We start from the raw sequence: 108573 nt of genomic DNA on the forward strand, positions 1-108573 counted from the left end.
GCGAGAAGCGGGTGAAGCTGGAGACGCTCAAGACCAAGCTGCTCGGCGGCAACCAGGCGGGCGCGGCGGTGCTGGTTTCGGCCGAGCAGGGCGGCGACAATGGCGCGCATGCGGCGATCCAGGACTTCCTGGGCGCGCTTGGTCCCGTCGAAGGGCTGGCCGATCGCATGGTGGGCGCCCACTGAGCTTGCCAATTTCCGTCATCCCCGCGAAAGCGGGGACCCATCTCCTGCGTGTGCGGCATACGAGCCGGTGCGTTTGTGGACAGTCCGGGAGATGGGCCCCCGCTTTCGCGGGGGTGACGACTGAAGACGTGGGGGACTTCGCCTAGCATGTGCGGCATCGCCGGCCTTTACTATCCCGCGCTGGCCAAGCCGGTGGACCCGGCGCGGATCGTGCAGATGACCGATGCGCTGGTCCATCGCGGGCCGGACGGCTCGGGCGTGTGGACGACTGCGGGCGTAGGGCTGGGGCATCGCCGCCTGGCGATCATCGACCTGGAGGGCGGCGTGCAGCCGATGGCGACGCCCGATCAGGGCGTGGTCGTCACCTACAATGGCGAGATCTACAATTTCCAGGAGGTCCGCGCCGAGCTGGAGGCCAAGGGCGCGCGCTTCGCCACCGGCAGCGACACCGAGGTGCTGCTGCATGGCTGGCGCGCCTGGGGTCCGCGGATGCTCGACCGGCTGAACGGCATGTTCGCCTTCGCGCTCTATGATGCGGGCGCGCAGAGCCTGTTCCTGGCGCGCGACCGGTTCGGGGTGAAGCCGCTCCACTATGCCGAGCTGTCGGACGGGGCGGTTGCCTTCGCCTCCGAGCTTAAGGGGCTGCTCGCCCATCCGCTGTTCCGCCGCACGCCGGACTTCAAGGCGGTCGAGGATTATCTGGGGCTCGGTTACGTGCCCGACGACAGCTCGATCCTTGCCGGGGTGAAGAAGCTGCCGGCGGGGCATTTCCTGCTGCTCGAGCGCGGCAAGCCGGTGCCGCGGCCGCAGCGCTGGTGGGACATCGACTTCTCGCGGCGCGCGACAGGGAAGATCAAGGACCTCGAGGCCGAGCTGCTCGACATGATGCGCAGCGCGGTGCGCGCGCGGATGATCGCGGACGTGCCGCTGGGCGCGTTCCTGTCCGGAGGCGTCGACAGCTCGGCGGTGGTCGCGCTGATGGCCGAAGCGAGCAAGGCGGCGGTGAAGACCTGCACGATCGGCTTCGACGAGGCGGATCATGACGAGACGGCGTACGCGCAGATGATCGCCGAGCGCTTCGCCACCGCGCACCGGACGCGCAAGGTGGCGGCGGACGATTTCGCGCTGATCGACACGCTGGTAGGCGCGTTCGACGAACCCTTTGCCGATGCCTCGGCGCTGCCGACCTACCGGGTGTGCGAGCTGGCGCGCGAAAGCGTGACGGTGGCGCTTTCGGGCGATGGCGCGGACGAGGCGATGGCGGGCTATCGGCGGTACAAGTTCTTCGCCGCGGAGGAGCGGGCCCGCTCGCTGCTGCCGCAGGGCGTGCGCGAGAATGTGTTCGGCACGCTGGGACGTCTCTATCCCAAGGCCGACTGGGCACCGCGGCCGTTCCGCGCCAAGACGACGCTGCTCGCGCTCGCCGAGAATGGCGAGCATGCCTATCCCAAGGCGGTGGGCGTCACCGGGCCGGCGCTCAGGAATGCGCTGTACAGCGATGCGATGAAGAAGGCGCTGGCGGGTCACACCGCGGAGCAGCGCTATACCGACGCGATGCGACAGGCACCGGCGCGTGACGGGCTCGACCGGGCGCAATACGCCGATATCCAGCACTGGCTGCCGGGCGATATCCTCACCAAGGTCGACCGTGCCAGCATGGCGGTGAGCCTGGAGGCGCGCGAGCCCCTGCTCGACTATCGCCTGGTCCAGTTCATGGCGGCCTTGCCGCCCTCGCTGCGGATCAAGGCGGGGCAGGGCAAGTGGCTGATGAAGAAGGCGCTCGAGCCCTATCTGCCCAAGGACGTGCTCTACCGGCCGAAGATGGGCTTCGTGACGCCGATCAGCGCCTGGTTCCGCAAGGCGCTGGCCGACGAGGCGGCGGCGCTGGGGCGCTCCAAGCTGCTCCACAGCACCGGCTGGTTCGACCTGCACGCGATCGAGAAGCTCGCCGCGGACCACAAGGCGGGCAGGGCGGAGCATGGCCGGACGCTGTGGCAGCTGCTGATGCTGGAGCGGAGCCTGAAGCGGCTGTTCGGCTGAATTGACTTGCCGTTACCGAGCCGTAATGATCGGCAAATGCTGCTTTTCCGATCGCTTCTCGTGCCCGTCCTGATGCTGGCGGCGGCCCAGGCCAACGCCCAGGAGGCGGCGCCTGCGCTGCCCGATCCCGCCACGGTGGAGGTGCCCGATGTCACGCCGTCGACGGACCCCAAGGTTCGGGAAGAGGGCTATAAATTCTATTATTTCCACAGCCCGGATGTGAGCTTCGCCGAAGCCTATCAGGATCTGAAGGAATGCCGCGCGTATCTGCCGATGAGCGGCCCGGTCAAGGTGCCGGGCTTCATTCCCTGGGACGAGACGCAACGCCGCCGGACGATCGAGTCGCCCGGCATGTTCGGGCTTGTCGGCTATGCGATCGGCGCGCTCATCCAGCCCAAGCTGGAACGCGGCGTGCGCAGCAACAAGATGCGCCGCTGCATGGGTACGCGCGGCTATGTGCGCTACGCGATCCCCGAGGCGACCTGGGAAAAGCTCAACGACGACAAGGATGAAGGCGCGCTGATCCTGAAGCAGGCGAAGCTCGCCTCCGGGCCGGCGCCCAAGGACGAGGTGGTGACCAAATGAGGGGGATTGCTCTTGCCGTGCTGCTGACGGCGGCGCTGCTTCCGGCCGGCATCGCTTCGGCGCGGGACAATGCGGGCGTGGTCGCGCTGGAGACGGCGCCCGCCGCGCTCAAGCCGGATGCCGCCTATATCCTGATGCGGACGAGCACCGCCAAGTCGGGCATGTTCGCGATCCAGCACGTGTTTCTCCGGGTGCCGAGCGCGCAGGAGCTCGAGGCATATCGTGCAGCGAAGAAGCAGGCCTATGACGCGGCGCTGCCCAAGCTGACGGAAAAGGCGCAGGCCAAGGGCAAGCCGGTCCCGACCCTCGATGAGTTCGAGTTCGACTATGCCGGCAAGGCGAATGCGTTCGTCGTCCAGAACAAGCGGTTCCTCGAGGACGGCGAGATGCGGACGCTCCTGCTCGAAGTGCCGCCGGGCAAGTACATCGTCTATGGCAGCACGCTGAGCCAGGGGCTGGTGAGCTGCAATTGCCTGGGCACGGTGAGCTTCGAGGTGCGGGCGGGCGTGATCAGCGACATCGGTTCGCTTTATGTCGACAAGGTGCACAAGCCCTCGCCGGTGCCGCATCTCGAGGACAATCTGGGCGAGCAGATGTTCCAGTACAGCTTCATCTTCGGGCAGGCGCTGGTGCCGGCGGACAGCAGCACGCCGGTGCCCGCGGCGCTGCGCGGGCTGGCGATCACGCCGGCGCATTTCGAAGTGGTCGGCCAATATCATGAGCCGGGGGCGAGCAGCATCAACCGGCTCGCGCCGATCCCCGGCCTGCTCGGCTACACGCATGGGCGGCCGGTAGACCTGCGCACCGGGCAGGTGGTGCGCTAGGCCTAGCGGTCGACCACCATCGCCGTCGTCTCGATCGGGGCGGGCTGCGCCTGTTGGTGCAGCACCGCCACTCCCGCGTGCAGGGTCAGCGCGACCAGCACCAGGGTCGAGAGCAGGAACAGCAGGAAGCGGACCGAGACCTTGTTGAAGGTCGCCTGCACCAGGCTGTGGGTGATGCGCAGCAGGACATAGGCCCAGGCCAGCCACAGGTTGAGGCCATGCCCCTGGCCGAGCAGCGCGAGCGCCAGCGCGATCGCGTAGAACAGGGTCGGCTGCTCGTGGAGATGGTTGTAGTTGTGCGCCTTCCACTGCGCCTCGGCGGGCAGGATCCTGTCGGCGTCCGAGCCCTTGGAGCCGACCAGCTTGCCAAGGTCGACGCCGGCCTTGCTCATCGCCGGGATGCGCAAGGCGAGCATCCAGACCAGCATCACCAGGGTCCAGGCCACGAGCGCCACCACCGGCGCCAGGATTTCGCTGTGCATTGCAGTCCCCTCCACTGCTTTTTGTAGGGGGAGGCTGCCGCAATCAGTTCGGGAATGCAACTAAACGGGCGCGAGCAGGCTTTCGAGCAGCAAATGGGTCGCGCGGCGCAGTGCTGCGGCGTCCTGGGCGGGCCAGACGGCGTTGCGGCAGAGCACGCCCATCACATGCGCCTGGACCAGCCAGCCGATCGCCTCGGCATCGGCATCGGCGCGTGCCTGGCCGGTCGCGATCAGGCCGCGGACTGCCGTCTCCACTGCGAGGCGGAGCCGTTCCAGGTTGGCGGTGTTGCGCTCGCGCAGCCCGGAGTCGCCGGCGCTGGCGGCGGTGATCTCGATCCCGAAGCGGGCGTTCGCCGGCGGCAGGGCAGGGGCGATCTGGTGCTCGAAGACCGAATCGGCGAGCGCCGCGATGCTGGCCTCTTCCACAGGGCCGAGCTCGGCGGAGAGCATGTCGGTCACTGCATGGATCAGTGCCTCCTTGCTCGGGAAATGGCTGTAGAAGGCACCCTTGCTGATGCCCGCCGTCGCGCAGACGTCATCGACCGAGGTGGCGAGCAGCCCGCGCTCGAACAGGCTGCGCGCGGCGGCTTCGAGGATATGCATGCGGCGCTTGGCGGCCGTCGCTTCGGTAAGACGGGGCATTCAACTCTCACTGATGCATCAACCACAAGTTGCACCGGGATTGATGCCCGTATGTTGCAGGATACGGATCTAGGAGGCTGGGAGGTTTGTTTTCCCGGGCCGGGACGGTTTTTCGTGCCTATGCGCCGCAGGCTTCGGCGCGAGCGACGAGGAAGGCGACCTCGCGTGCGTTGCGGGTGAGTTTTGCCGCCGCCTCGAATTCGGTGCGGGCTTCGGCGAGCCGGCCGGCCCGGAACAGGAAGTCGCCGCGGGCGGCGGGCAGGGGCGCGTAGTTGCGCAGGGCGGCGGCATCGGCGAGTGCGTCGACCAGCTTCAGGCCCGCCTCGGGCCCAAAGGCCATGCAATGGGCGACCGCGCGGTTGAGATCGACCACCGGCGAGGGCATCACATCGCGCAGCCGGTCGTAGAGCGACGCGATCCGGGCCCAGTCGGTATCCTCCGCCTTCGCCGCGCGGGCGTGGCAGGCGGCGAGCGCGGCCTGGAGCGCATAGGGGCCGTCGGCACCACCCAGCGCCTCGGCGCGGGCCAGCGCATCGAGGCCGCGGCGGATCAGCAGCCGGTCCCAGCGGGTGCGGTCCTGCTCGGTGAGGGTGAGGAGGGCACCGTCCGGTCCGGTGCGGGCATGGAGGCGCGAGGCCTGGATCTCCATCAGGGCGAGCAGGCCGAACACTTCAGCGTCCTGCGGCATCAGCCCCGCCAGGATGCGGCCGAGCCGCTGCGCCTCCATGCAGAGGCTCGGGCGGACGAGGTCTTCGCCCGCCGTCGCCGCATAGCCTTCGTTGAAGATCAGGTAGATCACCTCGAGCACCGAGGCGAGCCGCGCCGCCCGCTCGGCACCGCGCGGCACGGCGAAGGCGATCCCGGCCTTGCCGATCGTCTTCTTGGCGCGGACGATGCGCTGGGCGATGGTCGGCTCGTTCGACAGGAAGGCGCGGGCGATCTCGTCGGTGGTCAGCCCGCCGATCACGCGCAGCGTGAGTGCCGCGCGCGCCTCGGCCGAGAGGATCGGGTGACAGGCGGTGAAGAGCAGCCCGAGCAGCTCGTCGCCAAGATCGTCGTCCATGCTGGCCTCGATCGCTTCGGCCGGATCGTCGACTGCGCCGTCGAGTTCGCGCGCGATCTCCGCGTGCTTGCGGCTGCGCATCGTGTCGCGGCGGATCGTGTCGATGGCGCGGCGCTTGGCGGCGGTCATCAGCCAGGCGCCCGGATTGGCGGGGATGCCGGTCCGGGGCCATTCGGCAAGCGCGATGACCAGCGCGTCCTGCGCCATCTCCTCGGCCCGGTCGATGTCGCGCACCAGCCGGGCGAGGCTCGCGATGAGCCTGGCCCGCTCGATGCGGAAGGTCGCTTCGATCGCCCGATGGGTCTCGCCTGCGGTCATGCCGCCTTGTCGGGCAAAGCTGCAGGGCGGGCAAGCGCCTCAGGCGACGCCGAGCCGGCTGCGTTCGCCGTCGCGCGGGGCCGCAAGATCCTCGGCCTCGATAAAGGGCCAGATCTCGACCGCGCTGGGCACCGCCATGATATTGGGGCAGCGTCTGGCCCAGGCCAGAGCCTCGTCCATGTCCTTGACCTCCCAGATCGAGAAGCCGGCGACCATCTCGCGCATCTCGGCAAAGGGGCCATCGATCACCGTGCGGGCGGCGCCGTCGACCAGGATGCGCTTTGCCGAGGCGCTGGGCTTGAGCCCGGCACCGGCGACCAGCACGCCGGCATTGACCAGCGCCTCGGTGAAGCGGTCCATCGCCGCGAACGCCTCGGCCGGGGGCGGCACGCCCTGTTCGGTATCCTCGCCGGCTTTCACGAACACCATCACGCGCATCGCCTGTCTCCCGGGTCGAGCGGCCCATCGGCCGCGCATCGGGACGACGAGTGAAGCTTCCCGGAATCGACAGCATCCGGCGAATTTTCTCGCGGCAAAAGAAAAGGGCGGCCGGGGATGTTCCGGCCGCCCTGTTTCTCATCCGATCGTCAGGCGATCAGGCGAACAGCTTCGCCCAGCCGCGCTTAACGCGCTCGCGCCAGTGGCCGCGGTGATAGGCGTCCGACGCCAGCAGCGGCATGACCGAGCCCGCTTCCGCGAACACCATCTGCTCGATGCCGGTGTTGACCTTGCCCCACGAGGCGGCCTCCTGGAGGGTCGAGGACGAGCAGGCGCCGTCGCGCACGTCGGCGACGGTGATCTGCACGGCGTACTTGTGCACCTCGACATCGTCATGGCCGAGGATCTCGGCGCAGACGACGGTGTCCTGGATGAAGTTCTTCGGCACGCCGCCGCCGATCATCAGCAGGCCGGTGGTGCCCGCCTGGATCTTGATCTCGGTCAGCTCGCGGAAATCGGCGATGGCGTCGAGCAGCAGATAGGGCTTGCCTTCCTTGGCACGGTCGACCTGGTGCTTGACTAGGCCGAAGCCGGCCGACGAGTCGACGAACGCCGGGCAGAAGATCGGCACGTCATGCTCATAGGCGAGCTTGACCAGGCTGTTGTCCTTCTTGCCATGCTCGACGAGATACTTGCCCATCTCGCGGATGAAGGCGCGCGACGAATAGGCCTTGGGCTCGAGCGTCTCGGCGATCTCGAAGATCGTGTGGTCGACGTTCTGGAGCGCTTCCTCGTCGATATAGGTGTCGTAGATGCGGTCGATGTAGAGCGAGCGCAGCGTGTCGTCGTCGGGAATCTCGAGCGCCTGATAGTGCTTGTGGCCAAGGCCCTCGAAGAAATCCATGTCGACGATGGTGGCGCCGGTGGCGACGATCACGTCGACCATGTTGTTGCGCACCAGCTCGGCATAGAGATCCATGCAGCCGCCGGCCGAAGTCGAGCCGGCGATCACCAGGACGACGGTGCAGTCCTTGTCGGCCAGCATCTCGTTGTAGATCTTGGTGGCGCGGCCGAGGTCGCGGCTGGTGAAGCTCATGTCCGCCATCGCGTCGACGATCGGACGCGCATCGAACGACGTGATGTCGATGTGCTTGACCTGCTTCGACAGCAGTTCCGCCTTGCGGGTGTCGTTGATCGGGGCGTTGGCGCTCGCCTGCTTGTTGAGCGTGTTGGTGTCGGTCATGGGGTTTCTCCCATCTTCTTGGCCGCCGTCATTTCGAAAAGGGGACGCGGAAACCCAAAGCATTCGTCACCCCGGCCCTGAGCCGGGGTCCCGCTTGCTGGCGCCTGTAAAGGCAGCGGGACCCCGGCTCAAGGCCGGGGTGACGAGGTAGTAGCGTGCGTTGCGTTACAGCTTGACGACGTTCCAGGCCGGCTGGCGTTCCGTGAGCTCGACATACATCGAGGCCATCGGTTCGTCCGCCACGACAACGGTCGCGTCGGTGCCGAAGCCGTTGAACGCAGTGCGCATCGCCGAGCCATAGGCGCCGAGCATGCCGATCTCGAAATAGTCGCCCGCACGGGTATCCGCCGGCAGAAGGAACGGGCCCTTCATGTAATCGAGATCGTCGCAGGTCGGGCCGTAGAAGCTGAACTCGACGTCCTTGGCGTTCGATTCCGGCTCGCGCAGCAGCTCGACCGGGAACTTCCAGTCGATATGCGCGGCGTCGAACAGCGCGCCATAGGCACCGTCGTTGATGTACAGTTCGGCGCCACGGCGACGCTCCACGCGCACCACGATCGAGCTGTACTCGGCGCACAGCGCGCGGCCCGGCTCGGCCCAGAGCTCGGCCGAATAGGAAACCGGCAGGCTCTCGAACGCGCGGTGGATCGTCTCGAAATAGGCTTCGAGCGGCGGCGGGGTCATGCCCGGATAGACCGAGGGGAAGCCGCCGCCGACGTCGATGACGTCGACGGTGACGGCCGACTCGACGATCGCCGCACGCACGCGCTCCATCGCATTGGCATAGGCGTCCGGCGACATCGCCTGCGACCCGACATGGAAGCAGATGCCCAGCGCGTCGGCGACCTGGCGGGTCTCGAACAGCAGCTTGGCGGCTTCACCCGGGCCGGCGCCGAACTTCGACGCGAGGCTCAGCTTCGAATGCTCCGACGAGACGCGCAGGCGCACGCAGAGCGTCAGGTCGCTCGCGGGCACGCCGTCGCGGCTGGTGGCGCGGACGATCTTCTCCAGCTCTTCGAGGCTGTCGAGCGAGAAGGTGCGGACACCATGCGTGAAGTACGCCTCTTCGATTGCTTCCTCGGCCTTGACCGGGTGCATGAAGCAGAGCGTGGCTTCGGGCAGCGTGCGCGCGACCAGGCGAACTTCGCCGATCGACGCCACGTCATAGGTGGTGATGCCGTTTTCCCACAGGATCTGCAGCAGTTCGGGCGAAGGATTCGCTTTCACGGCATACATTGCCTTGCCCGGGAACTTCTCGACGAAGAACCGAGCGGCCCGTGCCGCGGCGTGCGGACGGACGAGCGTGACCGGCTGAACCGGACCCTGCTTAGCGATGTCGATGCCGGTCACGGAGGAGCCGGCGGTCGAGAGGGGCGCTAACCCCAGCGCGCGATGATGCTTGTGCAACTCAAGGGACCTCCAAGTGCCTTACGGCGATCGTTGACAAAAGCTGCCTTGCGGTTGGAAGTCCCATGGGGCAGCGGAAGGCGGCACATAAGGACGTCGGTCCCCTGTGTAAAGCGATTCGAGGTCCGGAAATTTACGGCGGGGGTGAAGTGTGACGATTGTGCGACAGCCGACTCGGGCGGGGGTGCGGGACGCCGCTGCGAAGATCGCCAGCATCCTGCCGCAAACCCCTATGTTCGTTCATGAAATTCACGGCGTGCCGGTGTGCTTCAAGGCCGAGTGCCTGCAGCCGATCGGGGCGTTCAAGATCCGCGGCGCCTGGCATCGACTCACCGCGCTGGACGACGAGGTGCGCGAGCGGGGCGTGGTCGCCTTCTCCTCGGGCAACCACGCGCAGGGAGTCGCCTGGGCAGCGAAGAAGCTCGGTATCCCCGCGGTGATCGTGATGCCGGCGGATGCTCCCAAGGTGAAGCGCGACGCCACGCTGGCGATGGGCGCGGAAATCGTCTCCTATGACCGCGCGACCGAGAGCCGCGAGAAGATCGCCGCGCATCTGGCCCATGCCCGCGGTGCGACGCTGGTGCCGAGCTTCGACGATCCCTGGATCATCGAGGGGCAGGGCAGCGCCGGGATCGAGGCGATGACCCAGATCGTCGAGGCGCGGCTGCCCGATCCGCTGAACGTGCTCGTGCCGTGCGGCGGCGGCGGGCTGGCTTCGGGCATCGCGCTGGCGCTGCCCGACGCGGAGATCGTCACGGTCGAGCCCGAGGGCTGGGACGATATGCGCCGCAGCCTGGAGGCGGGGTGGATCGAGCCGGTGGGCGAGAACCCGCCGCCGACCGCTTGCGATGCGCTGCAGACCACCCGCGTCTCGCCACTGACCTTCGACGTGCTCTCGCGGCGGGGCGCCACCGGCCTGGCGGTGAGCGAGGCGGAGATCCGCACGGCACAGCGCTGGGCCGCGGCCAAGCTGCACGTGGTGGTGGAGCCGGGCGGTGCGGTGGCGCTGGCCGCTCTGCTCGCGGGCAAGGTCGATTTCAGGCCGGGCTTGCTCGTCCTGCTTTCCGGAGGCAATGCCGATCCCGATGCCTATGCCCAAGTCCTTTCCGGGAAAGACTGACCCGGTGGCGAACCGCTTTGGAGCCGTGATCGCGAACGTGATGAGCGTTGGCGCGCGCGCGCTAGGCTATTTCCTCTGGGGCGTGCTGCGCATCGTATATCGCGGCGACCTCAAGATGATCGCGCTGTTCGGCGGCGTGATCGGAGCGATCGCGCTGGTCATCTGGCTGATCGCGCGCTGATGCCCGATCCCGGCCTCGAGCCGCTCTGGCTGAGCATCGCGGTGCTGGCGACGGGCGCACTGGTCTGGGGCGGGTGGAAGCAGTTCCGCGCGGACCGGACCAAGGCGATCCTGATGTGGGTCTGCGCGGTGGTGATCCTGGGCAACCTGCTGGTGCTGCGGATCTGATCCGGCTGCGACATCTCGTTACACAAGATCGTTGGACGCACTGCCTGCCCCCCACTTATCCTCGCGGCATCGGTTCGAGGAGGTGTGCGATGCGCAAGACCCTGATCCTGCTTCCGTTGCTGCTCGCCGCCACCCCGGCGCTGGCGCAGTCCTCGCCGGCGCGCGAGATCGCCTATGGCACGGCGCAGCTCCAGAAGCTCGATTTCCACAAGGGCACGAAGGCCGCTGCGCCGCTGCTGGTGTTCGTTCATGGCGGCGGGTGGAAGCGGGGCGACAAGGGCAATGCCACCGGCGCAGAGAAGGTCGCGCATTTCACCGGGCGGGGCTTCGCCTTTGCCAGCATCAACTACCGGCTGGTGCCCGGCGCGACGGTGGAGGAACAGGCGCAGGATGTTGCCGACGCACTCGGCTATCTGGTGAAGCGTGCTCGCGAGCTGGGCGTGGATCCCGGCAAGGTCGTGCTGATGGGGCATAGCGCCGGCGCGCATCTGGCCGCGCTGGTCGCCACCGATCCCGCCTATCTGCGCAGGGCCGGCTGGAGCCTGGACAAGATCGCTGGAGTCGTGCTGCTCGACGGTGCGGCCTATGACGTGCCCGCGCAGATCGCCGACGGCCCGCGGATCATGGGCGATACCTATCAAGCTGCATTCGGCAACGATCCCGCGCGCCAGCGGGCACTCTCGCCGACGTTGCAGGTTGCTGCACCCAACGCACGGGACTTCTTGATCCTGCATGTGCAGCGCGAGGACGGCACCCGCCAGTCCCAAGCGCTGGGCCGTGCGCTCGAGGCGGCGGGCGCGCATGTGACGGTGCAGGGCCTAGAGGGCCGGGGGCTGCGCGGCCACATGCAGATCAATCGCCAGCTGGGGGACCCCGGCTACCCGGCGACGGCGGTGGTGGATCGCTGGATAGACGGGGTGCTGGCGCGCTGAGCATTGGCGTGGCGCGCACGAGCCCCTAGATGAGCGCTATGTCGCTTATCGCCGAACTCCATTACGACGCGTCCGACTTCGACGTGATACGCCCGGGCACCCATGTCGTCTGCGCCGTCAGCGGCGAGCCCATCCCGCTCGACCAGCTCAAATATTGGAGCGCCAAGTTCCAGGAAGCCTATCGCGGTGCGCATGAGGCGACTGCCGCCATCCTGGCAGGCGGGGCGAAGAATCTGAAGAAATAGGCGGTGGTTTCGCTACAGCCATCCGGCCCCATGGCTGTAGTCCCGCCCCTAATCCGTCATCCCGGCGAAAGCCGGGATCTCATGCGGTTCCTTCCCCGCGCCCTCGCCTGAGATCCCGGCTTTCGCCGGGATGACGGGTGGTTGGGATGACGGAAATGGAACGACGGGTAGTCTGTCGCGCCTGGTTGACCTCAGCGGATCGGCGAGTTGGGGTCGAGCCGCATGTCCAGATACTTGTCCACGCTCTTCATCAGGTCGTCCATTTCGTTCTCGAAGAAATGGTTCGCGCCCGGGATGGTGTCGTGGTGGATGGTGATGTGCTTCTGGGTGCGCAGCTTGTCGACCAGCTTCTGCACGGCGCCCGGCGTCACCACTTCATCCTGCTCGCCCTGGATGATGATGCCCGAGGACGGGCAGGGGGCGAGGAAGGTGAAGTCGAACATGTTGGCCGGCGGGGCGACCGAGATGAAGCCGCGGATTTCCGGGCGGCGCATCAGCAGCTGCATGCCGATCCAGGCGCCGAAGCCGAAGCCGGCGACCCAGGTCGAGCTCGCTTCCGGGTGGAAGCTCTGCACCCAGTCGAGCGCCGAGGCGGCGTCGGACAGTTCGCCGATGCCATTGTCGAACGTGCCCTGGCTCTTGCCGACACCGCGGAAGTTGAAGCGGAGCGTCGCGAAGCCGCGGCGCTGGAAGGTCTTGTAGAGCTCCTGGACGATGCGGTTGTTCATCGTGCCGCCCGCATTGGGATGCGGGTGGAGGATCATGGCGACCGGCGCGCGCGGCTTGGGCGCGGGGGCGAAACGGCCTTCGAGGCGGCCTTCGGGGCCGGGGAAGATGACTTCGGGCAAGGCAGGTCCCTGTAGAATTGGAGGCGCGCAGTGGAGCGCGGTGAGTTGGGCGCTATATAGGCACCGCACCGTCTTACGCAATTATTACGAGAGCAACTTGCCCGATCGCATCTATCTCGATCACGCCGCGACCACGCCGATGCTGCCGGAAGCCCTTGCGGCCGTGGAGACGGGGATGCGGCACTGGGCCAATCCCAGCTCGCCCCATGCCGAGGGGCGCGCCGCCCGCGCCGCGCTGGAAAAGGCGCGTTCCGACGTGGCCGCCGCCTATGGCTGGGCGCACGAGCTGATCTTCACCAGCGGCGCGAGCGAATCGCTGCACATGGCGCTGACCCGGTCGATGGCGCGGCGCCGGCTGATCAGCGCGGTCGAGCATGATTCGGTGCTGCGCCACGCCGAGGGCGCGCAGGTGCTGCCGGTGGATGCGGACGGCGTGCTCGACCTCGACGCGCTGCGTGCCGCGCTGGCGGACGGGCCGCGCACGCTGGTGGGCGTGCAATGGGCGAACAGCGAGACCGGCGTCCTCCAGCCGATCGAGGCGATCGCGGAGATCGTGCGCGCGGCGGGCGGAATCCTGCTGGTCGATGCGGCGCAGATGCCGGCACGGGCATCGGCGGCGGTGCTGCGCCATGCCGACCTGGTCGCGGTATCGGCGCACAAGCGTGGCGGCCCGCCGGGGATCGGCGCGCTGCTGGTCCGCGACTTCGGCACGCTGCTGCCGATGGGCGGTCAGGAAAAGGGCTATCGCGCGGGGACCGAGAACCTGCCCGGCGCGCTCGGCTATGCCGCCGCCGTGTCGGCGCCGGAGGAACTGGCGCCGATGGCGGCGCTGCGCGCCCGGCTCGAGGCGGTGATCCTGGCGGAGGGCGGCGAAGTCGTCGGGGCGGGCACCTCGCGCAGCCCGCTGATCGGGGCGTACCGGATGCCGGGCGTGTCGTCCGCTGCGCAACTGATCCGCTTCGACATGGCCGGCATCTCGATTTCGGCGGGCAGCGCCTGCTCCTCGGGGAGCATGCGGCCCAGCCATGTGCTGACCGCGATGGGCTGGCAGGAGCCGGCCTTGCGGGAGGTGGTGCGGGTGAGTTTCGGGCGCGGCACGACCGAAGCGGAGGTCGATGCCTTCACGACCCTCTGGCGCCGGATCGCGATCGAGGCCAGAAACAGGGCTGCATGACCTATCTCGACTATCAGGCGACCACGCCGCTCGCTCCCGAGGCGCTGGCCGCGATGCTGCCGCTGCTGGAGGCCAACTTCGCCAATCCGCATTCCGCGCACGCCCCCGGTCGTGCGGCCAAGGCAGCGGTGGAAGTGGCGCGCGACGAGGTCGCCGGGCTGCTGCCGCCAGGGGGCAAGGTCAGCTTCACCAGCGGCGCGACCGAGGCGCTCAACTGGGCGATCAAGGGCAGCATGGGCGGGATCGTGACGATCGCGACCGAGCATGCCGCTGTGCTCGACACGGTCGCGGCGGAAGCGCGCAGGGGCCGGGAGGTGACCGTGCTGCCGGTAGGGCCAGAGGGGTTGGTCGACCTTGCTGCCGCGCGCGACGCGATCAAGCCGGGCGTCGGCCTTGTCGCCGCGATGCTGGTCAACAACGAGATCGGGGTGATCCAGCCGGTCGAGGAACTGGCGCATCTCGCCCACCAGGCCGGGGCGCTGTTCCTGTGCGATGCGGTGCAGGGCTATGGCCGGGTGCGCATGCCCGATGGCTGCGACCTGATCGCAGTCTCGGCGCACAAGATTCATGGACCAAAGGGCGTCGGCGCACTGTGGATCCGCGACGGGGTGACGCTGGAGCCGCTGCTGCATGGCGGCGGGCAGGAGCCGGCCGGGCGCTCGGGCACGCTCTCGCCGGCGCTATGCGCGGGGTTCGGGGCGGCGGCGAAGCTCGCCAAACAGCGTTTCGGTGCCGACCATGCCCATGTCGAGCAGCTCTACCGCGCGGCGCTGAGCCGGATCGCGGGCGACTGGGTGCTCAACGGCGCGCAGGACGACCGGTATCGCGGCAATCTCAACCTGCGCCATGACGGGCTCGATGTCGCGCGGCTGATCTCGGACCTGCGCGACGTCGCCTTCTCCGCGGGCTCGGCCTGTGCGAGCGGATCGGGGCGGCCCAGCCATGTGCTGGCGGCGATCGGGCTGAGCGATGCCGAGGCGCGCTCCAGCATCCGTATCGGCTTTGGCCGCTACACCAGCGAGGACGAACTGCTCCACGCGATCGACCGGATCGTCGCCGCCGCCCGCGCGCAGAGTCGCGCCGCATGATCCGCGTCACCTTCGTCAGCGCCGACGGGATTTCGCACCAGGTGGAGGCCGAAGAAGGCCTGCGCCTGCTTGAAGTGGCGCAGAATGACGGTCAGCCGCTCGAGGGCACCTGCGAAGGGCAGATGGCCTGCTCGACCTGCCATGTGATCGTCGATCCCGAGCATTTCGCCCGGCTCCCCCGCGCGGCGGAGGAAGAGGAGGACATGCTCGACCTGGCAGTGGGCGCGGTGCGCACCAGCCGGCTCGCCTGCCAGATCCTGCTCACGCCCGAGCTGGACGGGCTCGTGGTGCGGATGCCCGCCGGGCACCGCGACATGCAGGGCCGCTAGAGCGCCAGCGCGTAGAAGCGCGTATCCACCATCATCCGCGGGAAGGTTGGCGGCAGCAGTGCCGAATCGACCGGCTGGAAGCCGTTGCGCGCGTAGAAGCGATGGGCGGCGAGGAAGCGGTCGGTGGTGCCCAGATAGAGGCGCGACAGGCGCCAAGCCCGAGCATGATCGAGCAGGGTGTCGAGCAGCGCGCGGGCCAGGCCGCCGGTACCGCGATAGCCGGGGTGAACGAACATCTTGCGCAACGCCGCCGCCCCGTCGCCAATGTCCCGGAGCCCGATCGTGCCGACAATCTCGCCACCCGGTGCCTGGGCGACCCAGAAGTCGCCGGCGTCGCGCTGGTAGAAATCGGGGATCTCGTGGAGGTCGGGCTGGTCCTCCGCGGTGATCGCGATGCCGAACTCGTCATTCTGGATCGATACGATCAGTGCGGTCACGCCGTCCCGATCGGCGGGCACGAAACGCCGTATTGCTGCCTTGTCCATCGCGGCGGGCTAGCACCGGGGGAGGGCGGAAGCGATGGCGCAGGGGCCTGTCGCCAGATTTAACACATTGCGGCAACGAACCAGACATTCAGGCGCCCGCAATCCGTCTCGTTTCAGGATCGTGCATGGAACCGAAACGATCGTTCCGGTTTCCGCCCATGCGGGTCTTTCCCCCGCCAGCAGGAGAGAGAACACCATGAAACTGCTTCCGATCCTCGCGGCCGCTGCCGCCGCGACGCTTGCCCTTCCGGCCGCCAATGCCGCCGCTGCTCCGGCGGCCCCGGCTGTCGCGGCGAAGGCCGAGTTCCAGCACCACCGTCCGCATGCGCGCAAGCGCGTCTATTGGCGCAACGTCTGCAAGACCACCTGGCGCCATGGCCACCGCCAGCGCGTGTGCCGCAAGGTCCGTTACTGGCGTTAATTTCCCGGGGCGGGAGCGTGCCTGCGTTCCCGCCCTTGCCTAACCGTCTGACTTTGCCCATATGCGCCGCGGGAGTCGGGCGGACGTAGTCGTCGCCAACCTGGTCAGATCGGGAACGAAGCAGCCACAACGATTTCGCTGCGGGTCGTTCCGGCTCCCACCTTTCCGCACATCGACAGCCTGTCTAACCGCCTTTGCCGCGAGCATCGGCTTGGACGTGGCGGTTGGAACACGCTAGGAACGGACGGCATGTCCGATTCCCTGCTTGGCCTCGACGAACCCCCGCAGCCGCGCGACAACGCCTATCGGGTGCTGGCGCGTAAATACCGGCCGCAGACCTTTTCCGAGCTGATCGGGCAGGATGCGATGGTCACCACGCTGGGCAACGCGATCAAGCGCGACCGGCTGGCGCATGCCTTCCTGCTCACGGGCGTCCGCGGGGTCGGCAAGACCTCGACCGCGCGGCTGATCGCCAAGGCGCTCAATTGTATCGGCCCGGACGGGCAGGGTGGGCCGACCATCGATCCGTGCGGCATCTGCGAGCCTTGCCGGGCGATCGCGGAAGGCCGCCATATCGACGTGATCGAGATGGACGCCGCGTCGCACACCGGCGTCGACGATGTCCGTGAGATCATCGAGGCGTCGCGCTATTCGGCGGTGTCGGCGCGCTACAAGATCTACATCATCGACGAAGTCCATATGCTGTCGAAGAGCGCGTTCAACGCGCTGCTCAAGACGCTCGAGGAGCCACCGGCGCATGTGAAGTTCCTGTTCGCCACGACCGAGGTGAACAAGGTGCCGGTGACGGTACTGTCGCGCTGTCAGCGTTTCGACCTGCGCCGGATCCCGGCCGAGCTGCTCGCCGAGCATTTCGCCAGGGTGACGCAGGCCGAAGGCTTCGAGGCGGAGCCCGAGGCGCTGGCGCTGATCGCTAGGGCGGCCGAAGGCTCGGCGCGCGACGGCCTCTCGATCCTCGACCAGGCCATCGCGCATGCGGGGCTGGAAGGCGAGGGGGTGAAGGCCGACGCCGTGCGCCACATGCTTGGCCTGTCCGATCGCGGCGCGATCCGCACCCTGTTCGGCCTGCTGCTCGAAGGTGATGCCGCGGGTGCGCTTGCCTCGCTGCGCGGGCAGTATGATCTTGGCGTCGATCCGCAGGCGGTGCTGCGCACGCTGCTGGAGACGGTGCACGCGGTGACGCTCGCCAAGCTTGGCACCCAGGCCAGTTCGGGCCAGTCTGCCGAGGAGCTGAAGGCGCTCGAGCGCTGGGCGGCCGGGCTGAGCTTCCCGGCGCTGCATCGCCTTTGGCAGCTGGTGCTGCGGGGGCATGACGAAGTGGCGAAGGCGGTGCTGCCGATCGAGGCGGCGGAGATGGCGCTGCTGCGCGTCATTCATGCCTCGCAATTGCCCGATCCGGGCGAGCTCGCCCGCCAGATCGCCAGCGGCAGCGTCACCATCTCGGGCGGTGCTGCGCCGGCTGCAGCCCCCGGGCCGAACGGCTCGGCGATGCCGACCTCGCTGGGGCAGCTCGCCGATTATCTGGAGGAGAAGCGCCGCTTCCAGCTGGCGACCCAGGTGCGGGACTATCTCCGCCCGGTGCGCTTCGAGGGCACCGAGGTCGAGTTTGCCGCGGCGCGACCGCTGCCGTTCGATTTCATCAAGGAGCTGGGCGCCGCGCTCAAGGAGCTGACCGGCACCAATTGGAAGCTCCAATGCGTTGACGTGCCGGCCCAGGCGATGACATTGCGCGAGGAGCAGGCGGCGAACGAGCAGGCCGAGCGCGATGCGGTGCTCAACTCGCCGATGGTCGCCGCCGCGATGCAAGCCTTTCCCGATGCCGAGTTGATCGGCTGGTCCAAGACAGGAAGTTGAGTATGGATCTCGAAAAGATGATGGCCATGGCGCAGAACGTCCAGGCCGAACTCACCAAGGCGCAGGCCGATCTCGACAAGATCGAGGTCGAGGGTGCGTCGGGCGGCGGGCTGGTCAAGGTCCAGGCTTCGGCCAAGGGCCGGATCATCGGCATCCATATCGACGATTCGCTGCTCAACCCGAGCGAGAAGGGCATGCTCGAGGATCTGCTCACGGCGGCCTTCAACGACGCCCGCGCCAAGGCGGATGCGGCCTCGCAGGAGTCGATGGCGAAGATGACCAGCGGCCTGCCGCTGCCGCCGGGGTTCAAGCTGCCCTTCTAAGTCACGGGGAACCATCGCTCTTCCTCCACGGTTGCTACGGCAAAGATAGAGGAGGATGCACATGGTCGAACGAGTAACCGAGCGTAGCGACGGCGTGACCGCGGAGCGCGTCACCGAGACGGGTGGCAACGGCACCGTGGTGGTCGAGCGTGGCGGCGGCGGCACCGGCCTGATCATCGGGCTGGTGCTGCTGATCGCCGTGGTGATCGGCGCCGTCTATCTGTTCAACGCGAACAATCGCGAGAATGCCAAGACCGATGCAGTCACCCAGGCGGCCAAGGATGTCGGCGGCGCCGCCAAGGATGTGGGCGATGCTGCGCAGGATGCCGCCAAGAAGGTCGAGTGACGACCTGAAGTCGGCTTGAACCCGATATCATGATCGACGAAGCTTCCCGCGGGCGATCCGGGGGAATCGATGAAGCACCTGATATTCGGGCTGGCCACTATCGCCGCTGCGCCGGCGGTAGCACAGGAAGCGGAGCGGCTGCATCTCGTGGTGCCGCTCGGCGCCGATAGCGAAGATTATCCGCGCTGGGCGATCGAGCATGGGCTGGGCGGCCGCAGCATACTCACCCTGGAAGTCGGGCCCGATGGCCGGGTGCGCAAATGCGAGGTGTTCGCGAGCAGCGGCTATGCTTCGCTGGATGCCCGGGCCTGTGCGGTCTATCGGAGCCGCGGCCAGTTCAACCTTGCTGCCGGGGCCGATGTGCGGATCGCGCGGGCGCCGTTCCTGTGGGTGCCGGAAGACGGCGCCGTCAACGATCCGCTGCATGTGTTTGGTCGCTTCGCTGCCGATACCGGCGTGGCGCTGGGAGCGTCGATAAGTTCTCCAGTCTTCCGGGAACGGGCGTGCAAGGCGATCGACGCGGATCTGGAGCTTTGTCGCCTGTTCGTCGCCGGCTCCGACGCATGGCTGGGGCCGAAGATCGCCGACGGCGCGTCGCTGCTGGTCGGGGCGAAGGACGGGCGGGTGCTGTCGGTGCGGCTTGGGTTCACGGGGCGCGAAAGGCAGCGCGCGGCTGGCGAGGCGCTTCGTGCCCGGCTCGGCGCGCCTTGCTATGCGCCCTCCGCCACCGGGCCCTGGGGCTGGCGGAACGGCACGGCCTATGCGGTGCTTGGATCGACCGAAGTGTCGGTCTTTGCGGCGGAGGGCGATCCGGAGGTCGCCAAGCTTATCGAGGCGCGCTGCCCGCCGCTTTCGAGATAGCCAGCGCGATCGGCAGGACGTGCGTGCGCGTCATCGGGGCGAGGAGCAGCGCATCGGCCTGCCCGATCTCGACCCAGCGCGCCTCCGCGATCTCGGCGGCGATCACCGGCCGGTGGGCCGCCGTGAGGTGGAAGATCTCGGCCTCGACGATGCGGCCGGGCTCGTTGGCGGCAGGCGCCTCGAAGCGGCCGAGCCAGGCGGGCTCCGCGGCGGGGACCAGGCCGATCTCCTCGGCCAGCTCGCGGCGCAACGCCTCGAGCGGGGTCTCGCCGGGCTCGATCTTGCCGCCGGCCTGCATGTAGGCCGAGGTTCCTGCCTTGCGGACGAGGAGCATGCGCCCTTGGCCATCGTCGATCAGCGCGGCGGCAATACGGATCGGCGGCATCAGCGGATGCAGGAGTCGAGCCCGTCGCCGCGCACCGTGCCGATGCGCGCAGTGATCGCATTGCCGTAGCGCCGGGTGAAGCCGCGCGGATCGATGCCGGCGCGCTTCTTGGGCAGGGGCAGCACCGCGGCGATCTGGGCGGCCTCGCGCGGGCTCAGCTTCGAGGCGTCATGCTTGAAATAGCGCATCGACCCGGCGTTCACGCCGTAGGTGCCGATCCCCGTCTCCGCGACGTTGAGATAGACTTCCATGATCCGGCGCTTGCCCCAGATATTCTCGATCAGGACGGTGAAATAGGCCTCCAGCGCCTTGCGGGCATAGCCGCCGCCCTGGAACAGGAACACGTTCTTCGCGGTCTGCTGGCTGATCGTCGAGCCGCCGCGGATCTTCTTCTTGCCCGTGGCATTGCGGGCATAGGCCTGCTCGATCGCGGTGAAATCGAAGCCGTGATGCGTGCAGAAGCGCGCATCCTCGGCGGCGATCGCGGCGCGGGCCATGTTGGGATCTATCCGGCCGATCGACATCCAGCGCTTGGTGACGCCGTGGCCTTCGACCACGTCGCCGATCTGCGTCCAGGTGATCGGCGGCGGCACGAACTTGTAGATCACCACCATGCCGATCGAGATGGCCAGGAAGGCGAGGATCGCCTTGAGGATCCAGAACAGGATGCGGCGAAGCAGCGGCCTGCGGGGCTTGGTCTTGCGCTCTTCTTTCCCCGGCGAAGGCCGGGGCCCAGACTTGGAGTCTGGAAGAGGCGCTGCCGCGCCTGAGTCTGATTCAGGGCTGGGCCCCGGCCTTCGCCGGGGAGAAGAAAATGGATCTGCGTCTGTCCCCAGCGGGCGAAGATCGGGCATCGGCGAAGCGCCGAGCTCCTCCGACTGCCCGGCCGTGGTCGCGCGCGGCGTCCAATCGCGCGGGCGAGGCGCAGACGCGGAAGGCGCCGGCGGGATGTCCGCCGACGCCTCAGGCTGGCGCGGACCTTCCGCGCCGGTATCGCGATCTTGATCCCCCACGTCGTCCGTCAGGCGGTGAGCAGGCGCTTTTCGCCGGCGATGCGCATCATCGCCTTTTGCAGCTTCTCGAAAGCACGCACCTCGATCTGGCGGACGCGCTCGCGGCTGACGTCATAGACCTGCGAGAGCTCCTCGAGGGTCTTGGGGTCGTCGGTCAGGCGGCGCTCGGTGAGGATGTGCTTCTCGCGCTCGTTGAGGTCCTCCATCGCCGAGACGAGCATCTCGTGACGGACATCGGCCTCCTGCGCCTCGGCGACCTGCTCGTCCTGGAGCGCGCTGTCGTCCTGCAGCCAATCCTGCCACTGGCCCTCGCCATCCTCGCGCATCGGCACGTTGAGCGACGTGTCGCCACCCATCGCCATGCGGCGGTTCATCGAGGTGACTTCCTCCTCGGTGACGCCGAGATCGGTGGCGATCTTGGTGAGATGCTCGGGGCTGAGATCACCGTCCTCGAACGCGTCGAGCTTGGCCTTCATTCGGCGCAGGTTGAAGAACAGCTTCTTCTGCGCGGCGGTGGTGCCCATCTTCACGAGGCTCCACGAGCGCAGGATGAATTCCTGGATCGAGGCGCGGATCCACCACATGGCATAGGTCGCCAGGCGGAAGCCCCGATCGGGCTCGAACTTCTTCACGCCCTGCATCAGGCCGATATTGCCTTCCGAGATCAGCTCCGAGACGGGCAGGCCATAGCCGCGATAGCCCATGGCGATCTTCGCCACGAGACGCAGGTGCGAGGTGACCAGCTGGGCCGCGGCATCCGTGTCGCCATGCTCCTGGAAGCGCTTGGCGAGCATGAACTCCTGCTCGGGGCTCAGGATCGGAAACTTCTTGATCTCGGCCAGATAGCGGTTGAGGCTCTGCTCACCACCGAGCGCGGGGATCGTCGCCGGGACGTTGCTGCCGCTAGCCATGATCTATTCTCCCTTTACCTAGGGCGCGCATAGCCGAAGCCAGCGCCGCCCGAAATCATACTATGAGGTTATCGAACAGTTCCTGCATGTCGGCAGGGATTTCGCTTTCGAACGCCAAAGCGGTACTATTGATGGGGTGGATGAACCCCAGATGAGCCGCATGCAAGGCCTGGCGCCGGAAATTCAGGGTTTCCAGAAGTTCACGGTGCGCCTTGCGGACACTGCCATAAACCGGATCGCCGACGAGCGGATGACCCAAAGAGGCCATGTGGACCCGCACCTGATGGGTACGGCCGGTTTCCAGCCTGCATTCGACCAGCGCCGCGTCGCGAAGTTCACGAAGTACACGCCAATGCGTGACCGCGCGCTTGCCGTTCTTCACGATCGCGACCTTCTTGCGATTGTTCGGCGAACGGGCGAGCGGGGCATCGACGACGCCCTGCACGGTGCGCGGCTTGCCGCTGACGATCGCCTTGTAGCGCCGGTCGATCGAGTGCGCCTTGAACTGCGCGGCCAGGCCGACATGCGCCCGGTCGTGCTTGGCGGCGACCATCAGCCCTGACGTATCCTTGTCGATCCGGTGGACGATCCCGGGCCGCGCCTCTCCGCCGATGCCCGAAAGCGAGCCCTGGCAATGGTGAAGCAGCGCGTTGACCAAGGTGCCGTCGAGATTGCCGGCGGCGGGATGGACGACCAGCCCGGCCTGCTTGTCGATCACGATCAGATGCTCGTCCTCGAACACCACCTGGAGCGGAATCTCCTGCGCCTCGTTGTGCGCCGGCTTGGGATCGGGCACCTCGACGCTGTACAGCCCGCCGCCCAGCGCCTTCTTCGCCGGATCGCGGACCAGGCCCTGGGGGCCGGTGACCGCGCCGGACGAGATGAGCACCTTCAGCCGTTCGCGCGACATGGTCGGCACGGCGTCGGCGAGCGCACGATCCAGACGCCAGCCATCGGCTGCGTCCGCGATACGTGCTTCGATGATGGAAACCCCCGGATTCATGTTTTATCGTAGATGGGCATGGTGTTGGAAATTTCAAGATATGTACTGATCGGTATTCGGCAGATTTCTGCGGCTGCGGCGCCGCGTGAGGCCTGTGGGTTGCTGTTCGGGAGGGGAGGCGTGATAGATGCTTTCCAAGCTGTTGAAAACGTGTCTGAAACACCCGAGCGGACCTTCGAGATCGATCCGCGCGCGTTATTTGCGGCGCTGAAGGCCGAACGGGCGGGCGGGCCGGAGATGATTGGATATTGGCATTCGCATCCGAGCGGCGATCCCCGGCCTTCTGCGACCGACGCGGCGATGGCGCAGGCGGATGGCAAGCTCTGGCTGATCGTCGCGGCAGGCGGGATGGCTCTGTGGCGCCCGGTCGAGCAGGATGTGTTCGGATGGAGCGACGGCGATCCACGCGCGCATTCCGGCGGGACGAGGATCGGTTTCCACCGCGTGCCCCTGGTCACGGACGATATCCGCGACTTGTTGCCGCACACCAAATCCGATGTGGAGATGGTGCCGCTGCTGGCCGAGGCCGGCTATCCGGCCGTCGCGCCCTATCTCGATGACCTGCTCGGCTGGACCCATGATCCAAACTGGCCGATCGCCGGCCCGATGGCCGAGTGGCTGGCGACCCTTGGGGCACCGATGCTCGAGCCGCTCCGGCGCGTGCTGCACGGGGAGGACGGCGATGCCAAGGTGAATTGCCTCTGGGGCGTGGCGCGATATCTCGCCCCTGAGGTGCGTGCCGGGCTTGTTGGAGATTTGCGCGCGCTGGCCGAGCGGCCGAGCGAGAAGGATCGCCTGGAAGAGGCGGACGCGTGCGCAAGGGAGTTGCTCGCCGAATGGCGGGTGACTGGATAGCGCGTCGACTTCACGTCGCGCCACCGGCCGGGCCGTTCCCCGGTGAAGGCCGGGGTCCAGTTGCGATGTCGTTTGAGAGGTTCGACTTCCCTAACCAGCTGCGCCGAAACTGGGCCCCGGCCTTCGCCGGGGAACCAGGAACTCTGTTAGTTTAGTTGCCGGCGGGCGCAGGTGCATTCGGAGCCGGTGCATCGGCGGGGGGAGGCGGCGGCGGGCCCATGCGATGGCCGGGGCCGCCTGGACCTTCACGGCCGGGGCCGAAGCCATGGCCGCCTTGGGGACCGCCATGCGGGCCGCGATGCCAGCCGCCGCGGCCGCCATGGCCACGACCGTGCCTGCGCATCTGCTCGAAGCGGCCGAAGCGCAGTTCCTCGCGGGAGAGCTTGCCGTCCTTGCTCACGTCATACCGCTCGAAGCGCGCGGCGGCGGCCTTCATCCATTCGTCCCTGCTGACGAAGCCGTCCTTGTTGAGGTCGATCGGATTGTGCCGCGGCCCCTGGGCCTTTTCGGTACGGGGCGGGGTACGGTCCTGCGGGGCCGCCATCGCGGCGCCGGTGCCGAAGGTGAGCGTGCCGGCAGCGAGCAGCGCGGCGAGTTTCAGTTTCATCATGCCTTTTCTCCGCTCCAGTGATGTCTGGATGACGGAGAATTAGCCCGAGAGTGTCGCGCGGATTTCTCGTTGAGGAGCCGAAATTGTCGCAACTTGTCGGCTCGCCTTTGCCGATGATACCGGTATCATGCGCGCGATAACGAGCAGGAGAGGGCGATGCGGGACATGGCGTGCGACCGGCGCGGGGCGATGGGATTGTTCGCGGCGGCAGGGGCCGCGCTTGCCGCGCCCGGCGCCCGGGCAAAGGGAGTCGCACAGGCCGCCAACCTGCTCTGGTATGAGCAGCCTGCGAAGGAATGGACCGAGGCGCTGCCGATCGGCAACGGCCGGATCGGCGCGATGGTGTTCGGCGGGATTGCCGAGGAGCGGCTCCAGCTCAACGAGGATACGCTTTGGGCGGGCGGGCCCTATGATCCGGTCAATCCCGCGGCGAAGGCGGCGCTTCCCGAGGTGCGGCGGCTGATCTTCGAGGGCAGGTTCGCCGAGGCCGAGACGCTCGCCAATGAGAGGCTGATGGCCACGCCGCTGCGCCAGGCGGCCTACCAGACGGTCGGCAGCCTGGAGATCGCGCTGCCCGGGATCGATGCGGCGAAGGTGATGGGCTATCGGCGCAGCCTGGATCTCGACGCGGCGCTGGCCGAGACGCTGTTTACCCTGGAGGGGGTGACGCATCGCCGGCGGGTGATCGCCTCGCCGGTCGACCAGGTGATCGCGGTGGAGCTGAGCGCCAGCCGGCGCGGTTCGGTGTCGTGCCGGCTGGCCTTCACCTCGCCCGAGAAGCAGTGGCAGGTGCGGGCGGAGGGCGCGACCCTGGTGCTGGGCGGGCGCAACGATCCGCATGGCAGCATTGCCGGGGCGCTGCGCTTCGAAGCGCGCCTGGAGGTCGAGGCCAGGGGCGGGCGGGTGCGTGCCGAGGGCGATGCGCTGCTGGTCGAGGGTGCCGACGCAGTGGTGCTGCGGATCGCGATGGCGACCAGCTACAGGCGGTTCGACGATGTCAGCGGCGATCCGGGCGCGATCACCGCGCGGCAGATCGCGGCGGCAAGGAAGAAAGGGTTCGAGGCGCTGGCCGCCGCGACTGCGGCCGAGCATCGCCGGCTGTTCCGGCGGGTGACGCTCGACCTGGGCAGCACGCCGGCGGCGGCGCTGCCGACCGACCGGCGCATCCGCGAGTCCGAGACCAGCGACGATCCGGCGCTCGCCGCGCTCTACTTCCAATATGCCCGCTATCTGCTGGCCTGCTCCTCGCGGCCGGGGACGCAGGCGGCGAACCTGCAGGGCATCTGGAACGACAAGCTGAGCCCGCCCTGGGGCAGCAAGTACACGATCAACATCAATACCGAGATGAACTACTGGCCCGCGCACACGACGAACCTGGCCGAGTGCGTCGAGCCGCTGGTCCAGCTGGTCCGCGAGATCGCGGTGACCGGCACGAAGACGGCGCGCGACATGTATGGTGCGCGCGGCTGGGTGTGCCACCACAATACCGATCTGTGGCGCGCGACCGCGCCGATCGACGGGGCGAAATACGGGCTGTGGCCGATGGGCGGCGCGTGGCTCTGCACGCATCTGTGGGAGCATTATGAATATGCGCCCGACCGGGCTTATCTGGAATCGATCTGGCCGATCCTGAGTGGTGCCTGCCTGTTCTTCCTCGATACGCTGCAAGTCGATCCCGCGAGCGGGCAGCTCGTCACCAACCCCTCGCTGTCGCCGGAGAATGACCATGGCCATGGCGCGTCGCTGATCTTCGCGCCGACGATGGACAGCCAGATATTGCGCGACCTGTTCGACCAGACGATCGCGGCGGCGGGCGTGTTGGGGCGTGACAAGGCGCTGGTCGCCGAGATCGCGGCGGCGCGGGCCAAGCTGCCGCCGATGCGGGTGGGCAGGCAGGGCCAGCTCCAGGAATGGCCGTTCGACTGGGATGCGGACGCCGAGGACGTGCATCACCGCCACGTCTCGCATCTCTATGGGCTCTACCCGAGCCGCCAGATCGATCCCGAGCGCACGCCCGAGCTGGCGGCGGCGGCGAAGCGCAGCCTGGAAATACGCGGCGACAAGGCGACCGGCTGGGCGACGGCGTGGCGGATCAACCTGTGGGCGCGGCTGCGCGACGGCGACCATGCCCATGCGATCCTGAAGTTCCTGCTCGGGCCCGAGCGCACCTATCCCAACATGTTCGACGCGCATCCGCCCTTCCAGATCGACGGCAATTTCGGTGGCGCGGCGGGGATTGTCGAGATGCTGGTGCAGAACCAGGGCGAGCGGATCGACCTGCTGCCCGCCTTGCCCCGCGCCTGGCCCGAGGGGCGGGCGACGGGCCTGCGCACGCGCGGAGGCTGCGCGCTCGACCTCAGCTGGCGGAACGGGCGGCTGGAGCAGCTACGGCTGCGCGGCACGGTTGCGGGGATGCGGGAGGTCCGTCTGGGCGGGAAGGCGCGCCGGGTGCGGATCGTGCCGGGGCGCGAGGTGCTGCTGAGGGCGGCGGACTTCGTCTAGGCTTCCGCAGCTTCCTCGCGGTCGAGCGTCGGCAGGGTGAAGGTGAAGATCGCGCCGCCTTCGGGCGCGTTCGCCGCCGAGAAGGCGCCGCCGTGCATCTCGACGATGCGCTTCGAGATCGACAGGCCGATGCCCATGCCCTCGCTGGTCTTGTTGGCGGAGAAGCGCTTGAACAGTTCGGCCAGCGTCTCGGGCGGCAGGCCGGGGCCATTGTCGCGGCACTGCACCTCGACCATCGCGTCGGGCGCGGGGCGGGCGGTGATCCAGATGCGCGGGTCCTTCTGGCCGGTCTCGCGCAGTGCCTCGACCGCGTTGCGCATCAGGTTCACCAGCACCTGCTGGACCTGGACGCGATCGACGAAGACGCGGAGGTTCGGCGGCTCGACGTCGCACTCGATCTGTGCGGCGAGGCGGCCCGAGCCGACCAGGACGAGCCGGGCGGCATCCTCGATCATCGGCTGGAGCGGCTCGATGCTGCGCTCGGTGTCGTTGCGCTCGGTGAAGCTGCGCAGGCGGCGGATGATCTCGCCGGCCTGCATCACCTGCTCACGGGCATTGCCGACCATCTCGGTGCCGGGTCCTTCCGACCCGCTGGCCTTGGCGATCATCACCGCGGCGGAGAGATAGTTGGCGGCGGCTGCGAGGGGCTGGTTGAGCTCGTGGGCGAGATCGGCGGCGGCCTCGCCCATCGCGCTCTGGCGCGCGAGATGGGCAAGCTCGGCATTGAGCTGGGCGACCTGGTCCTCGACGCTGAACTGGGCCGACATGTCGCGCATGAAGATCGTCAGATACTGGACGGCATCGGCCTTCACCCGGCCGGCGCGAGCCTCGAGCGGGAAGACCGAGCCGTCGCGGCGCTGGCCGATGACGCTGAGCGGCTCGGCGTCCCAAGGGCTGAGCTCGCGCTCGCGCAGGTCCCAGAGCTCGCGCTGGTAGCGATCGGCATGCGCCTCGGGGCCGAGCATGGTGATCGGCTTGCCGAGCACGTCCTCGGCGCGATAGCCCCAGAGGCGCTCGGCGGCGGCGCTGAACTCGAGGATCGTGCCCTGCTCCTCGATCAGGATGACCGCGTCGGGGACCATCGCCAGCACCGCGCTGAGCTTCGCCTCGCGCAGCGCGAGGGCGCTGCTCTGCATGTCGGCATGACGGATGGCGCGCATCAGCACCAGGGCGAGGATGAGCACGTCGCCGGCTAGGACGAGGAACTGCGCGGCGCCGAAGCCGACCAGCCCGGTCTGATAGGCGGCGATACCGATCAGCGAGGGAATGGCGGGCAGGATGATGATCGCCGGGGCGAGCTGGACCAGCACGTGCCAGCCGCGTTCGTCCGCCTGGTGTCGCATCGCGTGGAGCGTCAGCCCGGCGAGCGGGAGCAGGGCGATCGCGGTGGAGATGGTCGACTTGCCCAGAAAGGCGGGTGAGATCAGGCCGGGCCCAGTGGTGAGCAGGGCGGCCGCGGCGAGCAGGGTGAGCGCCATTGCTGCGCTCGACAGCAGCAAAGCGGTGATGCGGGGGATCCGCCGGTCCGAGGTGATGGCGACCGCCGCGAGCCCGCCCACCGCCTGCACCATGGTCGCGCCGCCGGGGGGCAGCCCATTGTTGCGGACGCCCAGGCGCTGGACGGCTTCAGGGAAGAACAGCCGCTCCACCGCGATAGCCCCGGTCAGGTACTGGAGCGTGATCAGGCTGAGCAGGATCGCCGCCGGCGCAAAGGCGAGCCGCGCGAGCCGGGGATGGCCGCTCACCGCCAGGAATGCGGTGAGCGTCACGCTGGCGCCGTTGATCGCGCTGAGGGGCGCCACCGCGTAATTGGGGTCGCCGAAGCCGCGCAGCACGGGGATGCCGAGCAGCCAGCCGAACAGCGGGGAGGAGAGGATGAGGAAGCCGATCCCGGTGAACCATATCGGCAGGCTGGTCGCGCCGAGGCTGGCCCAACGATGGTCGGGAGCCGCCTTGCCTTGCCTGTTCGTCGCCGCGCTCGTCATGGATATTCCCGGGGCCGGGCCACGCCCTTTCCTGCACCTTGTAGCAGGAAGCCCCCCGCGCGGCGAAATCCGGAAAAACCCCAGCGCCCGCCACGGAACGTTCCAGCGCCGCAACCCGTTGAGGGAGAAACTCTAAATGGAGAGCGTGCCGATGCTTTGGACGATCGTCGTCATCCTGCTGATCCTGTGGCTGCTGGGCTTCACCTTCCATGTCGGCGCAGGGCTGATCCACATCCTGCTGGTGGTCGCCGTGGTGGTCGGCCTGATCCAGCTCTTCACCGGCCGCAGGGTGGTATAGTCCCGCACGGGCGCATCATCGGCCCTTCGGTGCTTGGGTGATGCGCAGGTTGTTCGGGATTCCAGATCAGGGCGTGCCCGGTTCCCCGGCGAAAGCCGGGGCCCAGGGTCGCAAGCGGGACGGCAGAGAAACCCTGGGCCCCGGCTTTCGCCGGGGAACAAGGCGGATTAACCGCTAGTCGCCCTGCGGCCCGAGATAGGTCTCGCCATAGACGGCCTTGCGGAAGTCGCGGTGGAGCGACACCTGGAAGGGCTTGGTCTGGACGAAGAACACCGCGGTCAGCTTGTTGGCAGGATCGACCCAGAACAGGGTGGAGGCGGCGCCGTCCCAGAAGAACTCGCCGACCGCGCCGCGCTGCTCCTCGGGCGTCTGGGGCTGGCCGATCCGCACCGCGAAATCGAAGCCGAAGCCGACATTGCCCTTGCCGGGCAGCCAGCTGCGCTCGGTGATCCGCGGATCGAGCTGGTTGGTCGACATCAGCCGCACGGTCGAGGGCTTGAGGATGCGGACGCCGTCGAGCGTGCCCTGGCCCAGCAGCATGCGGGCGAAGCGCATGTAATCGTCGATCGGCGCGACGATGCCCGCGCCGCCCATCGTCATCGCCGGCTTGGGGAAGTTGCGCGCGCGGGTGACCGCGTCCGGCTCGCGGGTGAGCTTGCCGTCGGTACCGAGGAGATAGGTGGCGGCGAAGCGGTCGAGCCGCTCCTGCGGCTGGGTCCAGGCGGCTTCCTTGATCCCGAGTGGGGCGAGGACGTGCTGGCGGGCATAATCCTCGAACTTCTGGCCCGAGAGCTTCTCGACCAGCAGCGCCTGCACGTCGACCGCCGAGCTGTATCGCCATTCGGTGCCAGGATCGTAGATCAGCGGCGAATGGGCAAGGCGATGGCCGAACTCGGTCAGGTCGTGATCGAGCCCGAGCGGATCGGCGGCGGCAAAGGCCTTTTCCGCAGCGCTGGGGCCGTCGCCATAGGCGAAGCCGGCGGTGTGGCGCAGCACGTCGCGGATCGTCACCGGGCGCTTCGAGGGGCGCCAGATCGGCTGGCCGTTCGCATCGGTGCCGTCCTGCACCAGCATCGTCGCGAATTCGGGGAGGTAGCGGGAAAGCGGATCGTCGAGGCCGAACTTGCCCTGTTCCCAGAGCTGCATCAGCGAGACGCCGGTGACCGGCTTGGTCATCGAATAGATCTGGACGAGCGTGTCGCGCTTCATCGGCCGGTTGGCTTCGCGGTCGGCCAGGCCATTGGCGCCGAAATAGACTTCGCGGCCGTCCTTCCAGACGAGCGCCTCGACCCCGCTCGCGCGGCCGCTGGAGACCATCTCGGCGAGCGCCTTGTCGAGGCGGGCCTTGTCGATCCGGAAGCTGGCGGTGGCGGTGGGTTTCTCCTGCGCCAGTGCGGGCAGGGGCTGCGCGATCAGCAGCGCGGCGACGAAAGGCAGGACCGGTCGCATAGACTCTCCACTCAATATTTTTCGGCGGTGGTAGCGCTAACTTCGTCGCGTCGGCAAGCCCGACCTTTGTCGCGTGCGGTGCTGTGCGCTTGCAGCATGGCGCCCTCTGGGCCAAAGAAGCAGGACCTGCCGGGGAGCGCGCATCTTGAACATCAGTCCGACCGATTTCGCCAGTCTGCTCTGCTCGCGGCTCTGCCACGACCTGCTGAGCCCGGTGGGGGCGCTCAACAACGGGCTGGAGCTGCTCGCCGACGAGCATGATCCCGAGATGCGGGCGCGCTGCCTGGAGCTGCTTAACGAGAGCGCCAAGGCGAGCGCCAACAAGCTGAAATTCTTCCGCCTGGCCTTCGGCGCCGCGGGCGGCTTCGGCGAGACGGTCGACACGCGCGAGGCGCAGGCGGCCATCGAGGGGCTGTTCGGCGAGAACCACCGCGTCAATGTCGGCTGGATGGTTGAGGACCCGGTTCTCCCCAAGCAGGCGATCAAGGTGCTGATGAACCTGTCGCTGATCGGCGGCGACGCGCTGATCCGCGGCGGCCAGCTCGACATCGGCGCGGAGATCATCGACGGCCAGATCGAGATCGTCGTGCGCGCCGATGGGCCGCGCATCGTGCTCGACCCCGAGCTGCGCAGCGCGCTGGCCGGGGGCAAGGACGATTTGCCGATCACTCCGCGCGCGGCGGCGGCCTATCTGGTCCATGCGCTGGTCACGCAGGGCGGCGGCATGCTCCAGGTGAGCCCGCCCGACGCAGAGGTGCTGCTGTTCGGGGCAAGCTTCCGGGTCGCCTGACCATATCGATTACAGTTGTAGTTGTAAGAGGCGCATCGGCGTGACATGCTCGCGGAGACCGTGGGCATGGGGGGCGTATGCGTGGCTTGAGGGTGGTGGCGGCGGTGCTGGTGCTCGGGATGTCGGCGCCTTGCTTGGGCCAATCCTATCACGATCTCGTCGATGCTTCTGAGGGCTTCAACGGCGTCGCGCTGGTCGGCACCGGCAAGCATGTCAGCTTCGTGAAGGGGATCGGCTGGGCGGACGCAGGGAATGGCGTACCGATGCTGGCGAACACCCGGTTCGAGACCGGATCGGTGTCCAAATGGATCGCCTCGATCGTGATCCTCAGGCTGGTGGATCAGGGCAAGCTCGATATCGACGCGCCGATTACGCGCTACCTGCCCGATTATCGCGCGGACACCGGCGCCCGGCTGACGCTCCGGCGGCTGATGAGCCATTCGAGCGGCCTGCCCAACCAGCTGCAGGAGGCGCGCAAGGACGTGCAGTCGCGCGGTGTGGAACTCGAGCAGATGGAAGCCGTGCGGCGTTATGCCAGCGGTGACCTGGCCTTCGAGCCCGGAACGGCCTGGGACTATTCGCACTCCAATTGGGTTCTCGCCAAGGCGATCGTCGAGCGCGTCACCGACAAGCCCTACGCGGCTTTGGTCGATCAGCTGCTGGTCCGGCCGCTGAGGCTCAAGGATAGTGGGGTCTATCGTGGCGATTCCGGTGCGGTGACAGGCATTGCGCAGGGGTATGCGGGGCTTGATCCGCGGCCGGTGCGCAAGCCGAATCCGGTGCCGGATTTCATGGCGATGGCCGGTGGCTATTATACCAGCGCGCCCGACCTGATGACGCTGATGAATGCGGTGCTGGATGGCAAGCTGCTCAGCCCCGCCTCGCGAAAGGCGCTGATGACGACGTTGATGCCCGACCAGCATTATGCGCTGGGCGGCCGGGTGCGGATCGAGAAGATCGGGAGTACCGAGCGGGAAGCGGCGTGGGAAGATGGTTCGAACGGCGGCTTCCGGATGCTCGCTCGCCGCGTACTCGCCGACGGGCACACCGTGATCGTCTTCACCAATGCGAGCTTCGATTATCAGAAGCTCGGGGATCTCGGCACGAAGCTGCTGGATGCCAGCTATGCGGGCGAGAATGGATCCTCTGATTTGGGGGACTAATTTCCCTCGACCGTCCAGATCGTGCAGCGCGCGATCCAGGTTTCGAGCTGCTCGATCAGCTCGGGATAGGATTTCGTCTCGAAGCTGTGCATCAGCTTCGCATCGCCGTCGAAGCGGAAGGGCAGGTCGTTGCGGCGTCTGCCGCGCGCGTCGCGGGGCCAGGGCTGATACTCGACCTTCAGCTCGAAATGGCCTTCGGGATCGTGCTCCGGCCGGAACTCCACGTCGATGACGAAACGCCGACCTTCATTTGTTGCGTAGAAAACGCTGGAGCCGCCGAAATCGCCGTTCTCGACACGCTTGTCGCGGTGGAACTGGTTCCAGCCGATCTTCCAGCCCGCCGGAATCCGGAGCGGCACGAGCTCAAGGTAGTCGGGGGATTTGTCATAGTCGGCGAATACCCCAGCCGATTTCCTGAATGCGCGCGTGCCGTCCATGCCGGCCTAGGTTCCACGGGCGGCGCAATGGCGCAAGCCGGCGCCTTTAGGTCAGGCGGCTAACGCCCTTTTAACCACCCATCCCGCACAAGACCCCCGCAAATTTGCTTTCCGGGGCCCCATGGACGACCTGCTGCAGGAATTCATCGCCGAGACGCGTGAGACGCTCGAAGCGCTTTCGGGCGAGATCGTCGCGTGGGAAGCGCATCCGGCGGATCGCGCCCGGCTCGATGCCATTTTCCGCTTCGTGCACACCGTGAAGGGGAGCTGCGGCTTTCTCGACCTGCCGCGCCTGGGCCGGCTCAGCCATGCCGCCGAGGACGTGCTGGCGCAGGTGCGCGAGGGCAAGCGCGCGCCCGATCGCGCACTGGTCAATGCCGTGCTCGCGGTGGTCGACCGGATCGGCGAGCTGGTCGAGGCGATCGAATCGGGCACCAGCCTGGACGATAGCGGCGACGAGCTGCTGGTCGCCGCGCTGGCCGAAGGGGCCGAGGAAATCGCGCATGCCGGCCCGATCGTCAGCCGCGCGCCGGCACGCAGCGTGCGCCTGAACGTCGATCTGCTTGACCGGATGATGTCCGGCATGTCGGACATGGTGCTCGCCCGCAACGAGCTGGCCCGGCGGCTGCGGAACGGCGAGATCGATCCCGCGATCGAGGCGGCGCTGGAGCGGCTGTCGCTCACCGTCGGCGAGATGCGCGACACGGTGACGCGCACCCGCATGCAGAAGATCGACGCGCTGTTCTCCGCACTGCCGCGGATGGTGCGCGACACGGCGGCGGGGCTGGGCAAGTCGGTGATGCTCCAGGTCGAGGGCTCCGACGTCGAGCTCGACCGCGAGATGATCGAAGTGATGCGCGACCCGCTGGTCCACATCATCCGCAATTCGATCGATCATGGCATCGAGGCGCCGGGCGAGCGCCGCGCCGGCGGCAAGCGCGAGAATGGCCGCCTGTCGGTCTCGGCGCGCCAGTCGGGCAACCAGATCATCATCGAGATCGCCGATGACGGCCGCGGCATCGATACCGAGCGGCTGATCCAGAAGCTGGTCATCCAGGGCCGCGACGAGGCCAAGCTGCGCAGCCTGTCGGCGCGCGCCAAGCTCGACCTGGTGTTCGAGCCGGGCCTGTCGTCAAAGGACGTGGTGAGCGAAGTCTCCGGGCGCGGCGTCGGCATGGACGTCGTCCGTGCCGCGATCGAGCAGATCGGCGGGCGCGTCGAGCTCGACAGCAATCCCGGCAAGGGCCTGCGCATCGCCATCCATGTGCCGCTGACCCTGTCGATCATCTCGACGATCGTGGTGGGCGTTGGCGGCCAGCGTTTCGCGATCCCGCGCCAGTCGATCGAGGAGATCGTCACCGAGCGTGGCGATGCGATCCGCGTCGACGTGATCGGCGGCTCGCCGGTCGCCTCGGTGCGCGAGCGGCGCATGCCGCTGATCGATCTGGCCTCGATGCTCGGCGTGCCCGCCAGCACCGCGCGCGAGGAAGGGGCGCAGATGCTCGCCATCGTCAGCGTGAGCGAGGGCAGCTATGCGCTGGCCGTCGACACGGTGCTCGACAATGAGGAGCTGGTGATCAAGCCGGCTTCGCCCGCGGTGATGTCGACCGGCCTCTATGCCGGACAGACGCTGCCGGATTCGGGCCTGCCGATGCTGCTGCTCGACTGCGCCGGCATGGCCAAGGCGGCGAGCCTGGATTTCAGCCGCGACGCGCAGCAGCTGTTCGAGGAAGAGGAAGAGATCGAAGTCGAGCAGGGCATGCCCGCGCTGCTGTTCCGCGACCTGGACGGCGTGCGCCGTGCGGTGCCGCTGGCGGCGGTCGACCGGGTCGAGCAGGTCGATGCGGTCAATGTCCGCTTTGCCGCCGGCCGCTTCCGCATCACCATCGACGACCGTATCCTGCCCCTCGCCGCCCATGGCGACCTGGACGGGCTCGAGCGGATCAACGTGCTGCGCCTGAAGGACGGCATCAACGAAGTCTCCTATGCGATCGAGGAAGCCGCCGACATCGTCGTGCTGCCCGAAGAGATCGCGCCGGCCCGCGAGCCGGGGCCGATCGCCGGCGTCGTGCTGGTCGATGGCGAGCAGATCGAGCTGGTCGACATGCTGTGGATCTTCGACGAGCATGCCGAGCGCGAGGTGGAGGACACCCCGCCGCTCTGCCTGATCTCGGGCGACGAGGATGGCTGGATGGCCTCCTTCGTGAAGCCGCTTCTGGAGGCCTCGGGATATCGCGTCGCGCTCCGCCTCGCGCCGGGCGAGATGCCCGCCGTGGTGCTCTCCACCGAGGAGGCGCAGGGCGTACTCGGCGCACCCGCGCCGGTCGTCCGCTTGCGAAAGAAGCGCGCTTCGGGTGGGTCGGGCGACGACAGCGTCTATAGATATGACAGGGCGGGACTGCTTTCCGCGCTCGAAGCCCGGGTCTCGGGCAAGGCAGGTCGCTGATGTCGCATCTCTATCTCATCGCCCAGGTAGCGGGCCGCGCCGTTGCGATCGACTCCGAGCAGGTCGAGTCCGTGGTGGACATCGGCGAGGTGACGGCGGTGCCGCGCGCCTCGCAGCATGTCCGCGGGCTCGCCGCGCTGCGCAGCCGGGTGGTGACTGTGGTCGACACCCAGTCGGCGCTCGGCATGGCGGGCGGCAGCCCGGCGCGCCGAGCGGTGATCACCCAGGTCGAGGGGCATCATTATGCGATGCTGGTCGACGCGCTCGACGATGTCGCGCCGTTCGACCTGCTGCCGCTGGCCCACGGCGTCACGCTCGATCCCGCCTGGCGCGGGGCAGGGCGGGGCATCGTGGAACGGGACGGCGAGCCGATCCTCGCGATCGACCTCGCCAGCCTCGTCCCCGGCCATGCCGGGATCAATTAGTTCGCAAGATTAACGTCGCACTCACATCTTTCGTGCACTGTCCAATCCCAACCTAGACACCTGAAAGCGGGGAACAGGGGAAAATGAAGACTTGTCTGGTCGTCGACGACTCCAAGGTGATCCGGAAGGTCGCCCGGCACATCCTGGAGACTCTCGACTTCGAAGTGCGCGAGGCCGGTGACGGTCGCGAGGCGCTCGACTCCTGCCTGCAGACCCCGCCGGACGTGATCCTGCTGGACTGGAACATGCCCGTGATGAGCGGCATGGACTTCCTCCGCGCGCTCAAGGACTCGGGACTTCCCCAGCGTCCCAAGGTGGTGTTCTGCACCACCGAGAACGGCATGGCCTATATCCGCGCCGCCATCGAAGCCGGTGCCGACGAGTATGTCATGAAGCCGTTCGACCGCGAGACGCTGGAAAGCAAGCTGCAGATCGTCGGCGTCGCCTGAGCGACGCATAGGAGAGGCCCCAGTGGCGCACGCATCTCTTGCGGACACCGGGTTCGGCAGCGCGGCTGCCGGGCCGGCGCAGGTGCTGATCGTCGACGACTCCGTCGTCGCACGCTCGGTGCTGGGGCGCATGGTGGAAGGCACGCGGCGCTTCCGCGTCGCTGCCGCCTATAGCGACGTGCGCGCGGCGCTCGACTATCTCAAGACCCATAGTGTCGACATCATCCTGCTCGACATCGAGATGCCGGGCATCGACGGCCTCACCGCGCTGCCCGACGTGATCTCGGCGGGACGGGGCGCCAAGGTGCTGATCGTCTCCTCGGCGGCCGAGCAGGGTGCCGCGGTGACCGTGCAGGCGCTGGCGCTCGGCGCGGCGGACACGCTGGTCAAGCCCGGCATCGGCGCGTTCGGCGGCCGTTTCGCCGAAGTGCTCGAGGAGCGGCTTTCGCGTCTGCTCGAGACGCATGGCCATTCGGTGCCCGAGCCCGCGGCACCTGTGCATCCCGCACCCGTGACGGCCAACACCCAGCAGCATGGTCCGGTCCAGCTGCCGGACGATTTCGAGCTGGTCGCGATCGGCGCCTCGACCGGCGGCATCCACGCGCTCAGCCAGCTGCTCCGCGCGATCCCGGCGCGCTTCCAGGTACCGATCCTGGTGACCCAGCATCTGCCGGTCTCCTTCATGAGCTATTTCGCCACCCAGCTCGCCGTGCTCGGCGGGCGGCCCTGCGACGTCGCTGCAGACCGGATGCGCATCCGGCCCGGCCGGATCATCGTCGCGCCGGGTGATGCGCATATGCGCGTGGTCCGCACCTCGGACGGCTCGGCGATCCGCCTGACGCACGAGAAGGCGACGAGCGGCTGCATGCCCTCGGTCGACCCGATGTTCGAGAGCGTCGCCCAGGTATTCGGCGCCCGCGCGCTCGGCGTGGTGCTGAGCGGCATGGGGCGCGATGGCTGCGAAGGCGCCAAGGACCTGATCGACGCCGGCGCGCGCGTGCTGGCGCAGGACAAGACGAGCTCGGTGGTGTGGGGCATGCCCGGCGCCGTCGCCAATGCCGGCCGGGCAAGCGCGATCCTGCCGCCGGATGAGATCGGGCGGCTGATCGCCCGGCGCGGAGGCGCGGCATGATCCCGACTCCGGGCGCCGCGCCGATCGCTTCCGCCGGCGCGATGAACATGATCGCGGCGCTGCTCGAGCAGCGTGCCGGCCAGCAGATCGCCGCGAACCGCACCTGGCGGATCGAGACGGCGCTGAAGCCGATCCTGCGTGAGCGCGGGCTGGCGAGCCTCGACGAGCTGGTCGCCCAGCTCATCTCGGCGCGGACCGGCGAGCTGGCGGACAAGGTCGTCGATGCGCTGCTCAACCAGGAAACCAGTTTCTTCCGCGATACCGCGGTGCTCGACATGGTGGCGGATGCCGCCCAGGCGATGCAGGCCGAGGCCGGCCACCGCCGGCTGCGCATCTGGTCGGCGGGTTGCTCGACCGGGCAGGAGCCGCTGAGCCTCGCCATGCTCTTCTCCGAGCGCGGCATGCCCGATCCCGAGATCGTGGCGACCGATGTCTCGCCCGCGGCGCTTGCCCGGGCCCGGAGCGGCCGCTTCTCGCAGTTCGAGATCCAGCGCGGGTTGCCCGTGCGCCGGATGATGACCTGGTTCGACTCGGTGAACGCCGACTGGGTCGCCAAGCCCGAACTGGTGCGCAAGCTCCAGTTCCGCCAGCACAACCTCACCCTCGATCCAGCGCCTGCGGGCGTGTTCGACATCATCCTGTGCCGCAACGTGATGCTGTACTTCTCGGTCGCGGTGCGCCGGAAGGTGTTCGACACCCTGTCCTCGGCGATGCGGCCGGGCGGGTTGCTCGCGCTCGGCGCCGGCGAGACGGTGATCGGCCAGACCGAGCATTTCACTCCCTGCGAGCGTTATCGCGGCTTCTATCGCGGCGTCGAGGCACCGGGATCGGTGCGCGCGGCGGGTTGATCGCGGCATCGTTACGGGTCTAGCGTTCGGCCCATGCACAACGGCCTGGCCTTTCTCGACGCGCCCTCGCCCAATTTCGACGAGCGGGCGCTGCCGGTCACGATGATCGTGCTGCACTATACCGGCATGGAAAGCGGCGAGGCGGCGCTGGCGCGATTGCGCGATCCCGAGGCGAAGGTCTCCGCCCATTACATGGTCGAAGAGGATGGCACGATCCACCGGCTGGTGCCCGAGGACAAGCGCGCCTGGCATGCCGGCCGCTCGCACTGGCGGGGGATCAAGGACGTCAACTCGGCCTCGGTCGGCATCGAGATCGTCAATCCCGGGCATGAGCATGGCTATCGTCCGTTCCCCGCCGAGCAGATGGGCGCGCTGATCCCGCTCGTGGCGGAGATCAAGGAGCGCTACGGCATCACCCGCGGCAATGTCGTCGGCCATTCCGACGTGGCGCCGGCGCGCAAGCAGGACCCGGGCGAGCTGTTCAACTGGCATGCGCTCGCCCGCTTGCGCCTTGCGTTGCCGCGACCGACCCGGAACCTGATGGATCCGGGCTGGCCCGATGCCGGCTTCATCATGGCGCTCGAGCGCTTCGGCTATGACGTGACCGACGAGACTGCCGCGGTCACCGCCTTCCAGCGCCGTTTCCGCCCCGAGATGATCGACGGCGAGATCGACATGGAATGCCGCTGCCTGCTGCTCGCGCTGCTTCTGCCCAAGCCCCAGGGCGACGACTGAGCCGGTTTAGTTACGGGTCCGTGCACTAAATCCGTGCAGGCTTCTGCAAGTATAGGATGATCTATAGGAAGGCGGAGGTTGTTTCGCCTTGAGCAATATCGGTTCCTCGACATCCCTTGGCCCGGTCCAGGCCTATCTTTCCGGCGTGGCGCGCGCCGATGCGAAGGGCGAGGTGCCGTCCTCGGTCAATATTCCCACCGTGAGCGAGGCGACCGAAGCGGTCGAACGGGTCGCGCAGGTGCGCGGCGCGGACGGCGTGGTCGGCCTCGGATCGGACTATCGCAAGATCGCGCTGGCCTCCGGCCTCAGCGTCCAGTGGAAGGTCGAGGTGATGGCCTGGGGCACCGCGGTGCTGCGCACCGCCGATCCGGATGGCGACGGAAAAGCCTGAAGCCCTTGCAGTAACGCGCCGCTTCGCTAGAGCGGTCCGCGCCAGAGGATCGGGCGGCCGCGGGTGCGCAAGCACGCGAGGAAAGTCCGGGCTCCACGGAAACACGGTGCCGGGTAATGCCCGGCGGGGGCGACCCCAGGGACAGTGCCACAGAGAGCAGACCGCCCACTGGTCCTTCGGGACTAAGGGCAAGGGTGAAAGGGTGCGGCAAGAGCGCACCGCGCGACCGGTAACGGAAGCGGCATGGTAAACCCCACCGGGAGCAAGACCGAATAGGGGCGGCGCATGGGCCTGGTTCCGGCCCGTCGCCCGGGTTGGTTGCTGGAGCGGCGGAGCGATCCGTCGCCTAGAGGAATGGTCGCCCATCCCTTTCGAGGGTGGACAGAACCCGGCTTATAGATCCTCTGGCATTTCATGTAACACGGCGGTGCTATGCTTGCGCCATCCGAACGAGTGGCTATCTGGACGGCATGGCAAGGCAGACGCGATCTTCAGACTGGGGCTTTCCACGCTGGCGCGAATATGGCGCCGAGCGCGAGGCCGTGAAGGTGCGCCTGTGCGACCGCCATGGCTGCGACCAGCCGGGCGACCGGCCCGCGCCCAAATCGCCCAACAGCCCCGAGCGCTGGTATTTTTGCGAGACGCACGCCGCCGAGTACAACCGCAACTGGGACTATTTCGCCGGCCTGACTGCCGAGGAGGCTGCCAAGCGCGAGGCGGACGAGCGGCGCGATGCATCGGGCTTTGCCGAGGCGAAGTATAATGGCTGGGCGGGGCCGGGCGACGGCAGCCGCTCGCGCGACGAGATGCGCGCGCTGGAGGTGCTCGAGCTCGAGGTCGACAGCGATTTCGACGCGGTACGCATGGCCTATCGTCGGCTCGCCAAGGTCAACCATCCGGACGTGAATCCCAACGACGCCGAGGCGGCGAAGCGCTTCCACGCGATCCAGGCCGCCTATGACGTGCTCAAGGCCGCCGAGGAACGGCGGACGTGGAAGGGCGATTGAAGCACCGCGTCCATTCCAACTGGGACCATACCGTCCTTGTCTGTGCGAAATGCTCGAAGAAGCTGGACGGCGGCTTCGGGCCCAAGGGCAAGCAATCGCTCGCCAAGGCGCTGCGCAAGCATCTGGGCCTGAAGAAGGGCCGCAAGGCCGAGGCGGGGATCGTCGAGGTCAAGTGCATGGGCGTATGCCCGCGCGGGGCTGTGACGGTGATCGACGCCGGCGGGCCGAAGGAATGGCTGCTGGTGCCGAAGGGCGCGGATCTGGATAAAGTGGCGGAGGAACTGGGGCTGGGGCGATAGCCTATTCCCGTCATCCCGGCGAAAGCCGGGATCTCGTGCTGCTCTTTTCCCGCCTTCGCCTGAGATCCCGGCTTTCGCCGGGATGACGAAGAGAAGAGCCTAGGCCGTGTAGCGCTGCGCTGTCTCGCGCACCAACGCGATCATGTTGGGTATGCCCTGGGTCCGGTTCGAGCTGAGCTGGTTCCTGAGGTCGAACGGCGCCAGCGCGCCTTCGATGTCGGTTGCCAGAATCTCGGCCGGGGCCTTGTCTTGCACCGTGAGCAGCACCAGCGCGATGATGCCCTTGGTGATTGCCGCGTTGGAGTCGGCGAGGAAGTGGAGCCGGCCATCGTCGAGGCGGGTGGGGTAGACCCACACCGCGGCCGAGCAGCCGCGGACCAAAGTGGCGTCGGTCTTGAGCGCTTCGGGCATTTCCTCCAGCCCGCGGCCCAGATCAATCAGCAGGCGATAGCGGTCATCAGGTTCGAGGAACGCATATTCGTCCTGCAGGTCGGCGAGGCTGGTCATGCCCCGCCGCTAGCCGGGTGGACCTCAGAGGTCCACCCCGGCCGCGATCGCTTCGAGCTTGCGGATGCGCTCCTTGAGATCGGCGATCTCGATCCGCGAGGCGGCGGTGGGCATTGCGGGTGCCGTTTCCGGCACATGGTGCACATCGAGCTCCTGGCGCTTCAGGGCCAGCCAGCCCCGCCAGCCCGAGAGCCCGGCGGCGATCAGCATGCCCAGCCCGGTGAGGCCGGAAAGGGCGAGGGTGAGGTAGAGAGTCGGATCCTGGGTCACGTCATGCCTCCCTTGGTCTGACGCATTCAGTTCTTGTCGCGCAGCGATTCGATCTCGCGGTCGAGACGAACACTGCCTTCGGTGTCGGTGATCACGCGTTCGAGTACCTGGACGCGCTCCTTGAGCGCACGGACCTCGTCGCGGAGCCGGGCATTCTCGGCGACGGAGGCGCTGTCCGCGGCGTTGCCGCGATAGACCTCGTTGCCGTCCTTGTCCTTGTGGATGCCGTAGCGCGCCTTGAGCACGCTGCCGATCGTGACGATCACGATAATCGCGACAACCATCTCGAACGGGTTCATTCCACTACTCCTTCAAACGCGCTTCGTTGATCAGTTCTGCTGGCCGGCCCGGGCGAGCCGCGCGGCGCGGCGGACGGGGCGATCCCGCTTCTCGGCGAGGGCAATAGCTCCCCCGCACAGTGCGCACAGCACTGCGAACACTACGATGGCAATCATGGTGGACTTCCTCAATACTGGCGGCCCTTGTCGGCGCCGCGTGGGAATTTCAGTTCAGCGGGGGGGCATCCCGCAGCTTCTCGATCTCGTCGGCGAGGTCGACGCCCTTGTCGGTGACGATCCGTTCGAGGACCCGCACCCGCTGCTCGAGCCGTTCGGTCTGGGCCGCATATTGCGCGGCCTTTTCGGCGACCATCTGGGCTTCGAGCTCCAGCTTGCGCTGCTGAAGTGCGAACCAGGGCTTGAGGTAGACACCGCCGATCACGGCGATCGTTCCACACAGGATGCCCAGGATCGGAACGAGGATGGGACTGATCTCCATTGCTTCCTCCTCAGTTGCGGGGGCTGCGCAGCTTCTCGATCTCCTGATCGAGCAGGTGCGAGCCGTCGGTCACGATCCGCTCGACATTGGCGAGCCGGTCCTTGATCGAGCCCAGTTCGGCGCGGAGCTGGGCATTCTCCTGGCTCAGGAGCTTGATCCGCTCCATCGCCGCGTCATTGGTCTTCGGATAGAGTGCCTGGCCCCAGCTGCCGTCGAGCGGATAGCCATGCTTGATACGGAGCCAGGTGGTGAACACCCATCCCGCCACCGCGAGCGCACCGATGATCAGGGCGACTGGGGCGAAGGCTGCGAAGGGAAAGCTCATCTCGTCACTCCTCAGCGCAGGCTGTCGATCTCGCGGGCGACCCGCTCGGCGGGATCGGTGGCTATTCGTTCCAGGACCGCGATCCGCTCCTCGAGCCGGCTGATCTGACCGGTCAGGCGCTCATTCTCCGATGCGAGAAGGGCGATCTTGCGGTCTGCTTCGAGATTGTCGCTCTTTTCGCCCTGGAAGCTGCGCTTGCCGCGAAGGCCGTGAATGCCTTCATTCTCGATCGGGTAGCCGTGCTTGGCGCGGACCCAGGTCTGGAAGGCCTTGGACGCCATCACCGCAGTGACGATCAGAACCGGTACCAGCCACGCTAAATCCCTCATTTCTTCCTCCCTGTTGACTTACCTGGCGATTGGCTCAGCGCAGGCTGTCGATCTCATCGGCGAGCCGGGTGTTGCGGCTCGTATAGTACATCTCGATATCGGCGAGGCGGCGGTCGATGTCGCGGAACTTCGAACGGACCTCGGCGGTCGAGCGCGTCGGGTTGGCGCGGACGCCCTGCCAGAACTTGGCTTCCTCCGGGCCTTCGTAGAGACCGGCGGGCTTGTTCGAGGCCAGCCAGGCGACCAGGAAGTAACCGACGATCACGGTGCCGCTCGTCGAGAGCGCCAGGATCACCATGCCGAGGCGAAGCCAGATGACATCGATCCCGGTATAGTCGGCAAGGCCCGAGCAGACGCCGAGAAACTTGCCATTGGCCTTGTCGAGATAGAATTTGGTGCGGCTCGACATCTCAATTCCTCCGGGAAATGTCATAGGGGCTCTGTTCCGGGCGAACGTCGCGGACAGGGCGGAAATCGGGGTTGTCGGCGGCGATGATCCGCTCGACGGTGAGCAGGCGCTCTTCGAGCTGGCGTGCAGTATAGTGCAGCTCGTCGAGCAGCTTCTCGTCCTCGTTGGTGATCGTGCCGGACTGCTTCCACTTGGTGATGTAGTGCATGATCACCCAGGGCAGCCCGATGAAGAGCATCCCGACGATGACGATCGGAAGGAAGACTTCCTCCATCGCTTAGGCTCCCTTGTTGAGGCGGGCCTTCAGGGCCTCGAGCTCGGCATCCACCTTCTCCGACGAGCGGAGTTCGGCGATTTCCTCGTCGAGCGTCTTGGGGGCGCCGCCCAGGCCGGCAGCCTCGGCGCGGCCTTCGGCGAAGTCCACCCGGCGCTCGAGAACATCGAAGCGCGAGAAGGCATCCTGCACCCGCGAGCCGTTGGTGATCTCGCGCAGGCGCATCCGATTGTTGGCGCTCTCCATGCGGGTGACGATCGAGTTCTGGCGGGCTCGGGCCTCGCGCAGCTTGGTCTGGAGCTTGTTGATGTCCTCTTCCGCGGCCTTGAGCGCCTCGTCGAGCACCGAGATTTCCTCGTTCAGCTGCTCGCACATGTCGGCGGCCTTCTGCTTCTCGACCAGCGCGGCCTTGGCCAGGTCCTCGCGGCCCTTGGAGAGCGCCAGCTCCGCCTTCTCGGTCCAGCTCTCCTGGAGCTTCTCGAGCTTGGCGATGTGGCGGCGCATTTCCTTCTGGTCCGCGATGGTGCGGGCCGCGGAAGCGCGGACCTCGACCAGCGTTTCCTCCATCTCGAGGATGATCATGCGGATCATCTTCGCGGGATCCTCCGCCTTGTCGAGCAGATCGGTGACGTTGGCGGCGATGATGTCGCGGGTTCGAGAGAAGATACCCATTTCGTCGTTACTCCTTCGTATTTCGTTTCCTGCCGGGAGGGGCCTAGGGGGTGACCCCTCCCGTCAGGTTTCCGCTCGCGAGGGGCTGCGAGCGGGGGACCCTGTTTCTCAGGCCGTCACCAAGCCGGCCGTGCCGGCCATGATGACCAGGCTGGCGGCTACCGAAAGTGCCACCGAGAAGAAGGCGTTGCGGTAGTAGGCGGCGTTGGCGTTCATGATCTTGTTCCCTGAACCTTGGTGTTTTTCCAGGCCCGTCATCGGGCTTGCTCTCAGCATTGCAGGGGGCGTGCCAATTTGTGAAAACCGCAGAAATCTGCCGTTTTTCCCGTTCATAAGGGGTTCAGCTGGCGGATTTAACTTGCCAAGTGTTGGGAAAATACACCAAGGATTTGGCATGGAGCGCGTAACCCAGGTCATCGGCCAGTCCTCGGCATTTCTCGACGCGCTGGAACGCGCCAGCCGGGCGGCCGCGCTCGATCGCCCGGTGCTGGTGATCGGCGAGCGCGGTACCGGCAAGGAACTGGTCGCCGAGCGTCTTCACCGCCTGTCGCCGCGCTGGGACCAGCCGCTGGTCACGATGAACTGCGCTGCGCTGCCTGAGACGCTGATCGAGGCCGAGCTGTTCGGCCATGAGGCAGGCGCCTTCACCGGCGCGACCAAGGCGCGGATCGGCCGGTTCGAGGAAGCGCATCGCGGCACGCTGTTCCTCGACGAGTTGGGCACGCTCTCGATGGGCGCGCAGGAGCGGCTGCTGCGCGCGGTGGAATATGGAGAGGTCACGCGGATCGGGTCTTCGCGGCCGGTGCAGGTCGATGTCCGTATCGTCGCGGCGACCAACGAGCATCTGCCCGAACGGGTGGAGAAGGGCACGTTCCGCGCCGACCTGCTCGACCGGTTGAGCTTCGAGGTGGTGACGCTGCCGCCGCTGCGGCACCGGCCGGGCGATGTCGAGGTGCTCGCCGAATTCTACGGCCGGCGCATGGCGAGCGAGATCGGCTGGGTCGACTGGCCCGGCTGGGGGCCGAATGCGCTCGATATCCTCGTCCATTATGACTGGCCGGGCAATGTCCGCGAACTGCGCAACGTCGTCGAGCGGGCCGTCTATCGCTGGGAGCAGGACGGGCCGATCGACGCGATCGAGATCGATCCCTTCCAGTCGCCGTTCCGGCTGCGGACGATGCAGGGCAGTGCTTCGAGTGCGCCGGCGCCTGTGGCTGCCGCCGCGTCCGCGCCCGTGATGCTGGAAGCGCAGCCCATGCTTGCCGGGGCGACCGACTTCAAGGGCCGGGTGGCGCGGTTCGAGAAGGAACTGCTCCAGCGCGCGCTGGCCGATCACCGCTTCAACCAGCGGGCGACGGCGGAGGCGTTGGGGCTGACCTATGACCAGCTTCGCCATGCGCTGAAGCGGCACGAATTGTTGCAGGCCGGGGGCTGATCGCGCTCCGTCACCCAGCTTTCGTCATCCCCGCGCAGGCGGGGATGACGGAGGTAAGATTAGCCGTGCAATTTCAAGCTAATGATTAGCGTTCGCAACAGTAATTCCGCCAATCGAACCCAATCGGAATTTTCATTTGCGCGACGCAACGATTTTTCCGCGACAGCGGTGATTTTTGCGCGCTAGGGGAGGGACCGCATCGCCCGGCGGTTCGTTGCCCGGGTGAACCCCCTGGTGAACCCTGGAGAGACCAAATGGCCTTCGAACTTCCCCCGCTTCCCTTCGACAAGGACGCGCTGGCGCCGCACATGTCGGCCGAGACGCTCGAGTTTCACCACGGCAAGCATCACAAGGCCTATGTCGACAAGACCAATGGCTTCATCGCCGAGAAGGGCCTCGAGGGCCGCAAGCTCAGCGAAGTGATCGCTCACGCCAAGTCGACGAACGACAAGGGCCTGTTCAACAACTCGGCCCAGATCTGGAATCACAGCTTCTTCTGGCAGGGCCTGACCGGCGAGAAGACCGCGCCGAGCGGCAAGCTCGCCGAGCTGATCGCCGCGCAGTACGGCTCGACCGACGAGCTGGTGAAGAAGCTGGTCGCGGAATCGACCGCGCACTTCTCGAACGGCTGGGGCTGGCTGGTGCTCGACGGCGACCAGCTCAAGGTCACCTCGCTGCACGACGCCGACACGCCGGTGGTCTATGAGGGCATGAAGCCGCTGCTGACGATCGACGTGTGGGAACACGCCTACTACATCGATTATCGCAACCTGCGTCCGAAGTATCTCGAGACGATCACCGCGAACATCATCAACTGGGACTTTGTGTCGCAGAACCTCGACGGTGCCGGCGTGAGCCGCGCCGATCAGGACAGCTGATTCCGCGAACCGCGATTTAGGGAAGGGGCGTCCGAGCGATCGGGCGCCCCTTTTTCGCTCCCCGGCAAAAGCCTCTACTGCTCCCCGGCGAAAGCCGGGGAGCGGCTTGCGGGTGCGAGCCACATTCAGCCCGCATTCAACCGCCGACCCCGACCCTCCATCCAGCACAGCTTTGGGGAAAGTCGTGATGCGCCGCTACCTGATCCTCGCACCCTTGTTCATCGCCGCCGCGCCGGCATCCGCCCAGATCTGGGGCGGGCCGACGATGCAGGGTCCCTCGGGCAGCTCGATGGGCCATGACCAGAGCGCCGCCGAGACGGCGAAGATCCGCAGCGACATCCGTGACGGGCGCGACAGCGGCCAGCTCACCCGCCGCCAGGCGAAGCGGCTGAAGCGCGAAGCCTATCAGATCGACACGCTCGAAGAGCGCTACGCCGCCGGCGGCCTCTCGCCGTCGGAGGAAGCCGAACTGTTCGCCCGGCGCGAGGCGCTGCGGAGCGACGTGGTCGCGAAGCGGACGGGCGCGCGGAAGTAACCCTCTTCTTCCCCGGCGAAGGCCGGGCCCCAGACTGAGCAGTGCGCGTCGTAGACGCGCCAATGGCGCGTGACTTTCAAGGCTGGACCCCGGCCTTTGCCGGGGAAAAGCCTAAGCCTCGCCGTACAGCTCCCGCTGCGACCGCTCCAGCTCCTCGGCATAGCGCCGCCGGGCATGCCGCTCGGTGATCAGCCCGGCCACGCTGCCATCCGGCGCCACCACCACCAGATCGTCCGCGGCGACTCGGTCGAACGTCTCCAGCACCTCGCCGATCCCCATGTCGGGCGTCAGGCGGGCATGGGCGAGCTTGGCCAGCGATCCGATCTCGGCGACCAGCTCGACATCGGGCGACCAGGCTGCCGCGGTCTCGACGATGCCGGCATAATGGCCCTTCACGTCGAGCAGCACGACGCGCGTGGTCGAGCCGAGCGGGAAGCGCTCGCGAAAGGCGGAGACGCTGGCATCGGCGGCGAGCTGGGGCACGTCGCGGCGCATCATCTGCCCGGCGGTGAGCGCGCGCATCCAGCCCACGTCGCGGCCGCTGCGCAGCGTCTCGCCGCGCAGGTGGAGCCGCCAGGTCGAGAAGCTGTAGCCGAACGCCTCGCGCGCGACGGTGGAGGAGATCAGCGTGGCCGCCACCGCGACGCCGGTGATCGCGAAGTCGTGCGTCACCTCCAGCACCAGCAGCGACATGGTGATCGGCCCGCCGACCACCGCCACTGCCATCGCCGCCATGCCAACCACGGTGGCGTCGTCGGGCGCCAGCACATGCAGGCCTGGGATCTGTGCCAGCACCACCTGGTAGAGCCGCCCCACCAGCGAGCCGAGGAACAGCGAGGCGAAGAACAGGCCGCCGCGAAAGCCGAAGCCGAGCGACACCGCGGAGGCGAGCATCTTGAGCAGGATGGTCAGCGCCAGCCCGGCGATCGTCACTTCGGCGATCAGGTTGAGGTTGAGCGCGCCGTGCCCGCCCGAAAGCGTCTGGGGCGAGAGCAGCGCGAGCGGGATCAGCAGCAGCCCGCCGACGAGCGGCGCCCAGTGCATGGGCAGCTTCGAGCGGTGCACCGCATGCTCGATCAGCGAGACCAGCCGCATCAGCACGATGCCCATGAACGCGCATATCAGCCCGAGCAGGCCGTAAAGCACATAATCGGCGGTGCCGGTCGGGTGCATGCCGCCGGCGGCGATCACATAGGGCGTCATGCCCATGCCGCGCGCCAGCACGGCGGCGGCGAGCGCGGCGAGCATCACCGGGGCGACGGTGGCGGTGCTATAGGCGCCGAGCACCACTTCGAAGGCGTAGAAGGCGCCGGTGAGCGGTGCGCCGAAGGCTGCGCTCACCGCCGCGCCCGCGCCGGCCGCCATCAGCGTGCGCAGGTCGCTCCGCCGGAGCTTCACCTTCTGCCCGAGCAGCGAGGCGAGCCCGCCGCCGGCCTGGGCATAGGCGGCCTCGAGCCCCACCGAGGCGCCGAAGCTGTTGGAGAGCAGGGTGGTGCCGACCACCGTCGCGGTGTCGCGTGCCGGGATGCGGCCGCCGTGCAGCGCATTGGCCTCGACGATGTCGACTGCCTTGCGCCGGCGCAGGAACCACAGGACGAGCCCGAGCAGCGCGCCGCCGATGGGCAGGGCGACCAGCCGCCAGGGGGTGATCGCCTCGGCCGCGCTCAGATGCTCGCCCTGGGCGAGGCCGAACAGCAGGCGCTGGGTGCCGCGCGCGAGTTGGCCGAGCAGGATCGCCGAGAGCCCCGCACCGGCACCGACGACCAGCGACAGCGCCAGGAACCATAGCGAGTTGGTGCGGATCTGGCGCCGCAGCCAGTTGGTGGCGCGGACTGCGCGGTAGAGGGGGCTCGACACCGCCGCTTATTCCTGCGGCGGGATCGGCGCCTCCTCGGGCGTCTCGAGCTGCAGGCCGTGCTTGAGCAGCATCGGGATGTTGAGCATCGCGAACACCAACGTGACCGGGATCATGATCCAGGTCTTGAAGATCACCCACTGGTCCCAGGTGACGAAGTGGCGGACGCCTTCATTGGCCACCGCTGCGACTGCGAAGAAGATCGTCCAGTTGATCGTCAGCAGCCGCCAGCCCTTGGCCGAAAGCCCCGGATAAGCCTGTTCGAGAAGGGTCTGGAGCAGCGGCTTGTCGGCGATCAGACCATAGCCGAGCACGATCGCGAACATCGCATAGATGATCGTCGGCTTGATCTGGATGAAGGTCTGGTCGTGGAAATAGAGCGTCAGCCCGCCGAACAGCAGCACGAAGGCGGCGGTGATCCACAGCATCGGCGAGACGTGGCGGGTCTTCCACCAGGAGAGGGCGATCGCGCCGGCCATCGCCACCATGAACGCCACGGTCGCGGCGAACACGCGGGCGAGCACCGGGCCCTGCGCCAGCGAGTTGACCGCGAAGAACACCGCGAGCGGCCCGTAATCGATCAGCATCCGCACGCCGGGCGAGGCGGCCTTCTTCTCAGCCATTGGTAAGCTCCTCCACGCCGGCGATGATGCGCGCCACTTCCTCGGCATTGAACGGGCGCAGGTCGTCCACCTTCTCGCCCACGCCGATCGCATGGATCGGCAGGCCGTATTTCTCCGCCGCCGCGACCAGAACGCCGCCGCGCGCGGTGCCGTCGAGCTTGGTCATGACGAGGCCGGTGACGCCGGCAACTTCCTTGAACACCTCGATTTGGTTGAGCGCGTTCTGGCCGGTGGTGGCGTCGAGCACGAGCACCACGTCGTGCGGCGCCGCCGGGTTGAGGCGGCCGAGCACGCGGCGGATCTTGGCCAGCTCGTCCATCAGCTCGGTCTTGTTCTGCAGGCGCCCGGCGGTGTCGACGATCAGCACGTCGGTGCCCTTCTCGGTCGCCTGCTTCACCGCCTCGAACACGATGCCCGCGGCATCGCCGCCCTCGGCGCCCGAGACGATCGGCACGCCGATCCGCTCGGCCCAGGTCCGCAGCTGGCCGATCGCGGCGGCGCGGAAGGTGTCGCCGGCGGCGAGCATCACCGAATAATCCTGCTCCATCAGCAAATTGGCGATCTTGGCAATTGTCGTGGTCTTGCCCGATCCGTTGACGCCGATGACGAGGATCACCTGCGGACGAGGGAAGGCCTCGACCTCGAGCTTGCGGGCGACGGGGGCGAGCACCTTGGCGACTTCCTCGGCCACGACCAGGCGGATGCCCAGTTCCTCCATGTTGCGCTCGAACTGGCCCTCGGCGAGCCGCTGGCGGACGCGCGCGGCGGTGGCGGGGCCGAGGTCGGAGGCGATCAGTGCTTCCTCGATATCGTCCAGCGTCGCCTCATCGAGCCGCGCTAGGCCGAGCCCGGCGAGGTTGCCGATCAGCCGGTCGGAGGTCTTGCGGAAGCCGCCGAGAAGGCGCTCGTGCCAGCTGGGCCCGCTCATGCGATCAGCTTCCCTTCCCGGACATCGACGATCTTTACGCTCACAATCTCTCCGACTTCTTGGGGGGCGAGGCGAACCTCGGCGAAATTGCCGGCATGGCCCCGCTCTCCGGGGCGCTCTACCAGCACTTGTTGGGTGCTGCCTACCAGGCTTTGCAGCCAATTGTCCCTGACGCGGGCGGCCTCGGTGCGCAGGCGGGCGGCTCGGACCTTGACGATCTCGGGCTCGACTTGGGGCATCTTCGCCGCCGGGGTGCCGTTGCGGGGGCTGTAGGGGAAGATATGGGCATGGACGATGCCGCAGTCGGCGATCAGCGCGAGGCTGTTCTCGAACATTTCCTCGGTCTCGGTCGGGAAGCCGGCGATTAGATCGGCACCGATCGCGATGTCCGGCCGCGCCATGCGCAGCCGCTCGGCCAGCGCGACCGACTGGGCGCGGCTGTGGCGGCGCTTCATGCGCTTCAGGATCATGTCGTCCCCCGCCTGGAGCGAGAGATGGACGTGCGGCATCAGGCGCGGCTCCCCGGTGAGCAGCGCAAACAACCGGTCGTCGACTTCGATCCCGTCGAGCGAGGAAAGCCTGAGGCGCCGGAGCTTCGGCACATGTGCCAGGATGCGCTCGACCAGCTGGCCGAGGCTGGGCGCGCCCGGAAGATCGGGGCCGTAGCTGGTCAGATCGACCCCGGTCAGCACCACCTCGGCATGGCTCTCGGCCAGTGCGGAGACCCGGTCGATCACCGCACCGGCGGGCACCGAGCGGCTGTTCCCCCGGCCATAGGGGATGGCGCAGAAGGTGCAGCGATGGTCGCAGCCATTCTGCACCTCGACGAACGCCCGGGCATGGGTCGAGAAGCTCGCGGCTAGGTGCGGCGCGGTCTCGCGCACCGCCATGATGTCCTGCACCATCACCGGTGCAGCAGCCTTCCAAGCTGAATACATCAGCTTCTCGGCATTGCCGATCACCCGGTCGACCTCGGGCATTGCGGCGAAGGCCTGGGGATCGATCTGCGCTGCGCAGCCCGTCACCACCAGCTCGGCGCCCGGCCGCTCGCGCCGGGCGCGGCGGATCGCCTGGCGGGTCTGCTTGACGGCCTCGTTGGTCACCGCGCAACTGTTGATCACGACGGTGTCGCGATCCGACAATAAGGTGCGGATCGTCTCGCTTTCGGCGAGGTTGAGGCGACAACCCAGACTGATGACGTGAGGGGATGACATTTGGCCGGTGATCTAGGCGCAGCTACACTCGATGTCCACGCGAAGGCCCGCGAAGTGTTGAGCTTCTGGTTCGCGCTCACCCCCGAGCAGCATTTCGCCACCTCCGTCAGGCTCGATGCGGAGATCAAGGCGCGCTTCGGGCCGCTGCGCGATCTGGTGCTGGGATCGGGCGCGGCGGGCTGGCGCGACGATCCCGAGACGTTGCTCGCTGCGATCATCCTGCTCGACCAGTTCAGCCGCAACATCCACCGCGGCACCGCCGAGGCCTTCGCCGCCGATCCACTCGCGCTGCAACTGGCGCTGGAGGCGATCGGCAAGGGCTGGGACGCGGACATGGACAAGGACCGGCGCCAGTTCCTCTATCTGCCGCTCGAACATGCCGAGGACCCGGCGATGCAGAAGCTGAGCGTAGAGAAGTTCGGTTCGCTGGACGACGCCTATCTCCTCGGCTTTGCGGAAAAGCACGCAGCGGTGGTCGCGCGGTTCGGGCGCTATCCGAGTCGCAACGCCGCGCTGGGGCGGGAGTCGACGCCGGAGGAGTTGGCATTCCTCAGTGAGGCCGGGGCGGGGTGGTAAGGGACCTAGCCCGCCCCGAGTCCCGCGCCCTCCGGATGGCGCTCCAGCCGGATGTCCCGCCGGGCCAGCAGCACGCCGCCTTCGCTCCGGGTCAGCTGCACGATCCCGCTGCCGCCGCGCAGCTCCTGTTTCGCGCGATAGGCGGGTGTGACGCCGTACTCGCCGTCGAACACCACGTCGTCGATATAATAGGGACGCTTGTCCGGCTCGCCGATGAAGAGATGGACGTGCGCCGGCATGCTCCGGTCCGGATAAGGCGCGGGCTTGATCGTCTCGAAGGTGTAGACCCCGTCCGCGCCGGTCCGCGCCCAGCCGCGCAACCGGCCATGGCGCCGGCTCCATTCGGTCTCGGGCGTGCCATTGGCATAGAGGCCTGCCGCGTTGGTGTGATGCGCGTAGACGATCACGCCCGGCGCCGGCGCGCCATCCCGAGCCAGTATCCGTCCGGTCAGCGTCATCTGCTCGCCCGGCTCCTGCGCCGAGGCAAGCCGGACCCGGGCGGAAAGGCCTCGGGCGTTTCGCTCGGCCACCGCCGCGCAGCCTTCGCAATTGTAGAGATCGGGTCGCGCTTCGTCGCGCATGCTGCCGGGAGAGGGGGTAAGCGCCACCACACCGACAAGGCCGCCTGCCGCGCCGCCCAATAGAATCAGGGCCGTCCGACGATCGAGCATCTCGACTCTCCGCCTGATTAACGGCGCAGTATAGAATATGTCGAAGGTACGGAAAAGCGGCGATTCAACCGGTGCGGCGCTGCCCCGAAGTGGCTTCGGGGCCGGTCGGGGTGCTGCCGGCGGCGAGGATCAGCCGGCGCTCGGCGAGCAGGCGCCGGACGCCGCTCATCGACAGCGGCTTGCCATAATACCAGCCCTGCGCCTTGGCGCAGCCGGCGGCGCGGAGCCGCTCCTCGATCGCCGCGTCCTCCACGCCCTCCGCGGTGATCGGCAGGTTCAGGCTCTCGCCCAGGCTGATGATCGCGTTGACGATCGCTGCCGAGTCCGCGCTCGAATTGAGTGACAGGATGAAGCTCTTGTCGATCTTGATCCGGTCGAAGGGCAGGGCGCGAAGGTGGGCGAGTGATGAATAGCCGGTGCCGAAATCGTCCAGTGCCAGCCGGGCGCCCTGGTTCTTCAGGCTGCCGACGATCGACTGGGCAAGCGCGAGATTGTCGAACAGTGCGCTCTCGGTAATTTCCACCTCGAGCCGGCTGGCAGGGAAGCCGGTCTCCGCCAACACCTTGATGATCTTCTGCGCCAGCCAGGCGTCGCGCAGCTGCCAGGGCGAGATGTTGATCGACAAAGTGAGCGAGGGATCCCAGTCACGCGCGGCGAGGAAGGCCTGGCGCATGATCGAGAGCGAGAGGTCCGCGATCATGCCGGTCTCTTCCGCGATCGGGATGAACTGTTCGGGGCTGATCAGCCCGCGCGTCGGATGCTCCCAGCGCGCCAGCACCTCGAAGCCGTGCAGGCGGTTGGTGCTGAGGTCGATCTGCTGCTCGAAGTAGGGAACGATCTCGCCGCGCGGGATCGCGGTGCGTAGGCCGTTTTCCAGGTCGTTGCGCATCTGGAGCTCGCGCTCCATCGAATGATCGAACCAGGCATAGCGGTTGCGGCCCGATTTCTTGGCCGCGTACATCGCGATGTCGGCCGAGCGCATCAGCGCGTCGATGCTCGCGCAGTCGAAGTCCGAGCGGGCGATGCCGAGCGAGCAGGAGATGTGCAGGCGCAGGCCCTCGGCTTCGAAGGGCTGGGCCATGCGGCTGACCAGCCGCTCGGCGATGCGCTCGACCACCCCGGGCTCGCTCGGGTCGAACAGGAAACCGCAGGCGAACTCGTCGCCGCCCAGCCGCGCGGTGAGCGTGATCGGTGGCAGGACATGCGCGATCTCCGCGGCGACGGCGCGGAGCAGCGCGTCGCCCACGGCATGGCCGTGCATGTCGTTGATCGTCTTGAAATGGTCGAGGTCGAGCATGATCAGCGCCATCGCCTTGCGGCGGCGCTGGGCCCGGACGAACATCGCCGCGCCTTCCTCGGCCAGGCTGCGGCGGTTGAGAAAGCCGGTCAGCGGATCGCGGTTGGCGAGCTGCTGGGCGCGCTCCTCGGCGGCGGTGCGGATCAGCACTTCCTGGCTGAGCGCTGCGTGACGGCGCCAGCCGAACAGGATCAGCGCGACGTTGAGCAGCAGCGCGATCACCAGCGTGCGATCGGCAGGCGCGCCGCCCTCGAAATAATATTGCAGCGTCTTGGACAGCACGGCGCTGCCGGTGCCGACGAACAGCAGGATCGCGGCCACGCTGATCGCGCCCGAGAGCAGGCCCGGGCGTGGAGGGTTTTGCGATACGGCTTGTTCTTCGAAGTCCAGCGACATGCCGGCGACGATCCCCAACTGTGATCGGGGTCGTTTCTCATGCGTACGGTATAAAACGGGTTAAGCCGGCGACACGTTCGCGCAATATTTTGCGCCCGCGCGCCGGGCTTGCCTCGCGCGGGTGGATGCAGTAGGGGCCACCGCGACCGTTCTCTTTGAACGCGAGACATTTGCCACCCCAAGGGGTGACGCCGGCCGACGAGGTTTCGTCCGCCGGCGTGTTTTGCGTTTGGCGAATCGCGGTTCTGATTTGGAGTTTTTGGGTCCGATGTTCGAAAGTCTGAGCGAACGGCTGGGTGGCGTATTCGATCGCCTGCGTGGTCGTGGCGCGCTGACCGAAGCCGATGTCCGCACCGCGATGCGCGAAGTGCGGATCGCCCTGCTGGAGGCCGATGTCGCGCTTCCGGTGGCGCGCGACTTCGTCGAGAAGGCGACCGAGCAGGCGATCGGCCATGAAGTGCTCCGCTCGGTCACGCCGGGCCAGCAGGTGGTCAAGATCGTCCACGACACGCTCGTGGACATGCTCGGCCCGGACACGGCCGAACTCGAGATCGCCGTCACCCCGCCTGCCGTTATCATGCTCGTCGGCCTCCAGGGCTCGGGCAAGACGACCACCACCGCCAAGCTCGCGCGCCTGCTCAAGAGCCAGGGCAAGAAGGTGATGATGGCGTCGCTGGACGTGAACCGTCCGGCCGCGCAGGAGCAGCTCGCGGTCCTCGGCACCCAGACCGACGTCAACACGCTGCCGATCGTCGCCGGCCAGCAGCCGGTTGAGATCGCCAGGCGTGCGCTCAACGCCGCCAAGCTCCAGGGCTATGACGTCCTGATGCTCGACACCGCCGGCCGACTGCACGTCGACCAGGCGCTGATGGACGAGATGAAGGCGGTGGCGGACATCGCCACGCCGAACGAGATCCTGCTCGTCGTCGACTCGCTGACCGGCCAGGACGCCGTGAACGTCGCGTCGAGCTTCTCCGAGCAGGTTCCACTCACCGGCGTGATCCTCACCCGCATGGACGGCGATGCCCGCGGCGGCGCGGCGCTGTCGATGCGCGCGGTCACCGGCAAGCCGATCAAGTTTGCCGGCATGGGCGAAAAGCTCGACCAGCTCGAAGCCTTCCACCCGAAGCGCGTTGCCGGCCGTATCCTCGGCATGGGCGACGTCGTCAGCCTCGTCGAGAAGGCGGCGGCCGCGATCCAGGAGGAAGACGCCGAGAAGATGGCGGCGCGGCTGGCCAAGGGCCAGTTCGACATGAACGACCTGCGCGGCCAGCTCGCCCAGATGCGCCGCATGGGCGGCCTCGGCGCACTCGCCGGCATGATGCCGGGCATGAAGAAGGCGCAGGCCGCAGTCGACCAGGTCGGCGGCGACAAGGTGCTGATCCGCATGGATGCGATGATCACCTCGATGACGCCCAAGGAGCGCGCCAAGCCGGACCTGATCAACGCCAAGCGCAAGATCCGCATCGCCAAGGGCTCGGGCACCACGGTGCAGGAAGTCAACAAGCTGCTGAAGATGCACCTCGAGATGCAGACCGCGATGAAGCGGCTGAAGAAGATGGGCGGTCTGAAGGGCATGCTGGGCATGTTCGGCAAGGGCGGTCCCGGCGGCGGCATGGGCGGCATCGGCAACGCGCTGGGTGGCGCGGGGCTTGGCGACATGATGGGCAAGCTGGACACGGGCGGGCTTCCCGGCCTTGGCGGCCCAGGCGCGCCGCAGCTCCCGCCCGGTTTCGAGAATTTGATCAAGAAGAAGTGATACCCCCGCCCAGCCGTCAGGCGGCGGGGCAACAACCAACGATCCCGGCTCCGGCCGGGTGACGAATACGAAGAAGGAAGATTGTAATGGCTATTTCCCTGCGTCTGTCGCGCGGCGGCTCGAAGAAGCGTCCGTACTACCGCATCGTCGTTGCCGACGCCCGTTCGCCCCGCGACGGCAAGTTCATCGAGAAGATCGGCACCTACAACCCGCTCCTCGCCAAGGACGATGCCAAGCGCATCGTGCTCGACGGTGAGCGCGCCAAGTACTGGCTGGGCGTCGGCGCGCAGCCGACCGACCGCGTCGCCCGCTTCCTCGATGTCGCCGGCATCAAGGAGCGCGCCGCCAAGAACAACCCGAACAAGGGCAAGCCGGGCGAGAAGGCCGTCGAGCGCGCTGAAGAGCGTGCCGAGAAGCTGAAGGCCGCCGAGGAAGCCGCTGCCGAGGCGAAGGCTGCTGCCGCTGCCGCCGCTGCTGCGCCGGCCCCTGTCGAGGAGGCTCCGGCCGAGGGTTCGAACGAGGAAGCCGAAGCCGTGCTCGGCGCCGAGATCGAGGCTGCCACCGAAGAGCCGACCGCGGAAGCCGAGCAGGTCGCCGAGGCGACTTCCGAAGAGACCCCGCCGGCCGAGGCGTAAGCTTTGTCCAGCGATCAGCCCGTCACGCTCGCCGTCATCATCGGCGCGCACGGCGTGACGGGCGAGGTCCGTCTCAAGGTCTTCGCCGAGGACCTGTCGGTGCACCGCCAGTTCAATGGCGGTGCGCTAACGCTCAAGTCGGTGCGCGGCGGGCCCAACGGCACGATCGCGCGCTTCGCCGAAGTGGCCGACCGCAATGCGGCCGAGGCCCTGCGCGGGACCGAGCTCAGCGTCCCGCGCTCGGCGCTGCCCCCGCTGGGCGAGGGCGAATATTATCATGTCGACCTACTGGGCCTGCCTGCCGTCTCCGACGAAGGCGAGGCGCTGGGCAAGGTCGTGGCGATCGACAATTTCGGCGCGGGCGACGTGCTCGAGATCGAGCGGCCGACTGCCGAAGGCGAGAAGCCCAAGCGCTTCATGGTGCCGATGACCCCCGCCGCGGTGCCCGAATGGGATGCCGAGCGGCTCGTGGTGAGCGCCGCCTTCGTCGAATGACGAAGACTGCCGTCCTTTCCGATATCCATGGCAACCTGCCGGCCCTGATCGCAGTCGTCGCCGATGCGGAGGCGCGGGGCTGTGCCCGCTTCCTCAACCTGGGCGACATCCTCTCGGGTCCGCTCTGGCCGGCCGAGACCGCCGAATGGCTGATGGCGCGCAACTGGCCGACCATCGCCGGCAATCACGAGCGCCAGGTGCTGACCCTGCCGGCGGAGCGGATGAACGCTTCCGATGCCTTCACCAGGGCTGCGCTCGGCCCCGAGGCGCTGGCCTGGATGGCGGCGCTGCCGGAGACACTCACCCTGGATGGCATGTTCCTCTGCCATGGCACGCCGGCCAGCGACGTGACGCCGCTTACCGACACGCTGGAAGGCGACACCCTGCGCGTCGCCAGCGAAGCGGAGCTGGCCGAGCGACTGGCGGGGCAGGGGGCTGCGCTCGTCCTGTGCGGGCACACCCATGTACCGCGCCTGCTCGCGCTTGCCGACGGACGCCGCGTGCTCAACCCCGGCAGCGTCGGGCTGCAGGCCTATGACGACGATCATCCCCGGCCCTACACGGTCGAGAATGGCGACCCGCTGGCGCGCTATGCGGTGATCGACGGGCCGGAGATCAGCCTCCGCGCCGTGGCCTATGATCACCTTGCCGCCGCCCGGAAGGCGGAGGCGGAGGGCCGTCCCGACTGGGCGACCGGGCTCGCCACCGGCCGGATGGCTCGATAGCGCCGGGGGCCCAAAGTACACGAAGTACACGCCAAGAGGTGGCCCAGGTCGATGCCGGCCGCTACCATGCCTCCGATTGACAAATTAAATCCACTATGTTAGTGGGAATTATAGATGAGCAAGGCCCCTGGTCTCTCTCGAACCCCCACCGACCACCCGGTCTGGACGGCGCTTTCCCATTACACCATCGGCCCCGAGGACGCGGAACTGAGCTTCGCGCAGCGGCTCGCGCGCGAGAATGGCTGGACTTCTGCCGAGGCCGATCGGGTGATCGAGGAATATAAACGCTTCTGCTTCCTCGCGGCGACCGCGGACCATCCGGTCACCCCTTCCGACCAGGTCGATCAGGCCTGGCATCTGCACTTGACCTATACCCGCGATTACTGGGAGCGCTTCTGCCCCCAGGTTCTGGGTCGCCCCTTCCACCACGGCCCGACGGCCGGCGGGCGCGAGGAGGGGCATCGCTACTTCACCCAATATGCCGAGACGCTGCGCAGTTACGAGCGCGTCTTCGGCACGCCGCCCGCGGACCTGTGGCCCGACGCGGGGCGGCGACTGCTCGAGGACCACAAGGCGCGCCGCGTGCATCCGCGCGACGCATTCATCGTGCCCCGGAGGCCATTCCGGATCGCGCTGCCCGTAGCGTTCGCAGCGCTCTTCGTCCTGGTCCTGGGGCTCTTGTTGAGGAGCTAGGACTTTATGTCGCCCTTCGATCTCACCGGCGGGCCGTTTCTCCAACTCTATGGCGGGCTGCTGATCGTCACGATCCTCGCCGGTTTCCTCATTCCGCGCTGGATCCGGCCAGAAGGCCGCACCCCGCGCCGCATCGATACCGATGACCTTGCCTATCTCGCCGGCGGCGGCACACGCTTCGCCGAGACCGTCGCCACGCGCCTGCTCTCGACCAACCAGCTGGCGATGGACGGCAAGAACAAGTTCACTCCCAGCCATCTCGGCAACGGCACGCCCGTGGAGCGCAGCGTGCTCGCGCTGCCCGACGGGGCGAGCTGGGGCAGGGTCGAGGGGGCGGTCGGCAAGCATGCCGGCAAGATCCGCGAGCGGCTGATCGCCGGCGACCTGCTGATGGGCACCGGCGAGGCGCTGCAGATGCGTTTCTTCCAGACCTTGCCCTATCTCCTGCTGATCGGCTTCGGATACACCAAGCTGCTGATCGGCGAGGCGCGGGGCAAGCCGGTCGGGTTCCTGACCATGTTCCTGATCGTCACGGCGATCTTCGCCTTCATCCGCTTCGCCGCGCTCGACCGACGGACCCGCGCCGGGCAAGAGGTGCTGGCCGAGGCACGCGAGCATAGCGAAAGGCTCCGGCGCGCGCCGGCGGGCGGCGAGACTGACCTTGCGGTGGCACTGTTCGGCACCGCGGTACTGGTCGGTTCGGACTGGGGCGGTTTCCACCAGATGCGCGCCGCCAGCTCGGGCAGCGACGGCGGCAGCAGCGGTGGTGGAGATGGCGGCGGTGGCGGGAGCGGTTGCGGGGGAGGCGGCTGCGGCGGGTGCGGCGGCTAGCGCCGGATCGGGTGTCGCTCGGCCAGCAGGTTGCGGATGGTGGTGGCGGCGACGCCGGCTTCGCCCATCGCATGGCTGATCTGGTCGAGCCCGCGTGCCACGTCCCCGGCGGCGAACAGGCCGGGGACGCTGGTGCGTTGATGGTCGTCCACCTCGAGACACCCATTCTCGTCCGCCCGCGCGCCGACCTGGATCGCGAGGCCGGAGCGGATCTTCGAACCCAGCGCCGGATAGACGCTGTCGAAGGCGAGGCGGCCTCCGGCGGTATCGAAGGCGAACCGCTCGCCCTCGATCGCATAGCCGCCGCACGGGCCATCGATCCGCGCGATTCCGGCCGCGTCAAGCTTCGCTGTCTCCTCCTCCGACAGATCGTGCGCCTCGGGGGCGACCAGCGTCACGTTTGCGCTGTAGCCGCGCAGGAACAGCGCCTCGGCCACCCCGTGGCTGGCGGTGCCGATCACCCCGATCCGCTTGTCGGTCACTTCATAGCCGTCGCAGATCGGGCAATAGCGCAGCAGCCCGCGCGCCAGGGCCGCGTCGTGCAGGTCGCGGGGCATGTCCGGCCGGTTGTTCACCACGCCGGTGGCCAGCAGCACCGTCCGCGCCGCATGCTCGCGCGCGCCGACGCGCACGCCGAAGCCGTCATCGAGCAGTCTCAGGCTCTCGACCTCGGCCAGTTCGCGGACGGCGCCGTATTTCTCGGCCTGGGCCAGCATCCGCGCGAGCAGTTCCTTGCCCGAGATGCCTTCGGGGAAGCCGGCATGATTGCGCGTGCAGGGAATCTGCGCCGCCCGGCTCGATCCGCAATCGAACAGCCGGATGCCGAGATGGAACCGCGCCAGATAGATCGCGGCGGTGAGGCCGGCGGGGCCTCCGCCGATGATGATGCAATCGTCCATGCCGCGGCGAAGCGCTTGGCGGGCAGGGTGGTTCCTTGACTGTTACTGTGAATGTATATACATATTGTATATACGGAGGCGGTCATGGGCGAAGAATATACCGCGAAGACATTCAAGTCGGGCAATTCGGTGGCTTTGCGGTTGCCGAAGGCGCTAGGCGTGAAAGAGGGTATGGAAATGAAGGTGCGCGAGGATCGTGGCACCTTCATCGTCGAGCCTCTCGGGAAGCCCAAGCGCAAGTTCAACATCGACAAGGTGTGGGGCTGCGCGGCAGGTTCCGGCTTGAAGCTCATCAAGGCCGAGGACCGAATCTTCGAGCATCGCCCGCTCTTGTGGGAAGACCCGGATTGGCTGTCGAAGGCTGAGCGCGGCGAGTGAAATTCCTCCTCGATTCAAACATCGTGATCGCTGCGTCGCTTGGGGTGAGTCAGGCCTTGCGCGCGCGCATGGCAGCCTGTGACGAAGGCGATCTCGTCACATCGGCGATAGCGTATGCCGAAATCCTGTTCGGATCGGAGCGCGGCAAACCACCGCCAGTCGACAAGCTGCGATTGTTCATTGAGGAAGTGCCGGTTCTGGATTTCGACATCCTCGCAGCGAGCGTCTATGCGTCGCTTCCTTTCAAGCGCGGCAGTTTCGATAACCTGATCGCCGCGCACGCCCTGTCCCGCGATCTTACCATCGTGACGGACAATATCGCACACTTTGTGGATCTGCCGGGTCTCAAGGTCGAAAACTGGATGCAGAAGTGACCTTCATTGCCACCGTCCTCACCCTCTATCCCGAGATGTTTCCCGGGCCGCTCGGCATATCGCTCGCGGGCAGGGGCCTGCGCGAGGGGTTGTGGAGCATGGAAGCCGTGCAGATCCGCGACTTCGCGACCGACAAGCATCGCTCGGTCGACGATACGCCGGCCGGCGGCGGGGCGGGGATGGTGATGCGTGCGGACGTGATCGCCTCGGCGCTCGACAGTGTCACGCCTGGCCGTCCGATCCTGGCGATGACCCCGCGCGGCAAGCCGCTGACCCAGGACCGCGTCCGCGCGCTGGCAAAGGGGCCCGGCGCGGTCATCCTCTGCGGCCGGTTCGAGGGGATCGACGAGCGGCTGTTCGAGGCGCGTGATATCGAGCAGGTCTCGATCGGCGACTATATCCTGTCCGGCGGCGAGATGGCGGCGCTCACCATGCTTGACGCTTGCATTCGCCTCATTCCCGGAGTAATGGGCGCGCCTTCCAGCGGCATGGACGAGAGCTTCGAAACGGGGCTGCTCGAATATCCGCAATATACCCGACCTGTCGAATGGGAAGGGCGCACGATCCCCGAAGTGCTGCGATCGGGGGATCATGCGAAGATCGAGGCCTGGCGACGCCAGCGTGCCGAGATCGATACACGGTCACGGAGACCGGATCTTTGGGAGCGCCATGAGGGCGCTCGGATCCAGTCTCCCTCTGGCGCGCGGCGACGTAAACAGGACGACAAGAAATGAACCTGATCCAGACGCTCGAAGCCGAGCAGATCGCCAAGTTCAACGAGGCGAAGAAGATTCCGGAGTTCCGCCCGGGCGACACCCTCAAGGTCGGCGTGAAGGTCGTCGAAGGCGAGCGCACCCGCGTGCAGAACTATGAGGGCGTGTGCATCGCCCGTGCCAACAAGGGCATGGGTTCGAGCTTCACTGTCCGCAAGATTTCGTTCGGTGAGGGCGTCGAGCGCGTCTTCCCGCTCTACTCGCCGAACATCGACAGCATCGAGGTGGTTCGCCGCGGTGTCGTGCGTCGCGCGAAGCTCTATTATCTGCGTGGCCGCACCGGCAAGTCGGCGCGTATCGCCGAGCGCCGCGACGTGCGCCCGACGGAAGTCGCCGCAGCCGAGTAAGCTCAAGGCTTCACGGTATCGAAAAGGGCGCGGTGGCGATGGTCACCGCGCCCTTTTTCTATGCCTATTTCCCTCTCCCGCTTTTGCGGGAGAGGGAGGGAGCCGCGTAGCGGCGGAAGGGTGAGGGCATGTTCGGCGCAGGAAATGCTCGCGTCTCGTCCAGTCCCTCACCCGCCTCGACTTCGCCTCGTCACCCTCTCCCGCAAAAGCGGGAGAGGGTTGAGTATGCGCAGCACCACCCTGATCCCGTCGAACAGCTTGTGGCGATGCTCCGCCCAGTCGCGCCCGTAGAAATCATCCATCGCCGTCCCCTTGCTCGACGCGCCGCCAGATCGAATAGGCGGTCGTCCCGTTGCCCGAGGCGCTAGCCGGCACGGCGTAGCGCAGCAGCCCGTCCTGCAGGACATAGTCGCGCACCTGCCGCCGGCCTTCCCAGTTGGGGAAGGAAGCGCCCTCAATGTCGAAGATGAGCTGCTTGGCGGCCGCATCGATACGGAGCCGGCCGAAATGTGTGCTGGAGCCGAGTGCGGCGGCGCGGAGTTCCTCGGGCGTGCCGCGCACCTTGTCGCCGGCGGCGAAGGCGGGGCGATCGCGGCGGAAGATCTGCAGGCTGTAGCGTCCGGCCCGGTCGACGATCAGCAGCCCGAGCGGATGCTCGCCATAATTGGTCACCCGCCGCCCATCGGCCAGGATCTCATAGGCCGAATCCATCACCCAGGTGCCGGCCAGGCTCGGCTCGCCGTCCTTCGCACGTGCGTCTCCACTGCCCGCCGCGGCCAGCATGCCGGCGGCGAGGATGAGCTGTTTCACCATCTCTCGTTCCTCCATGTAACCTGTCGATTCGGTTACATCGATGTGTTGTGCTGAAGGATGTAACCTGTCAATGGAGTTTCATGGGAAACGACGAACCTTCCGCCGAACTGCGCGACGGCTTCCATTTTCGGGGCGGGCATCCGGCGCTCGACCTGGTGGCGACGCGCACCGGCCGGCTGAAACCCGTGCAGCGCGAGCTGCTGGCCGAGCCGGGCGATCTCGCCCGCTGGCTGGTCGCGGCGGGCTTCACGGGCTCGCCGCTGGCTGCGACTTCCGAGGATCTGGAGCGCGCGCGCGCACTGCGCGAGGCGATCCACGCGATCGTCGATGCCCGGCTTGCCGGCGGAGCGGATGCGCCGGCCGACATCGCCCAGGTCAATGCAACTGCGGCAGGCGCGCCGGCAGTGCCCCAGATCGGCGCGGACGGCCGTGCACGGCTGCAGGGCGGGGTATCCGCGCTGCTCGCGACGCTGGCGGGGGAGGCGGCCCTGCTGCTCGGCGGCGATCAGGCCATGCGCATCCGCCGCTGCGAGGCGGACGGATGCGCGATGCTGTTCCTCGATACCTCGCGGAGCGGCGAGCGCCGCTGGTGCTCGATGAAGCGCTGCGGCAACAAGGCCAAGGTCGCCGAGTTCCGCAAACGGAAGCAGGGAAGCGCCTAGTCCGCTGCCTGCAGCAGATCGCGCAGCTTCTTGGTCGTGTCGTGCCCCCTGAGCACCGAGGTATAGCATTCGCGTACCACGCCCTGCGCGCCGGGCGACATGCGTTCGTCGGCAAGCACCCGGTCGAACTCCTCCTTCAGATAATCCTCGCCGCGTTCGATCTCGCTGAGGATCGCGTTGTCGCCGCCGCCAAGGGCCAGGCGGAAATCCTCCACCCGGCGGTGGATCGTCGCGGCGGTCGAGCCATATTCGGCCGGCGTGCCGCCCAGCTCGCGACTCTTTGCCGAGAGTGCCTCGATCACGCGGCGGCGTTCGTCGGCCATGTCCTCGAAGAACTGGACGAAGCGGCCGGCATCGGCATGCTTCGCCGAATGCTCGTAACCGCGCACGCTGTCGATGGTGGTGACGATCAGGTCGTCGAGCTTGGACACGTCATGGTTGGTGGTCACGCGGGCTCTCCTCGCAAGTCATTGCAGGGAGAACCCCGCGCACCATCCGCGGGTTGCCGAAAATTGATGGTTAGCCAAGTATTTAGGCGTAGCTGACGATCTCGAACTCGGTGCCGTCATGGTCGAGGAAATAGAAGCGCCGGCCGGGATCGTAGTCGGCATGGGCGAAGGGGATCAGCCCCGCCTTCACCACCCGCCGCTCGATGGCGTCGAGATCGTCGACCAGGATGCCGACATGGTTGAGCGGCCGGCCCTTCTCGAACGTCGCCTGGTCGGGCGTCTCGGGCGGGGTGTAGACCGCCAGATAGGTGCGCTCGTCGCCGACATGGATGGTCCGGCCGCCGTCGCGTGCCGGGCCTTCCCAGCGGACATGCCAGTCGAACAGGTCGCCGAGCAGTTTCGCCGCGCGCTCGGGGCTGCGGACGGTGATGTTCACATGCTCGATATAGGGCTGGGACATGGATTTCCTTTCCGGTTGGATGCCATGCCGCGAGCAGCTACAACCTCAACCTAGGTTGAGGTCAAGCGGGAAAATGCGGTGCGCGGGAACGAGCTTCTGACGATCGGCGAGCTGGCGGCGCGCACGGGCATCGCCGTGTCGGCGGTGCGCTTCTACGAGGGGAAGGGGATCGTCCATCCGATCCGTACCAGCGGCAACCAGCGGCGCTTCCTCCGCTCGGACATCCGCCGCATCTCCTTCGCGCTGATCGCGCAGCAGCTCGGCCTCACCCTGCCGCAGATCGCCGAGGAACTGGGCAAGCTGCCCGAGGGGCGCACGCCTACCAGCGAGGATTGGGAACGGATCAGCCGCGGCATCCGCAAGCGGATCGAGGTGCAGATCGCCCGGCTCCAGCGCACCCTCGACGATCTCGACGGCTGTATCGGCTGCGGATGCCTGAGCCTGAAGAAATGCGCGCTCTACAATCCCGAGGACCGCGCGGCGGCGAACGGGGCGGGGCCGCGCTTCATCCTGGTCTCGCGCAAGGTGGCGCTGGGGCTGGATTAGCCAAGCCGCCAGCTCTAGTTTGTCACCCCGGCCTTGTGCCGGGGTCCACTATGCCTTCCGGACTGACATTGGAGCCTCTTGCTCATGACTCGCCTCCCGGTGGACCCCGGCACAAGGCCGGGGTGACGAGAAGAAGGAGGCCGAGGCGCCAGCAGGGGAGGGTTGGCGCACGTGGTTTTATTGCGGCCCTGCGCAAGATTCCTCCGGCCTGCCGCTTTACCCCGCGCCCGGACCCCGCAATAACGCGGCCCCAAGGAGATCGGGGTTTATGCGGAAATACTTGGTTGGGCTTGCAATGATGGGAGCGCCGCTGATGGCGAATGAAGCGCTGGCGCAGAACAAGGACCTCACGCTCGAGCGCGTGTTCGCCAGCCCCGATCTGAACGGCCCGCAGCCGCGCGCCGCCAAGCTCTCGCCCGACGGCAAGTTCCTCACCCTGCTGCGCAACCGCGCCGACGAGAAGGAGCGGTTCGACCTGTGGGCGATGGACACGCGCACCGGCGAATGGCGGATGCTGGTGGACTCCAAGAAGTTCGGCACCGGCGCCGAGATGTCGGAGGCCGAGAAGATGCAGCGCGAACGCGCCCGCATCGCCGGCACCAAGGGCATCGTCGCCTATGACTGGGCGCCGGACAGCAAGTCGGTGCTCGTGCCGCTCGACGGCGAGCTCTACCGCGCCGGGCTCGACGGCAATGTCGCCAGGCTGCCCGCCAATGCGGGCCCCAAGCTCAACGCTGAGATCAGCCCGGCGGGGGGCTATGTCTCGTACGTGCAGGACCAGAACCTGGTGGTGATGGGCCTGGCCGGCGCTGCGCCGAAGCCGATCACCGATGACGGCCAGGGCACCGTTCATTGGGGCGAGGCGGAGTTCGTCGCGCAGGAGGAAATGGCGCGATTCAAGGGCTATTGGTGGTCGCCGGACGACAAGCATGTCGCGGTCGAGCGCTTCGACGAGGCGCCGGTCGGCATCGTCGCCCGCGCCGCGATCGGCGCCGAGGGCACCCAGCTGTTCCAGCAGCGCTACCCCAAGGCCGGCACGCCCAACGCGCTGATCGATCTCTACGTCATGGACCCCTCGGGCGCCGGCAAGGTCAAGGTCGACCTGGGCGCCGACAAGGACATCTACCTCGCCCGGGTCGACTGGTCGAAGGACGGCAGGACGCTCTACGTCCAGCGCGAGAACCGCGAGCAGACCGTGCTCGACTTGCTCCAGGTCGATCCGGCCACCGGCAAGTCGGTCGTGCTGTTCAGCGAGAAGGCGCGTGCGAAGAGCTGGGTGAACCTGTCGAGCGCGTTGACGCCGCTCGATGACGGCAGCCTGCTCTGGTGGTCCGAGCGCGACGGCCACGGCCATCTCTATCGCTTCGCCAAGGGCAAGTTTGCCCAGATCACCAAGGGCGACTGGGAAGTCACCCCCGATGTGGTCGGCGTGGACGAGGCCAAGGGCCGCGTCTTCTTCCTCGGCAACAAGGACGGCGTGCTCGAGCGGCACCTCTATTCGGTCGACTATCGGAAGGGCGGGGCGATCACCCGGCTGACCGAGGCCGGCTGGTGGAACGAGGCGACGATGGATCCCTCGGGCACCCGCGCGATCGTCAAGCGCTCCAACCCAAACCAGCCGCCGCAGACCTATCTCGCTGACGCCAGCGGCAAGCGCATCGCCTGGGTGAACGAGAATGCGGTCACTGCTGCCGATCATCCCTACAGCGTCTATCTCGCCGGGCACCGCGAGCGGACCTTCGGCACGATCAAGGCGGCCGACGGCTCGACGCTCAATTGGGAGATGATCACGCCGAAGATGGAGCCGGGCAAGAAATACCCCGTGTTCTTCCAGCATTATGGCGGCCCGCATTCGCAGACGGTGAGCAAGGCCTGGGGCGGCGCGCTCCAGCAGTACCTCGTCTCGCGCGGCTATATCTGGTTCCAGCTCGACAATCGCGGCTCGGCCAATCGCGGCGTCGATTTCGAGAGCCAGATCTGGCACGCGATGGGCAGCGTCGAGGTCGAGGACCAGGTCGCGGGTGCGAACTATCTGAAGACGCTTCCCTATGTGGATGCGAACAAGGTCGTCACCTATGGCTGGTCGTACGGCGGCTACATGACGCTGAAGATGCTGGAAAAGGCGCCGGGCGTGTTCGCCGCGGGCGTGGCCGGCGCGCCGGTGACCAAGTGGGAGCTTTACGACACCCATTATACCGAGCGCTACATGGGCGACCCGACCAAGGTGCCCGAGGCGTACAAGGCTTCGGACAATATCGGCGAGGCGGCGAAGATCGCCGATCCGATGCTGCTGATCCATGGCATGGCAGACGACAATGTCGTGTTCGAGAACAGTACCGCGATGGCGGCGACGCTGCAAAAGGCCGAAGTGCCGTTCGAGATGATGTTCTACCCCGGCCACACCCACCGCGTCGGCGGTCCGGGTATCAGCGTGCACCTGTGGAACACGATCCTCGACTTCCTGGAGCGGAAGACGAACGCGAAGTAGCTCCATTACCCGATCCGTCATCCCCGCGCAGGCGGGGATCCAGGGTAACAAAGGGCATCGCTCTGCGACTCTGAATCCCCGTATTCGCGGGAGATGACGAAGGGGAGGGGATGGCGAGAAGTCGGGCTTGGGAGGTTTGAGACAAAAAGTTTCACGCAGCGTCTCGCCACCGCAATTTTCTTCTGCTAGGGGCACGGCCATGCTTCGCACGCTGAAACGAACTAGCAAACGAATTACCGCGCGCCTGTAATGGGCGCCGATGCGGTATTCTTGCCGCGAAGCACAGGAATGCGCTGGCATTCCGACACTCTCTGACAGATAGGCGTCCTCGCGGAGTATCTGCGAGGTTCGGAAAGGAACGAAATGGGCTACCGTGTCGTCGTCGCAGGCGCCACCGGCAATGTCGGGCGCGAAATGTTGAACATCCTGGCCGAGCGGGAATTCCCGATCGACGACCTGGCCGTGCTGGCCTCGTCGCGCTCGACCGGCGACATGGTCGACTTCGGCGAGACCGGGAAACAGTACAAGATCCAGAACATCGAGCATTTCGACCCGACCGGCTGGGACATCGCCTTGTTCGCGATCGGCTCGGACGGCTCGAAGCTCCATGCGCCCAGGTTCGCCGCCGCCGGCTGCACGGTGATCGACAATGCGTCGCTCTACCGCATGGATCCGGACGTGCCGCTGATCGTGCCGGAAGTGAATCCGGAGGCGATCGATGGCTACAAGGCGCGGAACATCATCGCCAACCCGAACTGCTCGACCGCGCAGATGGTTGTCGCGCTCAAGCCGCTCCACGATGCCGCGAAGATCAAGCGCGTCGTCGTCGCGACCTACCAGTCGGTCTCCGGCGCGGGCAAGGCGGGCATGGACGAGCTGTTCGAGCAGAGCCGCAACATCTTCGTCGGCGACCAGGCCGAGCCGAGGAAGTTCACCAAGCAGATCGCCTTCAACGTGATCCCGCACATCGACAGCTTCCTGGACGACGGCTCGACCAAGGAAGAGTGGAAGATGGTCGTGGAGACCAAGAAGATCCTCGATCCGAAGATCAAGGTCACCGCCACTTGCGTGCGCGTGCCGGTGTTCGTCGGCCACTCGGAAGCGATCAACATTGAGTTCGAGGACGAGATCTCGGCCGCGCAGGCCAAGAACATCCTGCGCGAGGCGCCGGGCATCATGCTCGTCGACAAGCATGAGGATGGCGGATACGTCACCCCGATCGAGTGCGTCGGCGAATACGCCACCTTCGTCAGCCGCGTCCGCGAGGATTCGACGGTGGAGAACGGCCTGTCGCTCTGGTGCGTCTCGGACAATCTCCGCAAGGGCGCCGCCCTCAACGCCGTGCAGATCGCCGAGCTGCTCGGCCGCCGGCATCTGAAGAAGGCGTAAGCACATGATAGCGGGCGGCTGCCGCTGCGGCGCCGTCCGCTACACCCTGGCGATGGACGCGCTTCCGGCCGTCTATTGCTGCCATTGCCGCGATTGCCAGACGGGCTCCGGCAGCGCCTTTGCCGAGCAGGCGCCGGTGCGCGAGGCGGTGCTGGCGGTCGTGGAAGGCGAGGTGGTGGACTTCATCTTGCCCACCTCCAATGGCGCGATCTCGCGCCATTTCGCCTGCGGCATCTGCCACACGCGGCTCTACAATGTGAACAGCGGCCGGCCGGGCCTGGCGATCGTGCGTGCGGGCACGCTCGACCGCAGCGACGAACCCAGCCCGCGGCTGCATATCTGGACCAGCCGCAAGCAGCCCTGGATCGTCATAGCCGACGACGTGCCGCAATGGCCGGAAAGCGCGCCGCTGGAGGCGTTCGCGGCGTTGATGCTTCCAAGGGTCGCCGAATAATCCGCGTCACCCCGGCCTTGTGCCGGGGTCCACTAAGCCGCGAGGGCTGTGCTAAAGCCTCATGTCCCGCGCCTGCCTCCCGGTGGACCCCGGCACAAGGCCGGGGTGACGGGAAAAGTGCTTACATCTCAGAAACTCGCCCAGGCGTCGGCATTGCCTACCGGCTTGGCCGGCGCCGGCCGGGTGCTCGCCAGCGGCTTGAAGCTGCGCGGGGCGGAAGCGCCGCGGCCGTCGCCGATCCGGAAGGTGCTGGCCTGGGCATCGAGCCGGCCGACCTGGTCGGTCAGCGCCCGCGCCGCCGCCGAGGTTTCCTCGACCATCGCCGCATTCTGCTGGGTCGCCTGGTCCATCGTGCCGATCGCGACGCTGACCTCGCTGATCGCCATCGACTGGGCCTGATTGTCCGCCGCGATCGTGCCGAGCAGCTGGTGCACCTCGTCGACCGTGTCGACGATGTCGGACAGGGCGCTGTCGACCCGCTCGACCGCGCCCTTGGCGGTCTCGACCTCGGCCTGGGTGACGGTGAGCTGGTCGCGGGCGCGCTTCGCCTCCTCCTCGGCGCGCATGGCGAGCGCGGAAACCAGGTCGGCGACGACCGCGAAGCCGCGGCCCGCCTCACCGGCGCGGCCGGCCTCGACCGCCGCGTTCATCGCGAGGACGCGCGTCTGGAAGGCGATCTTGTCGAGGCCCTCGATCACGCTGTCGATGCCCTTGGCGCTGTCACTCACCCGGTTCATCGCCTGCACCGCTTCGTCGGCGGTGGCGCGGCCCGATCCGACCACCGCGATCGCCGCATCGGCGCGGGTGACGGTCTGGCCGGCCGCCTCGGCGGTGGCGCGCAGCCGCTGGTTCATCTGGGTCACCGCGGCTGAAGTCTCCTCCAGGCTGGCGGCATTGCCCTCGGTGCGGCGGGCAAGGTCCTCGGACGCGGCGGCGATCTCGGTCGAGCCGGTCTGGATCGCGCCGGTGCTCTCCAGCACGGTGCCGATCAGTTCGCGCAGGCTCGCCAGCGCCGCATTGTAGTTTCCGCCGAGCAGGGCGAAGTCGGCGGGGAAGTCACTGCCGACATCGGCGGTCAGGTCGCCGCCCGCGACACGCTCCAGCGCACCGCCGAGCATCGCCATCGCGCGCTCGCGCTCGACTTCGCCGAGCCGGTGCTTCGCCTCGGCCGCAGCCTTGTCGTTGGCGGCGACGCGGAAGCGCTCGAGCGCGCGGGCCATCTGGCCGATCTCGTCGGCGCTGCGATGCTCGGGCACGGTGATCGCGGCATCGCCGGCGGCGAGGTGCTGCATGGCTTCGGTCATCTGGGCGAGGGGGCGGAACATCGCGCGGCAGATCAGGAAGCCGATCACCGTGACGAGCAGGGTGATCAGCGTCGCGGCGATCGCCATCGAGCTGCGAACCGATTGAATTCCGGCCAGAACATCCGAGCGCGGGATGCCGACATAGAGCACGCCGACCACCTTGCCGCTGGCATCCTTGATCGGATCATAGGCGGTGAAGAAGGGCTTGCCGAGAATGTCGGCGGACCCCCGATACGGTTTCCCTTCGCCGAGCACCGCATCCTTGGCCGGACCGGCCGCCAAGGGCGTGCCTACCGCGCGGCTGCCGTCGGGCTTGAGCACGTTGGTGGTGATCCGCGTATCGCCCGCGAAGATCGTCGCGGTGCCGCCGACCAGGCTCTTGATCTCGTCGACCGGCTGGGTCCAGCCATTGAGCTTGTGGCTGCCGACATAGAGGTCGCCGCCCTCGGCACGGAAGCCGTCGCCCTGGTCGCGCAGCACCTTCCAGGCGACGCGCATGTTGGTCTCCTGGCGCTCGGCCGCCATGCGCTCGGCATCGGCGGTCAGCACCCGGTCGCTCACGACATAGGTGGCCAGCGCCAGCAGCAACAGGCTGGCGATGGTGATGATCATGGTCTTGGTGGCAAGCTGCAGATTGGCAAGTCGTTGGCGCATGGGAAATCTCGTTGGTCGGCGCCGGAGCGACGCCGAAAAGTCGGAATTTCCATCATTATAGGGCGGTCGCAGGCAGCCGCGTGCCGCAGACGAAGTTACGCTGGCGCAACAACTTTGGCGGGCGCTATTCGTGCGCCGGTTCAGCTGTCGCAGCTATAGTCCGGCGGGTAGATCGAGCGGCCGAGATCCTTGCGGACGCGGCGGGCCAGGCTGGTCGCCGCGCGATTGCCGAGCTTCTCGGCATGGTCGAGCACATCGGCGAGCGGGCCCGAACAGCCGCCGACCTTGTTGAGCAGCGCGACCATGCGCGAGGCACGGACCGCGCCCTCCTCCGCGCTCTCCCGCGCCGGCAGGAACCAGCCGAGCTCCAGCGCGGGGCGGATGCGGTCGTCCTGGCCGGCATATTTCTTGTCGATCGGATCGATCACCTGGGTGCCGAGCAGGATCGCGCCCGCGGCGGCGGCCATGGTGCCCACGCGCGATGGACCCTTGGTCACCCGGTCGGGATCGGGCATCGCATAATAGCTGAGCAGCAGCGCGGCGAGCGCGCGGGCGCTCTGCCGATCCTCGACCAGCGCCAGCGCGTCGGGATCGACTTCGATCCGGTCGACCCGGGCGCGGGCAAAGGCGCCGCGCTCCTCCGCGGGGATGGTGGCGAGGGTGAACGGCGCCTCGCCCGGCACCAGCTCGTGCAGCGCGACGTCGAGCTGTTCGATGGGGGCAGGGCGCATCGGCGCGGCGGCGCCCAGCACGAGCGCGGCGGAAACCATGGCGAGCATCTTGATCCGCATCTGCATTCCCCTCTTTGCTGCCGATCATAGCCCCAATCGGTCTCGAGGACGAGACGTTGCGACAGGAGGCAAACCGTAGGCGACGAACATCGTCTTTACCGGGAATTGACTGATCGAGGTTAGACAGATGCGTTCACTGGGGTGGGTCGCGTCGCGTGGTGGAAACGAGCAATGCCGGATTGGCCCCGGTGCGGGGCAAGGCGCGCATCGATGTGCTCGACATGCTGCGCGGGATCGCGATCCTCGGCATCTTCTTCATCAACGTGCCGTACATGGCGGCGAGCGTCTGGACCTTCTCGGCAGATGTCCGGCTGATCGGCTGGACCGCGGCGGACCGCGACGCCTGGGTGCTGATCAACCTCTTCCTCGCCGGCACGCAGCGCTGCTTGCTCGAATTCCTGTTCGGCGCCGGCATGATGGTGCTGGCGCGCAAGGCGATGACGCCGGACGGGCCGGTGGCGGTCGCCGACCTCTATTATCGCCGCAACCTGTGGCTGCTGGCGTTCGGGCTGTTCGACGTGTTCGTGCTGCTCTGGCCGGGCGACATCCTCCACATCTATGCGCTCGCCGCGCTGTTCCTCTTCCCGTTCCGCACCCTGGGGCCGAAGACGCTCGTGGTGCTCGGCCTGGGCTGGGCGGTGCTCACCGGCATCGGCATCCCCGAATATGGCGCGCGCGAATATGCCGAGCGCACCGTGCTGGTGCAGCAGGTGGCGCAGGGCGAGCCTGCCGCGCTCGCCGAATGGCGCAAGCTCTCCGCCCATGTGCCCGACGCAACGCTGGTCGCGCGCGAGCATGCCGCGCATCAGGGCGGCTTGCTGCCTTATGCCAAGGAAGCATGGAATTACTGGAGCTACCTCGCCAGCAACTGGCTGATCTGGGACGTGCTGGAGGCGTTCTGCACGATGCTGATCGGCATCGCGCTGTGGAAATGGGGCGTGATCCAGGGGCAGCGCAGCGCGCGCTTCTATCTGTGGCTGCTCGCCTGCGGGTACGGCTTCGGCGTGGTCGCGCGCGCCTGGGGCATTTCGGAGACGCTGAGCTTCACCGCCGGCCCGCGGACGCTGTGGATCACCGGCGAGTTCGCCCGGATCGCGATCGGCCTCGGCCATCTCGCCCTGGTCAACCTGCTGGTGAAGGGCCGTGTTGGCGCCCAGCTGCTGGCGGTGTTCAAGGCGCCCGGGCGCATGGCCTTCTCGCTCTATTTCCTCGAGCAGGCGGTGGGGAAGTACATCCTGTTCGCGCCCTGGGGCCTGCTGCCCTGGGGCCGATATGGCTGGGCGGAATCGGCCCTGGTCTCGACGATCGGCATCGTGCTGCTGGTCGGTTTCGCCAACTGGTGGATGCGCTACTTCGTCAGCGGCCCGCTGGAATGGGCGTGGCGGAGCCTGGCCTATATGCGGTGGCAGCCGTTGGTGCGAAATGATCTGGGTGCGCACCCAGAGCTGCGAGCCCAAGCCAGCTCCTGAATATATTTCCGTCATCCCCGCGAAGGCGGGGATCCAGAATCACAGGCTGCGTGCTCGCCGCTTGCCGCCCGCAGTTCCGGTTAGCGTGCGCTCAGTTGCCAAGGCGCGCTTCGATTACCCTGGATCCCCGCCTTCGCGGGGATGACGATGACGAGATACAGGCGGGTCCCCTAGTGCCCCGCCGCGGCCGGGTCGTTCTCCACCTTGCCGCCCGGCTTCTGGAGCAGCACCACCAGCGGCACGCTGACCGCGGTGACGATCGCCATCAGCCAGAAGTCGTTGAGATAGGCGATCATCGCAGCCTGGCGGTTGACCTCGGCATCGACCATGCCGGTGATCATCGCGCCCTGCGCGCCCAGCTGCTGCATGATCACGCCCATGCCGTTCATCGTCTGGGTGGTGACGTGCTCGCCCAGATATTGGTGGCTGCGCTGGATGCTCTGCGCGAGCAGCGCGCTGACCGCGGAGATGCCCACCGACGCGCCGATATTGCGGGTCAGGTTGAGCAGGCTCGATCCTTCGGTGCGGAAATGCGGGGGCAGGCCGGCAAAGGCCAGGCCGTTGAGCGGCATGAACACCAGGCCCAGGCCAAGGCCCTGGACGAAGCCCGAGATGATGAAGGGCGTGCTGCCCATCTCGATCGTCCAGCCCGACATCTCCCACAGCGAGACCGCCGCGATCGCCAGGCCGATGCCCACCGACCAGCGCGGATCGAGCCAGCCGCGCTGAATCAGTTGCGCGCCCGCAAACATCGTGATCACCACGCCCACACCGCGCGGCATGAGGAGCAGGCCGGTGTCGAACACCGAATAGCCGTACAGGCTTTGCAGCATCGGCGGCAGCAGCGCCATCGTCGCCATCATCACCAGGCCGATCACCATCATGAAGAAGATGCCGGTGACGAGGTTGCGATGCTTCCACAGCTCGCGCTCGAACATCGGGTTCTTGCCGGTGAACAGATGGACGAAGAACATCCACAGCGCGACGACCGAGACGAGCATCTCGACCCAGATCTCGGTCGAGGAGAACCAGTCCTGGTCCTGCCCGCGGTCGAGCATCAGCTGGAGCGAGGCGATGCCGATCGCCAGCAGCGCGAAGCCGAACGCGTCGAACTGGCGCTTGCGGATCGGGCGCGAGGGGAGGAGCCACCACAGGATGGCGAAGCAGACCACGCCGACCGGCAGGTTGACGTAGAACACCCAGCGCCAGTTGAAATTGTCGGTCAGATAGCCGCCGATCAGCGGGCCCATGATCGGGCCGACCATGATGCCCATGCCCCAGATCGACATCGCCTTGGGCTGGTCCTCGGGCTTGTTGATGTCGAGCATCACCGTCTGGCTGAGCGGGTTGAGGAACGCCGCGGTGATGCCCTGCAGGATGCGGAAGGCGACCATCTCCTCAAGGCTCTGCGCCGCGCCGCACAGGGCGGAGGCGATGACGAAGCCGACGGTGGAGATCAGGAACAGGTTGCGCGAGCCGATCCGGTCGGACAGCCAGCCGGTGATCGGGATCGCGATGGCAGAGGCGACGATATAGCTGGTCAGCACCCAGTTGATCGTGTCGCGCGTGGCGCCGAGCGACGCCTGCATGTGCGGGATGGCGACATTGGCGATCGTCGTGTCGAGGATCTGCATGATCGTCGCCATCATCACGCCGAGCGTGAGCAGGCCCCGGTACTTTACGGGCAGGGCGGCGCCGCCGCCCGTTGGGGGAGCGGCTTGCGGGCGGGGAGGCGTGGGGGGAGACGCCTCACCCGCCCTGGTGGCGCGGCCGGGGGCAGCCGTCGCCATGTTACTTGCAGGCGCCGCTGAAGATCACCTTCACATCGGCCGAGAGGCCGGCGATCAAGGCGCGCTGGCTCTTCTCGTCGATCGCGATGCGCACCGGCACGCGCTGGGTGACCTTCACCCAGTTGCCGTTGGCGTTCTGCGCCGGGAGCACCGAGAATTCGGAGCCGGTGCCGGCACCCATCGACTCGACATGGCCCTTCAGCTCAAGGCCCGGATAGGCGTCGAAGCTGACCATCGCGCACTGGCCGACCCGCATCTTGTTGAGGTCGGTCTCCTTGAAGTTGGCGTCGATCCAGGCCGGCTTGTCGGAAACGATCGTCACGGCGGCGAGGCCGGTGATCATCTGCTGGCCGACCTGCAGGCTCTTGGTCTGGCTGACGATGCCGCTGACCGGCGCGACCACGGTGGTGCGCTGCAGGTCGAGCAGGGCCTTGTCGAGCTGGACGCGCGCGGCGGCGATCGCCGGGTTCTCGCCCGGGACAGCGGCGCCGGTGGCGAGCTTGGCGCGCGCCTCGCTCGCGCTCGCCTGCGCATTGAGCAACTGCGCGCGCGCCTGCTCCAGCGCATGCTCCGCCGACTGGAAGTTCGCGCGGGTGGTGAAGCCCTGCTTCATCAGCGCGGACTGACGCTCGTAATTCTCCTGGGCGTTCTGGATCGCGTCCTGCGCCGCCTGGATGTCGGCACCCTTGCCCTGCGCGCTCACCTGGTCGGTGTTGAGCTGCACCTGCGCCGCGGCGATCGCGGCCTGGGCCTGGGCAACGGCGATCTTGTAGGGCTCGGGATCGATGCGGAACAGCACGTCGCCGGCCTTGACCGCCTGGTTCTCCTTCACGCCGACATAGACGATGCGGCCGCCGACATCGGTCGAGACCGAGCTCTTGTCCTGCTGGACATAGGCATTGTCGGTCGAGACGCTGTTGCCGCCGGTGAAGTAGAAATAGCCGACGATCGCCAGCAGGATCGCCGGCACGCCGAACATCAGTAGCGGGCGCAGCAGGCTGCGCTTCGGCCTGGCCGGCGCCTCGGGCGCCTCCGGGACGGTGGTGCCTTCGGTCGGGATGGTGATCTTGGTCTCTTCGGACTTCTCGATCTTCGGATCTGCGTCAGCCATTTGCGGCCTCATTGCCCTCTTGAACGTTGCTCAGATTGTCGCGGACCGTCTGCAGCGATCCTGTCAGTTGCTCGCGCTGCTCCGTCGTCAGGCCACGGAGCATGTCCTCGATCATCACCTCGGCCAGCACCTGCAGCTCGTCGAGCACCGGGCTGGCCTTGTCGGTCACATGAATCCGCCAGGCGCGGCGATCGGCGGGATCGCGACGGCGCTCGACAAAGCCGGCTTCCTCCAGGCGATCGACCATCCGGCAGGCGGTGATCGGCTCGACTTCGAGCTGATCGGCAAGCTGGCCCTGGTTCATGCCGGGATGACGCGACAGGATCTTCAGCGCGCGCCACTGCGCCACGCTGGCACCGCTGCTGCGCGCACGCTCGTCGAAACGGCGGCGCAGCAGGCGCGCGGTATCACTCAGAAGGAATCCAAGACTCTCGGCCATAGCGCGCACATAATAAGCATACTTATAGATTGCAATCTGCAACCAGAGTGCATTGTGCGATGCGGCAATTGCGTGGGGCGCAATCCAACCTAATCCGTCATCCCGGCGAAAGCCGGGATCTCAGGCGGAGGCGGGAAAAGAGCCGCACGAGATCCCGGCTTTCGCCGGGATGACGACCAGAGGTAGAATGGGAATGAGGAGAGCGCCGACATGGCAGAGGAAATGACCGGTGGCTGCCAGTGCGGCCGGGTGCGCTACACGGCGCAGGTCGCGGACAACGAGGCCTATCTCTGCCATTGCCGCATGTGCCAGCGCGCCACGGGCGGCGTGTCGATCGCGTTCAAGAATATGCGCAAGGCGGACGTCCGCTGGGAGACCGAGCCCGATCGCTATGCCTCCTCGCCGATCGCCCAGCGCGGCTTCTGCCGGGAATGCGGCACGCCGCTCACTTACGAAGCGCATGGCCATCCCCATATGGACCTGACCGTCGGCAGCTTCGACGCGCCCGGCCGCTTCATGCCCACCGAGCATTCGGGGTGCGAGAGCTGGCACCGGGCGTGGCTTGACACGAGCCACCTGCCGGCATCACGGACCGACGAGAACCCGAGCCTCGTCAAACGCTGGATGGACAAAGTTGGCCGACTTCCCGACTGAAACGCACCGCTTCCAAAGCTTCGACGGCACCGAGCTGGCCTGGACCGAGATGGGGCAGGGCAGGGATGCGGTGCTGATCCACGGCTATGCCTCGACCGCGGAGATCAACTGGATCCGCTACGGGCATGCCGCCAAGCTTGCGGAGAAGGGCTTCCGGGTGATCATGCCCGATCTGCGCGGCCACGGGATGAGCGCGGCGCCACACGACGCGGCCAGCTACCCGCCCGACGTGACCGCGCGCGACGGCCTGGCGCTGGTCGAGCATCTCGGGCTCAGCGATTACGACCTGGGCGGCTATTCGCTCGGCGCGCGCACCACGGTGCGGATGATCGTCGATGGCGGCGCCACGCCGCGCAAGGTGATGCTCGCCGGCATGGGGCTTTCCGGCCTGGTCGCCGCGTCGCGCACCGGCACCTATTTCCGCCGCATCCTCACCAATCTCGGCAGCTTCGAGCGCGGCTCGAGCGAGTGGCTGACCGAGGCGTTCCTCAAGACCTCCAAGGCCGATCCGCTGGCGCTGCTGCCGGTGCTCGACACCTTCGTCGACACGCAGGAGGCGCATCTGCAGCGGCTGACCGAGGAGACGCTGGTCGTCGCGGGCGTGGAGGACGATCACAACGGCTCGGCGCACGAGCTGGCCGACCTGCTGCCCAACGCCACCTTCGTCGAGATTCCCGGCAACCACATGAGCGCCGTCACCCGGCCCGAGCTGGGGCGCGCCATCGCGGATTTCTTCGCGGCTTGACCGGCTGGCGGGGCGCGAGCATCGTCCCGCCAGCCAGAAAATCCGAGGGGAATCCGTTCAAATGATCCGCACCGGCATCTCGATGCTCGCGCTTGCCTCGCTGCTCGCCGCCGCCCCGCTGGGCGCGCGCGGCCGCGACGGCGACACCGTCCAGGCCGCACCCACCGCCGCCGAGGCCAAGGCCTTTGTCGCCGATGCCGAGGCGAAGCTGTTCGCCCAGGGCGTCGTCGCCGCACGGGCCGACTGGGTCTACAACACCTTCATCACCCAGGACACCGAGGCGATGACCGCCCGGGAAGGCGCGGCGCTGACCAAGCTTCAGGTCGATCTCGCGCTCCAGGCGGCGAAGTACAGCAACGTCACGGGGCTCGATTACGACACCGCCCGCAAGCTCGGCATGCTCCGCAACAAGATCGTGCTGCCGGCGCCGACCAGCCCGGGCGCGGCGGAAGAGCTCGCTGGCCTCTCGGCCAAGATCACCGGCATCTACGGCGCCGGCAAGGGCACGCTGGACGGCAAGCCGATCAACGGCAGCGACATCGAGGCGGCGATGGGCGAGGTCCGCGATCCCGCCAAGCTCAAGGAGATGTGGGTCAGCTGGAACGACAATGTCGGCGCGCCGATGCGCCCCGACTATGCCAAGCTGGTCGGCATCGCCAATGATGGCGCCAAGGGCCTGGGCTATGCCGATGTCGGCGCGATGTGGCGCTCGGGCTATGACATGGACCCGGACGCCTTCGCGGCGATGACCGACAAGATCTGGGACGACCTCAAGCCGCTCTACGTCGCGCTGCACACCTATGTGCGCCACAAGCTCAACGAGAAATACGGCGACGCGGTCCAGGCCAACAGGGGCCCGATCCGCGCCGACCTGCTCGGCAACATGTGGGCGCAGGAATGGGGCAATATCTACGATATCGTCGCGCCGCCGGGCGCTGGAAATGTGGGCTATGATGTGGGTGAGCTGCTCAAGGCGAAGAGTTACGACCATATCAAGATGGTCAAGGCGGGCGAGGGCTTCTACTCCTCGCTCGGCTTCAAGCAGCTGCCCGAGACCTTCTGGCAGCGGTCGCAGTTCGTGAAGCCGGCCGACCGTGAGGTCGTCTGCCATGCCTCGGCCTGGGACATCGACAACGTCGACGATCTGCGCATCAAGATGTGCATCAAGGTCAATGCCGACGACTTCGTGACGATCCACCACGAGCTCGGCCACAACTATTACCAGCGCGCCTACAACAAGCAGTCGCCGCTCTACCTCGACGGCGCGAACGACGGCTTCCACGAGGCGATCGGCGACTTCATCGCGCTGTCGATCACCCCGGACTACCTCGTCCAGATCGGCCTGCTCGACAAGGGCCAGGTGCCGAGCGCCGACAAGGATATCGGCCTGCTGCTCCGCCAGGCAATGGACAAGGTCGCGTTCCTCCCCTTCGGCCTGCTCGTCGACAAGTGGCGCTGGGGCGTGTTCTCGGGGCAGATCCCGACCAATGGCTACCAGGCCGGCTGGGACAAGCTGCGCCTCCAGTACCAGGGCATCGTGCCCCCGGTGGCGCGCGACGAGAGCAAGTTCGATCCGGGCGCCAAGTTCCACATCCCGGCGACCACGCCCTATACCCGCTACTTCCTCGCGCGGGTGCTGCAGTTCCAGTTCTACAAGGCGGCATGCGACCAGGCCGGCTGGAAGGGCCCGCTCCACCGCTGCTCCTTCTACGGCAACAAGGAAGTCGGCGCGAAGCTCGACAAGATGCTGGCGATGGGCGCCTCCAAGCCCTGGCCGGACGCGCTGCAGGAATTCACCGGCTCGCGCGAGATGTCGGGCAAGGCGATGGCCGAATATTTCGCCCCGCTGAAGAAATGGCTCGACCAGCAGAACAAGGGCCAGACCCAGGGCTGGTAATCATTCGAGGGGCGGGCCGCTGGCTCGCCCCTTTTTCGTTCAGGGAGTTCCGGACATGCTCAAATATGCGCTCGTGCTCGCCTCGGTTGCCGTGCCCCATATGGCAATGGCCCAGTCCGCGCCGGTGGACGGTCCGGTGGCGGTGGAGATCGTCTCCACCGGACAGGTCAAGGTGCCGGCCAACCGCTTCCGCTTCTCGGTGAAGGTCATCGGCAAGGGCGCGGACGAGAAGGCGGCGGAGGCTGCGCTGGCGGCCAACCGTGCCAGGCTGGTGGCGGCACTGGGCGCGAAGGGCATTCGCGAGGGCCAGCCCCTCACCGGCGCTGCCTCCAATCCGCTCGCCAGCCTGTTCGGCGCCTTTACCGGGCGCGGCAAGCCGAGCTTCTCGCTCGACGCGCTGGAGGATGGCGAAAAGCCGCAATCGACGGCGAGCGAGACGGTGTTCTTCGATGCGCCCAGCAGGGCTGCTGCGACCGCTGCCAAGCCTGTGGCGGAGGCGAGCGGCGCCAAGATGGATGACGATGTGATCGCGCTGCTCGACGATTATGTCGGCCCGACGCGCCAGGCCAAGGCGGACGCCATCGCCAAGGCGCGCGGCGAGGCGGCGGCCTATGCGTCCGCGCTGGGACTGCGCAAGGCGTCGATCGTGCGGATCAGCGAGAAGCAGGACATGGTCGCCGGTTCGATGAGCTTCTTTCTCGAGCTGATCGGCATGTTCGCCAGCAAGCCGGGCGCGGGCTCGGATAGCGTGACGGTGAACGCCAACCTGTCGGTGGAATTCCAGCTCAGCCGGTGAGGCGGGCTCCTATGGGAAAGCAATGCCAGCTGCGGGACTGGTAATTGGAGGCTGGACAGGGGATCAGCGCCCTCCTTTCCGTCACCCCGGGCTTGACCCGGGGTCCCGCTTCTTCCTCAGGCGTGCATTTCGGAAAGGTCATACCATTCCGGATTGCCAGTTTCGATCAGCGCAAACTTCCATTCTCGTCGCCAGCGTTTCACCCGCTTCTCATGGGCGATGCAATCGGTAATCGAGGGAGCCTGCTCCGCCCAGACGAGACGATCGAGCCCGTAGCGACGGCAGAAATCCGAACCGTCCCCGGTCCTGTGTTGATGAACACGTGCGGCGAGGTTGGCGGTCACGCCCACATAGATCGTGCCGCGATAACGATCGGCCATCATGTAGACCCAGCCGCCACATTCCATTTGCATAAGACATAAGAAGCGGGACCCCGGGTCAAGCCCGGGGTGACGAATGGAAGAATGCCGGATTCGACAAAGTCACGCCTGCCCGAGCAGCGACCTCGCTTCTGCGCGTCTTGAAGGCTGTATCTTCAAGCCTCCGGCGCGTCTCCGTCCGGGATCATGTTCTCGTCGATAATCTGCGCGTCCCACTCCGCCGAACTGTCGGTACCGTCTGGCTGGTGCGCGCGCGGTGCTTCGGCTTCGGGCTGCTCCTCGGGGTCGATCATCGCAGGTCTCCTTATCTGAACGGCGGCTCGTTGAACGCGCGCAGCTTGCGCGAGTGGAGGCGGGGGCCTTCGCGGCGCAGTTCCTCGCAGGTCTCGATGCCGATCTTGAGGTGCTCGGCGATCGCGCGCTCGTAGAAGCGATTGGCCTGGCCCGGCAGTTTCAGCTCGCCGTGGAGCGGCTTGTCCGAGACGCAGAGCAGCGTCCCATAGGGCACGCGGAAGCGATAGCCCTGCGCGGCCAGCGTGGCGCTCTCCATGTCGATTCCCACCGCGCGACTCAGCGAGAAGCGCAGCGCAGACTTCGAGTAGCGCAGCTCCCAGTTGCGGTCATCGGTGGTGACGATCGTGCCCGTGCGCAGCCGCTGCTTGAGTTCCTCGCCCGACTGGCCCGAGACCGTCTCGGCGGCGCGAGCCAGCGCGAGCTGGACTTCGGCGATGGCCGGGATCGGGATCTCGGGCGGCAGCACGTCGTCCATGATATGGTCGTCGCGGAGGTATGCGTGGGCGAGGACATAGTCGCCGATCCGCTGGCTCGGGCGCAGGCCGCCGCAATGCCCGATCATCAGCCAGGCCTCGGGACGCAGCACCGCGAGGTGATCGGTGATCGTCTTGGCGTTGGACGGGCCGACGCCGATGTTCACCAGCGTGATGCCCGTGCCGTCCCGGGCCATCAGGTGATAGGCCGGCATCTGATGCCGCCGCCATGCCGAGGTGTCGTTGAGCAGCCGGTCGGTATCGTCCCCCGCTTCGACCAGGATGCCGCCCGCGCCCGAGACGCCGGTGAAGCGGGAGCCTTCGCCGAGCTGATCGACCGCCCAGCGGACGAACTCGTCGACATAGCGGTGATAGTTGGTGAACAGGATGTACTGCTGGAAATGCTCGACCGGCGTGCCGGTATAGTGGCGCAGGCGCGCCAGCGAGAAATCGGTGCGCAGTCCATCGAACAGCGCCAGCGGACGGGTCTCGTCCACCGACATCCACAGCCCGTCGGCGATCTCGTCGCCGATATGCGCCAGCTCGGTCGCCGGGAAGTGGCGGCCCAGCTCGGTGACCGAGATCTGGTCCATCGCCGCGATATGGCCGGGATCGAGCACATAGGGGAAGGGGATCTCCTGCCGCCCGGTGACGGCATGGACCTCTACGTCATAGTCCTCGATCAGGAAGGTCAGCTGCTCGGTGAGGTAGCGGCTGAACATCGCCGGGCGGGTGACCGAGATGCGATACTCGCCTTCCTCGACCAGCCGGCCGAACGAGCGGCGCGGGGTGGGGCGGTTGCGGTCGGTGCCGCCGCGATAGGTGAGGCGGAGCTCGGGATAGGCGAAGCTGCCGTCCGTCCGGTCCTCCGGACTCGGCGGCGTGCCGTCGTTGATATAGCGGTTCAGGGCGGCTTTGAGGCGATCGACCGAGGCGTTGTAGAGGCGCTCGAGATCGGCGACGATATCGGATGCTTGAGTCATCTTGCAGGGCTAGTGCCCAAAGATGACGCTGGCAAGACTGCCCTTCAAAAGCCCCTCTCCTTCAGGGGGGGGGGTGGGGAGGGGCAGTGCGGTGGGCGGCGCCTCTGCGAGACATCCCCCACCCCAAACCCCTCCCCTGAAGGAGAGGGGCTTTCACAGGTTACTTCTTTGCCTTCGGTGCCGGCTCCTTGTCGCCGCCCAGCTGGGTGGCGGCATAGGCGGCCCCGCCGACGGCAGCCGCGACGCCCGCGGCGATACCCGCCGCTGCGATCGGGTGCTCCTTCACCGCGGTGACGGTGGCATCGACCGCGTCGCCGATCGCTTCCTGCGCCTGGGCGAGGAAGCTCTTCGCGTTCTCGGTCGCTTCTTCCAAAGTCGTCGGCGTAGCGTTGGCAGTTTCGGTATCGGCCATGACGGTCCCTTTCTGAAGTGCTCGCCGAATCAACTCCGGCGAGCCTCCGACGGTTCCGTTACGCCACCGTGTTCAGATCACAGCTTGCCGAGCAGATAATCGGCCGAGCTGACTTCGAACTGGCCCGGCGCCTCGACGTTGAGCTGCTCGACCACGCCGTCATTGACCAGCATCGAGAAGCGCTGGCCGCGCGTGCCCATGCCGAACTTCGATCCGTCCATGGTCAGGCCGATCGCCTTGGGGAAATCGCCATTGCCGTCGGCGAGCATCGTCACCTTGCCGGCGACGCCGCTCTGCTGGCCCCAGGCGCCCATCACGAACGCGTCGTTGACCGCGGTGCAGGCGATTTCGTCCACGCCCTTCGCCTTGATCTCCTCGGCCTTCTCGACAAAGCCCGGCAGGTGCTTGGCCGAGCAGGTGGGGGTGAAGGCACCCGGCACCGAGAAGAGCGCGACCTTGCGGCCGGCGAAGAAATCGTCCGAGGCGATCTGCTCGGGGCCGCCCTCGGTCACCTTGACGAAATTGACGCTGGGGATGCGGTCGCCAACCTGGATGGTCATCTTGCTCTCCTGGAAATTCGAGTCTGGAAATTCAGTGGAGCCGTTCAATCGGCGCGCCGGGGATGATTTTCAAGCGTGGCGGAGCCGAAACGGTGCGGCTACGTTGATTGGCCATGGACTCGACGCGCTTCCTCACCGGCCAGTTCCTCCTCGCAATGCCGGGCATCGGCGATCCGCGCTTCGAACGCGCCGTGATCGCGATGTGCGCCCATGACGGGGAGGGTGCGCTCGGCATCGGCATCGGCGATACGATCGACGGGCTGACGCTGCACGACCTGCTCAAGCAGTTCGAGATCGAGCCCGGCCTCGCGCCCGACACCCCGGTGCATTTCGGTGGGCCGGTGGAGCCGCGGCGGGGATTCGTACTGCACTCGCCCGATTGGGGTGGGCAGGATACTATCGACGTCGGCGGGCGCTGGGCGCTGTCCGGCACCATCGACGTGCTGCGCGCGATCGCGGAAGGGACGGGTCCGTCCAAATGGATCGTGGCGCTCGGCTATGCCGGGTGGAGCGAGGGCCAGCTCGACAGCGAGCTGGCGCGGCACGGCTGGTTCAACACCGACGGCACGCCCGACCTGATCTACGACATCGACGCCGAGGATCGCTGGGCAGTCGCCTTTGCCGGCGCCGGCATCGATCCGCGGCTGCTCGCCAACAGCGCGGGGACGGCGTGAGGCATCTGGTACTCCTGGCTGGCGCGGTGCTGCTCGCCGGCGGTGTGGCGCCGCCGGAAGGGAAGGTTGTCGCCTCGATCGACCTCGCCAAGCCTTTTGCCGCGCGCTCGCCCTGGCGCCTGACCGCGACGCAGGGGCCGGAAGGTGAGGGCGTCGCGGGCAACCAGGAACCCGGCAAGATCGCCTTGTGCCTCAGCAAGGATGCAGGACATGGCTGCGATCCGGGACTGGCCGGCATGCTGCTTGCGGGCGAGCCCGATTACTTCTCCGACCCCCATTATCTCGATCCGCCGGAGATCGTGCATCCGGCACCCGGCCGGGCGCTGCTGCTCCTGCGGGTGGCGAGCGTCCATAGCGGCAACGGCAACCAGCGCGTCGCCATCCGGCTGCTCGCCTATGATCCCGCGAAGGACAGCTTCGTCACCGCCTATGCGCAGCGGACCGGCCGTAACAACAATGAGGAGATCCGCTATGTCGCGGACGGCACGCTCAAGGGCGCGGTGATCTTCGCCGAGCCGACGAGCGATGCGCCCTTCGGCTATTGGATCAGCGTGAGCCGGCCCGATGCCGCGCTGCGCTACAGGCAGGTGCTGCGCTTCCGCAGCGCGACCCTCTATGGCGATGGCAACCCGCTGGCGGCGATCGATTCCGAGATGCCGAACCTCCAGCAGCGGCTGGGGCTGTGGCGGCCGGGCAAGCCGCTGCCGCTGCCGGCCGGGCGCGCCTGCCCCAAGCCGCATCTGGTGAAGACCGTGCTCTGGTGCGGCTGACCCGGTTCAGTGCGTCGTGGCGGGAGGCGGCTCGTCGTCGCCGCGTACGAACACCTTGCCCTCCAGCAGCTTGATCCGCACCAGCGAGTCCTGATGCGGCGAGGTGCAGAAACTGCCGCTGCCCTCGACTTCGATCTTCTCGCCCGTCTCGCGCTGCTTCAGCACGATGCGGACCGGCAGGTCGCAGGTATCCGGGCCGCCCGTCTTGAAGCGGATCGTCGCCTTGGCCGGCTGCAGCGCCTCGCCGAACTGGTTGGCGCTCCACTGCGCCTTCTTCCCCGGCCGGGCGGCATCGACATAGAAGCCGATCGCGTCATAGCCGCTGGTCTCGTTGATGATGATCATGCAGCCCAGCTTCCAGCAATTGTCCCGCACCTGTTGGGGCGCGTTGCGGATTATCCAAGCACGCGCGGCCAGTTCTGGCGAAGCGCGCGGCGCTGGCGGCTCATCGCCTGACAGGATGTCCTGGCTATGGGCGGGCGCAGCAAGGGTGGTGAGGAGCGAAGCGAGCAGGGCGAACGCGGGGAAACGGAACATGACGCACTCACGGGTGGGGGAATGACCTGTGTATCCTGCGCCGCCACACCGTTTCCGTCACCAGCCATAATCTGGGGTACCGCCATTTTCGCCGAAGTTACCGCCCGGCCGTACCCTGGCCGGGCGGTACCAATCGTCAGGCCGGCTCGGCCACGCGGACGCGCAGGACCCGCGCCGCTGCGACCATCGCGTCGATCGCCGGCTTCACTTCCTCCCACTTCCGGGTCTTGAGCCCGCAATCGGGGTTCACCCAGAGCTGCTCGGGCGCGAGATGTGCCTGGGCGAGCCGTATCAGCTCGACCATCTCGTCGACGCCCGGCACGCGCGGCGCGTGGATGTCGTAGACGCCCGGCCCGATCGCGCTCGGATAGCGATAGGCGGCAAAGCCCTGGAGCAGCTCCATCTGCGAGCGTGCGGTCTCGATCGAGATCACGTCGGTGTCCATCGCGCCGATCGCCGGCAGGATGTCGTTGAACTCCGAATAGCACATGTGGGTGTGGATCTGCGTCGCATCGGCCACGCCCGAAGCGGTCAGGCGGAAGGCATCGACTGCCCAGTCGAGATAGGCCTGCCAGTCGCGCTTGCGCAGTGGCATGCCCTCGCGCAGCGCCGCCTCGTCGATCTGGATCGCCTTGCAGCCGGCCGCTTCCAGATCGAACACTTCGTCGCGGATCGCCAGCGCGATCTGCCGGCACGATGCCGAGCGCGGCTGGTCGTCGCGCACGAAGCTCCAGTTGAGGATCGTCACCGGCCCGGTCAGCATGCCCTTCATCGGCTTGGTCGTCAGCGACTGGGCATAGCGCCACCACTCGACCGTCATCGGCTCGGGCCGCGAGACGTCGCCATAGAGGATCGGCGGCCGCACGCAGCGCGAGCCATAGGACTGCACCCAGCCATTCACCGTGAAGGCGAAGCCGGCGAGCTGCTCGCCGAAATACTGGACCATGTCGTTCCGCTCGAACTCGCCGTGCACCAGCATGTCGAGCCCGGCTTCCTCCTGCCAGCGGATCGTCCGCTCGGTCTCCTCGCGCAGGAACTGCTCGTACGCCGCGCTGCCCAGATTGTCGCGATTATGCTCGGCCCGGGCGTGGCGAACCTCGGCGGTCTGCGGGAAGGAGCCGATCGTGGTGGTGGGGAAGGGCGGCAGGTCGAGCACTTCCGCCTGCACGGTGGCGCGTATCGCATAGGGCGAGGTCCGCTTGCGCATCGCTGCAGTCACCCCGGCCATCCGCGCCGCGACCTTCGGATCGTGGATGCGTGGTGAAACCTTGCGCGCAGCCGCCGCCGCGCTCGATGCGGCAAGCTTGTCCGCCACCCGGCCGCGCCCGCCGTTGAGCGCATCCTTGAGCGTCGCCAGCTCGTCGATCTTCTGCACGGCGAAGGCGAGCCACTGTTTCACTTCGTCGTCGAGCTTGGGCTCCAGCGCCAGGTCCACCGGCACATGGAGCAGCGAGCAGGACGGGGCCAGCACCAGGTCGCGCGTCGCCGCGATCGGCTCCAGCCGGTCGAGCAGCTTTTCCAGGTCCGCCCGCCAGATGTTGCGCCCGTCGATCACGCCGAGCGAGAGCAAGAGGCCCTTGGGTGCCGCTACCAGCACCTTGTCGAGTTGGTCCGGCGCGCGGACGAGATCGATATGCAACCCCGCCACCGGCAGGTTCACCGCCAAAGTGAGATTGTCCTCCAGCGCGCCGAAATAGGTGGCGAGCATGATCTTGAGGCCGAGGCGCGGCAGCTTGGCATAGGCGCGGGTGATCGCGGCGCGCTGGCGGTCGCTCAGGTCGGTGACGAGGATCGGCTCGTCGATCTGCACCCATTGCGCGCCGGCATGCTGGAGCTGGGTCAGCACTGCCGAATAGAGGCCGAGCACTTCGTCGAGATGGTCGAAGGGATCGACGTCGCGGCCCTTGGCCAGGCTCAGCCAGGTGACCGGGCCGAGCAGCACCGGGCGCGTCTCATAGCCGAGCGCTTTGGCCTCGCGATATTCGTCGACGATCTTGGAGGAAGAGAGGGCGAGTTGCTGCCCTGCGACCAGCTCGGGCACCATATAGTGATAGTTGGTGTCGAACCATTTGGTCATTTCCTGCGCGGTGTGGCCATGGCCGTGCGCGCAGGTCGCGGTCTCGCCCGTCGTACCGCGCGCCATCGCGAAATAGGTGCCCAGATCGGCGGTGCCGGCGGCGACGCCGTAGCGCTCCGGGATCGCGCCGAGCATCAGGCTGGTGTCGAGCACATGGTCGTAGAAGGAGAAGTCGTTCGACGGGAGCCAGTCGGTCCCGATTGCGGCCTGACGGGCCCAGGCGGCGGCGCGCAGACCGGCGGCCGATTCGAGCAGTTCGGCTTCGGTGGACTTGCCGCCCCAGAACTTCTCCAGAGCGAATTTGAGCTCGCGCCGCGGTCCGATCCGCGGAAAGCCGAGCGTGGCAACAGTAACGGTCATGGTCTTCATACCCCGATGAAGGGCGGGGGAGACCGGCATGGACACGCGCACGCGCCGCGAACGGACGGAAGGCCCGGCCGCGGCAAGCAGGCGGCCAGACCGGGCACCCCGCCGGTGGACGTTATCGCGTCAAGGGCAGGTCTCCTGGCTCACGGGTCAGCGCGGACGGTCCGTCTTCCCAGGGTTGCCCCCAGTGACATTCTGGACCGCCGCTCGCCGCTTACAGTTGCGGGGGCAGCGCCGGATTCGCACCGGCTTCCCGTCTTAGCTTCCGGGCAAGCCGGAAGAACCTTCGACGCCATAAGCATCCGCGCGTCGGGGTCGCGCGTCAAGGGTGATATAAGGATTTCTTTATGTCTTTATATCATGCATAAGTGGATGCGCTGAACTGTCGCCGGGGAACAAGAATGGGGATCACCGCTTCCCAGCCACTTCCCGACCAGCCCGGTCCACCCGCAGCCACCGCCCGCCGGCATACCAGTGATGCTCGCCATCCCCCGTCAGCGAGCATCCCATGCAGACTTCGGCAAAGCCCTTTTCGAACGGCATCGCCCCGTCATAACGCCGCGCGATCACCAGCCGCAGCGTCCGGTCGACATAGCCGATTTTGCCCTGCCACTCCGACCGCGCGCGCCCATCGACGAACGGATCGGCGCCATTGTCCATCGTCATCACCGGGGCGCTGCGGCCATCGCGGCGGACATAGTGGAAGCTCTTGCCGACATGGATCGCGGCCAATCCCCAGCGGTCAAAGTCCAGCCGCCTCAGATGCGCCGATGCCAGCCGGATCGTCCCATCCTCCGCCTGCGCCGCGCAGTTCTCGAACGTGTCGAGCTCGCCGTCGCGCGGGGCGTAGAAGCAGGGCAGGGGATAGCTCTGCTGTGCCGGCTCGGCCGGAGCTGCGAGCATCACGAGCCGAAGGATCAGCCACTGCATGGCGCGAGGCTATCATGCCGCCATGCCCCGCACAAAGACCGGCTCGCCGCGACATATAAAGATATCTTTATATCCGGGTTGCGCCCACGCCGCCGAGCCTGTAGGGCGCCCGCATCCGCAGCCGGCGATTCCCGGCGCGTAATCGATTCACATCTGGAGACCGCTCGTGGCTACCGTGCTCGACAAGGACTATGTCATCAAGGACCTCTCGCTTGCCGCCTTTGGCCGCAAGGAGATCGAGATCGCCGAGACCGAAATGCCGGGCCTGATGGCGCTGCGCCAGGAGTTCGGCGCCTCGAAGCCGCTCAAGGGCGCGCGCATCACCGGCTCGCTGCACATGACGATCCAGACCGCCGTGCTGATCGAGACGCTGAAGGAACTCGGCGCCGAGCTGCGCTGGGCGACCTGCAACATCTACTCGACCCAGGACCACGCCGCGGCCGCCATCGCCGAGGCCGGCATCCCCGTCTTCGCCGTCAAGGGCGAGACGCTCGAAGAATATTGGGACTATGTCATCCGCATCTTCGACTGGGGCCATGACCAGACCTGCAACATGATCCTTGACGACGGTGGCGACGCCACCATGTTCGCGCTGTGGGGCGCGCGCGTCGAGGCGGGTGAGGAACTGTTCACCCCGTCGAACGAAGAGGAAGAGATCTTCGTCGCCACGCTGAAGCGCTTCCTCGCCGAGCGTCCGGGCTACCTCACCAAGACCGTCGCCACGATCAAGGGCGTTTCGGAAGAGACCACCACCGGCGTGCACCGCCTCTACGAGCTGTCGAAGAAGGGCAAGCTCCCGTTCCCGGCGATCAACGTCAACGACAGCGTGACCAAGTCGAAGTTCGACAATCTCTATGGCTGCAAGGAATCGCTGGTCGACGCGATCCGTCGCGCCACCGACGTGATGCTCGCCGGCAAGGTCGCCTGCGTCGCCGGCTTCGGTGACGTCGGCAAGGGCTCGGCTGCGTCGCTCCGCAACGGCGGCGCCCGCGTGCTGGTCACCGAGATAGATCCGATCTGCGCGCTGCAGGCGGCGATGGAAGGCTATGAAGTCGTGACGATGGAAGAGGCCGCTACCCGCGCCGATATCTTCGTCACCGCCACCGGCAACGAAGCCGTGCTCACCGTCGATCACATGCGCGCGATGAAGAACATGGCGATCGTCTCGAACATCGGTCACTTCGACAGCGAGATCGAGATCGCCGGCCTCGCCAACTTCAAGTGGACCGAGATCAAGCCGCAGGTCGACGAAGTCGAGTTCCCGGACGGCAAGAAGATCATCGTGCTGTCGAAGGGCCGCCTGGTGAACCTCGGCAATGCGACCGGCCACCCGTCGTTCGTGATGTCGTCGTCCTTCACCAACCAGGTCCTCGCCCAGATCGAGCTGTGGACCAAGTCGGACGAGTACAAGAACGACGTCTACGTGCTCCCGAAGCACCTCGACGAGAAGGTCGCGGCGCTGCACCTCGACAAGCTCGGCGTGAAGCTGACCAAGCTCACCCAGAAGCAGGCGGATTACATCGGCGTCACCGTCGAGGGGCCGTTCAAGCCGGATCACTATCGCTACTGATTTCCGGCATTCTCATGCCGAAAGGGGCGTCCGCCACGCGCGGGCGCCCCTTTTTTGTGCCTGCGCGAAAGAAGACAGCCCAACGATGCCCGTTTGTGGCTGGGCCGTTGCCACGCGAGGAGTGCGGCGCGCGTGCCCAATCGGCTCACATAATTGCTGCAGGTGCGAAAAGGCGCGTCGCACCCCATTTTGGCGAAACCCGATTGCGCGGAACGGTACAGTGGTGTTGCGAAAATGTCGCTGTCTGTAACTGAATCGCCATTTTGCCCCGCCACGGGCAGGCTACTGTCCCCATCCATCATTGCGGCACAAATGGGCAACAAGCCAGCAATATTCGTATGGAACCGATGCCATCATCTCGGGGCTCGCACCGTTACGGCGGAGCGCCGATAATACGAATAAGGGGCAATATCTTCATGATCGCTAGTATAAAGCGCCGTGCGGCGCTGGTTTCGACGTCTGTCCTCGCGCTTGCGATGACGACCGGTACGGCCTGGGCGCAGAGCTCTGCGGACCAGACTCCGCCGGCACAGACCGACAGCACCTCGGCCGACCAACAGTCTGAAGAGACGATCGTCGTTACCGGCTCGCTCATCCCGCGGCCCAACGCGTTCAACGGAATGGAAGGACTGACCGTCCTTACCAAGGAAAACCTCACGGCTTCGGGCTATGCGAGCACTGCCGACGCGCTGCAGAGCGTCGCGGTCACGCAGGGCGCCGCTCAGATCAACAACGCCTATAGCGGTTTCGTCGTCGACGGCGGCACCGGCACCAACACCGTCGGCCTGCGTGGCCTCGGCCCGGCGCGTACCCTGGTCCTGCTGAACGGCCACCGCCTCCAGCCGGCGGGCACGCAGGGCAACGTCATCGCGAGCGACCTCAACGTGCTGCCCACCGCGCTGGTGAGCCGCATCGAAGTCCTCAAGGCCGGCGCATCGTCGATCTACGGTTCGGACGCCGTTGCCGGCGTCATCAACATCCTCACCGACACCGAGCTGAAGGGCATCACCCTGTCGGCCCAGGCCAATGTGCCGCAGGTCGGTGCCGGCTCGGACTACACGCTGTCGGCGTCGTTCGGCTATCAGGGCGATCGCCTCAAGCTGATCGGCTCGGCGGAATATAGCCGCCGCGCGCGCCTCACTGTCGGTGACGCGAAGTGGGCCCAGTGCCCGATCACCGGCTATCTGACCGACGGCGAAGGCTTCGGTTCGGGCGATTTCATCGATCCGGCCACCGGCCGCTCGAAGTGCTGGACGGTCGACAATGGCGGCGTCACGATCAACACGCTCGGCCTGCCCACCCAGTCGGCGATCGGCGCCACCTCGGGTGCGCTCGGCAACTTCAACCGCTTCCGTCCGAGCGCCGCTGTCGGCACCGGCGTGATCGGCTACGAAGGCGTCGGCACCTATGATCGTACTTCGTTCGATCCGCGCCTGCTCAAGGAAGACCTGATCTCGCCGCTCGAGAAGTACACGGGCTATCTGCAGGCCAGCTATGAGCTGGACGCGCTCGGCGATGCCGAACTGTATGTCGAGGTGCTCGGCACGCAGCGTCACAGCTCGACGGTCAGCTTCCGTCAGCTGTCGCTCGACTATCCGCAGTTCAGCCCGCTGCTCGACGGGATCACGGCTGCCACCGGTCGCCCGATCAACACCGGCAATTTCGGACTGCCGACCAACACCACCAACGGTGCGAACATCGGTGCGCGTGCGTTCATCGGCTATGGCCTGACCGGCACCGAGCAGGAAGTCAGCTTCGTGCGCGCCGCCGGCGGCCTGCGCGGCAACTTCTTCTTCAATCGCTGGAAGTACGACCTGTACTTTGCCAAGTCGTTCAACGACGGCACCTATTCGGGTGACCAGTTCCTGATCGACCGCATCGCCAAGTCGATGGACGTCGTCCAGACCGCTCCGGGCGTGTACTCCTGCCGCGCCGCGGTGGGTGGCAGCGATCCCAACTGCGTTGCCGCGCCGGCGCTTTCGGCCGGTGTCGTCGCAGGCAACCTGCCCCAGGCATATCGCGACTATATTCAGCAGAACGTCGTCGGACACACGAAGTATCGTGAGTTCAACATGTCGTTCAACGTCGGTGGTCCGGTGTTCAAGCTCCCCGGCGGCGATCTCTCGCTTGCGCTCGGTGCCGAGTATCGCAGCAACAGCATCAACGACCAGCCGGGTGCGGACAGCATCAACGGCAACATGCTGAACTACTCGTCGGCGACGCCGACCGTGGGCAGCGACCGCGTGTGGGAGCTCTTCGGCGAAGTCTATGCGCCGATCCTGTCGGACGTGCCGTTCGCCTATCGCCTCACCTTCGATGCCTCGGCGCGGTACACCAACTACCGTTCCTATGGTTCGAACACGACCTACAAGTTCCAGGGTGAATATCGTCCGTTCAAGGCGATCGGCTTCCGCGCCAGCTACGGCACGTCCTATCGTGCCCCGGCACTGGCGGAGCAGTTCGTCGGCGCGACGAGCGGCTTCCTCGGTTCTTCGTCGGATCCGTGCGACGACTATCGGAGCAGCTCGAACTCGATCATCGTGCAGAACTGCTCGGCGATCGGTCTTCCGACCAACGATCCGGCCGATCCGACGAACTTCCTCCAGACTGGTGGTGTGAAGGTCCTCGGCGTCGGTGGTGCGGCGACCGGCCTCAAGGCGGAAACCTCGACCAACTTCTCCGGCGGCGTGGTCCTGCTTGCGCCGATCCCGGCCAGCCTCGGCACGCTGCAGCTGTCGGCCGACTATTTCGACATCCGCGTGAAGAACGGCGTCAACCAGCTCAGCGCTGGTACGATCCTCAACCTGTGCTACGGCTCGGCGAGCTTCGATGCCAATGCCGGCTATTGCCGCCTGGTCGAACGTGAGGCCAGCGGTGCCCTCACCGTCACCACCAGCTATCTGAACCTCTCGACGGACGTTCGTCGCGGTCTCGAGTTCAACCTCGACTACGCGGTGAAGATCGGTCCGGGCCGGTTCACGCTGAACGCGGCGGTCACCAAGTATCTCGAGCAGTCGACCCAGCTGTTCGACGGTGATCCAGTGATCGACCAGAACGGTACCATCACGACGCCGGACTGGAGCGGTTCGTTCAACGCTGGCTATCGCGTCGATCGGTTCAGCCTTCACTACGGCCTCGACTGGATCGCCGGCGACAACAAGCGGACCTATCATGTGGCCGCGATCGACTCCGGCACCGGCATCTACAACCCGGCTGACGAAGAGTTCTATCGCGCGAACTACTATTGGAAGGTTCCGAACTACTTCCTGCACAATGTCTCGGCGACCTTCTCGCTGGACAAGTTCAGCCTGACGGCTGGTGTGCGGAACCTGTTCGACTCGGCGCCGCCGCAGACCAGCGTCGGCTGGACCAATGTGATCGGCAACACGCCGCTGTATTCGGGCTACGATTACATCGGCCGGACCTTCTTCATCAGCACCACCGCGAAGTTCTGATAGAAGATCCATATCAAGAGAGGGGCTCCGAGCGATCGGGGCCCCTTTTTTGTGCAATGCCGGATGGTGAAGTGTCCGCATCTCCGGGTTTCCATCCCGGCCGAGCTGCCTTCGGGGCCGGGTTCCTTCGCCAGCGGCGATCGGAGGCATGCCCAAGCCCCTTTTTCTTCGCCGGGAGCTTCCCGCCGGGACCGCTATTCGCCTAAAGGTGCGCGATGCATTTCGTCGGCGGCACAAGAGAATAGCGGTGATCCACATCGCGCAATCCGCCGCGGTGCTCGCCGGTGCCGTGCTCGCGCTGCTCGTCATCGGCGGGGTTTGGGCGCTGTTCGCCGGACTGCGTGCCCGGGCTGACGCCGCGGCGATCGCGGAAACCAATGCGCAACTCGCCGCGCTGATCAGCGGTTCGCCCGCCCAGGCGATGCTGGTCCGCGCCGATGGCCGGATCGAGTTGCCGCGCCGCCTGGGCGACTGGCTGGGCTTCCAGGACCTGCCGCGCGAGCTGGGTGATCTCAGCACCGCCGATGCCGGGCTGCTGCCCGAGGATGCCGAGACGCTCGGGGTGCAGGTTTCCGCGGCGCAGAAGGCCGGCAAGCCGTTCAGCCTCTCGGTTCGCGCGCACGGCTCGGAGCGTGCCCTGCTGGTGATCGGCGAGCGGGCGCCCCAGGCGGTCAACGCGCCGGGCGGGGTTGTCCTCTGGTTCCTCGACGCGACCGAGAGCCAGTCCGAGATCAATCGCCTGCAGCGCGAGGCCACGCGCCTGCGCGCTGCCTTCGATGCACTTACTGCCCTGATCGAGGCCGCGCCGATGCCGATGTGGTATCGCGGCGCCGACCTGCGCCTGCTCATGGTCAACACCGCCTATGTACAGGCGGTCGAGGGCAAGGATTCCGAGGATGTGGTCGCCCGCGGGCTCGAGCTGGTCGAGGGCGTCGGCATGGGCGGGCCGCTCGCCAATGCCGCGATCGCGCGCGACACCGGCGAGCCCCAGACCGCGGCGATGCCCGCGACGATCGGCGGCAAGCGCCGGATGCTGCGCCTCCACGACATGCCGCTCGGCACCGGCGGCGTCGCCGGCTTCGCGGTCGATATCGAGGAGCTCGAGCAGGCGCGGGGCGGGCTCAAGCGCTTCGCCGCCGCCCAGCGTGCGATGCTCGACCGGATCTCGGCGGGCGTCGCCCAGTTCGGTGCCGATCGCAGCCTGATCTTCTCCAACCAGCCGTTCCGCCGCATGTTCGCGATGAAGAACGAATGGCTGGCCGATCGTCCCGAGTTCGACCGGGTGCTCGATCGCATGCGCGAGGCCAATCGCCTGCCCGAGGTGCGCGACTATCCGGCCTGGAAGGCGGAGCGCCGCGAATGGTTCGTCTCCGCCGATGCGGTCGAGGAGACCTGGAGCCTCGGTGCCACGCACATGCGCGTCGTCGCCCAGCCGCTGCCGGAAGGCGGGCTGCTGTTGCTGTTCGAGGATCAGACCCAGCAGTTCGAGCTGCAGCGCGAGCATGGCGAGATGCAGCAGGTGCGCACCGCCACGCTGGAAGGCCTGGCCGAGGCGGTCGCGGTGTTCGGCAAGGGCAGGCTCCAGCTGTGGAACCGCAAGTTCCGCCAGGTCTGGGGCTTCGAGGACGCGTTCCTCGATGGCCATCCCCAGGTGCAGGCGCTGGTCCGCGCCTTCGGGCCGAAGCTGGTCAAGGCGTCGCGCGCCGACATCATCGGTGACCTGATCCGCATCGCCGCGCAGGATCGCCAGTCGCGCGGCTCCAGCATCGCCTTTGCCGATGGCCGGCATTTCGACATCACCGCGGTGCCGCTGCCCGACGGCAATGCGCTGGTGACCATGCTCGACACCACCGATCACCACCGCGCCGAGCGGGCGCTCAGTGCCCGCAACGAGGCGCTGGAGGCGGCGGACCGGGTCAAGACTTCGTTCCTCGCCAATATGAGCTACGAGCTGCGCACCCCGCTCACCTCGATCAAGGGTTTCGCCGAGATGCTCCATGGCGGCTTCGCCGGCCAGCTGAGCGAGAGCGGCCAGGAATATTCGGAGGCGATCCTCGTCTCGGTCGAGCGGCTGGGCACGATGATCGACGAGGTGCTCGATCTCACCCAGAGCGAGGGCGCGCCGCTGGAAAAGGCGCCGGTTGACATCGAGCATGCTGCCCAGAACGCCGCCGAGGCGATCGCGCCGCTCGCCAAGGCGAAGAATATCGAGCTGGTCGTCGAGGATGCCGGCAGCGCGGGCGGCATCATCGGCGATGCGCGCCGCATCCGCCAGGTGATCGAGCATCTGCTGCGCCACGCGGTCTCGGCGACGCCGGACGGGGGCAGGGTGCTGCTCCATCTCGACGGCAACAAGCGCGTCGCCCGCGTCATCGTCTCGGACAATGGGCCGGGCATGACGCGCGAGCAGGTGGCGAGTGCCTTCGACCGCTTCGCCCAGTTCGGCAATGCCCGCGGCAACCAGCGCTCGCTGGGCTTGGGCCTGCCGCTCGCCAAGCAGTTCGTCGACGCGCACCGCGGCCGCATCGAGCTGATCTCCGAGCCGGGCGAGGGCACGCTGGTCACGGTGGAGCTGCCGCGGAAATGAAGGGTATCCGGTCAATTCCTCCCCGGAACGGGGAGGGGGACCATTCGCGCAGCGAATGGTGGAGGGGGCCCGCTCTCCTCCTGAACAAGTGCCAGTGGAAAGCGGGCCCCCTCCACCACGCCCTTCGGGCGCGGTCCCCCTCCCCGTGCCGGGGAGGATTTTAGATGCTGCTGCGCTCCCCCGAAGAATCACTCGAACTCGGCCGCCGCCTCGCCGGTCTCGCCCGCCCGGGCGACGTGATCGCGCTGTCCGGTCCGCTCGGTGCCGGCAAGACCAGCATCGCCCGCGGGCTCCTGGCGGCGCTCGGGCTGGAGGGGGAGGCGCCGTCGCCCAGCTTCGCGATCGTCCAGCCCTATGAGCCGCCCGAGGTCCGCTTCCCGGTGCTGCACGTCGATCTCTACCGGATCGACGATCCCTCCGAGGCCGAGGAACTGGGCCTCGACGACGCCCGGTATGATTCGCTGCTGATCGTCGAATGGCCCGAGCGGCTGGGCGCGGCGGCGTGGCATGATGCGCTGTGGCTGTCCCTGGATGTGGCACCGGACGGCGCGCGCGTCTTGACAGCGAAGGTGCCCGCGGCATGGAAGGACCGATGGTCCCTGACATGAATCCGCCCGCCGCGGCGCCCGACTTCCTTGTTGCCGCCGGCTGGGGCGGCGCCGAGATCCGTCCCCTCGCCGGCGACGCCTCGTTCCGCCGCTATTTCCGCGTGGTCGAGCATGACCGCACCGCGATCCTGATGGACGCGCCGCCGCCGCACGAGGACCCGCGCCCCTTCATCAACATCGCCCGCTGGCTCACCGAGCATGGCTTCGCCGCGCCCGAGATCCTCCACGAGGACCTGACCGAGGGCCTGGTCCTCATCCAGGATTTCGGCGACGCCCGCATGCGCGAGACCGTCGATGCCGCGCCCGAGAGCGAGCTCAGGCTCTACGAAGAGGCGATCGACCTGATCATCCGCCTCGCCGGGCACCCCGCGGCGGATCTGCTCAAGCCCTACAGCCTCGCCGAGTACCGCCGCGAGGCGAACCTGCTTCCCGAATGGTATTGCCCCGCAATCGGCCTTGATGTCGATATGGAGGGGTACCGCGCCGCCTGGGACGAAGTGCTCGCGCCGGTGCTCACGGGTCACACGCCTGTCACGGTGCTGCGCGACTACCATGTCGAGAACATCATGCTGATCGACGGTAGCGCGGAGACCTTGGGCCTGCTCGACTTCCAGGACGCTCTGGCGGGCCATCCCGCCTATGACCTCGTCTCGCTGCTGCAGGACGCGCGTCGCGACGTGCCCGTCGAGCTCGAGACCGCGATGCTCGATCGCTACAAGCGCATCACCGGCGCCGGCGACGCGTTCGATGTCGCCTATCACGTCCTCGGCGCGCAGCGGAACGCCAAGATCGTCGGCATCTTCACCCGGCTGTGGAAGCGCGACGGCAAGCCACGCTACCCCGGCCTCTGCCCGCGCGTCTGGACCTATCTCAACCGCGACCTCCAGCACCCGGCGCTCAAGCCGGTCGCCGACTGGTTCGCGGCCAACATCCCCGCCGACATGCGCGGCGACCCCCTCACCATCGCAGGCGCATGAAACCCTCCGCCACCTATTCGCTGCGCCCCAATCCGGTGGTCGCCATGCCCGAGACCGCGATGGTGATGGCCGCCGGTCTCGGCAAGCGCATGCGCCCGCTCACCGTTACGCGCCCCAAGCCGCTGGTCGAGGTCGCCGGCAAGACGCTGCTCGACCATACGATGGATCATCTCCGCGAGGCGGGCATCAAGCGCGCCGTGGTCAACGTCCACTACCTCGCCGACCAGGTCGAGGCGCACCTCAAGGTCCGCGCCGGCGATGTCGAGGTGCTGATCTCGGACGAGCGCGCCCAGCTGATGGAGACCGGCGGCGGCATCGTCCAGGCGCGCGAGATGCTTGGCGACAAGCCCTTCTTCACGGTGAACAGCGACACGCTCTGGGTCGACGGCCCGATCGGCTCCTTGAACGCGCTCGCCGCCGCCTGGGACGACGAGAAGATGGACGCGCTGCTGCTGCTCGTGCCCCTTGCCCGCGCATACAGCCACAAGGGGCAGGGCGATTTCCGCCTCGACCCGCTCGGCCGCATCACCGAGCGCCGCAAGCCCGGCCGCCTCGCGCCGTTCGTCTATGCCGGCGCCCAGATCCTCTCGCCCCGCGTGATCCGCGACTGGCCCGAGGGCCCGTTCTCGACCAACCTGTTCTGGAACCGCGCGATGGAGCAGGGGCGGTTGTGGGGCACGGTCCACCAGGGCCTGTGGTTCGACGTCGGCACCCCGGGGGCGGTGAAGGAAGCCGAAGAGATATTGGAGACGGTTTGAGGTTGGAGAGGCGGAGTCGAGCCTGCCCAATATCCGTCATCCCGGCGAAAGCCGGGATCTCGTGCGAAGGCGCAACACAGCAGCCGTCACCCCCGCGAAAGCGGGGGCCCATCTCCCGGACTATCCGCAAATACCACCGTCGTATTTGCCGCCTCTGCAGGAGATGGGTCCCGGCCTTCGCCGGGATGACGGATTTCGCGAGGGAACCGCCTGCTGCCTGAGATCCCGGCTTTCGCCGGGATGACGATTACGGCTAAGCCGGATCCCAGCCCATGCCCGAAGCCCTCCACCTCTACACCATCCCCCCGCACCGCGCCTTCGCGGATGCGCTCGCCAACGGGCTGATCCAGCGCTTCGGGGCCGTCCCGGAGGGGCGCGGCGAAAACAACCCGATGGGCCTCGCCCGCGGCATCGTTCTGCTCCCCAACAACCGCGCCAAGCGCGCGATCCAGGACGCCTTCGTCCGCGCCAGCGGCGGCGGCCTTCTCCTCCCGCGCCTCGTCGCGGTCGGCGATCCCGAGCTCGACGAGGCGGTGTTCGATGCCGCCGGCGACCCCGAGCCCGTCGCCCCCGCGGTCGGCCCGCTCCAGCGCCAGCTCATCCTCGCCCGGCTGATCCAGCAGGCCGAGCCCCGCCACGACGCCGCCGAGGCCGTCCGCCTCGCCGGCGACCTCGCCGCCACGCTCGACCAGCTGCTGATCGAGGAGGTCCCGCCGCGCCGCCTCAAGGAGCTCGACCTCGGCCCCGAGCTCTCCGCCCATTGGGAACGCTCGCTCCACCTCTTCGAGATCGTCCTCGACCGCTGGCCCAGGGAACTCGCCCGGCTCGGCCGCATCGATCTCGCCGATCGCCGCCGCCTGCTGATCGACAAGGTCGCCAGGCGCTGGAAGACCGCGCCCCCGGCCGGCTTCGTCTGCGCCGCCGGCATCACCGCCAGCGCGCCGGCCATCGCCCGGCTCCAGCGCGTCGTCGCCGGGCTGCCCCAGGGCATGGTCGTCCTCCCCGATCTCGCCATCGCCATCTCCGATGCCGAATGGGACATGCTCGGTCCCCACGCCCCCGATCCCTCGGGCCGGCGCAAGCGCAACCTCGAGACCCACCCGCAATTCCACCTCAAGCTGCTCCTGGAGCGGATGGGCGTCCACCGCAGCGAGTTCGATCCCTGGCGGGCGATGAGCGAGCATGACGCCGCGCCCTCGCGCAGCAAGGCGATTGCCTCGGCGATGCAGCCGCCCGAGCTCACGCATGGCTGGACCACGCTCCCGGAGAAGGAGCGCAAGCTCGACGGCGTCCGCGTCCTCGAAGTCGCGACGCCGGCCGAGGAAGCCCAGGCCATCGCCCTCGCGCTTCGCCAGGTGCTGGAGACGCCGGCCAGGACCGCCGCGCTGGTCACGCCCGACCGCGCGCTCGCCCGCCGCGTCGCCGCGCACTGCGCCCGCTGGGGCATCGCGGTCGACGATTCCGCCGGCCAGCCGCTCTCGATCCTGCCGCCCGGCACGTTGCTGCTCGCGCTCGCCGATGCTGCCGCCCAGCGCTTCGCCCCGCTGCCGCTGCTGACCTTGCTCAAGCACCCGCTGGTGATGCCGGAGGCGCGCACCGAATGGCTCGACGGCGCCCGCCTGCTCGACCGTGCCCTCAGGGGCCCGCGCCCGGCGCCCGATCTTGCCGGCATCGACCGCCATCTCGCCGAGCAGGAGGGCAGGGACGGCCCGCTCCGCCAGGCGGCGCTGCGCTGGTGGCCCGAGGCGCGCGCGCTGCTCACCCCGCTCGAAGCCGCCTTCAGCGCCGGCGCCCAGCCGATCCCCGTCCTCCTCGCCGCGCTGCGCGAAGCCGCCCAGGCGCTCGGCGGCGATGGGCTGTGGAGCCGTGCCGAGGGCCGTGCCGCCGCGACCCTGCTCGACGATCTCGAGCGCGAGGGCGTCGACGGCCCGCACCGCGCCGATCCGGACACGCTCGCCCCGATGCTGCGCACGCTGATGGACCAGATCGCCGTGCGCCCGCCCCAGGGCGGCCATCCGCGCCTTGCGATCCTCGGTCAGCTCGAGGCGCGCCTGCAGACCGCCGACCTGATGATCCTGTCCGGGCTCAACGAAGGCGTCTGGCCGGGCCTGCCCGCGCCCGATCCCTGGCTCGCCCCGCGCATCCGCGCCGAGCTGGGCCTGCCGGGGCTGGAACGCCGCATCGGCCTCGCCGCGCACGACCTGGCCGGCGCGCTCGGCGCGCCCGAAGTCCTCCTCACCCGCGCCCGCCGCGATGCCACCGCGCCGACGATTGCTTCGCGTTTCTGGCTCCGCCTCGAAGCGCTCTCGGGCGGCCTCGACCGCGCGCCCGATCTCGCCGCCTGGCTCCACGCGATCGACAATCCCGGCGCGCCTGAGCCCGCTAAGCGCCCGGAGCCCTCACCCCCGGTGGAGGCCCGCCCCAAGGCGATCTCGGTCACCGAGGTCGATCGTCTCAAGGCCGATCCCTACGCCTTCTACGCCCGCCGCATGCTCAAGCTCATGCCGCTCGATCCGGTCGATGCCGATCCCAGTGCGGCGTGGCGCGGCACGGCGGTGCACGACGTTCTTCAGAAATGGTTCGAACTCGACAATTGCGATCCGGCCAGGCTGCGCGCCCGCGCCGAGGCGATGCTGGTCGACGAGCGCACCCATCCGATGATGCGCGCGCTGTGGCAGCCGCGGCTGATGGAGGCGATTGACTGGATCGCCCGCCAGATCGCCGAGAACCCCGACCGCAAGGTCCTCGCGGTCGAGCTGGGCGGCGAGATCGAGTTCGCCGGGGTGAAGCTGCGCGGCAAGTTCGACCGGATCGACCGGCTGGGCGATAGCAGCCTGGCGATCGTCGACTACAAGACCGGCCAACCCCCCAGCACCCGCGCCGTCCGCGCCGGGTTCAGCCTCCAGCTCGGCCTGCTCGGCCTGATCGCCGAGCGCGGCGGGTTCGCGGATATCGAGGGCGTCGCGCGGGTCTTCGAATATTGGTCGCTCGCCCGTTCCCCGCGCACCGGCGGCTTCGGCTATGTCGACAGCCCCGTCGACCCGAAGAAGAAGGAGCCGATCCCCGCGGAGGAGTTCGTCGACATCGCCGCGCACCATTTCGCAGAGGCGGTGAATGCCTGGCTCACCGGCGACCAACCCTTCACCGCCAAGCTGGTGCCCGAATACGCCCCCTATGCCGAGTACGACCAGCTGATGCGCCGCGACGAATGGTATGGCCGTGATTGAGCGCGGGCACTTCCGACCTTCTTCTTTCCCCGGCGAAGGCCGGGGTCCAGACTTGGCGTGCGCGACGAAGGCGCGCCAAGGCGCGCGACTTCAAGACTGGGCCCCGGCCTTCGCCGGGGAAAAGCTCAATCCAATTGCCGGCGGAAATCCCCATGTCTGAAGTCCGCCCCCTCCACAAACTCAAGGGCAACCAGAAGACCGCGTCCGATCCCGGCCGCCATATCTGGCTGTCCGCCTCGGCGGGCACCGGCAAGACCCAGGTGCTTGCCGCGCGCGTCTGGCGGCTGCTGCTGAACGGCACCGATCCCGGCGCGATCCTCTGTCTCACCTTCACCAAGGCGGGGGCCGCGGAGATGTCCGAGCGGATCACCAGCCGGCTCGCTCGCTGGGTGCGCGCATCGGACACCGAGCTGGCCGCCGACCTCGAGGCGCTGGGCGAGAACATCTCGCCCGCGGGCCGCGAAAAGGCCCGCCAGCTCTTCGCCAAGGTGCTCGACGCGCCCGGCGGCGGCATCCGCATCCAGACCATCCACAGCTTCTGCCAGTCGCTGCTCGCCGCCTTCCCGATGGAGGCCGGCCTCGTCCCCGGCTTCCGCCCGCTCGACCAGCGCGAGGAAGCGGTGCTGGCGCGCGAGGCGCTGGCCGAGATGCTCGTCGATGCCGAGCGCGACCATCGCGCCTGGGTGGTGGACGCGGTCGGCGCGCTGTCGCTGCGGCTGGGCGAGGGCAAGGCCGAGGATTTCCTCAAGGCCTGCGCGCGCGAAGGGGAGGCGCTCGCCGAGCTGCCGGTCCTGATCCAGCCCTGGCTCCGCGAGGCACTCAGGCTTCCCCTGGGCGACGTCGATGCCGAGATCGCCCGGCGCTGTGGTGACGACGCCTTTGATCTCGCCAGCCTGCGCATGGTCGCCTCGATGAGCGCCGGCTGGGGCACCAAGTCGGGCCTGGAGCGCGCCGACATCATCGCCGCCTGGCTCGCCAAGGGCCCGGAAGCCCGCGCCGGCGGGCTTGCCGAGCTGCACGGCGTCTGGGCCACCGCCAAGGGCGAGCCGCGCTCCTTCGGCAAGGGCCAGGCACCGCAGGACGACGGCTATGCCGATTATGCGATGCGGCTGTTCGAAACCTGCGGCCAGCTGCTCGGCATGAAGACCCAGGCGGCCTATGCGGACCTGCTCGCGTCTGGGCTGGAGGCCGGCCGCATCTATGCCGATACCTACAAGCGGGCCAAGCGCCGCCTCGGCGCGGTCGACTTCAACGACCTGATCCACGCCACCGTCGCGCTGCTCGCCGAGCCCGGCATGGGCGAATGGGTACGCTTCAAGCTCGACCAGGCGACCGAGCATGTCCTGATCGACGAGGCGCAGGATACCAATCCCCAGCAATGGGCGATCGTCAGCGCGATCGCCGACGAGTTCTTCGTCGGAGAGGGCGTGCGCGCCGAGACGATGCGCACCCTGTTCACCGTCGGCGACTACAAGCAGGCGATCTTCGGCTTCCAGGGCACCGATCCGATCTTCTTCCGCGCAGCCTTCGAGCGGTTCCTCGCCAAGTCGCGGATCCAGGCCGATCTCGATTATGATTTCGACGCGGACAAGCCCGAGCCGCGCGAGGTCGAGGAGCTGTCGCTCACCCACAGCTTCCGCTCCACCCGCCCGGTGCTCGAATTCGTCGATGCCGCGATCGGCGCGCTGCCGATGCCCGGCATGGGCGATCTTTCCGACGCCGAGGAGCATGCCAGCGAAGTGCCAGGCCCCGGCGCGGTCACGCTCTGGCCCCCGGTCACCGAGGGGAGCAGCGAGGCCGACGAGGAGGAATGGGTCAGCGACGCCACCCGCAAGCTCGCCGGCGACATCGCCCGGGCGATCAAGGGCTGGATCGGCACGCTCGACCTGGAGAGCAAGGGCCGCAAGCTCGCGCCCGAGGATGTGATGATCCTGGTAAAGCGCCGCGGCGAGCTCGCCTCGTTGATCGTCGCGCGCCTCTATGCCGAGGGGGTGCCGGTGGCGGGCGTCGATCGCCTGCGGCTGAATGCGCCGCTCGCGGTGCAGGACCTGCTCGCCGCGATCCGCTTCGCGCTCCAGCCCGAGGACGATCTGTCCCTCGCTTCGCTGCTGGTGTCACCCTTGATCGGCTGGACGCAGGAGGCGCTTATGGACGCTGCGGTCCGCTCCGGTGGCGGACTGTGGCGGCACCTGCGCAGGAACCAGCCCGAGGAGCGCCTGGCACCGCTCTACGCGCTCCTCGCACGCGCTGACATCGCCACGCCCTATCGCTTTCTGGAAGAACTGCTTTCCGGTCCGCTGGACGGTCGCCGCAAGCTGCTGCGCCGGCTGGGCGAGGAAGCCCGCGATCCGATCGAGGAGTTGCTCAATGCGACGCTCAATTTCGAAAAGGTTGCGACCCCGTCCCTGCAGCGATTCCTCGACTGGTTCGATCGCGGCGATGTCGAGATCGTCCGCGATGCGGCCCAGCCCCAGGCGGCGGTACGGGTGATGACCGCCCACGGCGCCAAGGGTCTCCAGGCGCCTCTGGTCATCCTGGCGGACGCCACGGTGGACCCGACCCGGTCCCCGCGCGACTTTCTGGGTTGGGAACCGTCCGCTGCGTCCGGAAAGCTGCCGATCTTCCGTCCGCGCGCCGCTGAGCGGGGTGTGCTCGGCGAGGTCCTCGAAAATGCCGATGCGCGCGAACTTAGCGAACATTGGCGTCTGTTCTACGTCGCAGCCACCCGTGCCGAGGAGCGCCTCGTCATAGCCGGCGCGCTGGGTCCCCAGGCCAAGGGCGTGCCCCCGGCAAAGAGCTGGTACGCCGCCAGCGCCGCCGCGCTCGATGCCCTGGGCGTGGCCGAGGGCGAGACCCGCGAATTCAAAGGCTTGCACCCCCAGGCGCCGGTCCCCGCCAGGCCCCGCGCCACTGCCGGCCCGGCGGTGGTGGCGGCGCTCCCCGACTGGGCGCGCCGTCCCGCGCCCGAGGAAGCCCGCCCGCCGCGCCCCCTCGCGCCCTCCTCGCTGGGTGACGATGCCGTTGCCGATCCACCCCCCACGCCGGCCCTGCGCGCGGCAGCCGAGCGCGGTCGCCTCCTCCACGCCCTTTTCGAGCGTTTGCCGTCGGTTAGCCCGGCCGACCGCCCCGCCGCCGCCGAACGCTGGCTGGCCGGGGCAGGGGGCGTCGCCGACGCCGCCTTCCGCGCCGAGCTGGTCGCCGCCGCCCTGGCGGTGACCGAGGACCCGCGCTTTTCCGCGCTTTTCGGCCCCGACTCCCTCGGCGAAGCCCCGATCGCCGCGGTGGTGGGGGACGGGCTGGTCGTCTCGGGCACGGTCGATCGGCTGGTGGTGAATGACAGCCATGTCCGGGTCATCGATTTCAAGACCGGCCGCCGCGCCCCTGCCGGGCTGGAGGCGATCCCGCCCTATCATCTCCGCCAGATGGCCGCCTATGTCGCTGCGCTCGCGGTGATTTTTCCCGGTCGCACGGTGGAGGCGGGGCTGCTCTACGTGGCGGGGCCGACTCTCCATTTGCTGCCCCCAGACCTGCTGGCCGCGCACAAGCCGGGCTTCGCGGATAAGGAGCAAAGCTTGGGCCTGCGCGCTTGACCCGGCGCAGTGCCGACATAAATTAACCCCCGACATCGTATCAGGAGTAGTATCATGGCCACCAAGGCGACCACCGACGCCCAGTTCAGCAGCGACGTTCTCGAGTCCGGCAAGCCCGTGCTCGTGGATTTCTGGGCGGAGTGGTGCGGGCCGTGCAAGATGATCGCCCCGGCACTGGAAGAGCTCGCCGAGGAACTGGGCGAGCAGGTCCAGATCATCAAGCTCGACATCGACGAGAATCCCGACGCGCCCACCAAGTACGGCGTGCGCGGCATCCCCACCATGATCCTGTTCAAGGACGGCCAGCCGGCGGCGACGCAGGTCGGCGCGATGCCCAAGAGCGGCATCAAGAAGTGGCTCGAAGCCCAGCTCTGAGCGCCGCTTGCCCGGTCCGGCACATGCCGGACCGGGAGCCGGTCAGCTAGTCACGCCAATAGTCATGCCGCTCCGCGCCGTCGAAACCGGCCGGAGTCGAGGCAGCAGCGCTTGAAAGCTCTTTCCGGAGCCGCAGGGGCAGGGATCCTTGCGGCCGAGCTTCTCGACGAGTTCGATATCTCCGTGAACGAAGCGCAGGCCGCGCTTCACGCGCGTCTCGGACGGATAGCCCTTGCGACGCTTACTCGTGACCTCGAAAGCAGGGGAGGTCATCGCGATCATGACGATGGGTCATTTGATCCTCCTACGATGAGTCGCCACAGGCGGCGACGGGCGCGCCTTTGGCATGCTGCCCTTTCGGCTGCAACCGAAAGGCCCGGCCCTCCCGCGGTCACCTTCCCGCGATCAGCTCCGATAATCGGCGTTGATCGAGATGTAGCCGTGCGTCAGGTCACAGGTCCACACGGTGGCGCGGCCTTCGCCCAGGCCCAGCTCCACGCCGATCTCGATTTCGCGGCCCTTCAGGTGCTCGGCAACCGGCGCCTCGTCATAGCCTTCCACGGCCAGGCCATCGCGTGCCACCTGGGTAGCACCGAAGCGGATCGCCAGCCGGTCGCGCTCGGCGGGCTCGCCGGCCTTGCCCACCGCCATCACCACGCGGCCCCAATTGGCGTCCTCGCCGGCGATCGCGGTCTTCACCAGCGGCGAATTGGCGATCGACATGGCGATGCGGTGCGCGCTGGCGTCGCTCTCGGCGCCCTCCACGGTGATCTCGATCAGCTTCTGCGCCCCTTCGCCGTCGCGCACGACGAGCAGGGCGAGCTGGTGGCAGAGATCCTGGAGCGCGGCGCGGAAGGCGTCGGCGCCGTCATCCTCGTCGCTGGCGAGCGGGGCATTGCCCGCGCTGCCAGTGGCGAAGGCGAGCACCGTGTCGCTGGTCGAGGTGTCGCCATCGACGGTGATGCACGAGAAGGTCTTGTGGTTGGCGTCGCCCAGCGCGGTCTGCAGCCAGGCCGGGTCGACCGCCGCGTCGGTGAAGACGAAGCCGAGCATCGTCGCCATGTCCGGCGCGATCATCCCCGATCCCTTGATGATGCCGGCGAGCTGGACGGTCTTGCCGCCGACCACCGCGCGGGTCACCGCGCCCTTGGCGAAGGTGTCGGTGGTCATGATCGTCGCGGCGGCGTCCTCCCAGCCGCACGGCTCGGCGGTGAAGGCATTGTCGAGCCCGGCCTCGGCCTTGTCGATCGGCAGCGGCACGCCGATCACGCCCGTGGAGGCGACGAACACGTCGGAGGGCTGGCAGCCGAGATGCGCGGCGGCGCGGGCGGCGATCGCCTCCACCGCGGCGCGACCGCGATTGCCGGTGAAGGCGTTGGAATTGCCGGCATTGACGACGAGCGCGCGCGCGGTGCCCAGCGGCAGCG

The 108573-nt window shown here is 67.4% G+C and carries 118 protein-coding genes, 2 other RNA genes and 1 riboswitch (2 of these 121 running past the window's edge); of the genes, 68 read left to right on the forward strand and 52 right to left on the reverse strand.

Features of this window, described 5'->3' with window-relative positions; genetic code table 11:
• The 4 genes from xrtA to J2W22_RS12855 form a co-directional block, all read left to right on the forward strand.
• Positions 1-185, forward strand: the final stretch of a protein-coding gene (gene xrtA / locus J2W22_RS12840) for an exosortase A (protein WP_307118638.1). It extends 1354 nt beyond the left edge of the window; the window shows 185 of its 1539 coding nt (coding positions 1355-1539); its start codon lies off the left edge, out of view; it ends in the stop codon at positions 183-185.
• A gap of 147 nt (positions 186-332) precedes the next feature.
• Complete coding sequence (locus tag J2W22_RS12845) at positions 333-2225, forward strand: XrtA/PEP-CTERM system amidotransferase (RefSeq protein ID WP_307118639.1); 1893 nt, start codon at positions 333-335, stop codon at positions 2223-2225.
• 36 nt (positions 2226-2261) lie between these two features.
• Positions 2262-2810 carry a hypothetical protein gene (locus J2W22_RS12850; protein ID WP_307118640.1) on the forward strand — a complete coding sequence of 183 codons (549 nt, stop codon included), beginning with the start codon at positions 2262-2264 and terminating at the stop codon, positions 2808-2810.
• On the forward strand, positions 2807-3634 hold the full coding sequence (locus J2W22_RS12855) for a hypothetical protein (RefSeq protein ID WP_307118641.1): 828 nt from the start codon (positions 2807-2809) through the stop codon (positions 3632-3634). The genes J2W22_RS12850 and J2W22_RS12855 overlap by 4 nt, the downstream gene beginning before the upstream one ends.
• A 2-nt stretch (positions 3635-3636) precedes the next feature.
• On the opposite strand, the gene J2W22_RS12860 is transcribed toward J2W22_RS12855, so the two are convergent.
• The 6 genes from J2W22_RS12860 to J2W22_RS12885 all read right to left on the reverse strand — a co-directional run bounded on the left by J2W22_RS12860 (position 3637) and on the right by J2W22_RS12885 (position 9227).
• Positions 3637-4116 (reverse strand): MAPEG family protein, encoded by a 480-nt coding sequence (locus J2W22_RS12860; RefSeq protein ID WP_307118642.1) that lies wholly within the window; start codon positions 4114-4116, stop codon positions 3637-3639.
• A gap of 60 nt (positions 4117-4176) precedes the next feature.
• Positions 4177-4758 carry a TetR/AcrR family transcriptional regulator gene (locus J2W22_RS12865; protein ID WP_307118643.1) on the reverse strand — a complete coding sequence of 194 codons (582 nt, stop codon included), beginning with the start codon at positions 4756-4758 and terminating at the stop codon, positions 4177-4179.
• Positions 4759-4876: 118 nt separating this feature from the next.
• Entirely contained in the window at positions 4877-6139 is a 1263-nt protein-coding gene (locus J2W22_RS12870; RefSeq protein ID WP_307118644.1) for an RNA polymerase sigma factor, read from the reverse strand.
• A gap of 39 nt (positions 6140-6178) precedes the next feature.
• Entirely contained in the window at positions 6179-6577 is a 399-nt protein-coding gene (locus J2W22_RS12875) for a YciI family protein (RefSeq protein WP_307118645.1), read from the reverse strand.
• Positions 6578-6734: 157 nt separating this feature from the next.
• The gene (locus J2W22_RS12880; RefSeq protein WP_184167504.1) at positions 6735-7820 is read right to left on the reverse strand and encodes a 1,9-bis(guanidino)-5-aza-nonane synthase; all 1086 of its coding nucleotides are present in this window, start codon (positions 7818-7820) and stop codon (positions 6735-6737) included.
• 165 nt (positions 7821-7985) lie between these two features.
• On the reverse strand, positions 7986-9227 hold the full coding sequence (locus J2W22_RS12885; protein WP_307118646.1) for a type III PLP-dependent enzyme: 1242 nt from the start codon (positions 9225-9227) through the stop codon (positions 7986-7988).
• 232 nt (positions 9228-9459) lie between these two features.
• Between J2W22_RS12885 and J2W22_RS12890 the strand changes: the two genes are divergently transcribed.
• The 5 genes from J2W22_RS12890 (at position 9460) to J2W22_RS12910 (ending at position 11872) form a co-directional block, all read left to right on the forward strand.
• Entirely contained in the window at positions 9460-10347 is an 888-nt protein-coding gene (locus tag J2W22_RS12890; RefSeq protein ID WP_307118647.1) for a threonine ammonia-lyase, read from the forward strand.
• 4 nt (positions 10348-10351) lie between these two features.
• Positions 10352-10528, forward strand: coding sequence for a hypothetical protein (locus J2W22_RS12895; RefSeq protein WP_307118648.1), 177 nt, complete (start codon positions 10352-10354; stop codon positions 10526-10528).
• Entirely contained in the window at positions 10528-10695 is a 168-nt protein-coding gene (locus J2W22_RS12900) for a hypothetical protein (protein ID WP_307118649.1), read from the forward strand. Before J2W22_RS12895 ends, J2W22_RS12900 begins: the two co-directional genes overlap by 1 nt.
• Positions 10696-10784: 89 nt before the next feature.
• Entirely contained in the window at positions 10785-11627 is an 843-nt protein-coding gene (locus J2W22_RS12905) for an alpha/beta hydrolase (RefSeq protein ID WP_307118650.1), read from the forward strand.
• 29 nt (positions 11628-11656) lie between these two features.
• Positions 11657-11872: a DUF2093 domain-containing protein gene (locus J2W22_RS12910; RefSeq protein ID WP_307118651.1), complete on the forward strand. Its 216-nt coding sequence runs from the start codon at positions 11657-11659 to the stop codon at positions 11870-11872.
• Positions 11873-12063: 191 nt separating this feature from the next.
• Here J2W22_RS12910 and J2W22_RS12915 read toward each other — a convergent pair whose 3' ends face one another.
• Positions 12064-12720, reverse strand: coding sequence for an alpha/beta hydrolase (locus J2W22_RS12915; RefSeq protein ID WP_307118652.1), 657 nt, complete (start codon positions 12718-12720; stop codon positions 12064-12066).
• 97 nt (positions 12721-12817) lie between these two features.
• Between J2W22_RS12915 and J2W22_RS12920 the strand changes: the two genes are divergently transcribed.
• Genes J2W22_RS12920 through J2W22_RS12930 form a run of 3 tightly spaced genes read left to right on the forward strand, consistent with a single transcriptional unit; the run spans position 12818 to position 15311 of the window.
• Positions 12818-13894, forward strand: a complete 1077-nt coding sequence (locus J2W22_RS12920) for a cysteine desulfurase family protein (RefSeq protein ID WP_307118653.1) — start codon at positions 12818-12820, stop codon at positions 13892-13894.
• Positions 13891-14982 carry a cysteine desulfurase family protein gene (locus J2W22_RS12925; protein ID WP_307118654.1) on the forward strand — a complete coding sequence of 364 codons (1092 nt, stop codon included), beginning with the start codon at positions 13891-13893 and terminating at the stop codon, positions 14980-14982. Before J2W22_RS12920 ends, J2W22_RS12925 begins: the two co-directional genes overlap by 4 nt.
• Positions 14979-15311, forward strand: coding sequence for a 2Fe-2S iron-sulfur cluster-binding protein (locus J2W22_RS12930; protein WP_307118655.1), 333 nt, complete (start codon positions 14979-14981; stop codon positions 15309-15311). The genes J2W22_RS12925 and J2W22_RS12930 overlap by 4 nt, the downstream gene beginning before the upstream one ends.
• On the opposite strand, the gene J2W22_RS12935 is transcribed toward J2W22_RS12930, so the two are convergent.
• Entirely contained in the window at positions 15308-15748 is a 441-nt protein-coding gene (locus J2W22_RS12935; RefSeq protein ID WP_307118656.1) for a GNAT family N-acetyltransferase, read from the reverse strand. The two genes, J2W22_RS12930 and J2W22_RS12935, sit on opposite strands and share 4 nt — an antisense overlap.
• A 244-nt stretch (positions 15749-15992) precedes the next feature.
• On the opposite strand from J2W22_RS12935, the gene J2W22_RS12940 reads away from it, so the two are divergent.
• The 6 genes from J2W22_RS12940 to J2W22_RS12965 all read left to right on the forward strand — a co-directional run bounded on the left by J2W22_RS12940 (position 15993) and on the right by J2W22_RS12965 (position 19619).
• Complete coding sequence (locus tag J2W22_RS12940) at positions 15993-16217, forward strand: hypothetical protein (RefSeq protein ID WP_307118657.1); 225 nt, start codon at positions 15993-15995, stop codon at positions 16215-16217.
• 67 nt (positions 16218-16284) lie between these two features.
• Positions 16285-16382: signal recognition particle sRNA small type (ffs, locus tag J2W22_RS12945), an RNA gene on the forward strand.
• 84 nt (positions 16383-16466) lie between these two features.
• On the forward strand, positions 16467-18089 hold the full coding sequence (locus tag J2W22_RS12950; RefSeq protein ID WP_307118658.1) for a DNA polymerase III subunit gamma/tau: 1623 nt from the start codon (positions 16467-16469) through the stop codon (positions 18087-18089).
• Positions 18090-18091: 2 nt separating this feature from the next.
• Positions 18092-18412: a YbaB/EbfC family nucleoid-associated protein gene (locus tag J2W22_RS12955; RefSeq protein WP_307118659.1), complete on the forward strand. Its 321-nt coding sequence runs from the start codon at positions 18092-18094 to the stop codon at positions 18410-18412.
• Positions 18413-18473: 61 nt separating this feature from the next.
• Positions 18474-18758: a hypothetical protein gene (locus J2W22_RS12960; protein ID WP_307118660.1), complete on the forward strand. Its 285-nt coding sequence runs from the start codon at positions 18474-18476 to the stop codon at positions 18756-18758.
• A gap of 69 nt (positions 18759-18827) precedes the next feature.
• Positions 18828-19619: a TonB family protein gene (locus J2W22_RS12965; protein WP_307118661.1), complete on the forward strand. Its 792-nt coding sequence runs from the start codon at positions 18828-18830 to the stop codon at positions 19617-19619.
• On the opposite strand, the gene J2W22_RS12970 is transcribed toward J2W22_RS12965, so the two are convergent.
• The 4 genes from J2W22_RS12970 to J2W22_RS12985 all read right to left on the reverse strand — a co-directional run bounded on the left by J2W22_RS12970 (position 19585) and on the right by J2W22_RS12985 (position 22931).
• Positions 19585-20004 (reverse strand): NUDIX hydrolase, encoded by a 420-nt coding sequence (locus J2W22_RS12970; RefSeq protein ID WP_307118662.1) that lies wholly within the window; start codon positions 20002-20004, stop codon positions 19585-19587. The genes J2W22_RS12965 and J2W22_RS12970 overlap by 35 nt on opposite strands.
• A complete protein-coding gene (gene mtgA, locus J2W22_RS12975; RefSeq protein WP_307119580.1) occupies positions 20004-20684 on the reverse strand; it encodes a monofunctional biosynthetic peptidoglycan transglycosylase in 681 nt (226 codons plus the stop codon). The genes J2W22_RS12970 and mtgA overlap by 1 nt, the downstream gene beginning before the upstream one ends.
• Before the next feature lie 341 nt (positions 20685-21025).
• Entirely contained in the window at positions 21026-21928 is a 903-nt protein-coding gene (rpoH, locus tag J2W22_RS12980) for an RNA polymerase sigma factor RpoH (RefSeq protein WP_307118663.1), read from the reverse strand.
• Between the two features lie 55 nt (positions 21929-21983).
• Entirely contained in the window at positions 21984-22931 is a 948-nt protein-coding gene (locus tag J2W22_RS12985; RefSeq protein ID WP_307118664.1) for an RluA family pseudouridine synthase, read from the reverse strand.
• Between the two features lie 18 nt (positions 22932-22949).
• On the opposite strand from J2W22_RS12985, the gene J2W22_RS12990 reads away from it, so the two are divergent.
• Complete coding sequence (locus J2W22_RS12990) at positions 22950-23786, forward strand: Mov34/MPN/PAD-1 family protein (RefSeq protein WP_307118665.1); 837 nt, start codon at positions 22950-22952, stop codon at positions 23784-23786.
• 151 nt (positions 23787-23937) lie between these two features.
• On the opposite strand, the gene J2W22_RS12995 is transcribed toward J2W22_RS12990, so the two are convergent.
• Complete coding sequence (locus J2W22_RS12995; RefSeq protein ID WP_307118666.1) at positions 23938-24396, reverse strand: hypothetical protein; 459 nt, start codon at positions 24394-24396, stop codon at positions 23938-23940.
• A gap of 156 nt (positions 24397-24552) precedes the next feature.
• On the opposite strand from J2W22_RS12995, the gene J2W22_RS13000 reads away from it, so the two are divergent.
• Positions 24553-26898: a glycoside hydrolase family 95 protein gene (locus tag J2W22_RS13000; RefSeq protein WP_307118667.1), complete on the forward strand. Its 2346-nt coding sequence runs from the start codon at positions 24553-24555 to the stop codon at positions 26896-26898.
• Here the strand turns inward: J2W22_RS13000 and J2W22_RS13005 are convergent.
• Positions 26895-28883, reverse strand: coding sequence for a sensor histidine kinase (locus J2W22_RS13005; protein ID WP_307118668.1), 1989 nt, complete (start codon positions 28881-28883; stop codon positions 26895-26897). The two genes, J2W22_RS13000 and J2W22_RS13005, sit on opposite strands and share 4 nt — an antisense overlap.
• Positions 28884-29034: 151 nt before the next feature.
• Here J2W22_RS13005 and J2W22_RS13010 point away from each other — a divergent pair, with 151 nt between their 5' ends.
• The gene (locus J2W22_RS13010) at positions 29035-29181 is read left to right on the forward strand and encodes a lmo0937 family membrane protein (RefSeq protein WP_307118669.1); all 147 of its coding nucleotides are present in this window, start codon (positions 29035-29037) and stop codon (positions 29179-29181) included.
• Between the two features lie 174 nt (positions 29182-29355).
• Here J2W22_RS13010 and J2W22_RS13015 read toward each other — a convergent pair whose 3' ends face one another.
• Entirely contained in the window at positions 29356-30630 is a 1275-nt protein-coding gene (locus J2W22_RS13015; protein ID WP_307118670.1) for a serine hydrolase domain-containing protein, read from the reverse strand.
• A 145-nt stretch (positions 30631-30775) separates the two neighbouring features.
• Between J2W22_RS13015 and J2W22_RS13020 the strand changes: the two genes are divergently transcribed.
• Both J2W22_RS13020 and J2W22_RS13025 read left to right on the forward strand, forming a co-directional pair.
• Positions 30776-31420 (forward strand): histidine phosphotransferase family protein, encoded by a 645-nt coding sequence (locus tag J2W22_RS13020; protein WP_183994693.1) that lies wholly within the window; start codon positions 30776-30778, stop codon positions 31418-31420.
• A gap of 77 nt (positions 31421-31497) precedes the next feature.
• Positions 31498-32583, forward strand: a complete 1086-nt coding sequence (locus J2W22_RS13025; protein WP_307118671.1) for a serine hydrolase domain-containing protein — start codon at positions 31498-31500, stop codon at positions 32581-32583.
• Here the strand turns inward: J2W22_RS13025 and J2W22_RS13030 are convergent.
• Positions 32580-33020: a hypothetical protein gene (locus J2W22_RS13030; RefSeq protein ID WP_307118672.1), complete on the reverse strand. Its 441-nt coding sequence runs from the start codon at positions 33018-33020 to the stop codon at positions 32580-32582. The two genes, J2W22_RS13025 and J2W22_RS13030, sit on opposite strands and share 4 nt — an antisense overlap.
• Before the next feature lie 121 nt (positions 33021-33141).
• Here J2W22_RS13030 and J2W22_RS13035 point away from each other — a divergent pair, with 121 nt between their 5' ends.
• The 10 genes from J2W22_RS13035 to J2W22_RS13080 all read left to right on the forward strand — a co-directional run bounded on the left by J2W22_RS13035 (position 33142) and on the right by J2W22_RS13080 (position 40752).
• Positions 33142-35466, forward strand: a complete 2325-nt coding sequence (locus tag J2W22_RS13035; RefSeq protein ID WP_307118673.1) for a chemotaxis protein CheA — start codon at positions 33142-33144, stop codon at positions 35464-35466.
• A complete protein-coding gene (locus J2W22_RS13040) occupies positions 35466-35891 on the forward strand; it encodes a chemotaxis protein CheW (protein WP_307118674.1) in 426 nt (141 codons plus the stop codon). Before J2W22_RS13035 ends, J2W22_RS13040 begins: the two co-directional genes overlap by 1 nt.
• A gap of 83 nt (positions 35892-35974) precedes the next feature.
• Positions 35975-36340, forward strand: a complete 366-nt coding sequence (locus tag J2W22_RS13045; RefSeq protein WP_086129096.1) for a response regulator — start codon at positions 35975-35977, stop codon at positions 36338-36340.
• Positions 36341-36422: 82 nt separating this feature from the next.
• Positions 36423-37472, forward strand: a complete 1050-nt coding sequence (gene cheB, locus J2W22_RS13050; RefSeq protein ID WP_373422991.1) for a chemotaxis-specific protein-glutamate methyltransferase CheB — start codon at positions 36423-36425, stop codon at positions 37470-37472.
• Complete coding sequence (locus J2W22_RS13055) at positions 37469-38320, forward strand: CheR family methyltransferase (RefSeq protein WP_307118676.1); 852 nt, start codon at positions 37469-37471, stop codon at positions 38318-38320. The genes cheB and J2W22_RS13055 overlap by 4 nt, the downstream gene beginning before the upstream one ends.
• A 33-nt stretch (positions 38321-38353) precedes the next feature.
• Complete coding sequence (locus J2W22_RS13060; RefSeq protein ID WP_307118677.1) at positions 38354-39055, forward strand: N-acetylmuramoyl-L-alanine amidase; 702 nt, start codon at positions 38354-38356, stop codon at positions 39053-39055.
• Between the two features lie 88 nt (positions 39056-39143).
• The gene (locus tag J2W22_RS13065; RefSeq protein WP_307118678.1) at positions 39144-39446 is read left to right on the forward strand and encodes a hypothetical protein; all 303 of its coding nucleotides are present in this window, start codon (positions 39144-39146) and stop codon (positions 39444-39446) included.
• A 41-nt stretch (positions 39447-39487) separates the two neighbouring features.
• Positions 39488-39858: RNase P RNA component class A (gene rnpB, locus J2W22_RS13070), an RNA gene on the forward strand.
• Between the two features lie 58 nt (positions 39859-39916).
• Complete coding sequence (locus J2W22_RS13075) at positions 39917-40453, forward strand: J domain-containing protein (protein ID WP_307118679.1); 537 nt, start codon at positions 39917-39919, stop codon at positions 40451-40453.
• Positions 40450-40752 (forward strand): (2Fe-2S) ferredoxin domain-containing protein, encoded by a 303-nt coding sequence (locus J2W22_RS13080; protein ID WP_307118680.1) that lies wholly within the window; start codon positions 40450-40452, stop codon positions 40750-40752. The genes J2W22_RS13075 and J2W22_RS13080 overlap by 4 nt, the downstream gene beginning before the upstream one ends.
• 99 nt (positions 40753-40851) lie before the next feature.
• Here the strand turns inward: J2W22_RS13080 and J2W22_RS13085 are convergent, their stop codons facing one another.
• The 11 genes from J2W22_RS13085 to J2W22_RS13135 all read right to left on the reverse strand — a co-directional run bounded on the left by J2W22_RS13085 (position 40852) and on the right by J2W22_RS13135 (position 44732).
• Complete coding sequence (locus J2W22_RS13085) at positions 40852-41259, reverse strand: SufE family protein (protein ID WP_307118681.1); 408 nt, start codon at positions 41257-41259, stop codon at positions 40852-40854.
• A 24-nt stretch (positions 41260-41283) separates the two neighbouring features.
• Positions 41284-41469 carry a hypothetical protein gene (locus J2W22_RS13090; RefSeq protein WP_307119581.1) on the reverse strand — a complete coding sequence of 62 codons (186 nt, stop codon included), beginning with the start codon at positions 41467-41469 and terminating at the stop codon, positions 41284-41286.
• A gap of 86 nt (positions 41470-41555) precedes the next feature.
• Complete coding sequence (locus tag J2W22_RS13095; protein WP_307118682.1) at positions 41556-41828, reverse strand: hypothetical protein; 273 nt, start codon at positions 41826-41828, stop codon at positions 41556-41558.
• 30 nt (positions 41829-41858) lie between these two features.
• Positions 41859-41984, reverse strand: a complete 126-nt coding sequence (locus J2W22_RS13100; protein ID WP_307118683.1) for a hypothetical protein — start codon at positions 41982-41984, stop codon at positions 41859-41861.
• 49 nt (positions 41985-42033) lie between these two features.
• Entirely contained in the window at positions 42034-42306 is a 273-nt protein-coding gene (locus J2W22_RS13105; RefSeq protein WP_307118684.1) for a hypothetical protein, read from the reverse strand.
• A 10-nt stretch (positions 42307-42316) separates the two neighbouring features.
• Entirely contained in the window at positions 42317-42631 is a 315-nt protein-coding gene (locus J2W22_RS13110) for a hypothetical protein (RefSeq protein WP_307118685.1), read from the reverse strand.
• Positions 42632-42642: 11 nt separating this feature from the next.
• On the reverse strand, positions 42643-42912 hold the full coding sequence (locus J2W22_RS13115; RefSeq protein WP_307119582.1) for a hypothetical protein: 270 nt from the start codon (positions 42910-42912) through the stop codon (positions 42643-42645).
• A gap of 82 nt (positions 42913-42994) precedes the next feature.
• Positions 42995-43369 (reverse strand): envelope stress response membrane protein PspC, encoded by a 375-nt coding sequence (gene pspC, locus J2W22_RS13120; protein ID WP_307118686.1) that lies wholly within the window; start codon positions 43367-43369, stop codon positions 42995-42997.
• Between the two features lies 1 nt (position 43370).
• Complete coding sequence (pspB, locus tag J2W22_RS13125; RefSeq protein ID WP_307118687.1) at positions 43371-43643, reverse strand: envelope stress response membrane protein PspB; 273 nt, start codon at positions 43641-43643, stop codon at positions 43371-43373.
• A 3-nt stretch (positions 43644-43646) separates the two neighbouring features.
• Positions 43647-44315: a phage shock protein PspA gene (pspA, locus tag J2W22_RS13130; RefSeq protein WP_307118688.1), complete on the reverse strand. Its 669-nt coding sequence runs from the start codon at positions 44313-44315 to the stop codon at positions 43647-43649.
• A 108-nt stretch (positions 44316-44423) separates the two neighbouring features.
• The gene (locus tag J2W22_RS13135; protein ID WP_307118689.1) at positions 44424-44732 is read right to left on the reverse strand and encodes a hypothetical protein; all 309 of its coding nucleotides are present in this window, start codon (positions 44730-44732) and stop codon (positions 44424-44426) included.
• Between J2W22_RS13135 and pspF the strand changes: the two genes are divergently transcribed.
• The 3 genes from pspF (at position 44710) to J2W22_RS13150 (ending at position 47163) form a co-directional block, all read left to right on the forward strand.
• On the forward strand, positions 44710-45750 hold the full coding sequence (gene pspF, locus J2W22_RS13140) for a phage shock protein operon transcriptional activator (RefSeq protein ID WP_307118690.1): 1041 nt from the start codon (positions 44710-44712) through the stop codon (positions 45748-45750). The two genes, J2W22_RS13135 and pspF, sit on opposite strands and share 23 nt — an antisense overlap.
• 254 nt (positions 45751-46004) lie before the next feature.
• Positions 46005-46628: a superoxide dismutase gene (locus J2W22_RS13145; RefSeq protein ID WP_307118691.1), complete on the forward strand. Its 624-nt coding sequence runs from the start codon at positions 46005-46007 to the stop codon at positions 46626-46628.
• 187 nt (positions 46629-46815) lie between these two features.
• Entirely contained in the window at positions 46816-47163 is a 348-nt protein-coding gene (locus J2W22_RS13150) for a hypothetical protein (RefSeq protein WP_307118692.1), read from the forward strand.
• Positions 47164-47274: 111 nt separating this feature from the next.
• Here the strand turns inward: J2W22_RS13150 and J2W22_RS13155 are convergent, their stop codons facing one another.
• Genes J2W22_RS13155 through mtaB form a run of 4 tightly spaced genes read right to left on the reverse strand, consistent with a single transcriptional unit; the run spans position 47275 to position 51783 of the window.
• Positions 47275-49020: a chloride channel protein gene (locus tag J2W22_RS13155; protein WP_307118693.1), complete on the reverse strand. Its 1746-nt coding sequence runs from the start codon at positions 49018-49020 to the stop codon at positions 47275-47277.
• A 6-nt stretch (positions 49021-49026) separates the two neighbouring features.
• The gene (locus tag J2W22_RS13160) at positions 49027-49641 is read right to left on the reverse strand and encodes an inner membrane-spanning protein YciB (protein ID WP_307118694.1); all 615 of its coding nucleotides are present in this window, start codon (positions 49639-49641) and stop codon (positions 49027-49029) included.
• Positions 49634-50569, reverse strand: coding sequence for a signal recognition particle-docking protein FtsY (ftsY, locus tag J2W22_RS13165; protein WP_307118695.1), 936 nt, complete (start codon positions 50567-50569; stop codon positions 49634-49636). Before ftsY ends, J2W22_RS13160 begins: the two co-directional genes overlap by 8 nt.
• Complete coding sequence (gene mtaB, locus J2W22_RS13170) at positions 50566-51783, reverse strand: tRNA (N(6)-L-threonylcarbamoyladenosine(37)-C(2))-methylthiotransferase MtaB (protein WP_307118696.1); 1218 nt, start codon at positions 51781-51783, stop codon at positions 50566-50568. The genes ftsY and mtaB overlap by 4 nt, the downstream gene beginning before the upstream one ends.
• Here mtaB and J2W22_RS13175 point away from each other — a divergent pair, their 5' ends adjacent.
• The gene (locus J2W22_RS13175; RefSeq protein ID WP_307118697.1) at positions 51784-52359 is read left to right on the forward strand and encodes a DUF924 family protein; all 576 of its coding nucleotides are present in this window, start codon (positions 51784-51786) and stop codon (positions 52357-52359) included.
• Between the two features lie 5 nt (positions 52360-52364).
• Here J2W22_RS13175 and J2W22_RS13180 read toward each other — a convergent pair whose 3' ends face one another.
• Positions 52365-53030 carry a dioxygenase family protein gene (locus J2W22_RS13180; RefSeq protein WP_307118698.1) on the reverse strand — a complete coding sequence of 222 codons (666 nt, stop codon included), beginning with the start codon at positions 53028-53030 and terminating at the stop codon, positions 52365-52367.
• 64 nt (positions 53031-53094) lie between these two features.
• Complete coding sequence (locus J2W22_RS13185) at positions 53095-54723, reverse strand: putative bifunctional diguanylate cyclase/phosphodiesterase (protein WP_307118699.1); 1629 nt, start codon at positions 54721-54723, stop codon at positions 53095-53097.
• A 268-nt stretch (positions 54724-54991) separates the two neighbouring features.
• Between J2W22_RS13185 and ffh the strand changes: the two genes are divergently transcribed.
• The 6 genes from ffh to J2W22_RS13215 all read left to right on the forward strand — a co-directional run bounded on the left by ffh (position 54992) and on the right by J2W22_RS13215 (position 59861).
• Positions 54992-56482: a signal recognition particle protein gene (ffh, locus tag J2W22_RS13190; protein WP_307118700.1), complete on the forward strand. Its 1491-nt coding sequence runs from the start codon at positions 54992-54994 to the stop codon at positions 56480-56482.
• Positions 56483-56568: 86 nt separating this feature from the next.
• Positions 56569-57117 (forward strand): 30S ribosomal protein S16, encoded by a 549-nt coding sequence (gene rpsP / locus J2W22_RS13195; protein WP_307118701.1) that lies wholly within the window; start codon positions 56569-56571, stop codon positions 57115-57117.
• A 3-nt stretch (positions 57118-57120) separates the two neighbouring features.
• A complete protein-coding gene (rimM, locus tag J2W22_RS13200) occupies positions 57121-57612 on the forward strand; it encodes a ribosome maturation factor RimM (RefSeq protein ID WP_307118702.1) in 492 nt (163 codons plus the stop codon).
• Positions 57609-58337 (forward strand): metallophosphoesterase family protein, encoded by a 729-nt coding sequence (locus J2W22_RS13205; protein ID WP_307118703.1) that lies wholly within the window; start codon positions 57609-57611, stop codon positions 58335-58337. Before rimM ends, J2W22_RS13205 begins: the two co-directional genes overlap by 4 nt.
• 114 nt (positions 58338-58451) lie before the next feature.
• Complete coding sequence (locus J2W22_RS13210) at positions 58452-59030, forward strand: glycine-rich domain-containing protein (RefSeq protein WP_307118704.1); 579 nt, start codon at positions 58452-58454, stop codon at positions 59028-59030.
• Positions 59031-59036: 6 nt separating this feature from the next.
• Positions 59037-59861: a TIGR04222 domain-containing membrane protein gene (locus tag J2W22_RS13215; protein ID WP_307118705.1), complete on the forward strand. Its 825-nt coding sequence runs from the start codon at positions 59037-59039 to the stop codon at positions 59859-59861.
• Here J2W22_RS13215 and J2W22_RS13220 read toward each other — a convergent pair.
• Positions 59858-60760, reverse strand: coding sequence for an NAD(P)/FAD-dependent oxidoreductase (locus J2W22_RS13220; protein WP_307118706.1), 903 nt, complete (start codon positions 60758-60760; stop codon positions 59858-59860). The two genes, J2W22_RS13215 and J2W22_RS13220, sit on opposite strands and share 4 nt — an antisense overlap.
• A gap of 84 nt (positions 60761-60844) precedes the next feature.
• Here J2W22_RS13220 and J2W22_RS13225 point away from each other — a divergent pair, with 84 nt between their 5' ends.
• From J2W22_RS13225 to rplS, 4 genes are read left to right on the forward strand one after another with little or no spacing between them, the layout of a single operon-like run.
• Positions 60845-61138, forward strand: a complete 294-nt coding sequence (locus tag J2W22_RS13225; RefSeq protein WP_307118707.1) for an AbrB/MazE/SpoVT family DNA-binding domain-containing protein — start codon at positions 60845-60847, stop codon at positions 61136-61138.
• Positions 61135-61512: a type II toxin-antitoxin system VapC family toxin gene (locus J2W22_RS13230; RefSeq protein WP_307118708.1), complete on the forward strand. Its 378-nt coding sequence runs from the start codon at positions 61135-61137 to the stop codon at positions 61510-61512. The genes J2W22_RS13225 and J2W22_RS13230 overlap by 4 nt, the downstream gene beginning before the upstream one ends.
• A complete protein-coding gene (trmD, locus tag J2W22_RS13235; RefSeq protein ID WP_307118709.1) occupies positions 61509-62246 on the forward strand; it encodes a tRNA (guanosine(37)-N1)-methyltransferase TrmD in 738 nt (245 codons plus the stop codon). Before J2W22_RS13230 ends, trmD begins: the two co-directional genes overlap by 4 nt.
• The gene (gene rplS, locus J2W22_RS13240) at positions 62243-62632 is read left to right on the forward strand and encodes a 50S ribosomal protein L19 (RefSeq protein WP_307118710.1); all 390 of its coding nucleotides are present in this window, start codon (positions 62243-62245) and stop codon (positions 62630-62632) included. Before trmD ends, rplS begins: the two co-directional genes overlap by 4 nt.
• Before the next feature lie 294 nt (positions 62633-62926).
• On the opposite strand, the gene J2W22_RS13245 is transcribed toward rplS, so the two are convergent.
• The gene (locus J2W22_RS13245) at positions 62927-63445 is read right to left on the reverse strand and encodes a lipocalin-like domain-containing protein (RefSeq protein WP_307118711.1); all 519 of its coding nucleotides are present in this window, start codon (positions 63443-63445) and stop codon (positions 62927-62929) included.
• Positions 63446-63525: 80 nt separating this feature from the next.
• Between J2W22_RS13245 and J2W22_RS13250 the strand changes: the two genes are divergently transcribed.
• The gene (locus tag J2W22_RS13250; RefSeq protein WP_307118712.1) at positions 63526-64107 is read left to right on the forward strand and encodes a CGNR zinc finger domain-containing protein; all 582 of its coding nucleotides are present in this window, start codon (positions 63526-63528) and stop codon (positions 64105-64107) included.
• Here the strand turns inward: J2W22_RS13250 and J2W22_RS13255 are convergent.
• Together J2W22_RS13255 and J2W22_RS13260 are read right to left on the reverse strand one after the other, a co-directional pair.
• On the reverse strand, positions 64104-64556 hold the full coding sequence (locus J2W22_RS13255) for a ferritin-like domain-containing protein (RefSeq protein WP_307118713.1): 453 nt from the start codon (positions 64554-64556) through the stop codon (positions 64104-64106). The genes J2W22_RS13250 and J2W22_RS13255 overlap by 4 nt on opposite strands.
• Positions 64557-64638: 82 nt before the next feature.
• Positions 64639-65016: a VOC family protein gene (locus J2W22_RS13260; RefSeq protein ID WP_307118714.1), complete on the reverse strand. Its 378-nt coding sequence runs from the start codon at positions 65014-65016 to the stop codon at positions 64639-64641.
• Between the two features lie 78 nt (positions 65017-65094).
• On the opposite strand from J2W22_RS13260, the gene soxR reads away from it, so the two are divergent.
• From soxR to J2W22_RS13280, 4 genes are all read left to right on the forward strand, one after another.
• Positions 65095-65562, forward strand: a complete 468-nt coding sequence (soxR, locus tag J2W22_RS13265; RefSeq protein WP_307118715.1) for a redox-sensitive transcriptional activator SoxR — start codon at positions 65095-65097, stop codon at positions 65560-65562.
• A 268-nt stretch (positions 65563-65830) separates the two neighbouring features.
• A complete protein-coding gene (locus J2W22_RS13270) occupies positions 65831-68050 on the forward strand; it encodes a S9 family peptidase (protein ID WP_373422975.1) in 2220 nt (739 codons plus the stop codon).
• Positions 68051-68413: 363 nt separating this feature from the next.
• A complete protein-coding gene (locus J2W22_RS13275; RefSeq protein WP_307118717.1) occupies positions 68414-69439 on the forward strand; it encodes an aspartate-semialdehyde dehydrogenase in 1026 nt (341 codons plus the stop codon).
• A 4-nt stretch (positions 69440-69443) separates the two neighbouring features.
• The gene (locus J2W22_RS13280; RefSeq protein WP_307118718.1) at positions 69444-69893 is read left to right on the forward strand and encodes a GFA family protein; all 450 of its coding nucleotides are present in this window, start codon (positions 69444-69446) and stop codon (positions 69891-69893) included.
• A 128-nt stretch (positions 69894-70021) separates the two neighbouring features.
• On the opposite strand, the gene J2W22_RS13285 is transcribed toward J2W22_RS13280, so the two are convergent.
• On the reverse strand, positions 70022-71851 hold the full coding sequence (locus J2W22_RS13285) for a methyl-accepting chemotaxis protein (protein WP_307118719.1): 1830 nt from the start codon (positions 71849-71851) through the stop codon (positions 70022-70024).
• 140 nt (positions 71852-71991) lie between these two features.
• The gene (locus J2W22_RS13290) at positions 71992-72642 is read right to left on the reverse strand and encodes a hypothetical protein (protein ID WP_307118720.1); all 651 of its coding nucleotides are present in this window, start codon (positions 72640-72642) and stop codon (positions 71992-71994) included.
• 155 nt (positions 72643-72797) lie between these two features.
• Here J2W22_RS13290 and J2W22_RS13295 point away from each other — a divergent pair, with 155 nt between their 5' ends.
• The gene (locus tag J2W22_RS13295) at positions 72798-74111 is read left to right on the forward strand and encodes a DUF418 domain-containing protein (protein ID WP_307118721.1); all 1314 of its coding nucleotides are present in this window, start codon (positions 72798-72800) and stop codon (positions 74109-74111) included.
• 170 nt (positions 74112-74281) lie between these two features.
• Here J2W22_RS13295 and J2W22_RS13300 read toward each other — a convergent pair whose 3' ends face one another.
• The 3 genes from J2W22_RS13300 to J2W22_RS13310 are packed head-to-tail and all read right to left on the reverse strand — an operon-like array spanning position 74282 to position 77451.
• Entirely contained in the window at positions 74282-75901 is a 1620-nt protein-coding gene (locus tag J2W22_RS13300) for a DHA2 family efflux MFS transporter permease subunit (RefSeq protein WP_307118722.1), read from the reverse strand.
• 1 nt (position 75902) lies between these two features.
• Positions 75903-77012, reverse strand: coding sequence for an HlyD family secretion protein (locus J2W22_RS13305; RefSeq protein ID WP_307118723.1), 1110 nt, complete (start codon positions 77010-77012; stop codon positions 75903-75905).
• Positions 77005-77451, reverse strand: a complete 447-nt coding sequence (locus J2W22_RS13310; RefSeq protein ID WP_307118724.1) for a MarR family winged helix-turn-helix transcriptional regulator — start codon at positions 77449-77451, stop codon at positions 77005-77007. Before J2W22_RS13310 ends, J2W22_RS13305 begins: the two co-directional genes overlap by 8 nt.
• 210 nt (positions 77452-77661) lie before the next feature.
• On the opposite strand from J2W22_RS13310, the gene J2W22_RS13315 reads away from it, so the two are divergent.
• The 4 genes from J2W22_RS13315 to J2W22_RS13330 all read left to right on the forward strand — a co-directional run bounded on the left by J2W22_RS13315 (position 77662) and on the right by J2W22_RS13330 (position 81543).
• Entirely contained in the window at positions 77662-78105 is a 444-nt protein-coding gene (locus tag J2W22_RS13315; protein ID WP_307118725.1) for a GFA family protein, read from the forward strand.
• Complete coding sequence (locus J2W22_RS13320; protein ID WP_307118726.1) at positions 78086-78850, forward strand: alpha/beta fold hydrolase; 765 nt, start codon at positions 78086-78088, stop codon at positions 78848-78850. Before J2W22_RS13315 ends, J2W22_RS13320 begins: the two co-directional genes overlap by 20 nt.
• A 61-nt stretch (positions 78851-78911) precedes the next feature.
• Complete coding sequence (locus J2W22_RS13325) at positions 78912-80747, forward strand: M2 family metallopeptidase (RefSeq protein WP_307118727.1); 1836 nt, start codon at positions 78912-78914, stop codon at positions 80745-80747.
• Between the two features lie 55 nt (positions 80748-80802).
• Positions 80803-81543 carry an SIMPL domain-containing protein gene (locus tag J2W22_RS13330; protein ID WP_307118728.1) on the forward strand — a complete coding sequence of 247 codons (741 nt, stop codon included), beginning with the start codon at positions 80803-80805 and terminating at the stop codon, positions 81541-81543.
• 116 nt (positions 81544-81659) lie between these two features.
• On the opposite strand, the gene J2W22_RS13335 is transcribed toward J2W22_RS13330, so the two are convergent.
• The 5 genes from J2W22_RS13335 to J2W22_RS13355 form a co-directional block, all read right to left on the reverse strand.
• On the reverse strand, positions 81660-81956 hold the full coding sequence (locus J2W22_RS13335) for a GIY-YIG nuclease family protein (RefSeq protein WP_307118729.1): 297 nt from the start codon (positions 81954-81956) through the stop codon (positions 81660-81662).
• Positions 81957-82078: 122 nt separating this feature from the next.
• On the reverse strand, positions 82079-82216 hold the full coding sequence (locus tag J2W22_RS13340) for a hypothetical protein (protein WP_307118730.1): 138 nt from the start codon (positions 82214-82216) through the stop codon (positions 82079-82081).
• A gap of 11 nt (positions 82217-82227) precedes the next feature.
• A complete protein-coding gene (locus tag J2W22_RS13345; RefSeq protein WP_307118731.1) occupies positions 82228-83673 on the reverse strand; it encodes an AMP nucleosidase in 1446 nt (481 codons plus the stop codon).
• 160 nt (positions 83674-83833) lie between these two features.
• Positions 83834-84085, reverse strand: a complete 252-nt coding sequence (locus J2W22_RS13350) for a hypothetical protein (protein WP_307118732.1) — start codon at positions 84083-84085, stop codon at positions 83834-83836.
• Positions 84086-84162: 77 nt separating this feature from the next.
• The gene (locus J2W22_RS13355; RefSeq protein WP_307118733.1) at positions 84163-84645 is read right to left on the reverse strand and encodes a peroxiredoxin; all 483 of its coding nucleotides are present in this window, start codon (positions 84643-84645) and stop codon (positions 84163-84165) included.
• Positions 84646-84758: 113 nt separating this feature from the next.
• Here J2W22_RS13355 and J2W22_RS13360 point away from each other — a divergent pair, with 113 nt between their 5' ends.
• Both J2W22_RS13360 and J2W22_RS13365 read left to right on the forward strand, forming a co-directional pair.
• Entirely contained in the window at positions 84759-85319 is a 561-nt protein-coding gene (locus tag J2W22_RS13360) for a YqgE/AlgH family protein (RefSeq protein WP_307118734.1), read from the forward strand.
• Positions 85316-86089, forward strand: a complete 774-nt coding sequence (locus J2W22_RS13365) for a hypothetical protein (protein ID WP_307118735.1) — start codon at positions 85316-85318, stop codon at positions 86087-86089. The genes J2W22_RS13360 and J2W22_RS13365 overlap by 4 nt, the downstream gene beginning before the upstream one ends.
• 6 nt (positions 86090-86095) lie before the next feature.
• On the opposite strand, the gene J2W22_RS13370 is transcribed toward J2W22_RS13365, so the two are convergent.
• The 3 genes from J2W22_RS13370 to J2W22_RS13380 form a co-directional block, all read right to left on the reverse strand.
• Complete coding sequence (locus J2W22_RS13370; protein WP_307118736.1) at positions 86096-86626, reverse strand: hypothetical protein; 531 nt, start codon at positions 86624-86626, stop codon at positions 86096-86098.
• Positions 86627-86762: 136 nt separating this feature from the next.
• Positions 86763-89063, reverse strand: a complete 2301-nt coding sequence (metE, locus tag J2W22_RS13375) for a 5-methyltetrahydropteroyltriglutamate--homocysteine S-methyltransferase (protein WP_307118737.1) — start codon at positions 89061-89063, stop codon at positions 86763-86765.
• 117 nt (positions 89064-89180) lie between these two features.
• Positions 89181-89372, reverse strand: a riboswitch (cobalamin riboswitch).
• A 105-nt stretch (positions 89373-89477) separates the two neighbouring features.
• Entirely contained in the window at positions 89478-89999 is a 522-nt protein-coding gene (locus tag J2W22_RS13380) for a WG repeat-containing protein (protein ID WP_307118738.1), read from the reverse strand.
• A gap of 166 nt (positions 90000-90165) precedes the next feature.
• On the opposite strand from J2W22_RS13380, the gene ahcY reads away from it, so the two are divergent.
• The 9 genes from ahcY (at position 90166) to trxA (ending at position 107146) form a co-directional block, all read left to right on the forward strand.
• Complete coding sequence (ahcY, locus tag J2W22_RS13385; RefSeq protein ID WP_307118739.1) at positions 90166-91569, forward strand: adenosylhomocysteinase; 1404 nt, start codon at positions 90166-90168, stop codon at positions 91567-91569.
• Positions 91570-91985: 416 nt separating this feature from the next.
• Entirely contained in the window at positions 91986-95024 is a 3039-nt protein-coding gene (locus J2W22_RS13390; RefSeq protein WP_307118740.1) for a TonB-dependent receptor plug domain-containing protein, read from the forward strand.
• Between the two features lie 247 nt (positions 95025-95271).
• On the forward strand, positions 95272-97611 hold the full coding sequence (locus J2W22_RS13395) for a sensor histidine kinase (protein WP_307118741.1): 2340 nt from the start codon (positions 95272-95274) through the stop codon (positions 97609-97611).
• 164 nt (positions 97612-97775) lie between these two features.
• Positions 97776-98219, forward strand: coding sequence for a tRNA (adenosine(37)-N6)-threonylcarbamoyltransferase complex ATPase subunit type 1 TsaE (tsaE, locus tag J2W22_RS13400; RefSeq protein ID WP_307118742.1), 444 nt, complete (start codon positions 97776-97778; stop codon positions 98217-98219).
• Entirely contained in the window at positions 98216-99196 is a 981-nt protein-coding gene (locus J2W22_RS13405) for an aminoglycoside phosphotransferase family protein (protein ID WP_307119583.1), read from the forward strand. The genes tsaE and J2W22_RS13405 overlap by 4 nt, the downstream gene beginning before the upstream one ends.
• The gene (locus J2W22_RS13410) at positions 99193-99954 is read left to right on the forward strand and encodes a nucleotidyltransferase family protein (protein WP_307118743.1); all 762 of its coding nucleotides are present in this window, start codon (positions 99193-99195) and stop codon (positions 99952-99954) included. Before J2W22_RS13405 ends, J2W22_RS13410 begins: the two co-directional genes overlap by 4 nt.
• 272 nt (positions 99955-100226) lie before the next feature.
• Positions 100227-103181 carry a double-strand break repair protein AddB gene (gene addB / locus J2W22_RS13415; RefSeq protein ID WP_307118744.1) on the forward strand — a complete coding sequence of 985 codons (2955 nt, stop codon included), beginning with the start codon at positions 100227-100229 and terminating at the stop codon, positions 103179-103181.
• Positions 103182-103333: 152 nt separating this feature from the next.
• Entirely contained in the window at positions 103334-106771 is a 3438-nt protein-coding gene (gene addA, locus J2W22_RS13420) for a double-strand break repair helicase AddA (RefSeq protein ID WP_307118745.1), read from the forward strand.
• A gap of 54 nt (positions 106772-106825) precedes the next feature.
• Positions 106826-107146: a thioredoxin gene (gene trxA / locus J2W22_RS13425; protein ID WP_307118746.1), complete on the forward strand. Its 321-nt coding sequence runs from the start codon at positions 106826-106828 to the stop codon at positions 107144-107146.
• Between the two features lie 42 nt (positions 107147-107188).
• On the opposite strand, the gene J2W22_RS13430 is transcribed toward trxA, so the two are convergent.
• Together J2W22_RS13430 and argJ are read right to left on the reverse strand one after the other, a co-directional pair.
• Positions 107189-107428 (reverse strand): SEC-C metal-binding domain-containing protein, encoded by a 240-nt coding sequence (locus J2W22_RS13430; protein ID WP_307118747.1) that lies wholly within the window; start codon positions 107426-107428, stop codon positions 107189-107191.
• A 123-nt stretch (positions 107429-107551) separates the two neighbouring features.
• Positions 107552-108573, reverse strand: partial view of a bifunctional glutamate N-acetyltransferase/amino-acid acetyltransferase ArgJ gene (gene argJ / locus J2W22_RS13435; RefSeq protein ID WP_307118748.1) — the 3' portion only. Its footprint extends 205 nt past the window's final position; only the last 1022 of its 1227 coding nucleotides appear in the window; its start codon lies off the right edge, out of view — the gene reads right to left on this strand; its stop codon occupies positions 107552-107554.

The sequence above is a fragment of the Sphingomonas kyeonggiensis genome, from assembly GCF_030812785.1.
Taxonomy (GTDB): Bacteria; Pseudomonadota; Alphaproteobacteria; order Sphingomonadales; family Sphingomonadaceae; genus Sphingomonas; species Sphingomonas kyeonggiensis_B.

What these genes read in the sequence shown, in the direction of transcription:
- J2W22_RS12845 (WP_307118639.1), top strand. Translation starts at nt 333, where the DNA reads ATGTGCGGCATCGCCGGCCTTTACTATCCCGCGCTGGCCAAGCCGGTG.
- J2W22_RS12850 (WP_307118640.1), top strand. Translation starts at nt 2,262, where the DNA reads ATGCTGCTTTTCCGATCGCTTCTCGTGCCCGTCCTGATGCTGGCGGCG.
- J2W22_RS12855 (WP_307118641.1), top strand. Translation starts at nt 2,807, where the DNA reads ATGAGGGGGATTGCTCTTGCCGTGCTGCTGACGGCGGCGCTGCTTCCG.
- J2W22_RS12860 (WP_307118642.1), bottom strand. Translation starts at nt 4,116, where the DNA reads ATGCACAGCGAAATCCTGGCGCCGGTGGTGGCGCTCGTGGCCTGGACC.
- J2W22_RS12865 (WP_307118643.1), bottom strand. Translation starts at nt 4,758, where the DNA reads ATGCCCCGTCTTACCGAAGCGACGGCCGCCAAGCGCCGCATGCATATC.
- J2W22_RS12870 (WP_307118644.1), bottom strand. Translation starts at nt 6,139, where the DNA reads ATGACCGCAGGCGAGACCCATCGGGCGATCGAAGCGACCTTCCGCATC.
- J2W22_RS12875 (WP_307118645.1), bottom strand. Translation starts at nt 6,577, where the DNA reads ATGCGCGTGATGGTGTTCGTGAAAGCCGGCGAGGATACCGAACAGGGC.
- J2W22_RS12880 (WP_184167504.1), bottom strand. Translation starts at nt 7,820, where the DNA reads ATGACCGACACCAACACGCTCAACAAGCAGGCGAGCGCCAACGCCCCG.
- J2W22_RS12890 (WP_307118647.1), top strand. Translation starts at nt 9,460, where the DNA reads ATGTTCGTTCATGAAATTCACGGCGTGCCGGTGTGCTTCAAGGCCGAG.
- J2W22_RS12900 (WP_307118649.1), top strand. Translation starts at nt 10,528, where the DNA reads ATGCCCGATCCCGGCCTCGAGCCGCTCTGGCTGAGCATCGCGGTGCTG.
- J2W22_RS12905 (WP_307118650.1), top strand. Translation starts at nt 10,785, where the DNA reads ATGCGCAAGACCCTGATCCTGCTTCCGTTGCTGCTCGCCGCCACCCCG.
- J2W22_RS12910 (WP_307118651.1), top strand. Translation starts at nt 11,657, where the DNA reads ATGAGCGCTATGTCGCTTATCGCCGAACTCCATTACGACGCGTCCGAC.
- J2W22_RS12925 (WP_307118654.1), top strand. Translation starts at nt 13,891, where the DNA reads ATGACCTATCTCGACTATCAGGCGACCACGCCGCTCGCTCCCGAGGCG.
- J2W22_RS12930 (WP_307118655.1), top strand. Translation starts at nt 14,979, where the DNA reads ATGATCCGCGTCACCTTCGTCAGCGCCGACGGGATTTCGCACCAGGTG.
- J2W22_RS12940 (WP_307118657.1), top strand. Translation starts at nt 15,993, where the DNA reads ATGAAACTGCTTCCGATCCTCGCGGCCGCTGCCGCCGCGACGCTTGCC.
- J2W22_RS12950 (WP_307118658.1), top strand. Translation starts at nt 16,467, where the DNA reads ATGTCCGATTCCCTGCTTGGCCTCGACGAACCCCCGCAGCCGCGCGAC.
- J2W22_RS12955 (WP_307118659.1), top strand. Translation starts at nt 18,092, where the DNA reads ATGGATCTCGAAAAGATGATGGCCATGGCGCAGAACGTCCAGGCCGAA.
- J2W22_RS12960 (WP_307118660.1), top strand. Translation starts at nt 18,474, where the DNA reads ATGGTCGAACGAGTAACCGAGCGTAGCGACGGCGTGACCGCGGAGCGC.
- J2W22_RS12965 (WP_307118661.1), top strand. Translation starts at nt 18,828, where the DNA reads ATGAAGCACCTGATATTCGGGCTGGCCACTATCGCCGCTGCGCCGGCG.
- J2W22_RS12970 (WP_307118662.1), bottom strand. Translation starts at nt 20,004, where the DNA reads ATGCCGCCGATCCGTATTGCCGCCGCGCTGATCGACGATGGCCAAGGG.
- rpoH (WP_307118663.1), bottom strand. Translation starts at nt 21,928, where the DNA reads ATGGCTAGCGGCAGCAACGTCCCGGCGACGATCCCCGCGCTCGGTGGT.
- J2W22_RS12985 (WP_307118664.1), bottom strand. Translation starts at nt 22,931, where the DNA reads ATGAATCCGGGGGTTTCCATCATCGAAGCACGTATCGCGGACGCAGCC.
- J2W22_RS12990 (WP_307118665.1), top strand. Translation starts at nt 22,950, where the DNA reads ATGGTGTTGGAAATTTCAAGATATGTACTGATCGGTATTCGGCAGATT.
- J2W22_RS12995 (WP_307118666.1), bottom strand. Translation starts at nt 24,396, where the DNA reads ATGATGAAACTGAAACTCGCCGCGCTGCTCGCTGCCGGCACGCTCACC.
- J2W22_RS13000 (WP_307118667.1), top strand. Translation starts at nt 24,553, where the DNA reads ATGCGGGACATGGCGTGCGACCGGCGCGGGGCGATGGGATTGTTCGCG.
- J2W22_RS13005 (WP_307118668.1), bottom strand. Translation starts at nt 28,883, where the DNA reads ATGACGAGCGCGGCGACGAACAGGCAAGGCAAGGCGGCTCCCGACCAT.
- J2W22_RS13010 (WP_307118669.1), top strand. Translation starts at nt 29,035, where the DNA reads ATGCTTTGGACGATCGTCGTCATCCTGCTGATCCTGTGGCTGCTGGGC.
- J2W22_RS13015 (WP_307118670.1), bottom strand. Translation starts at nt 30,630, where the DNA reads ATGCGACCGGTCCTGCCTTTCGTCGCCGCGCTGCTGATCGCGCAGCCC.
- J2W22_RS13025 (WP_307118671.1), top strand. Translation starts at nt 31,498, where the DNA reads ATGCGTGGCTTGAGGGTGGTGGCGGCGGTGCTGGTGCTCGGGATGTCG.
- J2W22_RS13030 (WP_307118672.1), bottom strand. Translation starts at nt 33,020, where the DNA reads ATGGACGGCACGCGCGCATTCAGGAAATCGGCTGGGGTATTCGCCGAC.
- J2W22_RS13035 (WP_307118673.1), top strand. Translation starts at nt 33,142, where the DNA reads ATGGACGACCTGCTGCAGGAATTCATCGCCGAGACGCGTGAGACGCTC.
- J2W22_RS13040 (WP_307118674.1), top strand. Translation starts at nt 35,466, where the DNA reads ATGTCGCATCTCTATCTCATCGCCCAGGTAGCGGGCCGCGCCGTTGCG.
- J2W22_RS13045 (WP_086129096.1), top strand. Translation starts at nt 35,975, where the DNA reads ATGAAGACTTGTCTGGTCGTCGACGACTCCAAGGTGATCCGGAAGGTC.
- J2W22_RS13055 (WP_307118676.1), top strand. Translation starts at nt 37,469, where the DNA reads ATGATCCCGACTCCGGGCGCCGCGCCGATCGCTTCCGCCGGCGCGATG.
- J2W22_RS13060 (WP_307118677.1), top strand. Translation starts at nt 38,354, where the DNA reads ATGCACAACGGCCTGGCCTTTCTCGACGCGCCCTCGCCCAATTTCGAC.
- J2W22_RS13075 (WP_307118679.1), top strand. Translation starts at nt 39,917, where the DNA reads ATGGCAAGGCAGACGCGATCTTCAGACTGGGGCTTTCCACGCTGGCGC.
- J2W22_RS13085 (WP_307118681.1), bottom strand. Translation starts at nt 41,259, where the DNA reads ATGACCAGCCTCGCCGACCTGCAGGACGAATATGCGTTCCTCGAACCT.
- J2W22_RS13090 (WP_307119581.1), bottom strand. Translation starts at nt 41,469, where the DNA reads ATGCTGATCGCCGCCGGGCTCTCGGGCTGGCGGGGCTGGCTGGCCCTG.
- J2W22_RS13095 (WP_307118682.1), bottom strand. Translation starts at nt 41,828, where the DNA reads ATGAACCCGTTCGAGATGGTTGTCGCGATTATCGTGATCGTCACGATC.
- J2W22_RS13100 (WP_307118683.1), bottom strand. Translation starts at nt 41,984, where the DNA reads ATGATTGCCATCGTAGTGTTCGCAGTGCTGTGCGCACTGTGCGGGGGA.
- J2W22_RS13105 (WP_307118684.1), bottom strand. Translation starts at nt 42,306, where the DNA reads ATGGAGATCAGTCCCATCCTCGTTCCGATCCTGGGCATCCTGTGTGGA.
- J2W22_RS13110 (WP_307118685.1), bottom strand. Translation starts at nt 42,631, where the DNA reads ATGAGCTTTCCCTTCGCAGCCTTCGCCCCAGTCGCCCTGATCATCGGT.
- J2W22_RS13115 (WP_307119582.1), bottom strand. Translation starts at nt 42,912, where the DNA reads ATGGCGTCCAAGGCCTTCCAGACCTGGGTCCGCGCCAAGCACGGCTAC.
- pspC (WP_307118686.1), bottom strand. Translation starts at nt 43,369, where the DNA reads ATGTCGAGCCGCACCAAATTCTATCTCGACAAGGCCAATGGCAAGTTT.
- pspB (WP_307118687.1), bottom strand. Translation starts at nt 43,643, where the DNA reads ATGGAGGAAGTCTTCCTTCCGATCGTCATCGTCGGGATGCTCTTCATC.
- pspA (WP_307118688.1), bottom strand. Translation starts at nt 44,315, where the DNA reads ATGGGTATCTTCTCTCGAACCCGCGACATCATCGCCGCCAACGTCACC.
- pspF (WP_307118690.1), top strand. Translation starts at nt 44,710, where the DNA reads ATGGAGCGCGTAACCCAGGTCATCGGCCAGTCCTCGGCATTTCTCGAC.
- J2W22_RS13135 (WP_307118689.1), bottom strand. Translation starts at nt 44,732, where the DNA reads ATGACCTGGGTTACGCGCTCCATGCCAAATCCTTGGTGTATTTTCCCA.
- J2W22_RS13145 (WP_307118691.1), top strand. Translation starts at nt 46,005, where the DNA reads ATGGCCTTCGAACTTCCCCCGCTTCCCTTCGACAAGGACGCGCTGGCG.
- J2W22_RS13150 (WP_307118692.1), top strand. Translation starts at nt 46,816, where the DNA reads ATGCGCCGCTACCTGATCCTCGCACCCTTGTTCATCGCCGCCGCGCCG.
- J2W22_RS13160 (WP_307118694.1), bottom strand. Translation starts at nt 49,641, where the DNA reads ATGGCTGAGAAGAAGGCCGCCTCGCCCGGCGTGCGGATGCTGATCGAT.
- ftsY (WP_307118695.1), bottom strand. Translation starts at nt 50,569, where the DNA reads ATGAGCGGGCCCAGCTGGCACGAGCGCCTTCTCGGCGGCTTCCGCAAG.
- mtaB (WP_307118696.1), bottom strand. Translation starts at nt 51,783, where the DNA reads ATGTCATCCCCTCACGTCATCAGTCTGGGTTGTCGCCTCAACCTCGCC.
- J2W22_RS13180 (WP_307118698.1), bottom strand. Translation starts at nt 53,030, where the DNA reads ATGCTCGATCGTCGGACGGCCCTGATTCTATTGGGCGGCGCGGCAGGC.
- J2W22_RS13185 (WP_307118699.1), bottom strand. Translation starts at nt 54,723, where the DNA reads ATGTCGCTGGACTTCGAAGAACAAGCCGTATCGCAAAACCCTCCACGC.
- ffh (WP_307118700.1), top strand. Translation starts at nt 54,992, where the DNA reads ATGTTCGAAAGTCTGAGCGAACGGCTGGGTGGCGTATTCGATCGCCTG.
- rpsP (WP_307118701.1), top strand. Translation starts at nt 56,569, where the DNA reads ATGGCTATTTCCCTGCGTCTGTCGCGCGGCGGCTCGAAGAAGCGTCCG.
- J2W22_RS13205 (WP_307118703.1), top strand. Translation starts at nt 57,609, where the DNA reads ATGACGAAGACTGCCGTCCTTTCCGATATCCATGGCAACCTGCCGGCC.
- J2W22_RS13210 (WP_307118704.1), top strand. Translation starts at nt 58,452, where the DNA reads ATGAGCAAGGCCCCTGGTCTCTCTCGAACCCCCACCGACCACCCGGTC.
- J2W22_RS13215 (WP_307118705.1), top strand. Translation starts at nt 59,037, where the DNA reads ATGTCGCCCTTCGATCTCACCGGCGGGCCGTTTCTCCAACTCTATGGC.
- J2W22_RS13220 (WP_307118706.1), bottom strand. Translation starts at nt 60,760, where the DNA reads ATGGACGATTGCATCATCATCGGCGGAGGCCCCGCCGGCCTCACCGCC.
- J2W22_RS13225 (WP_307118707.1), top strand. Translation starts at nt 60,845, where the DNA reads ATGGGCGAAGAATATACCGCGAAGACATTCAAGTCGGGCAATTCGGTG.
- rplS (WP_307118710.1), top strand. Translation starts at nt 62,243, where the DNA reads ATGAACCTGATCCAGACGCTCGAAGCCGAGCAGATCGCCAAGTTCAAC.
- J2W22_RS13245 (WP_307118711.1), bottom strand. Translation starts at nt 63,445, where the DNA reads ATGGTGAAACAGCTCATCCTCGCCGCCGGCATGCTGGCCGCGGCGGGC.
- J2W22_RS13250 (WP_307118712.1), top strand. Translation starts at nt 63,526, where the DNA reads ATGGGAAACGACGAACCTTCCGCCGAACTGCGCGACGGCTTCCATTTT.
- J2W22_RS13260 (WP_307118714.1), bottom strand. Translation starts at nt 65,016, where the DNA reads ATGTCCCAGCCCTATATCGAGCATGTGAACATCACCGTCCGCAGCCCC.
- J2W22_RS13270 (WP_373422975.1), top strand. Translation starts at nt 65,831, where the DNA reads ATGCGGAAATACTTGGTTGGGCTTGCAATGATGGGAGCGCCGCTGATG.
- J2W22_RS13275 (WP_307118717.1), top strand. Translation starts at nt 68,414, where the DNA reads ATGGGCTACCGTGTCGTCGTCGCAGGCGCCACCGGCAATGTCGGGCGC.
- J2W22_RS13280 (WP_307118718.1), top strand. Translation starts at nt 69,444, where the DNA reads ATGATAGCGGGCGGCTGCCGCTGCGGCGCCGTCCGCTACACCCTGGCG.
- J2W22_RS13285 (WP_307118719.1), bottom strand. Translation starts at nt 71,851, where the DNA reads ATGCGCCAACGACTTGCCAATCTGCAGCTTGCCACCAAGACCATGATC.
- J2W22_RS13290 (WP_307118720.1), bottom strand. Translation starts at nt 72,642, where the DNA reads ATGCGGATCAAGATGCTCGCCATGGTTTCCGCCGCGCTCGTGCTGGGC.
- J2W22_RS13300 (WP_307118722.1), bottom strand. Translation starts at nt 75,901, where the DNA reads ATGGCGACGGCTGCCCCCGGCCGCGCCACCAGGGCGGGTGAGGCGTCT.
- J2W22_RS13305 (WP_307118723.1), bottom strand. Translation starts at nt 77,012, where the DNA reads ATGGCTGACGCAGATCCGAAGATCGAGAAGTCCGAAGAGACCAAGATC.
- J2W22_RS13310 (WP_307118724.1), bottom strand. Translation starts at nt 77,451, where the DNA reads ATGGCCGAGAGTCTTGGATTCCTTCTGAGTGATACCGCGCGCCTGCTG.
- J2W22_RS13315 (WP_307118725.1), top strand. Translation starts at nt 77,662, where the DNA reads ATGGCAGAGGAAATGACCGGTGGCTGCCAGTGCGGCCGGGTGCGCTAC.
- J2W22_RS13325 (WP_307118727.1), top strand. Translation starts at nt 78,912, where the DNA reads ATGATCCGCACCGGCATCTCGATGCTCGCGCTTGCCTCGCTGCTCGCC.
- J2W22_RS13330 (WP_307118728.1), top strand. Translation starts at nt 80,803, where the DNA reads ATGCTCAAATATGCGCTCGTGCTCGCCTCGGTTGCCGTGCCCCATATG.
- J2W22_RS13335 (WP_307118729.1), bottom strand. Translation starts at nt 81,956, where the DNA reads ATGCAAATGGAATGTGGCGGCTGGGTCTACATGATGGCCGATCGTTAT.
- J2W22_RS13340 (WP_307118730.1), bottom strand. Translation starts at nt 82,216, where the DNA reads ATGATCGACCCCGAGGAGCAGCCCGAAGCCGAAGCACCGCGCGCGCAC.
- J2W22_RS13345 (WP_307118731.1), bottom strand. Translation starts at nt 83,673, where the DNA reads ATGACTCAAGCATCCGATATCGTCGCCGATCTCGAGCGCCTCTACAAC.
- J2W22_RS13350 (WP_307118732.1), bottom strand. Translation starts at nt 84,085, where the DNA reads ATGGCCGATACCGAAACTGCCAACGCTACGCCGACGACTTTGGAAGAA.
- J2W22_RS13355 (WP_307118733.1), bottom strand. Translation starts at nt 84,645, where the DNA reads ATGACCATCCAGGTTGGCGACCGCATCCCCAGCGTCAATTTCGTCAAG.
- J2W22_RS13360 (WP_307118734.1), top strand. Translation starts at nt 84,759, where the DNA reads ATGGACTCGACGCGCTTCCTCACCGGCCAGTTCCTCCTCGCAATGCCG.
- J2W22_RS13370 (WP_307118736.1), bottom strand. Translation starts at nt 86,626, where the DNA reads ATGTTCCGTTTCCCCGCGTTCGCCCTGCTCGCTTCGCTCCTCACCACC.
- metE (WP_307118737.1), bottom strand. Translation starts at nt 89,063, where the DNA reads ATGACCGTTACTGTTGCCACGCTCGGCTTTCCGCGGATCGGACCGCGG.
- J2W22_RS13380 (WP_307118738.1), bottom strand. Translation starts at nt 89,999, where the DNA reads ATGCAGTGGCTGATCCTTCGGCTCGTGATGCTCGCAGCTCCGGCCGAG.
- J2W22_RS13390 (WP_307118740.1), top strand. Translation starts at nt 91,986, where the DNA reads ATGATCGCTAGTATAAAGCGCCGTGCGGCGCTGGTTTCGACGTCTGTC.
- tsaE (WP_307118742.1), top strand. Translation starts at nt 97,776, where the DNA reads ATGCTGCTGCGCTCCCCCGAAGAATCACTCGAACTCGGCCGCCGCCTC.
- J2W22_RS13405 (WP_307119583.1), top strand. Translation starts at nt 98,216, where the DNA reads ATGAATCCGCCCGCCGCGGCGCCCGACTTCCTTGTTGCCGCCGGCTGG.
- J2W22_RS13410 (WP_307118743.1), top strand. Translation starts at nt 99,193, where the DNA reads ATGAAACCCTCCGCCACCTATTCGCTGCGCCCCAATCCGGTGGTCGCC.
- addB (WP_307118744.1), top strand. Translation starts at nt 100,227, where the DNA reads ATGCCCGAAGCCCTCCACCTCTACACCATCCCCCCGCACCGCGCCTTC.
- addA (WP_307118745.1), top strand. Translation starts at nt 103,334, where the DNA reads ATGTCTGAAGTCCGCCCCCTCCACAAACTCAAGGGCAACCAGAAGACC.
- trxA (WP_307118746.1), top strand. Translation starts at nt 106,826, where the DNA reads ATGGCCACCAAGGCGACCACCGACGCCCAGTTCAGCAGCGACGTTCTC.
- J2W22_RS13430 (WP_307118747.1), bottom strand. Translation starts at nt 107,428, where the DNA reads ATGATCGCGATGACCTCCCCTGCTTTCGAGGTCACGAGTAAGCGTCGC.